This is a genomic window from Flavobacterium sp. SM15, from assembly GCF_022012335.1.
Classification (GTDB): Bacteria; Bacteroidota; Bacteroidia; order Flavobacteriales; family Flavobacteriaceae; genus Flavobacterium.
On record NZ_JAKLTO010000006.1, the window covers coordinates 1 to 115343 of the forward strand.

118 protein-coding genes, 1 tRNA gene and 1 pseudogene (1 of these 120 running past the window's edge) are annotated in these 115343 nt (G+C 35.0%); 57 read left to right on the plus strand and 63 right to left on the minus strand.

The window, feature by feature from the left end; all coding sequences use genetic code 11:
- Positions 1-183 precede the first annotated feature (183 nt).
- The 19 genes from LZZ90_RS10800 to LZZ90_RS10890 form a co-directional block, all read right to left on the minus strand.
- Positions 184-729: a LemA family protein gene (locus tag LZZ90_RS10800; RefSeq protein ID WP_237790713.1), complete on the minus strand. Its 546-nt coding sequence runs from the start codon at positions 727-729 to the stop codon at positions 184-186.
- Between the two features lie 194 nt (positions 730-923).
- Positions 924-1760 (minus strand): DUF4886 domain-containing protein, encoded by an 837-nt coding sequence (locus LZZ90_RS10805; protein ID WP_023575096.1) that lies wholly within the window; start codon positions 1758-1760, stop codon positions 924-926.
- A 204-nt stretch (positions 1761-1964) separates the two neighbouring features.
- Positions 1965-2327: a hypothetical protein gene (locus LZZ90_RS10810; protein WP_237790714.1), complete on the minus strand. Its 363-nt coding sequence runs from the start codon at positions 2325-2327 to the stop codon at positions 1965-1967.
- A gap of 691 nt (positions 2328-3018) precedes the next feature.
- A complete protein-coding gene (locus tag LZZ90_RS10815; protein ID WP_237790715.1) occupies positions 3019-3516 on the minus strand; it encodes a hypothetical protein in 498 nt (165 codons plus the stop codon).
- Positions 3513-3770 carry a hypothetical protein gene (locus tag LZZ90_RS10820; protein ID WP_237790716.1) on the minus strand — a complete coding sequence of 86 codons (258 nt, stop codon included), beginning with the start codon at positions 3768-3770 and terminating at the stop codon, positions 3513-3515. Before LZZ90_RS10820 ends, LZZ90_RS10815 begins: the two co-directional genes overlap by 4 nt.
- An 847-nt stretch (positions 3771-4617) precedes the next feature.
- A complete protein-coding gene (locus LZZ90_RS10825; protein WP_237790717.1) occupies positions 4618-5118 on the minus strand; it encodes a hypothetical protein in 501 nt (166 codons plus the stop codon).
- Positions 5119-5300: 182 nt separating this feature from the next.
- Entirely contained in the window at positions 5301-5507 is a 207-nt protein-coding gene (locus LZZ90_RS10830) for a GDCCVxC domain-containing (seleno)protein (RefSeq protein WP_069796431.1), read from the minus strand.
- Position 5508: 1 nt separating this feature from the next.
- Complete coding sequence (gene merTP / locus LZZ90_RS10835) at positions 5509-6108, minus strand: mercuric transport protein MerTP (protein WP_023580740.1); 600 nt, start codon at positions 6106-6108, stop codon at positions 5509-5511.
- The gene (locus tag LZZ90_RS10840) at positions 6105-6479 is read right to left on the minus strand and encodes a metalloregulator ArsR/SmtB family transcription factor (RefSeq protein WP_035679264.1); all 375 of its coding nucleotides are present in this window, start codon (positions 6477-6479) and stop codon (positions 6105-6107) included. The genes merTP and LZZ90_RS10840 overlap by 4 nt, the downstream gene beginning before the upstream one ends.
- Positions 6480-7259: 780 nt before the next feature.
- The gene (locus tag LZZ90_RS10845; protein ID WP_237790718.1) at positions 7260-7766 is read right to left on the minus strand and encodes a hypothetical protein; all 507 of its coding nucleotides are present in this window, start codon (positions 7764-7766) and stop codon (positions 7260-7262) included.
- Between the two features lie 203 nt (positions 7767-7969).
- Positions 7970-8479, minus strand: a complete 510-nt coding sequence (locus tag LZZ90_RS10850) for a hypothetical protein (RefSeq protein WP_237790719.1) — start codon at positions 8477-8479, stop codon at positions 7970-7972.
- Positions 8480-8681: 202 nt separating this feature from the next.
- A complete protein-coding gene (locus tag LZZ90_RS10855; RefSeq protein WP_237790720.1) occupies positions 8682-9089 on the minus strand; it encodes a hypothetical protein in 408 nt (135 codons plus the stop codon).
- A gap of 194 nt (positions 9090-9283) precedes the next feature.
- Positions 9284-10156: a DUF695 domain-containing protein gene (locus LZZ90_RS10860; RefSeq protein WP_237790721.1), complete on the minus strand. Its 873-nt coding sequence runs from the start codon at positions 10154-10156 to the stop codon at positions 9284-9286.
- 198 nt (positions 10157-10354) lie between these two features.
- The gene (locus tag LZZ90_RS10865; RefSeq protein WP_237790722.1) at positions 10355-10843 is read right to left on the minus strand and encodes a transposase; all 489 of its coding nucleotides are present in this window, start codon (positions 10841-10843) and stop codon (positions 10355-10357) included.
- Between the two features lie 196 nt (positions 10844-11039).
- The gene (locus LZZ90_RS10870) at positions 11040-11852 is read right to left on the minus strand and encodes a hypothetical protein (RefSeq protein WP_237790723.1); all 813 of its coding nucleotides are present in this window, start codon (positions 11850-11852) and stop codon (positions 11040-11042) included.
- Between the two features lie 688 nt (positions 11853-12540).
- Positions 12541-13179 (minus strand): hypothetical protein, encoded by a 639-nt coding sequence (locus LZZ90_RS10875; RefSeq protein ID WP_237790724.1) that lies wholly within the window; start codon positions 13177-13179, stop codon positions 12541-12543.
- A gap of 678 nt (positions 13180-13857) precedes the next feature.
- Positions 13858-14307, minus strand: a complete 450-nt coding sequence (locus LZZ90_RS10880; protein WP_237790725.1) for a hypothetical protein — start codon at positions 14305-14307, stop codon at positions 13858-13860.
- A 111-nt stretch (positions 14308-14418) separates the two neighbouring features.
- The gene (locus LZZ90_RS10885; protein WP_237790726.1) at positions 14419-14577 is read right to left on the minus strand and encodes a hypothetical protein; all 159 of its coding nucleotides are present in this window, start codon (positions 14575-14577) and stop codon (positions 14419-14421) included.
- A gap of 419 nt (positions 14578-14996) precedes the next feature.
- Positions 14997-16067: a tyrosine-type recombinase/integrase gene (locus tag LZZ90_RS10890; RefSeq protein ID WP_237790727.1), complete on the minus strand. Its 1071-nt coding sequence runs from the start codon at positions 16065-16067 to the stop codon at positions 14997-14999.
- Positions 16068-16241: 174 nt separating this feature from the next.
- On the opposite strand from LZZ90_RS10890, the gene nadC reads away from it, so the two are divergent.
- The 4 genes from nadC to priA all read left to right on the plus strand — a co-directional run bounded on the left by nadC (position 16242) and on the right by priA (position 21309).
- Positions 16242-17099 (plus strand): carboxylating nicotinate-nucleotide diphosphorylase, encoded by an 858-nt coding sequence (gene nadC / locus LZZ90_RS10895; protein WP_237790728.1) that lies wholly within the window; start codon positions 16242-16244, stop codon positions 17097-17099.
- A 91-nt stretch (positions 17100-17190) separates the two neighbouring features.
- A complete protein-coding gene (locus LZZ90_RS10900; protein ID WP_237790729.1) occupies positions 17191-18147 on the plus strand; it encodes a YihY/virulence factor BrkB family protein in 957 nt (318 codons plus the stop codon).
- A 54-nt stretch (positions 18148-18201) separates the two neighbouring features.
- Positions 18202-18768 (plus strand): chalcone isomerase family protein, encoded by a 567-nt coding sequence (locus tag LZZ90_RS10905; RefSeq protein ID WP_237790730.1) that lies wholly within the window; start codon positions 18202-18204, stop codon positions 18766-18768.
- A gap of 90 nt (positions 18769-18858) precedes the next feature.
- Positions 18859-21309, plus strand: coding sequence for a primosomal protein N' (gene priA, locus LZZ90_RS10910; protein WP_237790731.1), 2451 nt, complete (start codon positions 18859-18861; stop codon positions 21307-21309).
- Here the strand turns inward: priA and LZZ90_RS10915 are convergent.
- A complete protein-coding gene (locus tag LZZ90_RS10915) occupies positions 21306-22004 on the minus strand; it encodes a LytTR family DNA-binding domain-containing protein (protein WP_237790732.1) in 699 nt (232 codons plus the stop codon). The two genes, priA and LZZ90_RS10915, sit on opposite strands and share 4 nt — an antisense overlap.
- A 170-nt stretch (positions 22005-22174) precedes the next feature.
- On the opposite strand from LZZ90_RS10915, the gene rpsF reads away from it, so the two are divergent.
- The 8 genes from rpsF (at position 22175) to LZZ90_RS10955 (ending at position 28046) form a co-directional block, all read left to right on the plus strand.
- Positions 22175-22516 carry a 30S ribosomal protein S6 gene (rpsF, locus tag LZZ90_RS10920; RefSeq protein WP_237790733.1) on the plus strand — a complete coding sequence of 114 codons (342 nt, stop codon included), beginning with the start codon at positions 22175-22177 and terminating at the stop codon, positions 22514-22516.
- A 5-nt stretch (positions 22517-22521) separates the two neighbouring features.
- Positions 22522-22818, plus strand: a complete 297-nt coding sequence (gene rpsR, locus LZZ90_RS10925) for a 30S ribosomal protein S18 (protein ID WP_237790734.1) — start codon at positions 22522-22524, stop codon at positions 22816-22818.
- A 66-nt stretch (positions 22819-22884) separates the two neighbouring features.
- Positions 22885-23328 carry a 50S ribosomal protein L9 gene (gene rplI, locus LZZ90_RS10930; protein ID WP_237790735.1) on the plus strand — a complete coding sequence of 148 codons (444 nt, stop codon included), beginning with the start codon at positions 22885-22887 and terminating at the stop codon, positions 23326-23328.
- Between the two features lie 94 nt (positions 23329-23422).
- Positions 23423-23896 carry a DUF6495 family protein gene (locus LZZ90_RS10935; protein WP_237790736.1) on the plus strand — a complete coding sequence of 158 codons (474 nt, stop codon included), beginning with the start codon at positions 23423-23425 and terminating at the stop codon, positions 23894-23896.
- Between the two features lie 81 nt (positions 23897-23977).
- On the plus strand, positions 23978-25978 hold the full coding sequence (gene ligA / locus LZZ90_RS10940) for an NAD-dependent DNA ligase LigA (protein ID WP_237790737.1): 2001 nt from the start codon (positions 23978-23980) through the stop codon (positions 25976-25978).
- Positions 25971-26678 (plus strand): hypothetical protein, encoded by a 708-nt coding sequence (locus LZZ90_RS10945; protein WP_237790738.1) that lies wholly within the window; start codon positions 25971-25973, stop codon positions 26676-26678. The genes ligA and LZZ90_RS10945 overlap by 8 nt, the downstream gene beginning before the upstream one ends.
- A complete protein-coding gene (locus tag LZZ90_RS10950) occupies positions 26671-27348 on the plus strand; it encodes a lysoplasmalogenase family protein (protein WP_237790739.1) in 678 nt (225 codons plus the stop codon). The genes LZZ90_RS10945 and LZZ90_RS10950 overlap by 8 nt, the downstream gene beginning before the upstream one ends.
- Positions 27345-28046, plus strand: coding sequence for a hypothetical protein (locus tag LZZ90_RS10955; RefSeq protein ID WP_237790740.1), 702 nt, complete (start codon positions 27345-27347; stop codon positions 28044-28046). The genes LZZ90_RS10950 and LZZ90_RS10955 overlap by 4 nt, the downstream gene beginning before the upstream one ends.
- Here LZZ90_RS10955 and LZZ90_RS10960 read toward each other — a convergent pair.
- The gene (locus LZZ90_RS10960; protein ID WP_237790741.1) at positions 28017-28943 is read right to left on the minus strand and encodes a bifunctional UDP-sugar hydrolase/5'-nucleotidase; all 927 of its coding nucleotides are present in this window, start codon (positions 28941-28943) and stop codon (positions 28017-28019) included. The genes LZZ90_RS10955 and LZZ90_RS10960 overlap by 30 nt on opposite strands.
- A gap of 10 nt (positions 28944-28953) precedes the next feature.
- Positions 28954-29706 (minus strand): 5'-nucleotidase C-terminal domain-containing protein, encoded by a 753-nt coding sequence (locus LZZ90_RS10965; protein ID WP_370640676.1) that lies wholly within the window; start codon positions 29704-29706, stop codon positions 28954-28956.
- 194 nt (positions 29707-29900) lie between these two features.
- On the opposite strand from LZZ90_RS10965, the gene dapA reads away from it, so the two are divergent.
- The 17 genes from dapA to LZZ90_RS11050 all read left to right on the plus strand — a co-directional run bounded on the left by dapA (position 29901) and on the right by LZZ90_RS11050 (position 51106).
- Entirely contained in the window at positions 29901-30782 is an 882-nt protein-coding gene (dapA, locus tag LZZ90_RS10970) for a 4-hydroxy-tetrahydrodipicolinate synthase (RefSeq protein ID WP_237790743.1), read from the plus strand.
- 25 nt (positions 30783-30807) lie between these two features.
- Complete coding sequence (locus tag LZZ90_RS10975) at positions 30808-31320, plus strand: ferritin (protein ID WP_237790744.1); 513 nt, start codon at positions 30808-30810, stop codon at positions 31318-31320.
- A 160-nt stretch (positions 31321-31480) separates the two neighbouring features.
- A complete protein-coding gene (locus LZZ90_RS10980; protein ID WP_237790745.1) occupies positions 31481-32275 on the plus strand; it encodes an outer membrane protein assembly factor BamD in 795 nt (264 codons plus the stop codon).
- An 8-nt stretch (positions 32276-32283) separates the two neighbouring features.
- Entirely contained in the window at positions 32284-32601 is a 318-nt protein-coding gene (locus tag LZZ90_RS10985; RefSeq protein WP_237790746.1) for a DNA-directed RNA polymerase subunit omega, read from the plus strand.
- Positions 32602-32605: 4 nt separating this feature from the next.
- On the plus strand, positions 32606-33844 hold the full coding sequence (gene coaBC / locus LZZ90_RS10990) for a bifunctional phosphopantothenoylcysteine decarboxylase/phosphopantothenate--cysteine ligase CoaBC (RefSeq protein WP_237790747.1): 1239 nt from the start codon (positions 32606-32608) through the stop codon (positions 33842-33844).
- Positions 33837-34721 (plus strand): DUF4835 family protein, encoded by an 885-nt coding sequence (locus tag LZZ90_RS10995; protein ID WP_237790748.1) that lies wholly within the window; start codon positions 33837-33839, stop codon positions 34719-34721. Before coaBC ends, LZZ90_RS10995 begins: the two co-directional genes overlap by 8 nt.
- Before the next feature lie 33 nt (positions 34722-34754).
- On the plus strand, positions 34755-36407 hold the full coding sequence (recN, locus tag LZZ90_RS11000) for a DNA repair protein RecN (protein WP_237790749.1): 1653 nt from the start codon (positions 34755-34757) through the stop codon (positions 36405-36407).
- A gap of 76 nt (positions 36408-36483) precedes the next feature.
- Positions 36484-37674, plus strand: a complete 1191-nt coding sequence (fabV, locus tag LZZ90_RS11005) for an enoyl-ACP reductase FabV (protein WP_237790750.1) — start codon at positions 36484-36486, stop codon at positions 37672-37674.
- A 25-nt stretch (positions 37675-37699) separates the two neighbouring features.
- On the plus strand, positions 37700-38503 hold the full coding sequence (locus tag LZZ90_RS11010; protein ID WP_237790751.1) for an enoyl-ACP reductase: 804 nt from the start codon (positions 37700-37702) through the stop codon (positions 38501-38503).
- A gap of 128 nt (positions 38504-38631) precedes the next feature.
- A complete protein-coding gene (locus LZZ90_RS11015) occupies positions 38632-42417 on the plus strand; it encodes a T9SS type A sorting domain-containing protein (RefSeq protein ID WP_237790752.1) in 3786 nt (1261 codons plus the stop codon).
- 163 nt (positions 42418-42580) lie between these two features.
- A complete protein-coding gene (locus LZZ90_RS11020) occupies positions 42581-45172 on the plus strand; it encodes a T9SS type A sorting domain-containing protein (protein WP_237790753.1) in 2592 nt (863 codons plus the stop codon).
- Positions 45173-45244: 72 nt separating this feature from the next.
- Positions 45245-45427, plus strand: a complete 183-nt coding sequence (locus tag LZZ90_RS11025) for a hypothetical protein (RefSeq protein WP_237790754.1) — start codon at positions 45245-45247, stop codon at positions 45425-45427.
- A gap of 32 nt (positions 45428-45459) precedes the next feature.
- Positions 45460-47055: a T9SS type A sorting domain-containing protein gene (locus LZZ90_RS11030; RefSeq protein ID WP_237790755.1), complete on the plus strand. Its 1596-nt coding sequence runs from the start codon at positions 45460-45462 to the stop codon at positions 47053-47055.
- Between the two features lie 85 nt (positions 47056-47140).
- Positions 47141-48139 carry a glycosyltransferase family 2 protein gene (locus tag LZZ90_RS11035; protein ID WP_237790756.1) on the plus strand — a complete coding sequence of 333 codons (999 nt, stop codon included), beginning with the start codon at positions 47141-47143 and terminating at the stop codon, positions 48137-48139.
- 4 nt (positions 48140-48143) lie between these two features.
- A complete protein-coding gene (gene coaE, locus LZZ90_RS11040; protein ID WP_237790757.1) occupies positions 48144-48728 on the plus strand; it encodes a dephospho-CoA kinase in 585 nt (194 codons plus the stop codon).
- 71 nt (positions 48729-48799) lie between these two features.
- Complete coding sequence (locus LZZ90_RS11045) at positions 48800-50383, plus strand: sensor histidine kinase KdpD (protein ID WP_237790758.1); 1584 nt, start codon at positions 48800-48802, stop codon at positions 50381-50383.
- A 6-nt stretch (positions 50384-50389) separates the two neighbouring features.
- Positions 50390-51106 carry a response regulator transcription factor gene (locus LZZ90_RS11050; RefSeq protein ID WP_237790759.1) on the plus strand — a complete coding sequence of 239 codons (717 nt, stop codon included), beginning with the start codon at positions 50390-50392 and terminating at the stop codon, positions 51104-51106.
- A 51-nt stretch (positions 51107-51157) separates the two neighbouring features.
- Here the strand turns inward: LZZ90_RS11050 and LZZ90_RS11055 are convergent, their stop codons facing one another.
- The 9 genes from LZZ90_RS11055 to LZZ90_RS11095 all read right to left on the minus strand — a co-directional run bounded on the left by LZZ90_RS11055 (position 51158) and on the right by LZZ90_RS11095 (position 59536).
- Positions 51158-51772 carry a porin family protein gene (locus tag LZZ90_RS11055; RefSeq protein WP_237790760.1) on the minus strand — a complete coding sequence of 205 codons (615 nt, stop codon included), beginning with the start codon at positions 51770-51772 and terminating at the stop codon, positions 51158-51160.
- A 1-nt stretch (position 51773) separates the two neighbouring features.
- Positions 51774-52436, minus strand: coding sequence for a DUF4198 domain-containing protein (locus LZZ90_RS11060; protein ID WP_237790761.1), 663 nt, complete (start codon positions 52434-52436; stop codon positions 51774-51776).
- A gap of 67 nt (positions 52437-52503) precedes the next feature.
- Entirely contained in the window at positions 52504-53235 is a 732-nt protein-coding gene (locus LZZ90_RS11065) for an acyl-[acyl-carrier-protein] thioesterase (protein WP_237790762.1), read from the minus strand.
- A gap of 14 nt (positions 53236-53249) precedes the next feature.
- The gene (gene miaA / locus LZZ90_RS11070; protein WP_237790763.1) at positions 53250-54173 is read right to left on the minus strand and encodes a tRNA (adenosine(37)-N6)-dimethylallyltransferase MiaA; all 924 of its coding nucleotides are present in this window, start codon (positions 54171-54173) and stop codon (positions 53250-53252) included.
- 21 nt (positions 54174-54194) lie between these two features.
- Positions 54195-55556 carry an exonuclease domain-containing protein gene (locus LZZ90_RS11075; RefSeq protein WP_237790764.1) on the minus strand — a complete coding sequence of 454 codons (1362 nt, stop codon included), beginning with the start codon at positions 55554-55556 and terminating at the stop codon, positions 54195-54197.
- A gap of 45 nt (positions 55557-55601) precedes the next feature.
- Positions 55602-56261, minus strand: a complete 660-nt coding sequence (locus LZZ90_RS11080) for a YggS family pyridoxal phosphate-dependent enzyme (protein ID WP_237790765.1) — start codon at positions 56259-56261, stop codon at positions 55602-55604.
- A 77-nt stretch (positions 56262-56338) separates the two neighbouring features.
- On the minus strand, positions 56339-57559 hold the full coding sequence (locus LZZ90_RS11085; protein WP_237790766.1) for a DUF1015 domain-containing protein: 1221 nt from the start codon (positions 57557-57559) through the stop codon (positions 56339-56341).
- 73 nt (positions 57560-57632) lie between these two features.
- Positions 57633-58520: a 3-hydroxyacyl-CoA dehydrogenase family protein gene (locus LZZ90_RS11090; protein WP_237790767.1), complete on the minus strand. Its 888-nt coding sequence runs from the start codon at positions 58518-58520 to the stop codon at positions 57633-57635.
- A 32-nt stretch (positions 58521-58552) separates the two neighbouring features.
- Positions 58553-59536 carry a Gfo/Idh/MocA family protein gene (locus tag LZZ90_RS11095; protein WP_237790768.1) on the minus strand — a complete coding sequence of 328 codons (984 nt, stop codon included), beginning with the start codon at positions 59534-59536 and terminating at the stop codon, positions 58553-58555.
- A 286-nt stretch (positions 59537-59822) separates the two neighbouring features.
- Here LZZ90_RS11095 and LZZ90_RS11100 point away from each other — a divergent pair, with 286 nt between their 5' ends.
- The 4 genes from LZZ90_RS11100 to LZZ90_RS11115 all read left to right on the plus strand — a co-directional run bounded on the left by LZZ90_RS11100 (position 59823) and on the right by LZZ90_RS11115 (position 66614).
- Positions 59823-60209: a hypothetical protein gene (locus LZZ90_RS11100; protein ID WP_237790769.1), complete on the plus strand. Its 387-nt coding sequence runs from the start codon at positions 59823-59825 to the stop codon at positions 60207-60209.
- 82 nt (positions 60210-60291) lie between these two features.
- Positions 60292-64635, plus strand: a complete 4344-nt coding sequence (locus LZZ90_RS11105) for a CusA/CzcA family heavy metal efflux RND transporter (RefSeq protein ID WP_237790770.1) — start codon at positions 60292-60294, stop codon at positions 64633-64635.
- A gap of 6 nt (positions 64636-64641) precedes the next feature.
- Positions 64642-65820 (plus strand): efflux RND transporter periplasmic adaptor subunit, encoded by a 1179-nt coding sequence (locus LZZ90_RS11110; RefSeq protein ID WP_237790771.1) that lies wholly within the window; start codon positions 64642-64644, stop codon positions 65818-65820.
- Positions 65821-65972: 152 nt separating this feature from the next.
- Positions 65973-66614, plus strand: a complete 642-nt coding sequence (locus tag LZZ90_RS11115; protein WP_237790772.1) for a protein-L-isoaspartate(D-aspartate) O-methyltransferase — start codon at positions 65973-65975, stop codon at positions 66612-66614.
- Here LZZ90_RS11115 and smpB read toward each other — a convergent pair.
- Genes smpB through LZZ90_RS11130 form a run of 3 tightly spaced genes read right to left on the minus strand, consistent with a single transcriptional unit; the run spans position 66611 to position 68165 of the window.
- On the minus strand, positions 66611-67063 hold the full coding sequence (smpB, locus tag LZZ90_RS11120; protein WP_237790773.1) for an SsrA-binding protein SmpB: 453 nt from the start codon (positions 67061-67063) through the stop codon (positions 66611-66613). The two genes, LZZ90_RS11115 and smpB, sit on opposite strands and share 4 nt — an antisense overlap.
- A 45-nt stretch (positions 67064-67108) precedes the next feature.
- Entirely contained in the window at positions 67109-67597 is a 489-nt protein-coding gene (locus tag LZZ90_RS11125; protein ID WP_237790774.1) for a histidine phosphatase family protein, read from the minus strand.
- Between the two features lie 10 nt (positions 67598-67607).
- Complete coding sequence (locus LZZ90_RS11130; RefSeq protein WP_237790775.1) at positions 67608-68165, minus strand: GNAT family N-acetyltransferase; 558 nt, start codon at positions 68163-68165, stop codon at positions 67608-67610.
- A gap of 150 nt (positions 68166-68315) precedes the next feature.
- Here LZZ90_RS11130 and LZZ90_RS11135 point away from each other — a divergent pair, with 150 nt between their 5' ends.
- Together LZZ90_RS11135 and LZZ90_RS11140 are read left to right on the plus strand one after the other, a co-directional pair.
- Positions 68316-68600 carry a hypothetical protein gene (locus tag LZZ90_RS11135; RefSeq protein ID WP_237790776.1) on the plus strand — a complete coding sequence of 95 codons (285 nt, stop codon included), beginning with the start codon at positions 68316-68318 and terminating at the stop codon, positions 68598-68600.
- A gap of 309 nt (positions 68601-68909) precedes the next feature.
- The gene (locus LZZ90_RS11140) at positions 68910-69440 is read left to right on the plus strand and encodes a hypothetical protein (protein ID WP_237790777.1); all 531 of its coding nucleotides are present in this window, start codon (positions 68910-68912) and stop codon (positions 69438-69440) included.
- A 66-nt stretch (positions 69441-69506) separates the two neighbouring features.
- Here the strand turns inward: LZZ90_RS11140 and LZZ90_RS11145 are convergent, their stop codons facing one another.
- The 4 genes from LZZ90_RS11145 to clpB form a co-directional block, all read right to left on the minus strand.
- Complete coding sequence (locus LZZ90_RS11145; protein ID WP_237790778.1) at positions 69507-70751, minus strand: MFS transporter; 1245 nt, start codon at positions 70749-70751, stop codon at positions 69507-69509.
- A 48-nt stretch (positions 70752-70799) separates the two neighbouring features.
- Complete coding sequence (locus tag LZZ90_RS11150) at positions 70800-71252, minus strand: GNAT family N-acetyltransferase (protein ID WP_237790779.1); 453 nt, start codon at positions 71250-71252, stop codon at positions 70800-70802.
- 96 nt (positions 71253-71348) lie between these two features.
- Complete coding sequence (locus LZZ90_RS11155) at positions 71349-71930, minus strand: ester cyclase (protein WP_237790780.1); 582 nt, start codon at positions 71928-71930, stop codon at positions 71349-71351.
- 290 nt (positions 71931-72220) lie between these two features.
- Entirely contained in the window at positions 72221-74821 is a 2601-nt protein-coding gene (clpB, locus tag LZZ90_RS11160; protein ID WP_237790781.1) for an ATP-dependent chaperone ClpB, read from the minus strand.
- Between the two features lie 154 nt (positions 74822-74975).
- Between clpB and ytxJ the strand changes: the two genes are divergently transcribed.
- The 3 genes from ytxJ to LZZ90_RS11175 are packed head-to-tail and all read left to right on the plus strand — an operon-like array spanning position 74976 to position 76525.
- Positions 74976-75362, plus strand: coding sequence for a bacillithiol system redox-active protein YtxJ (gene ytxJ / locus LZZ90_RS11165; RefSeq protein WP_237790782.1), 387 nt, complete (start codon positions 74976-74978; stop codon positions 75360-75362).
- 1 nt (position 75363) lies between these two features.
- Positions 75364-75900: a Crp/Fnr family transcriptional regulator gene (locus LZZ90_RS11170; RefSeq protein ID WP_237790783.1), complete on the plus strand. Its 537-nt coding sequence runs from the start codon at positions 75364-75366 to the stop codon at positions 75898-75900.
- A 55-nt stretch (positions 75901-75955) separates the two neighbouring features.
- The gene (locus tag LZZ90_RS11175) at positions 75956-76525 is read left to right on the plus strand and encodes a DinB family protein (RefSeq protein ID WP_237790784.1); all 570 of its coding nucleotides are present in this window, start codon (positions 75956-75958) and stop codon (positions 76523-76525) included.
- Between the two features lie 17 nt (positions 76526-76542).
- On the opposite strand, the gene argH is transcribed toward LZZ90_RS11175, so the two are convergent.
- From argH to LZZ90_RS11215, 8 genes and pseudogenes are all read right to left on the minus strand, one after another.
- Positions 76543-77823: an argininosuccinate lyase gene (gene argH / locus LZZ90_RS11180; protein ID WP_237790785.1), complete on the minus strand. Its 1281-nt coding sequence runs from the start codon at positions 77821-77823 to the stop codon at positions 76543-76545.
- An 11-nt stretch (positions 77824-77834) separates the two neighbouring features.
- On the minus strand, positions 77835-78908 hold the full coding sequence (locus LZZ90_RS11185) for a M20 family metallo-hydrolase (protein WP_237790786.1): 1074 nt from the start codon (positions 78906-78908) through the stop codon (positions 77835-77837).
- Positions 78905-79690: an acetylglutamate kinase gene (gene argB, locus LZZ90_RS11190; RefSeq protein WP_237790787.1), complete on the minus strand. Its 786-nt coding sequence runs from the start codon at positions 79688-79690 to the stop codon at positions 78905-78907. The genes LZZ90_RS11185 and argB overlap by 4 nt, the downstream gene beginning before the upstream one ends.
- On the minus strand, positions 79677-80630 hold the full coding sequence (locus tag LZZ90_RS11195) for an N-acetylornithine carbamoyltransferase (RefSeq protein ID WP_237790788.1): 954 nt from the start codon (positions 80628-80630) through the stop codon (positions 79677-79679). The genes argB and LZZ90_RS11195 overlap by 14 nt, the downstream gene beginning before the upstream one ends.
- Before the next feature lie 37 nt (positions 80631-80667).
- Positions 80668-81813, minus strand: coding sequence for an aspartate aminotransferase family protein (locus tag LZZ90_RS11200; RefSeq protein WP_237790789.1), 1146 nt, complete (start codon positions 81811-81813; stop codon positions 80668-80670).
- Positions 81814-81824: 11 nt separating this feature from the next.
- A complete protein-coding gene (gene argC / locus LZZ90_RS11205; protein WP_237790790.1) occupies positions 81825-82802 on the minus strand; it encodes an N-acetyl-gamma-glutamyl-phosphate reductase in 978 nt (325 codons plus the stop codon).
- Positions 82795-83985: an argininosuccinate synthase gene (locus tag LZZ90_RS11210; protein ID WP_237790791.1), complete on the minus strand. Its 1191-nt coding sequence runs from the start codon at positions 83983-83985 to the stop codon at positions 82795-82797. Before LZZ90_RS11210 ends, argC begins: the two co-directional genes overlap by 8 nt.
- A 75-nt stretch (positions 83986-84060) precedes the next feature.
- A pseudogene (locus LZZ90_RS11215) lies at positions 84061-84597 on the minus strand (GNAT family N-acetyltransferase); the annotation flags it as partial.
- A gap of 16 nt (positions 84598-84613) precedes the next feature.
- On the opposite strand from LZZ90_RS11215, the gene LZZ90_RS11220 reads away from it, so the two are divergent.
- The gene (locus tag LZZ90_RS11220; protein ID WP_237790792.1) at positions 84614-84754 is read left to right on the plus strand and encodes a hypothetical protein; all 141 of its coding nucleotides are present in this window, start codon (positions 84614-84616) and stop codon (positions 84752-84754) included.
- A gap of 296 nt (positions 84755-85050) precedes the next feature.
- Here LZZ90_RS11220 and LZZ90_RS11225 read toward each other — a convergent pair whose 3' ends face one another.
- From LZZ90_RS11225 to fahA, 5 genes are all read right to left on the minus strand, one after another.
- On the minus strand, positions 85051-86511 hold the full coding sequence (locus LZZ90_RS11225) for an N-acetylmuramoyl-L-alanine amidase (protein WP_237790793.1): 1461 nt from the start codon (positions 86509-86511) through the stop codon (positions 85051-85053).
- Between the two features lie 3 nt (positions 86512-86514).
- On the minus strand, positions 86515-87366 hold the full coding sequence (locus LZZ90_RS11230) for a hypothetical protein (RefSeq protein WP_237790794.1): 852 nt from the start codon (positions 87364-87366) through the stop codon (positions 86515-86517).
- Positions 87367-87464: 98 nt separating this feature from the next.
- On the minus strand, positions 87465-88649 hold the full coding sequence (locus tag LZZ90_RS11235) for a hypothetical protein (RefSeq protein WP_237790795.1): 1185 nt from the start codon (positions 88647-88649) through the stop codon (positions 87465-87467).
- A gap of 172 nt (positions 88650-88821) precedes the next feature.
- Positions 88822-89478: a porin family protein gene (locus tag LZZ90_RS11240; RefSeq protein ID WP_237790796.1), complete on the minus strand. Its 657-nt coding sequence runs from the start codon at positions 89476-89478 to the stop codon at positions 88822-88824.
- A gap of 11 nt (positions 89479-89489) precedes the next feature.
- Positions 89490-90773, minus strand: coding sequence for a fumarylacetoacetase (gene fahA, locus LZZ90_RS11245; protein ID WP_237790797.1), 1284 nt, complete (start codon positions 90771-90773; stop codon positions 89490-89492).
- A gap of 112 nt (positions 90774-90885) precedes the next feature.
- On the opposite strand from fahA, the gene glyA reads away from it, so the two are divergent.
- Positions 90886-92160 (plus strand): serine hydroxymethyltransferase, encoded by a 1275-nt coding sequence (gene glyA / locus LZZ90_RS11250; protein WP_237790798.1) that lies wholly within the window; start codon positions 90886-90888, stop codon positions 92158-92160.
- A 49-nt stretch (positions 92161-92209) separates the two neighbouring features.
- Here the strand turns inward: glyA and LZZ90_RS11255 are convergent, their stop codons facing one another.
- Positions 92210-92938 (minus strand): sulfite exporter TauE/SafE family protein, encoded by a 729-nt coding sequence (locus tag LZZ90_RS11255; protein ID WP_237790799.1) that lies wholly within the window; start codon positions 92936-92938, stop codon positions 92210-92212.
- A gap of 154 nt (positions 92939-93092) precedes the next feature.
- Between LZZ90_RS11255 and LZZ90_RS11260 the strand changes: the two genes are divergently transcribed.
- The 4 genes from LZZ90_RS11260 to LZZ90_RS11275 all read left to right on the plus strand — a co-directional run bounded on the left by LZZ90_RS11260 (position 93093) and on the right by LZZ90_RS11275 (position 96880).
- Positions 93093-93770 (plus strand): hypothetical protein, encoded by a 678-nt coding sequence (locus tag LZZ90_RS11260; protein ID WP_237790800.1) that lies wholly within the window; start codon positions 93093-93095, stop codon positions 93768-93770.
- An 85-nt stretch (positions 93771-93855) separates the two neighbouring features.
- Positions 93856-94941 (plus strand): efflux RND transporter periplasmic adaptor subunit, encoded by a 1086-nt coding sequence (locus LZZ90_RS11265; RefSeq protein WP_237790801.1) that lies wholly within the window; start codon positions 93856-93858, stop codon positions 94939-94941.
- Positions 94942-94943: 2 nt separating this feature from the next.
- Positions 94944-96200, plus strand: a complete 1257-nt coding sequence (locus LZZ90_RS11270; RefSeq protein ID WP_237790802.1) for an ABC transporter permease — start codon at positions 94944-94946, stop codon at positions 96198-96200.
- Positions 96201-96202: 2 nt separating this feature from the next.
- Complete coding sequence (locus LZZ90_RS11275) at positions 96203-96880, plus strand: ABC transporter ATP-binding protein (protein WP_237790803.1); 678 nt, start codon at positions 96203-96205, stop codon at positions 96878-96880.
- Here LZZ90_RS11275 and LZZ90_RS11280 read toward each other — a convergent pair.
- The 4 genes from LZZ90_RS11280 to LZZ90_RS11295 form a co-directional block, all read right to left on the minus strand.
- Positions 96877-97452 (minus strand): pentapeptide repeat-containing protein, encoded by a 576-nt coding sequence (locus tag LZZ90_RS11280; RefSeq protein WP_237790804.1) that lies wholly within the window; start codon positions 97450-97452, stop codon positions 96877-96879. The genes LZZ90_RS11275 and LZZ90_RS11280 overlap by 4 nt on opposite strands.
- Positions 97453-97479: 27 nt before the next feature.
- The gene (locus LZZ90_RS11285; protein ID WP_237790805.1) at positions 97480-97863 is read right to left on the minus strand and encodes a response regulator; all 384 of its coding nucleotides are present in this window, start codon (positions 97861-97863) and stop codon (positions 97480-97482) included.
- Positions 97835-100066 (minus strand): PAS domain S-box protein, encoded by a 2232-nt coding sequence (locus LZZ90_RS11290; RefSeq protein ID WP_237790806.1) that lies wholly within the window; start codon positions 100064-100066, stop codon positions 97835-97837. The genes LZZ90_RS11285 and LZZ90_RS11290 overlap by 29 nt, the downstream gene beginning before the upstream one ends.
- A 279-nt stretch (positions 100067-100345) precedes the next feature.
- Positions 100346-100419, minus strand: a tRNA-Arg gene (locus tag LZZ90_RS11295).
- 74 nt (positions 100420-100493) lie between these two features.
- Between LZZ90_RS11295 and LZZ90_RS11300 the strand changes: the two genes are divergently transcribed.
- Entirely contained in the window at positions 100494-101006 is a 513-nt protein-coding gene (locus LZZ90_RS11300; protein ID WP_237790807.1) for an adenine phosphoribosyltransferase, read from the plus strand.
- Here the strand turns inward: LZZ90_RS11300 and LZZ90_RS11305 are convergent.
- From LZZ90_RS11305 to LZZ90_RS11320, 4 genes are all read right to left on the minus strand, one after another.
- Positions 101003-101143 (minus strand): SsrA-binding protein, encoded by a 141-nt coding sequence (locus LZZ90_RS11305; protein WP_237790808.1) that lies wholly within the window; start codon positions 101141-101143, stop codon positions 101003-101005. The two genes, LZZ90_RS11300 and LZZ90_RS11305, sit on opposite strands and share 4 nt — an antisense overlap.
- A gap of 126 nt (positions 101144-101269) precedes the next feature.
- Positions 101270-103174 (minus strand): M56 family metallopeptidase, encoded by a 1905-nt coding sequence (locus tag LZZ90_RS11310; RefSeq protein ID WP_237790809.1) that lies wholly within the window; start codon positions 103172-103174, stop codon positions 101270-101272.
- A 5-nt stretch (positions 103175-103179) separates the two neighbouring features.
- A complete protein-coding gene (locus LZZ90_RS11315) occupies positions 103180-103539 on the minus strand; it encodes a BlaI/MecI/CopY family transcriptional regulator (protein ID WP_237790810.1) in 360 nt (119 codons plus the stop codon).
- A gap of 267 nt (positions 103540-103806) precedes the next feature.
- Entirely contained in the window at positions 103807-105021 is a 1215-nt protein-coding gene (locus LZZ90_RS11320; protein WP_237790811.1) for an MFS transporter, read from the minus strand.
- 134 nt (positions 105022-105155) lie between these two features.
- Between LZZ90_RS11320 and LZZ90_RS11325 the strand changes: the two genes are divergently transcribed.
- From LZZ90_RS11325 to LZZ90_RS11335, 3 genes are all read left to right on the plus strand, one after another.
- Positions 105156-105746: a DUF1684 domain-containing protein gene (locus LZZ90_RS11325; RefSeq protein WP_237790812.1), complete on the plus strand. Its 591-nt coding sequence runs from the start codon at positions 105156-105158 to the stop codon at positions 105744-105746.
- 145 nt (positions 105747-105891) lie between these two features.
- Positions 105892-106527, plus strand: a complete 636-nt coding sequence (locus LZZ90_RS11330; protein ID WP_237790813.1) for a TatD family hydrolase — start codon at positions 105892-105894, stop codon at positions 106525-106527.
- 48 nt (positions 106528-106575) lie between these two features.
- Positions 106576-107295, plus strand: a complete 720-nt coding sequence (locus tag LZZ90_RS11335; RefSeq protein WP_237790814.1) for a ThiF family adenylyltransferase — start codon at positions 106576-106578, stop codon at positions 107293-107295.
- Between the two features lie 45 nt (positions 107296-107340).
- Here the strand turns inward: LZZ90_RS11335 and LZZ90_RS11340 are convergent, their stop codons facing one another.
- Complete coding sequence (locus tag LZZ90_RS11340; RefSeq protein WP_237790815.1) at positions 107341-108417, minus strand: GyrI-like domain-containing protein; 1077 nt, start codon at positions 108415-108417, stop codon at positions 107341-107343.
- 307 nt (positions 108418-108724) lie between these two features.
- Between LZZ90_RS11340 and LZZ90_RS11350 the strand changes: the two genes are divergently transcribed.
- Positions 108725-109108 (plus strand): nucleoside triphosphate pyrophosphohydrolase family protein, encoded by a 384-nt coding sequence (locus tag LZZ90_RS11350; protein WP_237790817.1) that lies wholly within the window; start codon positions 108725-108727, stop codon positions 109106-109108.
- Positions 109109-109139: 31 nt separating this feature from the next.
- Here LZZ90_RS11350 and LZZ90_RS11355 read toward each other — a convergent pair whose 3' ends face one another.
- Positions 109140-110207, minus strand: a complete 1068-nt coding sequence (locus LZZ90_RS11355; protein WP_237790818.1) for a branched-chain amino acid aminotransferase — start codon at positions 110205-110207, stop codon at positions 109140-109142.
- Between the two features lie 303 nt (positions 110208-110510).
- Between LZZ90_RS11355 and LZZ90_RS11360 the strand changes: the two genes are divergently transcribed.
- The 5 genes from LZZ90_RS11360 to LZZ90_RS11380 all read left to right on the plus strand — a co-directional run bounded on the left by LZZ90_RS11360 (position 110511) and on the right by LZZ90_RS11380 (position 112894).
- Complete coding sequence (locus LZZ90_RS11360) at positions 110511-111008, plus strand: DUF4920 domain-containing protein (protein ID WP_237790819.1); 498 nt, start codon at positions 110511-110513, stop codon at positions 111006-111008.
- Positions 111008-111451, plus strand: coding sequence for a hypothetical protein (locus tag LZZ90_RS11365; protein WP_237790820.1), 444 nt, complete (start codon positions 111008-111010; stop codon positions 111449-111451). The genes LZZ90_RS11360 and LZZ90_RS11365 overlap by 1 nt, the downstream gene beginning before the upstream one ends.
- 1 nt (position 111452) lies before the next feature.
- Entirely contained in the window at positions 111453-112115 is a 663-nt protein-coding gene (gene mnmD / locus LZZ90_RS11370; protein WP_237790821.1) for a tRNA (5-methylaminomethyl-2-thiouridine)(34)-methyltransferase MnmD, read from the plus strand.
- A gap of 162 nt (positions 112116-112277) precedes the next feature.
- Positions 112278-112475 (plus strand): hypothetical protein, encoded by a 198-nt coding sequence (locus tag LZZ90_RS11375; RefSeq protein WP_237790822.1) that lies wholly within the window; start codon positions 112278-112280, stop codon positions 112473-112475.
- Positions 112476-112693: 218 nt separating this feature from the next.
- Complete coding sequence (locus tag LZZ90_RS11380; protein WP_237790823.1) at positions 112694-112894, plus strand: hypothetical protein; 201 nt, start codon at positions 112694-112696, stop codon at positions 112892-112894.
- A gap of 40 nt (positions 112895-112934) precedes the next feature.
- On the opposite strand, the gene LZZ90_RS11385 is transcribed toward LZZ90_RS11380, so the two are convergent.
- A complete protein-coding gene (locus tag LZZ90_RS11385) occupies positions 112935-113888 on the minus strand; it encodes a LysR substrate-binding domain-containing protein (protein WP_237790824.1) in 954 nt (317 codons plus the stop codon).
- 107 nt (positions 113889-113995) lie between these two features.
- Between LZZ90_RS11385 and LZZ90_RS11390 the strand changes: the two genes are divergently transcribed.
- From LZZ90_RS11390 to LZZ90_RS11400, 3 genes are all read left to right on the plus strand, one after another.
- Positions 113996-114475 carry a Dps family protein gene (locus LZZ90_RS11390; protein WP_237790825.1) on the plus strand — a complete coding sequence of 160 codons (480 nt, stop codon included), beginning with the start codon at positions 113996-113998 and terminating at the stop codon, positions 114473-114475.
- 81 nt (positions 114476-114556) lie between these two features.
- Positions 114557-114841 (plus strand): hypothetical protein, encoded by a 285-nt coding sequence (locus LZZ90_RS11395; protein WP_237790826.1) that lies wholly within the window; start codon positions 114557-114559, stop codon positions 114839-114841.
- Positions 114842-114924: 83 nt separating this feature from the next.
- Positions 114925-115343, plus strand: partial view of a SulP family inorganic anion transporter gene (locus LZZ90_RS11400; protein WP_237790827.1) — the 5' portion only. It continues 1246 nt past the right edge of the window; the window shows 419 of its 1665 coding nt (coding positions 1-419); its start codon is at positions 114925-114927; the stop codon falls past the right edge of the window.

A 115343-nucleotide genomic window follows, 5' to 3' on the forward strand; every position in this document is an offset into this window, starting at 1 on the left:
TCAGTCAAAATGGCGCCTAACGTCCCGCCGGCTTTATGAAGTTGGGGACTTTTGTTACTGATGTTAGCAAATATACCGAAAAGGTTTGAAAGAAATATTGAAAAAAGAAAAAGACTTTTAAAGTCTGACCATTCCATTATCACTCAGCCCCCAATTTCATGAAACCGCTGTTAGCAGTAGTTGTTATTTAGGAAATTCTTCACCATTTTTTATCCAATCATCAACTTTCTTTCTTTTTTCTATTGGGTTTTGATTTTCAATGCCATATTTAATTATATCGAAATAATGAAAGAATTTTGGATATTTTGCTCTTTTTGCAATTATAAAATTTGGGAAAATTCCTCTGTAAGTATTATACTCTCTCACTGAGTGATTGTAATTGCTAATACTTAAATTTAATGCTTCACTAAACTCATTAGAAATTTTTTGAGACATCAAGTTTTCGTTAATTTTATACTCAAAATATTCAAATTCTCTTGAAAATTTTATTTTGTTTGATTTTTGAGAACTTTTAAGAAAATAGAGTAAACTGTCACTTTTAATATTCTTTTCAAATAAACTTTTATTTCGTTGATTTATAATTCCAATATATTTATCCCAGTTATTTTCAACGTTTTTACTTGAACTTTCTAAATGCGAAATAACGCTACTTTTATAAAGGCTGAACCCAATTAGGCAAATTATTATGAATAATAATATTGTTACTAAACAACCTTTTAATATTCTCATACTTTGGAATTGATGTTATTTGAATTACATTTTCGTTTTGGACACAATTACTGCTAACGTCCCGCCGGCTTTAAGAAGTTGGGGATTTTTGCTCCCAAATCATTCCATTTTAGGACTGAAGTCAAATATACAAAAAGCTCGTTCCATTAAACACCCAAACCCCAATTTCTTAAAACCGCTGTTGGCAGTAGTTTTTATTCTGCAATTTTTTTAAGTAATTTAGCTGTTTTAGGTTCAATTTCTCCGTTGTATTTTAAATTAGATACTTTTTTATTAGACAGCATTTGGTAAAAAATACAGGCATTTAAAAAAGCACCATACTTATTCGGATGGCTATCGTCTTCGTAAAGTTCAATTTCAGGATATTTTGTCCGTACTTCATAAAATTTATTTCCGTTATCCGATTTTATGAGGTCATTTTCTTTGGCAACCAAATCATAAGCCTCATTAATTATCTTAACCTCTTGTTCTAAACTTTCAAGAACAGGTGAGCAACATTTGTCCTTTTTTATTGATTTGTCAATTTGACTTGCTGGATAGCAATATTGTTTGGGATATTCGTTTTTTAATGGCCAAGTATTGAAAAGTATAAATCTACAGTTGGGATTAGAAACCAATTTCTTAATATCTGAAATTGCCTTATTCGTTTTTAGTTCACGATTTTCGGTGATTAAAACACTTATAGTTCCAGTTTGTAAAATGACAATATCCCATTGTTTCTCAGCAATCTTGATTTCTGTTTCTGTTTTTTCTCCCTCTTCTTTTTTTCTTGTGCTAATTCCATTTTCTGTTCTTGATGTTATTATGTCAGATAAATGACCAGTTAATGACATTCCAGGAAACGTGCTTTGTTCAATTTTTATATTTGGATCTGTTTCATTAAGCATTTTTTGGACTGTCTGCGGCATATCGTAGAAATATGTCAAGCTATTTCCAATAAATAACACATTTATTTTTTCCGCTGTATCTTTTTGTTGCGAATTACAGCTAATGATTTGTAGTGTTATTAAAATTAGTAGAATGTTTTTCATAAATCACGATTTTTCTCAAATTACTGCCAACGTCCCGCCGGCTTTATGAAGTGGCGGATTTTTTATTACTGTTGCCAACAAATATACCGAAAAGTTGAAAGAAAAAAGTGCAGTTTAATACAGAAAGTGCAAACACTAACCATTCCAAAAAATCACCAAGCCCCGCCATTTCATAAAACCGCTGTTAACTGCCGTTTTTGTTAATTATAAATGAACTAGATTAAAATACAATGTTCTTTTATTCAGATCAATTTTGATTTCTTCAGGTTCAGATTCGTTTGAACGATTTATATAATCAGCACTTTGATCACTTTTTTTCCAATTTGAATTGACTTTAGCCAAAGAATCGGTTTGCTTGATGATATAATTAAAGTTTTCCTTATCAAATTGTAGAACCACATTAATTTCAAAATCTGGACCTCCTAAATCCTTAGTTTCATTTTTTACGATATCATATTTCTCAGGTAGATTTACCCCTGAATTTTTAGAAACTAAATCAATTCTTGCTTTTCCGCAATTTGAAAAAACTAAAAATATTATAGACAAAAAGTAAATTGATTTTCGCATTACTACGTTTTTTTTGGGTAAAATGGCAGTTAACGTCCCGCCGGCTTCATGAAGTTGCGGAATTTTATTACTGTTGCTTACAAATATATTGAAAAGATTAGAAGAGAAACTTATTTCGAAGAAAGAAAACTATTCACTGACCATTACCGATTAAAACTGAACAAAGCAATTTCATGAAACCGCTGTTATATGTTGTTGCGACGACACAAAGTTGCTAACCCAAAGTAGCCACAATTTTTTCACGCAAAGTTTTGCAAAGATTTTCGATTCCAATTTTCCGTAAAGTTTGGTAATTATTTTAGGTTCTGATTGTAAGAATTATTCAAGTTTAGTTTGTAAAATTTCGCAATGTTTTATTTAGTTTTTAGATAAAGAATTTCGACAAAATTTGGAATAACTTTTTAAGATTTTGAATAATAAATTTTAGAAAAGCTAGGAATATTTTTCACACAGAATTGATAATAAAAAAGCGGACGAATCAATTGCAAAATGCTCGCGTATATTGCGCCGGCGCAATAACTTATAACGTCCCGCCGGCTTTATGCTGTGGCGGATTTTTTATTACTGACGTTTACAAATATACCGAAAAGTGGAAAGAAAAAACTTCTTTTTAAAGAAGAAATGCAAGCACTGACCAATCCAAAAAATCCCAAGCCCCGCCATAGCATAAAACCGCTGTTAGCAGAAGTTGTTACTGTAAGATATATAAACTTCTTACATGATTAAAATTTATGGCCTTACAATTTTTACTAATTAAATATCCATAAAGTTCTAAATCTACAGTAATTGCAATAATTCCCCCATTACAAAGGTTTGCAATTGAACTGTCAGATAGCCCAAATTTTAAATATGCATTATTATTAGTAAGCGTTATAGATTTTTCATAAACTTCTGGGATATTTATACAAACATCTTTGAGTAAACTTAATCCAAGTTTTTCTCTATTATAAGTATAAGATTCTAGAAGATTACTTGCCTCAGTAACTACATTTGGGGTTATAAATATTTGACTACCACTTAAAACTTTAATAAGCGCATCATAATCTTCTTCTGTGAAAATCTGAGTTCTTTTAAAAAGTCCTATATGTTTTTTGTCTATACTACCAATTACTAAAAGTAAAAATACATTACAATCTAACGTTATGGGTTTATTTCTAAGTTCTGAAATTAAACGATCAAATTGTTTCATCTCATATCTCTAATCTTCATAGATCTAACTTCTCCTGTTTTTGAGTCTATCTTAAATATTTTGAACTTTCTTGTTCTTGTAGCAAGCCAAATATTATTAGTTTCAGGGACGTCACTGCTTTCATAACTCAAAGTGATATTCCAATAAAGATTATCATCTGTAACTTCGATTTCTTCTAATTGAATTTTATCGGCATCTGGGAAAAAACCTTTTAAGTATTTTGCTGCAGTATCTGCAAGTTCAGTTATAGTCATAATTATTTATTTAGTTAAAATACAAATTTACGTTTCTTTTTTTACAATTTCTGCTAACGTCCCGCCGGCTTCATGAAGTGGCGGAATTTTATTACTGTTGCAGACAAATATACCGAAAAGATTAAAAGAGAAAACTTATTTTGGAGAAAGAAATGCAAACACTTACCATTACCGATTAAAACTGAACTAAGCCATTTCATGAAACCGCTGTTAGCAGCTGCCTTTTATTTCTTTCGTTACTACTTTTACCTTAAACTTTGAAGTTATTTATTTGAGCAAAGAATGTTTTAATTGAGCCCTAGATTTGTTTAATTACGACTTTGATTATTTTCTTTTGACCCTTTTTTTGTTGCTTTAGGTCAAGACTTTGTTGGTTTGAGCCAAAGATTTATTTTGTCGAGCCAAAGCCTTGTTCGGTTGCGCCAACCCTTTGTTCGATTTAGACTGAGTTTTGTTTAGTTACCTTTTTTTAGAATTAGATTTTAGAAATTGCTTTGTATTGAGCTGAATTAGTGTCAAGAATTTTTTAATTGCTTCTTATGTTATGATATTAGTAATTAATAAGTTTAGATTGACAATATTTTTTGCATTACTATGGATGTAGATGCCGTAATAATATGATTAGTAAAGTGCTAAAAAAAGTTACGATTTTTTTTAGTTTCGTTGGCGTAAGGTTGCTGCTAACGTCCCGCCGGCTTTATAAAGTGGCGGACTTTGTTACTGATGTTTACAAATATAACCGAAAAGTTTAAAGAGAAAAAGTAAATAGGAGCAAAGACTTTAAAGCCTGATCGTTCCATTAATCACTGGCTCCGCCATTTTATAAAACCGCTGTTAGCAGCTGTATTTATTCTTCAATTTTTTTTAAGAAGTATTTTTTCTTGTAATACTTTCTTTTATCGGAATATGTTTTCGCTTTTTTAACAAGCTTATTGGTTTGAATATGATATGCTAATAATTTACCTTTTGAAATTTTGTATTTTAAATGATATTCTAATTCATTCTCTTTTTTTAATTCATAAGAATGCGAATTCATAACTTTTTCAAAATCTACAATAGTATCTTTCCCGACAATTTTTATTGCGTCTTCGTCAGTTTCACCTTTTAATTTGTTAAAGCGTAAATAGAGTTTGTTGCTTTTGATTGTATACTTTCCTTCAAGTTCAGTATATTGTAAATCACCTGATTGTTCATAGTGAAATGTATTGTCAGTGTTTAATTTAATTTCTGTTATAAAGAATCCTAATTGCGCAAAGTTTGAACGATATTTTCCAATTACACTTTTGTTTACATTACAAGAAGTGAGTAATGTTAAAAAAAATAAAGATAAAGTAATTCTGATTTTCATTTAGGATTTCGTTTTTCCAATATAGCTGCTAACGGTTTGCGGCTTGGCGAAGGTGGCGATTTAACCACAAATGTTCATACGAAGCACACACTTCAAATTTACGAAAAACTGTCATACGAAGCACTGAACCGCCACTTTTGCCAAACCGCTGTTAGTGGCTGGGCTTCTTTGTTTTCCGTCTGTCAGCAACATTTTTTGTCCTGCTGAATTGGTGGACAAGCAACACTTCCGTAGCTACAATAAACACAGCAGTCGCCTTGTTTTGGTTTTAGAACTTGTTTGCATTTTTCACATTCGTAAAAATATTGGCAAGCGTCTGTCGGCATTGTTTCTTCTTTCTTATGTCCGCAGTTGGGGCAAGTTATTGTTGATTGTAATTTGATTTCCATTTTAATTTTCTTTTTTGTCGGTTACAGAATATCCTGTTGAGTTTATTGCTTTTTCGATTTCAGAAATATTTGTTTTTGAGTTGTCAAATTCTATGATTGCATTTCCATTTTCATATGAAGCGTTTGAACTTATTATTCCTGTCAATTTATTTACTTCGTGATTTACGTGTTCTTCGCAACTCGCACAAGTCATTCCGCTAATCGTAAATTTTACTTTTTGAATATTGGATTTGTCCACTACTTTGATTTGCTTTTCTTTCTTTGGGTAGAAAATGCTTGAATAGTATGGAAAGGCAAGCATAACGATTGCAAATGCTGTTACAATTCCTAAAAACATTTTTGACTGAATGAATTTTGGTTTTTCTTCTGTCTCACAGTTGCAGTCAATTTGCTTTTTAGGTTTCAACTTTTGATACCAAGCAAAACCAAGAACCAAAATTGTCAAACCGATAAAATACGGTCTGAAAGGTTCGAGCCAAGAAAAAGTAGAAGCAAGTCCGCTTGTTCCTGCTACTAAAGCCAAGACTGGAGTAATACAACACAATGAAGCTGCAATTGCTGTTAAAAGTCCTGCTCCGATTAGTTTTTTGTCTGTTTTCATAATGTTTCTAAAATTTTGTTTTCGTCAAGTATTTTAAAAAACGGTTTCAGCATTTTTTCATACTCTTTTGTCAATGAGTAAAAAATGGTTTGTGCTTCTCGTTCGGTTTCAATTAGTTTTCGGTCTTTGAGTTTTCGCAAGTGTTGTGAAATTGCCGAAATTGTCATACCAAGAATGTCGCTCATATCACAAACACAGAGTCGTTTTTCTTCATATAATAGAAAGAGAATTTTCAGTCTTACGTTGTTTCCCGCTAATTCAAGTCCGTTCGATAAATAGTCAAACGAGCCGTTGAGTTCTGAAACTCGGTTTTTACAGCGATTTATTTGTTTAATGTCCGCTTGTTGTCGTATGCAAGAATTGTTGTCCATATTGCAAAGATAGTTAATTTGTTTATTTAAGCAATTACTAAAATACAAAATATCAAAAAGAACCCGATTTGTCTGTCGGGTTGTGTCGTCATAGCCTTGCCACTAACGTCCCGCCGGCTTTATGAAGTGGCGGAATTTTATTACTGTTGCAGACAAATATACCGAAAAGATTAGAAGAAAAAACTTATTTCGAAGAAAGAAAAATATTCACTTACCATTGCCGATTAAAACTAAACTTAGCCATTTCATGAAACCGCTGTTATACGTAGTTGCGACGACACAAAGTTTATAACCCAAAGTAACCACAATTTTTTCACGCAAAGTTTTGCAAAGATTTTCGATTCCAATTTTCCGTAAAGTTTGGCAACCATTTTAGATTTTAATTTGACTTTTATTTGAAGAACTATTTAAGTTTTGTTTGTAAAATTTCGCAAAGATTTATTTAGTTTTTTAGATAAAGAATTTCGACAAAGTTTGGAATAACATTTCAAAGAATTTGAATATTATATTTAGAAAACTTAGGAAAATTTTTCACACAGAATTGATAATAAAAAAGCAGGCAGAGCAATTGCAAAATGTGCGTGTATATTGCGCCGGCGCAATTACGGATAACGTCCCGCCGGCTTTATGAAGTGGCGGAAATTTTGTTACTGATGTTTACAAATATACCGAAAAGGTTTGAAGGAAATATTGAAAAAATAAAAGACTTTTAGTTCCAGCTCGTTCCATTATTAACTGGCGCTAGCCATTTCATAAAACCGCTGTTAGCAGCTGCCAATCTTAGTTTTCTAAATCACCAATTAATTTTAATGAATTAATATAATCGGTATCAAATTCAATAAGTCTAATTTTTTTTGGATTAAATGAAATTTCGTCACTCCATTTTCCCCTTGTATTTAAAAATGTAATTATTAATTCTTCATTATCTATAGTTACAAGTTTTCCAAGATAGCAAGCGCTTTCTCTTTTGGTTGCAACTTGAAAAACACCAAAATTAGTTGTTAGATACTCTAAAATTGTAGATAAATTATCTAATGGTATTTTATGTTCAAAGTTGGATAATAAGCCTTTAAGCCTAATTATTTTTTCAGCAAATTCTTCTCGTTCAGTACGAATAAACGATTTAATATTTTTATTTTTTACAATTGAATAACCATCAATTAAAAAATCACAAGGATTAAGTTTTAATAGAATCCATCTTTCGGAATAATCTATTATAAATCCAGAAATAGTTTCTTTCCGATCTGTAAATTCAATTGTAATTAAATGTCCAATGTTTTCTTTCATTATTGATATTAAGCTTCGTAAATTTGGTTGCTGCTAACGTCCCGCCGGCTTCATGAAGTGGCGGAAATTTTGTTACTGATGTTTGCAAATATATCGAAAAGGTTTGAAGGAAATATTTAAAAAATAGAAAAGACTTTTGATTCCCGCTCGTTCCATTATGAACTTGCCCCGCCATTTCATGAAACCGCTGTTAGCCGTAGCTTTTATTCAGTTCTAATTGCAATTACTAAGTCTTTGAATCCTTTGTCACTTAGTAACCCCCATTTTGTTAGCGCTAGATTTGGAAAAACATTAATTTGACCATCTAGGCTTACATCCACGTAGCCAATTTCATTTTTATTTTTGTCGAAAAAAATAATGATTTTGTCATAGTATGGAGTTCCAATTTCTCCCCAATTAAAACTTGATGAATCATTAATGATTTTTAATATTCTTTCGGTTTCAATTTGATCAAATTTATGAGTTGTGAATGGGAATGAATTATTATGCATTTCTGCGCTTTTTGCTTTACCCAATAAAATTGTTCTTTTTTCTTTCTTGTCAATTTTGACTAAACTATCATAATTGGTTTTATCAGGAGTTACATTTTGAGAATATTTATCTTTTAGACTATTCTCTATTTTTTCTTTGTTTGGAAAAGTAAAAAAAATATAAGCTGACCAAATTATCAATATAGATAAAACAATTAAAAATATTTTGAATACTGTTCTCATAATACTGATTAAGTTCAGTTTGGCAAAGTTACGGCTAACGTCCCGCCGGCTTCATGAAGTTGGGGATTTTTTGTTACTGATGTTTACAAATATACCGAAAAGAATAAAAGAAAGTTTTTAAAAAGCAAAGACTTTTAAAAACCTAACCAATCCATTATTACTCAAGCCCCAATTTCATGAAACCGCTGTTAGCAGAAGTGATTTATCTTTTTTTTCTAATATAATTTACATTTAAAAGTTCTCCACTAAATAGGCTCATGTGGCCTTTTCTTATGCTAAATGTTCCATCTAAGGTCACAAATTCTTTATGGTATATTCTAAAATTATTTAAGTCTGTATTAAGAGAAAGAAAAATACCATTTTTGTAAATGCGATTATCAAAATCGTCTCTAGATAAATAAATTGCAGTTCCTTCAAATTCTACAACCATATAACCACTAATACTTATACGTTTGCCATCATATTTTTCTGGATTTGCTATAAGATTTATAATAGAAATAGTTTCAGATTTTTGACGTGCTACGATTTCCTTTTTAGGAATTGAATCATTTTGAGCCAATAATTTATTAGACAAAAGAATTAGTAAACAAAGGATTAAGTGTCTTTTCATAGTTTAGTTTTGCAACATTTCTGCTAACGTCCCGCCGGCTTCATGAAGTTGCGGAATTTTATTACTGTTGCTTACAAATATATTGAAAAGATTAGAAGAGAAACTTATTTCGAAGAAAGAAAACTATTCACTGACCATTACCGATTAAAACTGAACAAAGCAATTTCATGAAACCGCTGTTAACTGCTGGCTTTTTATTTTTCAATTGATGTTTCCCAACCATCATAATCTCCGTTAAATTGGTTTGCAATTTTCCAAAGATAAATTACATATTCATCTACACTATCTAGATCAACCTTGTTAATCCTTTTAATTTGAAGCGAGTAGGGGAATTCTCCAAATGTTTTGTCAAAACTTTCTTCGACTACATTGAAGTTTTCATTTTTAATTTTGGCTAAAAAGTTTATTCTATCACTTTTAGTTTTAAAATATAACCAATGATTAACTTCCCTCTCTTTAATTAATTTATCTCCACCATTTTCCAATTGGTCAACAACTTTTCTATTTTGTATTTTTTGAAACTGTTCTGGTAATGGATACAAAAAGTCAAAATAATGGCTCCAATTTTCATCAAGTTTGGTTCCTTCTTGAAACTGATAATTTGGAAACTTTTCCATTATTTTAGAAATCGTTTCTTTTAAGTTTTTAGTATTGTCCAAATAAAAATAAAATTCTCTATCTCCATCGGTTGTAACACGACCAGCAAATATTGAATTGTAAATTTTACTAATTTCGTGAACGAGATTATCTTCTATTTCTACAAGTTTGTCAAATTCAGTTTGTGATGATAACCCATCTTCTCTAGGATTATTCATTTTTACAAAGACCCAAACTAGATTTGATTTATTATTAATTGGTGCAATTTTACGCAATCCTAAATCTAAAGATATTGATGCTAATTTATCATTAACATTACTGAAATAGAATTCCCATTCCTCATCGTGTTTAAAATTGTTTTTTGAAGCGCTTTTCTCAGTTTTAGTTTTCCCGAATAATTTGTCAAAAAATCCCATAGATTTAAAAGATATTGTTGCACCCAAAATAAATATTCCAATTAATAATTTCATTCTATTCGCGAGGTTGTAAGCTTGCAGTTAACGTCCCGCCGGCTTTGAGCTGGCGAGGATTTTTGTTACTGATGCTTACAAATATACTGAAAAGGTTGAAAGAAATATTTTAAAAAAAGAAAAGACTTTTAGTTCCAGCTCTTTCCATTAAACACCGAAACCTCGCTTGCTCAAAACCGCTGTTACCTGCTGTTTATTTCAATTAATTTTTATGAAATTTTTCAAAATCCAACCATTATAACTAACAATTGAATTATCTTTTTCACTTGCTGCAATTATTATTGGATAATCGTATTCATGATAAAGTTCGTTTTTTATCTCTAGATTCCAAAGTTCTGAAAATGTTTTTGTCATTATAGGTTCTATATTTTCTTGATGATTTAGAAAACTACCAATATCTTCAAGCATTATAAAGACTTTATTTGTTTTTTTGTCTGAAATAATTGGGATGATGTTAATTTTCTCAAGTTTATTATCAAATTCTACATCACAACTATAAATTTTACCATAAACTAATTCAAAAAAAGGTTGTTTTAGTTTTATAAGTTTTTGATAATGAATATGTCCTTCGCTATCATGTAATGCAGATTCAAAATCATTTTGATTACACCTAGGGCATTTTAATATTTCACCATCAAAATAATATTCTTCAACGTGGCAATTTGGGCAAAGAAATCGATTATTCATTTTTGCGCAGTTTTCATGTTAAATAGCAGGTAACGTCCCGCCGGCTTTATGAAGTTGCGGGATTTTATTACTGTTGCTCACAAATATACCGAAAAGATTAGAAGAGAAAACTTATTTCGAAGAAAGAAAATATTCACTGACCATTGCCGATTAAAACTGAACAAAGCAATTTCATAAAACCGCTGTTAGCAGCAGATTATATTTTTATAATTTCGCAACTGATTCTCTGGAAATCTTCCATTAAAATTCTTTTACTTGGGTTTTCATCATAAATTTCCATTTGTGTATCAGTTTTCATTTCATATAAAAGCATAAAGTTATTGTCAATATCATAAATCATTTTGCCTGTACCATTTCCAGTAGTTTTATTTTTTTCTATTTCTGGATTTGAAGACGTAAAAGAAAAGTTTTGATTAATATTAAAAAAAGCTTTGTTATCGACAATTTTTACTAATGTGAATTCAAATGTGTTCTTTAAATTAAAAGTATATTGATCCGTTATTATTTCTTCTGGCTTTTGTTCAATAAAGGTTTCACCAACTTTTAATTTATGTTCGGAAAAAAGAAGATAACTGATTTGTATTTTAAGATTTTTAAGTAATTCAACTTTAGCTTTATCGTCTAGATTTGCGGCATTAATAGAGAAAAACTTTGGTTGAGATCCTTTTTTTACATCACCATAAATTATAGCACCATCTTTCGGTATTCCTTGACCAGAACCTTCGTATTTTATTGTCAACGAAAAAACACCATTATTTAATTTTCCAGTTTTATGGACAGATTTAATAATTGAATTATTTGATTTTATTTTTGGATTGTCCTTTCCTTCTTTTTTTCGTTTTTCAATATATTCCGGAGGTCCTAAATATGTAGTTGTTTTTTTTGATGATACTTCAGAAGTTTGATTATAAATCAGTTCGGGTTTATATTCTATCTTAAAAGTTAACTCATTTTGAGAATGAGTTTGTAGAGTATAAATTAATATTAATAATAAAATGGATTTTTTCATTTATTCACCGTCTTCTAAATAATTTGCTGCTAACGTCCCGGGGCTTGGCGAAGTTGCGGCTTTAGGGACAATTTGTTGAGCTAAAGATACACATTTTATGAAATAAAAAACGTGAGCTAAAGAATAAACCAGCAATTTTGCCAAACCCTTGTTAGCGGCAGTGCAGATCTTCAATTTGAAAACGAACGTGTAAGCCTAACTAGCCTGCACAAAGAATTTCAGACCTTAAAATTTTCCTTAGAAAATTTAATACACACAATATTTTTAAGGTAAAGTTTTGAAAACTTATAGATTTAGTTTGGAAAAATAAAAGCCGAAATTATCATTAAAAAACCATAACCATAACTTAGAAACGTTATCACATTACTCAAATTATTGATGAAGTTTTAACCGCAAAGTTTTTTAAAATTAGCTATAAAGTTTTGTCGAAAGATTTGCCACAAAGTTTTAAAAAATGTTTACCCAAAGTTTAGTTTTTGAGTCTCTTTCTTCACGCAACGGTCATTGCCGCTAACGTCCCGCCGGCTTCATGAAGTGGCGGAGATTTTGTTACTGATGTTTACAAATATACCGAAAAGGTTTGAAGGAAATAATGAAAAAATGTAAAAGACTTTTGGTTCCAGCTCGTTCCATTATGAACCGGCTCCTGCCATTTCATGAAACCGCTGTTGTGCGATGTTTATGATTATTAATCTAACTTTTCAATTATTCCAGTAACTATTGTTCTATCTAGCAAATTGCTTTTGTAGATGTATTTTTTTGGATTAACTATTTTGATAATTTCCACATTGATTTTTTCACCAATTAAATACTCATATTCTTTTTGGTTTACCTCAAGATATGTTATTGTATATGAATAGGGATTTGTCCATTCTATTTTGTATTTAAAAACTTCATTGCCATTTTGTTCAATTTGATATTCGTTTGTTCGTGTTATTGTTGCATTTGGGAAAATTATGCCTGAATATTTGAATTTGCCACTTTTGAAATTACTGATTAGTTTTATATCATTTTCATTTAATTGACTATTTTGTAATTTGCTATTAACGAAATTGAATGTGAAATCATAACAATTGTTTTTCAAGTTAGTATCTGGATAATATTCAATACTTTTTCTGTATTCAACAACTTGATTTATTATGTCTTGATTTTTATATGTTGTTTTTGAAGGAATGATTGTTACTTTGTCTGTTTTTCCTTCATTATTTACACAAAAATTAACGGTTAAATATTCAATGTTTTCAACATCATCTACATAAAATTCGTTTTGAATTTGTGCATTAAGATTAAATGATAGAAAAAATAAAATGTAAAGTACTGTTTTCATGTAGTTTTGTTTAAATATCGCACAACGTCCCGGGGCTTGGCGAAGTTGCGGCTTTAGGGACAATTTGTTGAGCTAAAGATACACATTTTATGAAATAAAAAACGTGAGCTAAAGAATAAACCAGCAATTTTGCCAAACCCTTGTTAGCGGCAGTGCAGATCTTCAATTTGAAAACGAACGTGTAAGCCTAACTAGCCTGCACAAAGAATTTCAGACCTTAAAATTTTCCTTAGAAAATTTAATACACACAATATTTTTAAGGTAAAGTTTTGAAAACTTATAGATTTAGTTTGGAAAAATAAAAGCCGAAATTATCATTAAAAAACCATAACCATAACTTAGAAACGTTATCACATTACTCAAATTATTGATGAAGTTTTAACCGCAAAGTTTTTTAAAATTAGCTATAAAGTTTTGTCGAAAGATTTGCCACAAAGTTTTAAAAAATGTTTACCCAAAGTTTAGTTTTTGAGTCTCTTTCTTCACGCAACGGTCATTGCCGCTAACGTCCCGCCGGCTTCATGAAGTGGCGGAAATTTTATTACTGATGTTTACAAATATACCGAAAAGGTTTGAAGGAAAAATTGAAAAGTGTAAAAGGCTTTTTGATTCCGGATCATTGCATTATGAACTGGCTTCGCCATTTCATGAAACCGCTGTTAGCAGTTGTTGCTCTTTTTACCCGAAGAATTTAAGTCTATTTGAGAACTCAACAATATATTTCTCGTCTTTTTTGGTTATATACACGTGTTTATATTTTTTTAAGTCACCACTTTGTAAGTTGATTTTAACTTTAGTTTCTTTAAAAAATTCAATTTTTAAATTGTTATTATTATCAAAAATGATAACGCCTGATAATCCAGTTTGTGGAGAATACCATAAATTCTTATTGAATAATATTTTTTCTTTATTGGATACTTTTACAGAATCAATTTCGCTAAATCCTCCGAAAAACAATATACTTTTTTCTTTTTCAGTAGCTTTTGATTGTTTTAAATAGTTCATGCCAGGATTTTTCTCATTATAGATTGGAAACTCTGAGCTATTATCAAATTTGTATTCAACTTGAGAATAGATTTTTAGGCTCAAAAAAAATAATATGTAGAAAAAGGTTTTGATTTTTTGCATGATTATTCGTTATCGTTGAAATGCAATTGCTGCTAACGGGATGGGGCTTGGTGCAGTACCCTTTTTCCCTTACTCTGCTAAAGTACTAATTTTTTCAATTAGTACTGACCACTACAAACGATAAAAAGGGTATTGCACCAAACCCCTGTTAGCCGTAGTTATTGATTTAGTTATTCTCAAAGTTTTTTTCAATAACGGAGTTGGAAGGCCTCCTCCAAAATTGAATTTTACGTAATCTACTTCTTTATGAACATAAATTGAATTGATCATATGTTTGATATGATTAGTTCGATTTAGGCTTCCGCTAATTTTTTGGTTCCAATAATAAATCAATTAAAGATATACTGGATATTTGACTTGTACGATTTTTTTTACTAACTTCGTCAAGTCTTTAACGCAGCCATGCGTTTGGAAAGTAAACTTTCCACCGATGTCAATCGCAAGACTTGCGGATAGCATCTTAATATTTTTCCACAATAAAATTAGGGGATTCATAAACACAAAACTTCGGAGGGCGCACCAATTACGGCTAACTCCTATATATACGCACTCAAATCAAACAATAACAATTTTTTAATCAGCTGATAATCAGTGGTTTTTAAAATATATTTGAAATAAAGAATTGCAATTATAGGTATATGAGTAAATATATATTGAGCTTGGTTTTTTTTCAAAAGTAAGGAATTTAATTATAGATTGTCTAAAGGACTAATGATTTTGCGGACCGATTTGTCTGAAACATGGGTGTAAACAAATGTAGTTTTTATGTCATTATGACCCAGAAGTTCTTGAATGAACCGTATATCAGTTCCATTTTCTAATAAATGAGTTGCAAAACTGTGGCGCAAACTGTGAATCCCAACTTTTTTATTGATTCGGGCTTTCTCAAGAGATTTTTTGAATACCTGTTGTATGCTTCGGCTGCTGTATTGACCTCCAAAAAGACCTTCAAATAAGTATTCTTTTGGTTTATATTCTTTGTAATAGGCTCTAAGTTGTTCCAAAACACTTTCAGGTAAATTTACATAACGGTCTTTTTTTCCTTTTCCACGTTGAATATGAACCCTCATAGATTTACTGTCGATATCGGCTACTTTGAGATTTAAAACCTCACTTAACCTTAATCCCATTCCATAGCAAAGTTTTAGCATGGTGTTGTGTTTTAAATTTTCGGTAACATCCAAAATACGTTTCACTTCATACATATTCAGCGCTTTGGGCAGCCTTATTTGTTTTTTCGGTCTAGGTACTTCAAGGAAAATTTTTGTCTGATGTAAAACTTTTTCGTAGTAAAATTTAATGGCATTTATACGACTGTGAAGGGTATTTTCTTTTAGGCGTAAATCATTTATGCAAAAAAGAAGATAATTGCGTATTTCGTTTTCATCACATTGATTAGCAGGAATTTCTTTTAAGTAATAAAGATACTGGGCAAACTCATTAACATAACAGCGTAAGGTGTTGGTACTGTATCCTTTAAGCTTTAATTGATTGATTAAACGTTGAACTTCATTTTGATTTTCGACAGAAATTCTCGATAATACATTTATACCAACATTGTACTCTTGCGGTAAGTTAAATATTTTTCGGTAATCTTCATTATCAGGAACGTACCAAGCGGAATGTTTTGAATTCCATCGCGAACCCGGAAGTTGCTTTATCTGCAATACATGATCTTTGTTCCATGGGAAATGGATGTAGATGACTTTTAGATTATTAAGGATTCCAAATTTAAATGTAAAAGGCGTTAAATCGTTCATAAAGGCGAATAGTTTAAAACAAAAATAAGGAAAAATACTATAAATTTATAATCTGGCTTTTGTTTTGCGCTTTTTTAGTTAGAAACCTTACTATTTTCAAACAAGCTCAAAACATTACAACTATTGTTTTCTTTTCCGAAATATGTGTTATTTTAGCCATTAAATAGTACGATTATGATTTCAGAGCAACAGTTTCAGGAAGAACTTCAGATTATTATTAAAAATGCCATTCGTGAAGATGTTGGGGATGGCGATCACAGTTCACTGGCGTGTATTCCGGCTTCGGCTACAGGAAAAGCAAAACTTTTGGTTAAAGATGAAGGTACGCTTGCCGGAGTAGAATTTGCACGTATGGTTTTTCAGTACGTAGACCCTAATTTGCAGATGGAAGTATTCATAAACGATGGGGCTTTGGTTAAGTATGGAGATGTTGCTTTTCATGTTTCGGGCAGTTCTCAATCGATTTTAAAAGCCGAACGTTTGGTACTTAATGCCATGCAGCGTATGAGTGCTATTGCTACTAAAACTAAGGTTTTTGTTGAATTACTGGAAGGAACCAAGACCAAAATTCTTGATACCAGAAAGACAACTCCCGGCATTCGTGCGCTTGAAAAATGGGCCGTAAAGATAGCCGGTGGGGAGAATCATCGTTTTGCATTGTATGATATGATTATGCTTAAAGATAATCACAATGATTTTGCCGGAGGAATTTCCAAAGCCATTGAGAAAACGAATCAATATCTTAAAGACCATAACCTAGATTTAAAGATTATTGTGGAAGCAAGAAATTTAGATGAAGTTGCAGAAATTCTCCAGAATGAAGGAGTTTATAGAATTTTATTGGACAATTTCAATTTTGATGATACCCGAAAAGCAGTTGAAATGATTGCCGGGAAGTGCCTTACGGAATCTTCAGGTGGGATAAATGAAAAAACTGTTCGTCATTATGCAGAATGTGGCGTGGATTTTGTATCTTCTGGGGCATTAACCCATTCCATTTACAATATGGATTTGAGTTTGAAGGCGATTTAGGTAAGAAGAGAAAAGGGAAATGGATAGTTTTTGAATACGGAATTAGATTTGCCCTCATCACTTGTAACTTATCCCTAACAATAAAAAAACTATGTCCAAAGAAATAGAAGATCAAATAGAAAAAATCCCTGTACTGAATAAGCTGATGGCTTTTGGGAAAACTGTAAAAGTACCTGGTTTGGAAGGAGTTTCCCTTTATGAAATTATGGAACTTTACGGGATTGGAATTGCTAAAGGGGCTTTTTCCTATAGGGCAGGGGCGATTGCTTTTAGTTTCTTTATGGCGTTGTTTCCTTTTGCGCTGTTTATTCTGAATTTGATTCCGTACATTCCTTTGCAGGGTTTTCAGGAAGATTTCCTTCAGTTTGTTTCCGACAGTGTTCCGCCTAATACTTATGGCGCGGTAGAATCAATCCTGAAAGATATTATGAACAATTCCTATCAAAGTTTGCTTTCGTTCGGTTTTTTATTGTCTATCTTTTTGATGTCTAACGGATTAAATGCTGTTTTGGGTGGTTTTGAATCTTCATATCATGTAACCATTAAGCGAGGTTATTTTAGACAGTATGCTGTGGCCATTGGATTGTCTTTGATTTTTTCATTTTTATTGATTTTAACGATTTCAGCCATAGTTGTTTCTGAGGTTTTTATACAGAAACTTTCTGACACACTGGAACTTAACGATGTTTTGTTAATTGAATGGGCGCGGTATTTGTTCATCTTACTGATGCTTTTTGTCTCTACATCGTTCCTTTTTAAATACGGAACAAGGGAAACCAAACAAATTCCTTTTTTCAATGCCGGAGCCATGTTGACCACGGTTTTGGTTATTGTAACTTCTTATGTATTTGGTATTTATGTTACAAAGTTTGCACGATATAATGAACTTTACGGATCAATTGGTACACTTCTTGTATTAATGTTTTACATCTGGATTAACTGTATGATTTTACTTTTAGGTTTCGAACTTAATGCGATTATCAACAAGCATAAAAGAATGCACGACAAACGAAAAATTGAGGTTTCACACGATCAAAAAGATAAATAATTACGATTTTCGGAAGAAAAAATTTATATATTTAACAAAATAAAAACTACTATTATGAAAAAACAGTTCTTAACATTATTATTTGTAGCATTTGCTGGTTTATTTTCGATGACTGCGCAAACAGAAGTTGGTGGAGTTAAATTGGCTCAGAAAGTAACCCTTGAAGGACAGAATCTGGTACTTAACGGAGCTGGTATCCGTGAAAAAATGTGGATTGATTTATATGTAGGTGCTTTATATTTACCAAAAAAGAGTTCTAATGCGGCGGAAATCATGAGTAGTGGTGATGCAGCTGCAATTAAATTGACCATAATTTCAGGAATGATTACCAGTGAGAAAATGATTCATGCGGTAAACGAAGGTTTTGAAAACTCAACCAGTGGTAATACAGCGCCAATTAAAGCTAAGATCGCTCAGTTCAAATCGTTTTTTAAAGAAGAAATCAAAAAAGGTGATGTTTTTGAAATGGTAAACGTTCCGGGTAAAGGTGTTGTGGTTTCTAAAAACGGAAAAGAAAAAGGTGTTATTGACGGTGCTGATTTCAAAAAAGCATTATTCGGAATTTGGTTGTCTAACAAGCCTGCAGATAAAGGTTTAAAAACAGCTATGTTAGGTAAATAATTTTACAGAAAATAAATTAAATAGAAAGCACTTCCATAGCGAAGTGTTTTTTTGTTTTAGTAGCTTATATTTGTAGTTCAAAATAAATTCATGTTGCATTTTATAGAAGTTGTTTTACCGCTTGCTTTGCCCAAAACCTTTACTTATTTGGTATCGGAGGCGGAATATCACTACGTCCAAAAAGGGATGCGGGTTGCGGTTCCGTTCGGGAAAAACAAAATCTATACAGGGTTGGTTATTGATCTGCATCAAAATGCACCAACACTTTATCAGGCAAAAGAAATTCATCAGATTTTAGATGAAAAGCCTGTTGTTAATGAATTGCAGATTGAGCACTGGAAATGGATTGCATTATATTATATGTGTTCCATAGGCGAGGTTTTCAGAAGTGCTTTGCCTTCGGGATTTTTGTTGGAAAGTGAGACGATTATTTCGGCATCTAAAGAAAATGATATTGATGCGAAGGAATTGTCGGACAGTGAGTTTTTGATTCATCAGGCTTTGCAACAGCAATCCTCCTTGAAAGTTGATGATATAATTTCGATACTAGGAAAGAAAAATGTATTTCCGGTTTTGAATGCGATGTTGGCCAAGAATTTTTTGGTTTTACAGCAAGAGGTTTCGGAAAAATACAAACCGAAATTAACACGTTATATCCGTTTGCAGGAAGAATTTCATAATCAGGCGCAGCTTTCTGAATTGATGGAACTTTTATCCCGTGCACAAAAGCAACGTGAATTGGTATTGCATTATTTTCAGTTGCAGGCAAGGGAAAAAAAGCCGGTTTCGGTTAAGAAGCTTATTGAAAGTTCGGGAAGTACTTCGGCGGTAATAAAATCGCTTATTGATAAAGGAATTTTAGAGGAATATCATTTAGCGGAAGATCGGGTTTCTTTTGAGAAAAATGAGAATTCCGGTTTTGAATTAAGCACTGCGCAACAGCAAGCTTTTGATGAGGTTAAGACTAGTTTTGATTCGTATTCGGTTTCTCTGTTTCACGGCGTTACGGCTTCGGGTAAAACGGAAATCTACATTAAACTTATAGAAGAATACCTTAATAGAGGTAAACAGGTTTTGTATTTGTTGCCTGAAATTGCGCTTACTACCCAATTGGTTACAAGGCTGACGGCTTATTTCGGGAATCAGGTTGCGGTGTTTCATTCAAAATATTCCAACAACGAACGTATTGAGGTCTGGAATCAGGTTTTACAGAATTCTGATAAAGCAAAGATTGTTATTGGAGCGCGTTCGGCTTTATTTCTTCCGTTTTCAAATTTAGGCCTGATTGTTATCGATGAAGAACACGAGCAAACATTTAAACAATTTGATCCGGCGCCACGTTATCATGCAAGGGATGCGGCGATTGTTTTGGCTTCTCAGCATAAAGCAAAAGTTTTGTTGGGTTCGGCCACGCCAAGTTTGGAGACCTACCATAATGTTAATCAAAATAAATACGGTTTAATTGAACTTTTCGAGCGTTACGGGAATGTTGTTTTGCCTGAAATTTATCTGGTGGATTTAAAGGATAAGTACAAGCGAAAAAAGATGACCGGTCATTTTAGCGATGAACTTCTGGAATCTATGACGGAATCGTTATCCAAAGGGGAGCAGGTTATTTTATTTCAGAACCGTCGTGGGTATTCGCCTTTTGTGGAATGTATTACTTGTGGTCATGTGCCGCAATGTCCTAATTGCGATGTGAGTTTGACTTATTATAAATTTAAGAATCAGCTGCGTTGTCATTATTGCGGCTATTCGATTGCAAATCCTACCCATTGTCACGCTTGTCAATCAGTTGATTTATCTACAAAAGGTTTTGGTACGGAACAGATTGAATTGGAGCTCAAATCAATTTTTCCGGAGAAAGTTACTGGTCGAATGGATCAGGACACGACTCGTGGAAAGTATGGATATGAGAAGATAATTGATGCGTTTAAAAATCAGGAAATCGATATTCTTGTGGGAACACAAATGTTGGCCAAAGGACTTCATTTTGATAATGTTACATTAGTCGGTGTAATGAATGCAGACAATATGCTTAACCAACCTGATTTTCGTTCGCATGAAAGGGCTTATCAAATGATGATGCAGGTCGCCGGTAGGGCAGGACGTAGCGAAAAACGTGGTAAAGTGATGATTCAGACTTATAATCCTTATCATAATGTTATTCAGCAAGTGACTAATAATGATTATGTTGGGATGTTTAAGGAGCAGATTTATGACCGCCACAATTTTAAATATCCGCCTTTTTACCGTTTAGTAAAACTTACTTTAAAGCACCGTGATTTCGATAAGCTTAAAGAAGGATCGTTGTGGGTGTATAATGTTTTGGCTGAACAATTGCAAATCCCTGTTTTAGGTCCGGAAGAACCGGCGATTAGTAGAATTCGTAATGAATACATCCGTACGATACTTATTAAAATCCCGAACCAGAACCATTTGGGGAATACAAAAAAAACTATCCAGAGGGTACTGAATAGTTTTGAGGCAGTAGCTCAATACAGAGCTATAAAAGTTACGATAAACGTCGATAATTATTAAGCGCTTTCAATTGCTTTTACCAAGTCTTCTTTTTTGTTTCGGCTTAAAGGTATTTTGTTCGGGCCGATTTCTGCAAACTTGCTGTTGAACTTCTCAATCTTGTCTATATTTACGATGAATGATTTATGTACGCGAATGAATTTCTCTTTCGGTAATTCATTCTCGAACGATTTCATTGTGGATAAAACCAGGTGGTTGTCTTCTTCGGTAATTACTTTTACATAATCGCCGTAAGCTTCAATCCATTTGATTCGGGAAATGTAGATTTTAAGTTTTTTAAGGTTACTCTTGATAAAGATATGTGGGCTTTCTTCTTCACCACCATTTTCTTTGCTGAGCGATATCATACTCATGGCTTTTTTAACGGCCTGATTGAATCGTTCGCGTGTTATGGGTTTGTGAAGGTAATCCGTCGCAGCATAATCAAATGCTTTTACAGCATACTCCGCCTTGGAGGTAATGAAAATTACCTGAGGTTTTACTTTTAAGCCGTCCAAAAGGTCGAAACCATTAATTACGGGCATTTCAATGTCTAAAAAAACCAGATCAACATTTTTATTGGTGATACAGTTTTTGGCTTCCACAGCATTTGAAAATTCGCCTACGAGCTCCAGATTTGGGTTGTCATTTACTAATTTAGTAATGGTCAATCTTTGGATGCTACTATCATCAACTACAATACAATTTATTTTCATAAGCTTTTGGTGAGAGTTAATATCGAAATAAAAATAACTAAATTGTTTTAATATCCAAAAGATTTATGTGAAAATGTTGCATTTCGTCTAAAATATCGAAAATAGTATTGCTCTTTAAAATATAATTTCTATTTTTGCACCCAATTTTATAACAAATAAATATTTTTATTATGAATCATTATGAAACTGTTTTCATCTTGAATCCCGTTTTATCTGAGCAGCAGGTAAAGGAAACAGTAAGCAAATTCGAAGATTTTCTTACTTCTAGAGGAGCAAAGATGGTAGCTAAAGAGGATTGGGGCTTGAAAAAAATGGCTTACGAAATCCAACACAAGAAATCTGGTTTTTACCATTTGTTTCAATTCGAAGCAGCAGGAGATATCCTTATTGCTTTCGAAACTGAGTTCCGTCGTGACGAAAGAGTTATGCGTTTCTTAACTGTAAGTTTAGACAAACACGCGGTAGCTTGGGCTGAGAGAAGAAGAGAAAAATTAAAATCTAAAAAAGCTTAATTATCATGTCAAGCATCGAGCAATCTGCAAAAGGAAAAAAAGACGGAGATATCAGATATCTAACGCCTTTAAACATAGAAACCAACAAAACTAAAAAGTATTGTCGTTTCAAAAAATCAGGTATCAAATATATCGATTATAAAGATGCTGATTTCTTATTGAAATTCGTTAACGAGCAAGGGAAAATTCTTCCTCGTCGTTTAACTGGAACTTCATTGAAATACCAAAGAAAAGTGTCTGTAGCTGTTAAAAGAGCTCGTCACTTAGCTTTAATGCCATACGTGGCCGATTTATTAAAATAATTAAAATTAACAGTTGTTGGTTTCCGGTCAAATGGAACCTAACTTCTAAAATATAAGGACAACAACATGGAACTTATTTTAAAACAAGACGTTCAGAATTTAGGATTTAAAGACGATGTGGTAACTGTAAAACCAGGATACGGTCGTAACTTCTTAATCCCTCAAGGTTTTGCTATTTTAGCAACTCCTTCTGCTAAAAAAGTTTTAGCTGAAAACTTGAAACAAAAAGCACACAAAGAAGCTAAAATCGTTGCTGATGCAAAAGCAATCGGTGAGGCTTTGAAAGCTTTGGATATCAAAATTACAGCTAAAGCAGGTGGTGAGAAATTATTCGGATCAGTTACTAATGCTGACATCGCTGGAATTTTAGAGAAAAACGGTCAGTCTATCGACAAAAAATTCATCACTTCCGGTATCGTTAAGCGTACTGGTAAATATACTGCTTCAGTTCGTTTACACCGTGATGTAATCGTAGAATTGCCATACGAAATTGTTGCTGAACAGGCATAATTTCAAAATAAAATAAATAAAAAGCCTTCTCAATCGGGAAGGCTTTTTTGTATCTTTAAAAAATGAAACAGATTTGGTTTGTTTCTTTTAGACTATGAAATATACACGACTTACAAAAGAACAACTTGAGGAACTTCATCCTGAATTTATAAATTTTCTGGCTTCACAATCTATCGATAAAGACGAGTGGGATGGTATTAAAGCAAATAACCCAGAAGTTGCAGAACAGGAGATCGATGTTTTTTCAGACTTGATTTGGGAAGGTGTTTTAGGGAATGCTAAATTCTTAGAGCATTATTCCAAAAATTATATTTTTCTTTTTCATTGCACTGAAGTTCATATGATGACTATTATCATTCGTTCGTTGGTTTCAGAGGTTGATTTATTGAAAAAAGAAGGACTTCAATGGTTAAGTGATAATCTTTTTACGGATAATGTAGAAGTACAACGCGGACAGAAAGTTTTTGCAGACGATCGTAATCTGGAAATTTTTAATCTGGTTAAGCAAGGTGCCATTTTTACCGATGGAGATTTGTTTCAGCAAATGGAAAACATTTTGGAGAAATAGCCGTATAAAGTTGTTATACCTAATATAAATTGGTTAAATTAGTTGTTAGTAAATTAATTTTTCCAATTTTTCTTTTTTTTTATGGATATTCTTCAGAAGATACAAGCCCTGAGAGACGAACTGAATCAGCATAATTACAATTATTATGTTTTGGACAATCCCACGATTTCCGATTATGAATTTGATATCAAACTCAAAGAACTTCAGCAGCTTGAAGAACAATATCCGCAATACCACGATGAAAATTCTCCCACACATAGAGTAGGTGGTGCAATCACTAAAAACTTTGAAACTGTTCAGCATGAATTTCGTATGTATTCACTGGACAATTCGTATTCCAAAGAAGATTTACTGGACTGGGAAAAACGTGCTCAGAAGATTTTAGGAGATGTTCCTTTGGAATACACCTGCGAATTAAAATACGATGGGGCTTCCATCAGTATTTCGTATGAAAATGGTAAACTGAAAAGAGCGGTTACCCGTGGAGATGGTTTTCAGGGTGACGATGTGACCAATAATATCAAAACAATCAAAGCGGTTCCGATTCAATTAAAAGGAGATTATCCGGAAAAATTTGATATTCGAGGGGAAATCATACTTCCGTTGGCCGGTTTTGAAAAAATGAACCAAGAGCTGATCGAAATAGGAGAAACGCCCTATGCAAACCCTAGAAATACAGCTTCAGGAAGCTTAAAATTACAAGATAGTAGCGAAGTGGCCAAACGTCCTTTGGATTGCTTATTGTACTCGATAATAGGAAATAATTTGCCATTCACTACTCAGTTTGAAGGGTTGGAAAAAGCCAGAGCATGGGGATTTAAAGTTCCGAAGCAATCGCATTTGGCTAAGAATATGGACGAGGTTCTTGATTTTATAAATCATTGGGATAAACATCGTCATGATATGCCTTTTGAAACCGATGGAGTTGTGGTGAAAATCAACAACATACATCAACAGGAAGAATTGGGTTATACTGCAAAATCACCTCGTTGGGCAATCGCTTACAAATTTAAAGCCGAACAAGTTTCTACCCGCCTGAATTCGATTTCTTATCAGGTTGGACGAACCGGCGCGATCACTCCGGTAGCGAATCTAGAACCTGTTCAATTAGCGGGAACCGTTGTTAAACGTGCTTCTTTGCATAATGCCGATCAGATCGAAAAACTAGATATTCGTATAAACGATGAAGTATTTGTGGAAAAAGGAGGGGAAATCATTCCAAAAATTATTGGGGTTGATTTTGATAAACGCCCACAAGATTCTGAAAAAACGGTTTATATTTCGCAATGTCCAGAATGCCAAACCGATTTGGTTAGGAAAGAAGGGGAGGCACAACATTATTGTCCTAATTTTTATGGATGTCCGCCACAGATAATCGGTAAAGTACAACATTACATTACCCGTAAAGCCATGGATATTGAAGGTCTTGGTGGTGAAACGGTAGCCTTACTGTTTAATAACGGATTGGTAAATAATTATGCCGATTTGTATGAACTGAAAAAAGATCAGCTAATTCCTTTGGAGCGTATGGCGGAAAAATCTGCAGAGAATCTTATCAACGGAATTGAAAAATCAAAAGAAATACCATTTGAAAGAGTGTTGTATGCTTTGGGAATTCGTTATGTAGGAGAAACTGTAGCCAAAAAATTAGCCAAACATTATAAATCCATAGATGCTATAGCTAATGCTTCATTAACCGATTTGGTTATTGTCGATGAAATTGGTGAAAAAATAGCTCAAAGTGTGGTTGAATTTTTTGATAATCAGGAAAATAAACTTATTATTGAACGATTAAAAAAATATGGTATTCAACTTGAAATGGCTGTTTCAAACGATACGGTTGTTTCCGATAAGCTTTCAGGTAAAACCTTTGTGGTTTCGGGTGTGTTTTCTAAATTTTCCCGTGATGATTTAAAAAAGGCAATCGAAGATAACGGTGGGAAAGTTGGAAGTTCCATCTCTGCCAAAACGCATTATGTTGTAGCAGGGGACAATATGGGGCCATCGAAACTTGAAAAAGCAAATCAATTGAATATTCCGATAATTAACGAAGATGAATTTTTAACAATGGTCAATGGGTAAAAGTACTCCGGCTTTAATATTGTATTTCGCCTCTTGTCTGGTGTATGTTTTTTCAGTGGCTTTTCACTGGGATGCTGCTATTACTTTATTGGTTAAACCTATAATTACACCGGCAATCTATTTTTACTATTGGCAGGAAAGTAGTGGAAGGGTTGGTTTGCTTCCTTCACTGGTAATCTGGTTCTTTTTTATTGGAGATATGCTCATTCTTGTAGAATTCGAAAATCTTCTGATTCCGTTAATTCTTCTTAATCTGTCGGCCTATTTAATTATCGGTTATTATCTCACAAAAGATATTTTAAGGCTTAAAAATCCTGAAATATCAAGTCATACTATATTGATTATCTGTTTGGTCATCGCATTTCTTTTGAGTTTGCTTTATGCTGCTTTAACCCTTGTTTTTACTTCTTCAGATGCTAATTATGAGTTACTTGCGGTTTATGGAATTATTCTTGTTTTATTGGCTATTGAAACGGTATTGTTTTATATTTTGAAAAACAATCAGGCAGGTTTTTTTCTGGCGATAAGTGTTTTGTGTCTTGTTGTTTGCGATTTGTTTTATGTACTTTATAATTATTACGCCCAATTGGAGGTTTTTATTATTATCAATGTTTTTTGTCAGGCGTTTTCGTTTTATTTTATTGTGAAATACTTTTTATATCGAAACGAATTGTTAAATCTTGAAGAAAAATATGAATAGCAAACCAGCGCTTATAGCTTATTTTACTGCTGCTCTGGTTTTTATGATTGCAGTGGTTCTGGGTAATGATGAATTATTGTTATTGGCAAAACCCGTAATTATACCTTCAATACTTTTTTATTATCTTCTGGAGAAAAAAAGAATTAACTGGTTTTATATGATTATGATGGCTCTTTTTTTTGCTGTAGATATGCTTGCCTTACTAGAAATTCAGAATTTTTTTATCATTGCAGCAGTAATAACACTATGTGGCTATTTACTTTTTTTAAAAGGCCTATTGGATAATCTGTTGCCGCTTCGTTTTAATAAGTTTAATAAATCGAATTTTTTTTCGTTATTAGTTTGTACATTTCTCTTATTGTATTTTTTGGTAATCTCTATGGATTTGCTCATGGAGTCCAAAGAGGATAATCTGTGGATTTTAGTTTTGTACGGGATGGTTTTGGTTTTAATTGGAATAGCCTCAGCATTAAATTACCTTGTTAAGGCTAATCGTTATACTACATTTATGATCATTACAAGTTTGGCGTTTGTAATTTCAGATGTGTTTTTTATACTGAAACGCTTTTTCTTTGAAATAGACCTTTTTAATTATTTCAACAACTTGATACAGGTCCTTTCTTATTATTATTTAACCAAGTACTACCTTCTTAAAAAAGGAAGATTATGAAAATGAAAAAGAAGAAAATTGTTAAAGGAATTGTTGTGTTGTTTTACATGCTAGTTGCTTTAATGGTAATTATCGGTGAATATCAAAAAGACATTACACTGCTTAAATTCACTAAACCATTTTTAATTCCTTTATTGAGTATTTCTTATTTTCTGCGGTCAAAGAAAATTAATTGGAGCTATATAATGGCCTTGGTTTTTATTTGGTTGGCCAATATTTTATTTATTTATCAGACCGAACCTTTTATTTTTAAAGGAGCAGTAAGTTATTTGATTTTTTGGATTATTATCACTTTTATTATTTTAGTCAATACTCGGTTTCCAGATAAATTCTCATTTTTAATAGCGTTAATCCCTTTTTCGTTTATTTATTGTTGTGTACTTCAATTGATTCTTGAGACGGTCAATGAAAGTTTACTGATGTTTTTTCTAAACGGAGTTTTTATGACTTTTTTGGGGGCATATTCTTTAGCAAATTATTTTATCGATTCCAATAAAGCCAATACATGCCTATTGATAAGCATTCTGATGTTTACCTTCATCCAGTTTTTGGTTTCAATCGACCTGTACTATCTTTCAATGAAGCTGTTTCGACCAATTGCAATGTTATTGTTTGCCTTTGCTCATTATTTTTTATTGAAAACGCTTTTGTTTTACGAAGAGAATAAATTAAACAATAATGCTTCTGCCTTGGTTTGATTGCGCTTGTTTTTTGTGATCGAAATAAAAATCGATTCGGCCTAAATTGATTCCATAGCAGCCTACTTGGTTGATTAAAACCTGTTGTCCGTCAAGGTTTGTTTCAATTGAAGGTTTATCAAGGAAAGTGTGGGTATGTCCGCCAATAATTAAATCAATGTTTTTGGTTTTTTTAGCCAGATTCACATCGCAAATCTTTTCCGGTTCGTTTGGGTATTTAAAACCCAAATGTGATAAACAAATTACCAAATCACATTTTTGTTCCTGTTTTAAGATTCGTGCCATATCTGTGGCAATTTCTACAGGGTTGTTGTAAACAGTTTCTTTGTATAGTTTTTTATCTACTAAACCCTGAAGTTCGACGCCAAGTCCGAAAATTCCAATCTTGATTCCGTCTTTATGAAGGATTTTATAAGGCTTAACGATCCCATTCAAAACTGTGTTTTTAAAGTCGTAATTGGCCGATACGAAATCGAATTTTGCATGTGGAAGCTGTGCCAAAAAGCCATCAATTCCGTTGTCGAAATCATGATTTCCCATGGTTGCCAAATCGTACTGTAACATGCTCATCAATTTAAATTCCAATTCACCACCATAATAATTAAAATAAGGGGTTCCTTGAAAAATATCGCCGGCATCGAGCAGTAAAACGTTTTTTTCTTCTTTTCGGATTTTTTCAATAATTGCTGCTCTTCTTGCTACACCGCCCATGTTTGGATTTTTGGGATGATCAGCAGGAAATGGGTCAATATGACTGTGAACGTCGTTGGTATGTAAAATCGTAATTTTTTTTACTTCGTCTTTTTCAGCTTCTGAAAAACTGCTCAAAGACAATCCTCCTAAGCCTAAAAATGCCGAGCTTGCAACTGTATTTTTTAAAAAGTCTCTTCTTTTCATAATTTCAAATTTACTCTAAAACAACTCTTTCTGTGGTAATTACCGGAATTGTGTCTACTTTTTTAAAGTAATCGATCATCAGATTACGCAGTTTGTAATCCATCTCGAAAGATTGTATTCCTTTTTTGAAGAAATCCATTTTATCCCCGCCGTTAGACAAATAGTCGGAAGTGGCTACGTAATAAGTTTTTGTTTCATCCAAAGGCTGACCGTTAACGCTTAACGATTTAATGGTTAGACTGTTCTTGTCAGCAATTATTTTTAAACCGTTTAACGGATGTGGTTTTTTTTCTCTTAAGATATATTCTGCCATTTCCTTTATTTGAGCTCCTTTTAAAGCTACAATTATCAGGCTGTTTTCAAAGGGCATGATTTCAAATGCGGTTCGGGTAGTTACATTACCTTTTGGTAAAATAGCACGGATTCCGCCGTGATTTAGAATACAGATATCAATATTCTTTTTATGTCTTGCCTGAAATACAGGATTTCCCATTTCAACAGTCATATCTGCCATTAAATTACCGATGGTTGTTTGCCATTCTCCCTTACTCTTGTCCAGGGTTTCAGGAGCATAAGCCAGCACATTGTCAAGATCTTTATTGATATGGTTGCGGTAAGGGGTTACAAATTCATCGATGGAATTTACCTGTCCATATTCACTGGTTACGCCAATTTTTTTGCCTTCAATTTTGGAATTGTAATACGGCTTACTTGCACATGAAAGCACTAAAAAAAATCCCAAACCAATAAAAAAATGTATCAAAAAACGGTTATACTTCCTTAACTTTACCATCTTTAACGGAACTTAATTTTCAATAATAATTTAGGTAAAAGTACTATGTTTTTTATAACCGATACGACTTGGGATGATAAAAAAGAGTTAATAAATTATCTTGAACCTGATTTTGGATTAATTTCGTAAAGAATTTCGAACAATTATAACTAAAACATATAAAAATGCAATCATTCATTGGAACCGGAGTTGCGCTGGTAACCCCTTTTAAAAAAGATTTTTCTGTAGATGTTGAAGCTCTTAAAAGAATCGTGAATTATGTAATTGATGGAGGAGTGGAATATTTAGTGGTTTTGGGAACTACTGCCGAATCCGCAACGTTAACTGCAGATGAGAAAGAGTTGGTTATCAATACGATAAAAGAAGCGAACAACGGAAGGCTTCCATTGGTTTTAGGAGTTGGAGGAAACAATACTATGAAAGTGGTTGAAGAGCTGAAAACAAGAGATTTTACCGGTTTTTCGGCAATTTTATCGGTTTCACCCTATTATAACAAACCTACTCAGGAAGGGATTTATCAGCATTTTAAAATGGTTGCAGAAAATGCTCCGATTCCGGTTATCGTTTACAATGTTCCGGGAAGAACTGCAAGTAATATGTTGCCTTCAACGGTTTTAAGATTGGCAAACGATTTTAAAAACATCATCGGAATCAAAGAAGCTGCCGGAGATATTGTTCAGGCAATGAAAATTATTCAGGACAAACCAAAAGATTTCTTAGTTATTTCTGGGGACGATATGATCACACTTCCAATGGTTTTAGCTGGTGGGGCAGGAGTGATCTCTGTGATTGGTGAAGGCTTCCCGAAAGAATTCTCAGAAATGGTGCGTTTAGGTTTGCAGCGTAAAGTAGATGAGGCCTATAAATTGCATTATCTTTTAGCTGACAGTATCGACATGATTTTTGAGCAAGGAAACCCGGGAGGTATCAAAGAAGTGTTCAAATCATTGGGATTGTCTGAAAACACAGTGCGTTTGCCGCTAGTTAACGTTAACGAAGATTTAGCAAATCGACTTGATACTTTTGTAAAGAAAATTGTAAATTAGCATAAACACTTAAACTAATTAGGTTATGTTGTCTAAAACTATTCAAGAAGCAATTAACGGACAGATAAAAGTTGAAGCGGATTCTTCACAAATTTATCTGGCGATGGCTTCCTGGGCTGAAGTTCAGGGGTTTGAAGGTATTTCAGCTTTCATGTATAAACAATCGGATGAAGAGCGTATGCATATGCTTAAATTGGTGAAATATGCCAATCAGCGAGGCGGAGAAGCCAAAATTCCTAATGTGATTGAACCTGTTTTGGATTGTTCTTCGTTTAAGGCGCTTTTTACACAGTTGTATGAACATGAGGTAATGGTTTCGGCCAGCATTAATGAATTGGTTCATATTTCTTTGGGTGAGAAGGATTATGCAACGCATAATTTTTTACAATGGTATGTTTCGGAACAGATTGAAGAAGAAGCAACTGCGAGAACCATTCTGGATAAAATTAACCTGATAGGAGATGATAAAGGAGGTTTGTATTTGTTTGATAACGACATGAAAAATTTCTCCGGAGCTAATAAAAATGAAGTGCAATAAATACTGTTTTTTATAGTTTTTAAAAAGATGTTCTTTAAACTGGGCGTCTTTTTAATTTTCTATGGTAAAAAGATTTTGTAATCTCTAATTAATAATTACTTTTGCAGTTGCTTTTTAAATTAGGTAAACTGACTGTAAAAGCTTTGATAAACCGATAAACATGAGTAAATTTTTATATATTTTTCTTTTTTCAATACTACTTATTTCCTGCAGCCCTTATCAAAAGGCTTTGAAATCTGAGGATTTGTCATTCAAATATGAAGTTGCAACCCAAAAGTATGAAGCTGGAAAATATGAAAAAGCAATTCGTTTGTTTGAACAGTTATCAGGACCAAACCGAGGGAAAGCTAATGCTGAAAAGCTTTTTTATATGTTTGCTCAATCCTATTATAAAACAGAACAGTATTATTTAGCTGCTTATCAATTTGAGTCGTTTGCGGCAACTTATCCAAAGAGTGAAAACAGAGAAGAAACTGCCTATTTGGGAGCAAAATGTTACTCTTTTCTTTCTCCGGTTTATTCGTTAGACCAGGTAGATACGGAAAAAGCGTTGGATAAATTACAAAACTATATCAATACTTACCCGAATTCACCACATCTTGAAGAGGCAAACAAGATTACTAGTGAATTAAAGGATAAACTTGAAAAGAAGGCTTTTGAAATCGCTAAGCAATATAATAGAATTTCAGATTATAAATCTGCAATTAGTGCCTTGGATAACTTTATGATTGATTTCCCGGGAACAAAATATAAAGAAGACGCATTGTTTTATAAATATGATTCTTCATATAAGTTAGCTTTGAACAGTATTCCTTCAAAAGTGGAAGAGCGTTTAAATATTGCAAAATCTTCTTATTCAGTTCTTATGCGTTTCAAAGAAGATACAAAATATAAAAAACAAGCCGATGAAATGTTGGCGCAAATCGATAAAGAATTACAAAAATTTTCTAAATAAAAAGTCTCATGGATTTAAAGAAAACTACTGCTCCAGTAAATACAATTACTTATAATAAAAGTAAGATTGAAGAGCCAACCGGTAATATTTATGAAGCAATTACCATTATGGCAAGAAGAGCGAATCAGATTAATTCTGAAATTAAGAAAGAATTGATCGACAAATTGGACGAGTTTGCTACTTACAATGACAGTTTAGAGGAAATCTTCGAAAACAAAGAACAAATTGAAGTATCTAAATTTTATGAAAAATTACCAAAACCTCACGCTTTAGCGGTGCAGGAATGGTTGGAAGATAAAATTTACTACAGAGATTCAAATAAATAAAACCATGTCTGTTTTAAGCGGTAAAAAAATTATTCTCGGCATCTCCGGAGGAATTGCCGCATACAAAACAGCCACATTGGTTAGACTACTTATAAAGGCAGGCGCTCAGGTTCAAGTAATCATGACACCTGCCTCTAAAGATTTTGTTACTCCTTTAACATTATCCACACTTTCTAAAAATCCGGTGTATTCCTCTTTTTTTAATGAAGAAGATGACCCGAGCCATAAAGGCGAACAGGCGAAGCAGAATGCACAGTGGAACAATCATGTCGATTTTGCGCTTTGGGCAGATTTGATGCTGATTGCTCCGGCGACTGCCAACACACTTTCCAAAATGGTGAATGGCAATTGCGATAATCTTTTGATTGCAACCTATTTGTCTGCAAAGTGCCCTGTTTATTTTGCTCCTGCTATGGATTTGGATATGTACAAGCATCCTTCCACTTTAGCTAGTTTTAGATCATTACGCGATTTTGGGAATATAATTATCCCGGCGGAAAGTGGTGAATTAGCAAGTGGTTTGTCCGGAGAAGGCAGAATGGCAGAACCCGAAAACATTGTTGCATTTCTCGAAAAGGATTTGGAAAGCAAACTTCCTTTAAAAGGAAAGAAAATTTTAGTGACAGCCGGACCTACTTATGAAGCCATTGATCCGGTGCGTTTTATTGGAAATCATTCAACCGGGAAAATGGGTTTTGATATTGCTAAAGCAGCTGCTAATTCTGGAGCTGAAGTAATTTTGGTTTCCGGACCGACTCATTTACAACTCAATAATTCTCTGGTTAGGGTAGAGCGCGTTACTTCTGCTCAGCAAATGTTTGAGGTTTGTCACAACCATTTTAATAATGTAGATGTGACTATTGCCGCTGCAGCCGTTGCTGATTATCGACCTAAAAATGTAGCGGCTCAAAAAATAAAAAAGAACGATGCAGCGTTTACAATAGAACTGGAAAAAACACAAGATATCTTAGCTTCGTTAGGGGCAATTAAGAAGAATCAGTTTCTTATTGGTTTTGCTTTGGAAACTGAAAATGAAATTGAGCATGCAAAGCAGAAAATTCAGAAAAAAAACCTAGATTTGATTGTTTTAAATTCTTTGAACGATCAAGGTGCCGGATTTGGGAAATCAACCAATAAAGTTACCTTCATTGATAAAGATTTTGTAATCGAACCAATGGATTTAAAATCAAAAGAAGACGTCGCTCAGGATATCATTAATAAAATAATAGAACATTATGCGTAATTGGATTTTAGCTGGACTTTTATTGGTTGTCTCATTTGGCTATAGTCAAGAATTGAACTGTACTGTAAAAGTAAATTATGATCAGATTACCAATGCCAATACTCAGATATTCAAAACTTTGGAGCGCTCATTAGGTGAGTTTATGAACAACACTAAATGGACTACCAAAAGTTATGGTCAGAATGAGCGCATTGACTGCAGTATGTTCATTACTATACAGTCTTACGAATCCAACAATTTTAAAGGGACCATTCAGGTGCAGTCTTCAAGACCGGTTTATAATTCTACCTATTCGTCTCCGGTTTTAAATTTTAATGACAAGGAATTTGAATTCCGTTATATTGAATTTGAAAATCTTTTGTTTAACCCGAACAGTTACGATTCAAATCTTGTGGCTGTTGTAGCTTTTTATGCAAACATGATTATTGGGTTAGACGCTGATACGTTTTCAAATCAAGGCGGAACCAAATATCTTGAACAAGCTGCTAATATTGTAAACCTTGCACAATCAAGTGGTATTGCTGGTTGGACTCAAACCGAAAAAAAACAAAATCGCTATTACTTAGTAAACGATTTGCTTTCGAATACTTTTACTCCTTTTCGTGATGCACTTTATGAGTATTCATCGGCTATGGATAAAATGACCGATAATAAAAAAGAAGCCAAAGAAGGTGTTGTAAAGGCGGTTCAGACTGTATCTAAAATTCACAGCACTCGTCCAAATGCGTTTATCACTCGAGTTTTCTTTGATGCTAAAGCGGATGAAATCGTTTCGGTATTCTCTGGAGGACCAAATGTAAATATTGCAGAGCTTTCGGAAACTTTAAACCGAATTTCACCTTTAAATTCTGCTAAGTGGAATAAGATAAAATTCTAAATTTGTGTTTTACCAATTTATCAGGCACAAATTATGCTGACACATCTTTCCATTAAAAATTTTGCACTCATCGAACAGTTGGAGATGAATTTTTCCAACAAGCTTTCCATTATTACCGGAGAAACCGGTGCGGGTAAATCAATTTTATTGGGTGCTTTGGGACTGGTTTTGGGTAAGCGAGCCGATCTTACTTCATTAAAAGATAAGGAACAAAAATGTGTTATCGAAGCGCATTTTAAAATTTCAGATTATCACTTACAGCATTTCTTTTCAGAAAATGACTTGGATTATGAGGATTTGACGATCATCCGCAGGGAAATTTTGCCTTCAGGAAAATCGCGTGCCTTTATTAATGACAGCCCGGTGAATTTGAATGAATTAATAGAATTGGGCGATTTTCTTATCGATATTCATTCCCAGCATCAAACTCAGGAACTTTCCAACGAGGAATACCAAATTCAAATTGTGGATGCCGTTGCCGGAAATCAGGAACTTTTACAAAAATACAATTCAGAACTTTCTAAATATAAAAAGGCTAAATCGGAATTAAAACGACTTACTACCGAAAAAGATTCTTTATCCAAGGAACAGGATTACAATTCTTTTTTACTGGAAGAATTGCTTTCCGCTCAATTAAAAGAAGGCGAGCAGCAAACTTTGGAAGAAATTCAGGAGAAACTAAGCAATGTAGAATTCATCCGTGAAGCATTGGACAAATCTTTGGCAATTTCCAACGAAGAGCAAATCGGAATTATACAAAACTTAAAAGAGGTTAAGACAGCTTTAAGTAAAATTGTAGGGCTTTCTTCAGATTTTCAAGCTTTATCAGAGCGCATTTCATCTGTACTGATCGAGATGGATGATATTGCGTCAGAATTGTACAATCAATCGGAGAAATTGGTAAACGATCCTGAACAATTGGAATTGGTAAACCAGAAATTGCAAACGATATATTCACTTCAGAAAAAGCATCAGGTTGCTTCAGTTGAGGAGCTGTTAATCATTCAGAACGAACTGGACAATAAAGTGGTTCAGGCAGATGATCTGGAAGTCACCATTCAAAAGCTGGAGAAAGAAATTCAGGAAACATCATTAATTCTTGACGCATTAGCTGGCGAAATATCAACTAAGAGAAGTAATGCTTTTTCTGTATTAACTGAAAAAATCACAGATATATTATCACAACTCGGAATGCCAAATGCGCGTTTTCAGTTTGAAATTGCTCAATCTGAAACCTTTTTAGCTACCGGAAAAGATGTAATTCAGTTGTTGTTCTCTGCTAATAAAGGAACGAATTTTGGTTTGCTTAAAAAAGTAGCTTCCGGTGGTGAAATGTCGCGAATCATGTTGGCAGTGAAATCAATACTAGCGAATTATTCGAAGCTTCCCACCATTATTTTTGATGAAATTGATACAGGAGTTTCCGGTGATGTTGCCAATAAAATGGGTGATATTATGAAACAGATGAGCGCTGAAATGCAGGTTTTTGCTATCACACACTTGCCTCAAATTGCTGCGAAAGGGCATCAGCATTATAAAGTTTATAAGTCGATAATAGGGGAGAGTACAGTTTCTCAACTTAAATTGCTCAATGAGCAGGAGCGTATTTCAGAAATTGCGGAAATGCTTTCCGGTAAAGACGTAACCGATTCGGCGCTAATTCATGCCAAAGCGTTGTTGAACTAAAAAAAACCGCCTATATTTGTCAGTATAAAATGAATGTAATGTTCATTTTTTAAATAATACTACTTATCACAACATTATGATTATAGAACCTAGAATGAGAGGATTTATCTGTTTGACGTCCCACCCGAAAGGATGTGAGCAGAGTGTAAAAAATCAAATTGAATATGTAAAATCAAAAGGTACCATTGATGGTGCAAAGAAAGTATTGGTAATTGGAGCGTCTACCGGATTCGGATTGGCTTCAAGAATTACAAGTGCTTTTGGAAGCGGCGCGGCAACTATTGGTGTTTTTTTTGAAAAACCATCGGCGGAAGGTAAAACAGCTTCACCGGGTTGGTACAATTCTGCGGCTTTTGAAGTAGAAGCTCACAAAGCAGGTTTGTATGCCAAAAGCATCAACGGCGACGCTTTCTCAAATGAAGTGAAACAACAAACCATCGATCTTATCAAAGCTGATTTAGGTCAGGTGGATTTGATTATTTATAGTTTAGCATCACCGGTTCGTTTACATCCAACAACAGGAGTTTTACACCGTTCGGTTCTTAAACCTATCGGTGCTCCTTTTACAAATAAAACAGTAGATTTCCACACTGGAAAAGTTTCTGAGATTTCTATCGAGCCATGTAGTGGTGACGATATCGAAAACACGGTAACCGTTATGGGTGGTGAAGATTGGGCTATGTGGATGGATGCTTTGAAAGAGGCCGGTGTTTTAGCTCCGGGTGCTACAACTGTTGCTTATTCTTATATTGGCCCAGCTTTAACAGAGCCGGTTTACAGAAAAGGAACAATTGGTCGAGCTAAAGATCATTTGGAGGCAACCGCTTTCGAAATTTCTGACAAATTAAAAGATATTAACGGAAAAGCGTATGTTTCGGTAAACAAAGCTTTGGTTACTCAGGCGAGTTCAGCTATTCCAGTAATTCCATTATATATTTCTCTTTTGTATAAAACTATGAAGGAAGAAGGTATTCACGAAGGATGTATCGAGCAGATGCAGCGTTTGTTCCAACAGCGTTTGTATAACGGAAGTGAAATTCCTACTGATGATAAAGGAAGAATCCGTATCGATGATTGGGAAATGCGCGATGATATTCAGGCTAAAGTTGACGCTCTATGGGCACAGGCTACCACTGAAAATTTAGCTGAAATTGGTGATTTGGCAGGATATCGTTCTGATTTTTATAACCTTTTCGGATTTGAGTTTGCCGGAGTTGATTATCAGGCCGATACCAACGAAGTGGTTAATGTTCCGAGTATCGCTTAATATTTATCAGGTTTAATTTGTTTCGATGTACAATTTATTAAAAGGAAAAAGAGGAATTATTTTCGGAGCGTTGGATGAAAATTCAATCGCTTGGAAGACCGCTGAAAGAGTGCACGAAGAAGGAGGGGCTTTTGTTCTAACTAATGCACCGGTTGCTATGAGAATGGGAACGATCAGTGAGTTAGCTGAAAAAACCGGTTCACAAATCATCCCTGCTGATGCGACTTCGGTTGAAGATTTGGAAAATCTTGTTGAAAAAGCAATGGAAATCCTTGGCGGGAAAATTGACTTTGTTTTGCATTCTATCGGTATGTCGGTAAATGTTCGTAAAGGGAATCATTATACCAATCAAAATTATGAGTTTACTCAGAAAGGTTGGGATGTTTCTGCTGTTTCATTTCACAAGGTAATGCAAGTTTTGTATAAAAAGGATGCGATGAACCAGTGGGGTAGTATAGTAGCTTTGAGTTATATGGCTGCTCAGCGTGTTTTTCCGGATTATAATGATATGGCAGATAATAAGGCATATCTTGAATCCGTAGCGCGTTCTTTTGGATATTTCTTTGGAAGGGATAAAAAGGTTCGTGTAAATACAATCTCGCAATCTCCTACAGCAACAACAGCGGGGCAGGGAGTTAAAGGTTTTGATGGTTTTATTTCCTTTGCTGATAAGATGTCACCACTAGGCAATGCAACAGCTCTGGATTGTGCAAATTATACAGTTGTAATGTTTTCGGATTTAACCAAAAAAGTTACTTTGCAAAACCTATTGCATGATGGAGGTTTCTCTAATATGGGCGTAAGTGATGCAGTAATGGATTTTTTTTAATAAGAAAAATATTCTTAAATATGTTTTAAAACTCACGTATAACGTGAGTTTTGTGTTTTATAATAAAATTGGTTTTTTGTTAATTAATTATTGTTATTTTTAGCGAATAATTAAAATAAACCTTTTTTATGAAAAAAATTACTTTATTATTCATGCTATTGATTGCAAGCTGGCACATGAGTGCTCAGTCTTTTGTGGTCGGTACGGATAATGGTACTACGACCAGTACTGGGAATGATCCCATTGATGGTTACTACAATGCCTTTAGGTATCAAGTAGTGTATACAGCATCCGAATTAAGCGCAACTATGACGCCTTATGATCAGATTACTGCTTTAGGATTTTCTATTGCAGGAGATTACGGAGGTGGAGATCTTCTTGGTTACACAATTAAGATGGGGCATACAGCTGCTACAAATGCGGCTGCTCACATTTCTTCGCCAACAAGCGTGGTTAAAAACCCATTTAGCTACAATCCTACAGTAACTGCTGCAGGAGCTTTTGACATGATAACTTTTGATACACCCTTTGTATGGAATGGAGTAGATAATGTTGTTATTGAAATTTGTAGTGACGGACCAAATGCTTTTACTTCTCCTTATGGACAAGTTAGGGTTACAACTGGAGTTACAAACGGATCTAGATTTTATAGAGTTGATAGTGCAACTGCTTGTGGTGTAACTACAAACAGTACAAATACTAACCGTCCTGTAATTCAGTTTAACTACACAGATGGAACTCCTCCAACTTGTTTACAGCCAGGTAATTTATCGGTAAATACTGTTACATCATCTGGTGCTAATTTAACTTGGACAGCTACTGGTACAGAAACTTTATGGAATATTCAATGGGGGGCTTCAGGTTTTGCATTAGGTACAGGAACGATTGTAAATGGTGTAACAAATCCTCATTCATTAGGCGGATTAACTCCTAACACATCTTATCAGTTCTATGTACAGGCTGATTGTGGTGGAAATGGAACAAGTTCATGGTCTGGACCTTATTCATTTACAACTCCTTGTGTTGCTTATACTATTCCTTATTTTGAAGGTTTTGAATCGGGATATACACATAATACATTAGTAGCTGGTTGTTTATCTCAAGCTTCGGTTGCTGGAACTGAAAGTTGGATGGCAAACAATACATTTACAGATTATAACAGAACACCTAGAACAGGATCTTGGAATGCTTTCTTAAGATATTCAAACGAAGATTGGTTGTTTATTCCAATTAATTTAACTTCTGGTACAAGTTATACTATTTCTTTTTATGCTCGTCAGGACGGTGCAACAGCTGCAAACTCTAACATTGCAGTTAGTTATGGTACAACAGCAGATGCGGCTGGAATGACTAATGTTATTGTTCCTGCAACTGGTATTATCAATGGAGGTTATCAACAGATTATTGGTAACTTCATTCCATCAGCTTCAGGAATTTATTATGTTGGTATTAAAGGGTACATGAATGGTACACCTTGGTATATTTCCTTAGATGATATTTCTATCGATTTGTCACCTGCATGTGTGGCTCCATTGCTTTCTTCTTTAGGGGTTAACAGTGTTACTTCTTCTGGAGCTAATTTAGTTTGGTCTGCAGGTGCTACTGAAACTCTTTGGAATGTACAATACGGTACAGCTGGTTTCGCTCTTGGAACTGGAACAATGGCTACAGGTGTAACTAGTCCTTATGCAGTTTCATCATTGACAGCAAATACTTCATACGATTTTTACGTACAGTCAGATTGTGGAGGAAGTGGAACAAGTACTTGGACAGGTCCTTATACTTTCACAACTGCATGTTCAAGTGTGACTGACTTCACAGAAAGCTTCGATACGGTTACTGCACCTGCAATGCCTTCTTGTTGGCAAAAAGTTGGAGCAAACGGAACTGTTAATACACAAACAGGTTCTAATAATTCAGCTCCAAACACATTATACGTTTATTCAGGATCTGGTACAAACCAAGCTGTTGTTAGATTACAACCTGTATCTAATTTAGGTGCTGGTACTCACAGATTGAAAATGAAAATGAGAGCTAACTTTACTGCTGGTGGAGTTATCGAAGTAGGTTATTTAACTAACCCAACTAATGCTTCAACCTTTGTTGTATTAGGAACTGCAACTGCTGCATCTTTAACTTATGCACAATATGTTGTTAATCCTGCTGCTGGTGTTTACACAGATCATTTAGCAATTAGACATACAGGGGTTCCTGCAAACAGTGTTCTTATTGACGATGTAGCTTGGGAACCAATTCCATCTGCTCCTCCAGCTTGTGCTTCAAACATTGTTGCTACTCCTGATGCATCATGTGGAAACAGAGCAACTAACATTACTTGGGATGCTACTGCTGAGGCAGACGGTTATAAAATCTCTATGGGTACTACTCCGGGAGCAACAGATATCTTAAACAATGTTGATGTTGCCGGTACTAGCTATTCTTATACAGGAAACACAAATGCTACTTATTATTTTACTGTTAGTCCTTTTAACGGAGCAGGTGTTGCAACTGGTTGTACTGAGCAAACATTTACAACTTCGGCTAATGGATGTTACTGTCCGTCTACTCCAACTAGTAATGATAATTCAGGTATTACAAACGTTCAAATAGGAACTACTGACTTCCCAACAACAGACGTTACTTATTTTGACCACTCGGCTACAACAGTTGATTTAGCTAGAGGTATTAATGCAAATACTCAAATTTCATTTGCTACGGGTTATACTTATGATACTAATATCTGGATTGACTTCAATGACAACTATACATTTGAGGCTAGTGAAATCGTTTACCACGGTGAATCTTTAGCAACAAATCCTACAGTATTGAATGCATCTTATACTATGCCAATAGCTGCTTCTCTAGGTTTACACAAAATGAGAATCGTTGCTACTGATGCTGTACAAAGCCCTGCAAACCCATGTTATTCTGGAACTTACGGTGTAACTCTTGATTTCTCTGTTAACATTGTTGATGGAACTTGTACTCCTATGACTGTTTCAACTTCGGTAATTCCGGATTGTAGTGCTGGTACTTATATGGTTGAAATTAATGTTACAGATTTAGGAACCAGTGTAGATCCATATATTACTGACGGAACTGATGCATGGCCAATTTTTGGAGTTGGTGTGACTCAACTAGGGCCTTGGAACAATGGTTCTCCGGTTAGTTTAACATTGTATCATGGTGATGCTTCATGTAACATGAATTTAGGTACTTTTAATTATACATCTTGTCCTCCTGTAAATGATGATTGTGCTGCAGCTATTGCTTTAACTCCTGGGGCTTCTGTTTCTAGTTATGTTACAGACGGTACGAATTCAGGTGCTACAACATCTAACGAAACTGCTCCAACAACTTGTAACGGTTTCTCAGGAAATGATATATGGTATACAGTTCAAGTTCCAGCTGGTGGTAATATTACTATCGAAACTGGAAATTCTACAACTGGAGCTACCGGTTTAGATACAGTAGTTACTGTTTATGCTGGAGCTTGTGGAAGCTTAACTCAAATTGGTTGTGACGACGATGGTGCAGCGACCGGTTCTTATTCTAAAGTAAGTATTACTGGAAGAACAGCTGGTGAGACTCTTTACATCAGAGTTTATGAATACGGAAATGATAATGCTGGAGGATTCGGTATTTCAGCTTATGATGCTTCGTTAAGTTCACAATCTTTTGATATCGCTTCATTTAAAGCATATCCAAACCCTGTGAAAGACATCTTGAATATTACTTATTCAACTGACATTACTTCTGTTGAAGTTTACAATATGTTAGGTCAAAATGTAATAACTAAATCGGTTAATGCAACTCAAGGGCAAATCGATATGTCAAATTTAACATCTGGTAACTATATATTAAAAGTTACTGCTGATGGTATTACAAAATCTATTAAAGTTGTAAAACAATAATTTTATTTCAAAATTGTTATAAAAAGCGGCCAAAGGCCGCTTTTTTTATTATTATTTTTCAATTTTTACATATTTGTTAACAATTTTAAATTTTAACGATATTTCTTATATATATGTTAAGTGAAAGTGTATTTTTGTAAAAATTTTTTAAAAAATACAACTAATGAAAAGAATTACATTATTTTGTTTTATGTTAGTTTCGTGCTTGTCATTTGGTCAAGTGGTGCTAACACAAAACTTTGATGGGGGTACATCTATGCCTGCAGGATGGACCGAGACTGGGGGTAAAACAATATCTGCCAGTGAATCTTGTGCCGGAAATTCAATTAGAGGAAATCTCTATGGTTTTTCTACTACCGGCACTTTAACTTCTCCAAACCAAGTTGCTGTTTCCAATGCAACAGATATGACAGTTAGTTTTGATTATAAAATTGAAAACTGGAATTCTACTACAGCTACACCGGCAGGTTGGGGAAATATCCAAGTTCAGTATTCTGTTGACAACGGTACTGCTTGGACAACTTTTTTTACTATTGATGATGCAAATCACACAGTAGCAAATACATGTGCTACCAAAACTGCTACTGTTCCTGGAGCCAGTCTTCCAATGAGTTCAGACATTATGCTTAGATTTTTGTTTACTTGGGTAGGTGGAGATTATGATGTTTATATTGATAATTTCTCTGCGGTTCAGGTTTTAAGCAATGTTCCTTCATGTTCGACAAATGCCGTAGCTGCGCCAAATGCTTCATGCGGTAATTATGCAGTACCTTTAACTTGGGATGCTTCTGCTGAAGCAATGGGGTATAAACTAACCATCGGTACAACTCCAGGAGGTACAGAGGTATTAAATAATTCTGATTTAGGAAGTGCTACCTCATACAATTTAACTCTTCCTGCCATTGGAACAATGTACTATTGGAAAGTGGTTCCGTATAACGCAATAGGTGATGCTGTAGGTTGTACAGAGAATACTTTTTCAACGGCTGGTTCAGGTTGTTATTGTACTTCTAATCCAACTAGTAATGATAATTCAGGTATCACAAATGTTCAAATCGGAACTACAGATTTCCCGACAACGGATGTTACTTATTTTGATCACTCGGCTACAACAGTTGATTTAGCAAGAGGTATCAATGCAAATACTCAAATTTCATTTGCTACGGGTTATACTTATGATACCAATATCTGGATTGACTTTAACGACAATTATACATTTGAAGCTAGTGAAATCGTTTACCACGGTGAATCTTTAGCTCCAAACCCTACAGTATTGAACGCTTCTTATACTATGCCAATTGGGGCAGCTCTTGGAATTCACAAAATGAGAATTGTAGCTTCGGATAATGCACAGATTCCTGCTGATCCTTGTTATTCAGATTCTTACGGTGTAACTCTTGATTTTTCTGTGAATATCGTTGAAGCTTCTTGTACTCCATTAGCTGCAACAACTTCTATGGTTGCTGATTGTTTTGGTGATATGTTTTTTGTAGATGTTAACATAACAGATTTAGGTAATGGTGTAGATCCTTATATTTCAGACGGTACAGATGCTTGGCCTATTTTCTCAACTGGTGTAACTCAGGTAGGTCCATGGGCGTTTGGTACTCCGGTAACATTGACATTATATCATGGTGGTGATGCCACTTGTAATGTTTCATTAGGAACATTTAATTATTTAGCTTGCCCACCAGCAAACGATGAGTGTTCTGGAGCAATTGCCTTAACAGTCAATGCAGATTTTTCTTGCGCTACTGTAACAGCAGGTAGTACAACAGCGGCTACTCAATCTTCACAGACAGATGATGTTACTGGAACACCAGAAAGAGATGTATGGTACAGTTTCGTAGCAGCAGCAACAGCTCACAGAATTTCTTTAACAGATGTGACTTCTGTTGTAGGTACATCAGAAGATATGGGAATTGGTCTTTACAACGGAACTGGAGGATGTGCTGCATTAACTTTAGTGGGTAGTAGTGATCCTGAAACTTATGATGTTTCCGGTTTGACAGTTGGAAACACATATTATGTTAGAGTTTACGCATGGGACGGAGGAAATGATCAGATGAGTTTTAATGTTTGTGTTGGAACGCCTCCACCGCCACCGGCAAACGATGTTTGTGCAAATGCTACAGAAATTTCTTCGTTGCCTTACAATAATGCTCAAGATGCAAGTTCAGCAACTAATAATTCAGGCTTTGTTTCTTCTTGTGGAGGGGCAAATGATGGAGTGTGGTATACTTTTACAGTTGATACCCCGGGTGATGTATCAGTTGCATTAACTAATGTTGCGGGTTGGGATCCTAAAGTTGCTGTTTATTCAGGTTCTTGCGGAACATTTACTTGTGTTGATTCAGTTGATGACAGTGGTACAGGAGGTTCTGAAACACTTGACTTAACTGCTTTAGCAGCGGGTCAGTACTGGATTAATATTGGATATTACAGTGGTTCGTTCGATTCTCAGGAAGGACCTTTTACACTTGATGTTACTGGAACTGCTACTTTAGGGGCAGAGTCATTCGATGTAGCTTCTTTTAAAGTGTATCCAAACCCTGTGAAAGACATCTTGAATATTACTTATTCTTCTGATATTACTTCTGTTGAAGTTTACAATATGTTAGGTCAGAATGTAATAACTAAATCAATTAATGCAACTTTAGGTCAAATTGATATGTCGAACTTAACATCTGGTAACTATATTGTAAAAGTTACATCGGATGGTATGACTAAATCTATTAAAGTTGTAAAACAATAATATTTTAAGTAAATTCCTAAAAAAGGAATCACGAAAGTGGTTCCTTTTTTTTATTTTCGCAATAAAAAATTTATGATTAAAGAATACCTACTGTCTGCCGGATTTTTATTTTTTGGTTTTGTTGCTTTTGCTCAGGCTCCAAATCAATTAATGGTTAATATTATCTCTGAAGAGAACTGTTTTCAGGGGACAACTACGCTACTTGCTCAAGCACCAATGTTTATCAAACTAATTCGTATACCGTTAGTTCTATAAGCCCAAATTCTGCATATTCAAATTATCCGCCAATGGCGACAAATTTATATACGGATGATAGTTGGTCAAGCATCTATAAATTAAAACTTACTTCTCCAGAAAATTTTAACTTTTCTTTTTTTGGAAACTCTTTTTCCGAATGTCTTCTTAATTCCAATGGAGTAATTAGTTTTAGTGTAGCACAACAGGTAATTAATGGCGAACAGGTAGGTGTGCCTGGTGGTGTTTATTCGCCAGGTTTAAATTGCGGATGGAGTTTAGCAGCTGGGCAATCAATTCCTTCAATACCAGTTAGTAATAATACTCCACTTTATAAAAATGCAATCCATGGGCCTTTTCAAGATACATTCCCTGACGCATCAAGTAGTGTAAGTATCGCAACAATGGGAACTTATCCTAATAGAGTTTTTGTTTTTAATATGATGAATGTTCCTATGTATAGCTGTACTGCAATAAGACAATCAAGTCAAGTCGTGCTTTATGAAGGTTCAAATATAATCGATGTTTATGTGATTAAACGTGATAATTCTTGTGCTTGGAATAATGGTAGAGCGGTTATTGGTATTCAAAATAATGCAGGAACTTTAGGTTATACTCCAGCCGGAAGAAATACAGGAAGCTGGTCAGTTCCGTCTTCTGCTCCTGAAGCTTGGCGTTTTACTCCAAGTGGTACAACAATAATTCCTACATATGTTTGGAAAAACAATTTAGGAGAGGTTGTTGGTACAGGTCAGACAATTACTGTTCCAACAAATCCTGGTCAAAATTATACTGTAACTGCAACCTACTCAATTAGTGGGACTAACTATGAGGTGACCAAGAGTCAGGACATTGTTTCTCAAACAGAAGTTCAGAATGCCCAAAATGGGAACGATATGCTAACTTGTGCATCTAGTGATCAAACCGCTACCTTTGATTTAACTGCTAATAATCCAGTGATTTTAGGAAATCTGGATGCTTTTCAATATAGTGTAGATTACTATAACTCGGAATCAGATGCAATTTCTGAACAAAATGTTATTGCTACTCCTTCTGCATATACAGTAACTGGTGGACAAACTATTTATGCTAGGGTGCAAGATCAGTTTACACCGAATGGATGTTTTGTTGTAAGAACATTCAATGTTGGAATAAGTGAAACTCCAGCAGCTCCAACCGGTAATGCAAATCAGGATTTTATTGATGGTGATACATTAGCTGATTTAGATGTTAACGGACAGAATATTCAGTGGTATGCTTCACCAACAGGAAATGATCTGTTACCAAACACTACAGCTTTAGTTGATGGAACAACCTATTATGCTTCACAATCTAATTCAGTTGGATGTGAGAGTAGAACACAGCCGGACAGGCTTCCAGTTACAGTGCATATTACTTTAGGAGTAAATGAATTTTCTGCAGCAAGTTTCAAAGTTTTCCCTAATCCGGTAACAAACGTTTTAAATGTTTCGTATTCATCAAAAATTTCATCAGTTGAGATTTATAATATGATTGGACAAAAAATGATAAGTACTTCAATTAATTCAACTCAAGGTCAGGTAAGTACTTCAGGATTGAGTGTAGGAACATATATTGTGAAAATCACTGTAAATGACATGGTAAAATCATTTAAAATAGTAAAGCAATAAAATCTATTGTATCTTTTTGAAAAGCCACCAATTTTGGTGGCTTTTTATTTTTATAGCCTTATCTTTGTTAAAAAGTTTTTTTTACATGTATTTTTCGTTAATAATACCCGTTTACAATAGGCCCGATGAAGTGGAAGAATTGCTTAAGAGTCTTTCACAACAGGATTATCATGAAGATTTTGAAGTTGTTATCATAGAGGACGGATCAACCATTCCTTGTAAAGATGTCGTAAAAGAATACGAAGGGAAATTGTTTATTTCTTATTTCAGTAAACCAAATTCAGGTCCTGGAGATTCCCGTAATTTTGGGATGAAACATGCAATGGGACAGTATTTTATAATTCTGGATTCAGATTGTATTTTACCGGAGTTTTATCTTAAATCCGTACATGAAAATCTACAAAAAAACTATGTGGATTGTTTCGGTGGACCAGACAATGCTTTGGATTCTTTTTCCTCTGTGCAGAAGGCAATCAATTTTACAATGACCTCTTTTTTAACCACAGGAGGAGTTCGTGGCGGTACTGAGAAAATTGGTAAATTCCAACCAAGAAGTTTTAATATGGGCTTGTCTAAAAAAGCTTTTGAAGCTTCAAATGGTTTTGGAAACATTCATCCAGGTGAAGATCCGGATTTATCGATAAGACTTTGGAATTTAGGCTATAAAACCATGCTTTTTAAAGATTCCTACGTGTATCACAAACGCAGAATAGATTTCAGTAAGTTCTATAAACAAGTTAATAAATTTGGCAAAGCAAGACCTATTCTAGATTCATGGTACCCTAAATACAGCAAGCTTACCTTTTGGATGCCTAGTCTTTTTCTTTTAGGTTTTGTAGCAGCGATGGTGTTGTATGCTTTCGGTTTTTCAATTCCTGCAAAAGCATATTTAGCTTATTTTCTAGTTCTTTTTTGGGTCGGATCAATTGAAACGATGAGCCTTCGGATAGGAATTTTAGTTGTCTTTGCAGCAGTTTTTCAGTTTTTTGGTTACGGAATTGGCTTTTTGTCGTCTTTTATAAAAATACGATTGCTAAAACGAAAACCACAAGAGGCATTTCCGGAATTGTTTTTTAAAAATTAAGACGATGACAAAAATAATTGGTTTAACCGGAGGGATTGGCAGTGGAAAATCAACAATTGCTGATTATTTTAGATCTTTGGGAGTGCCAGTTTATATAGCTGATGAACAGGCAAAAAAAATAATGGACGAACCAGAAATTGTTAAAAAGGTTCAATCCATTTTTGATGAAAACGTTATTGAAAATAATTCGTTAAACCGAAAAAAAATTGCAGAGTTGGTTTTTTCAGCTCCTGAAAAATTAAAACAACTTAACAGTATTGTCCATCCGGAAGTAAAAAGACATTTTTTGGATTGGGTTCGTAAGCATAATAAATTTCCATTTGTTATTAAAGAAGCTGCAATTTTATTTGAGAGTGGAAGTTATATAGATTGTGACAGGATTATTTTGGTAACAGCTCCTATTGATGTAAGAATTCAGCGCGTTATTAAACGAGATAATGTAAGTAAAGATCAGGTGATGGAACGCGTTAAAAATCAGTGGGATGAGGATAAAAAAATTGCGTTAAGTGATTTTGTAATTGAGAACATTGATTTGGAAAATGCCAAAGCCAAAGCACAAGAAATTCTTAAAGTGTTGAATAAAATGTAAAAACTGCACCAGATGTTAATCTTTGGTTAATGTTTTTAAGGCTTAAATGTTAAAATGTTAATTTTGATTTGATGAATAAAACACGTTTCCGAATACTTGTTGTTTTAATGAGTTTGTCCTTGCTGGGGATTATATTGGTGCAGTTGTACTGGATCAATACTTCTTACAAGAACAATGAGGAGCAGTTTAAATATCATGTTAAACAGGTTATCGGTAATGTGGCTAACAAGCTTCAACAACAAGAGGCTTTTGAGTTTTACCGAAAATATAATAAACTGAAAGACAGTATTGGGAAGGCGCCCAAACAAAGTGACTTGAAAGAGTATTTCTATGTAGAGCGCGATCCGAGAACAAATGAACAAATCATTTATTCTAATACCATTGTTCTTGAAGATTATAATTTAAACCGTTCGTTCTTTGATAAAAGTTCTGATTCCGTTAAAGTTAAAAATTACGTTTCCAAAAGGAAAACGGAAATCTATAACGGAAGCACGTTTGACAATTCGGGAATTCAGAAGAAAACAACACCAGATGTAACCATTGAAAAATCGGGAACTCTGGACGCTTTAGACAAGGTTCAGTTTGAAACTTATTTTAAGGATATTGTAGCCTTAAAGCCAATTCAGGAGCGAATTTCGGTAGAGCGATTAAAAGCGATGCTGGAAAATGAACTTCGTGAATATGGAGTGAAAACGCCTTTTGAATTTGGGATTTACAGCGATGGTTTGGCAACAAAAGTAAAATCGGAAAATTTCTATTTTGATAAAGAATCAAGCTACGGAATACCGGTTTTCAGAGGAAACGACGAAGAAATTAAATACCAGTTGCTGGTAAGTTTCCCCCAAAAAAGTAAGTTTCTTTTTTCTTCTTTAATGGGAATCACGATGCTCTCACTAATTTTTACTCTTGTAATTATCGTTGCTTATTTCAACGCATTGCATCAGTTAATTAAGCAAAAGCATATCTCTGAGATTAAGACCGATTTCATCAACAACATGACCCATGAGTTCAAAACACCTATTGCTACTATTAATCTGGCTTTAGATGCAATTAAGAACCCTAAGATCATCGAGGATAAAGAGAAAATTCAGCGTTATCTTCAAATGATTCGCGATGAAAACAAACGAATGCATGCGCAGGTTGAAAACGTTTTACGCATTTCCAAACTTGAAAAAAGGGAGTTGGAAATCAGCAAAGAACCAACCAATGTTAACGATATCGTTGAAGATGCCATTGAACACGTAAATCTTATTGTAGAAGACCGTGGAGGAATTATCAAAACGAATTTAGCTGCAAAAAGAACGACTATATTGTTAAACGATGTTCACTTTACCAATGTGGTTGTGAACATTTTAGATAACGCCATTAAGTATTCGCCTGAAGCTCCAATTATTGAAGTTTCAACAGAAAATGTAAAAGACTTTGTACTGATAAAAGTAAAAGATCAGGGAGCAGGGATGAGTAAAGTGGCACAAAAGAGAATTTTTGAGAAATTCTACCGCGAGCATACCGGAGACCTGCACAACGTGAAAGGGCACGGTTTAGGGCTTGCTTATGTAAAAAGAATTGTTGATGACCATAACGGTCAGATATTTGTTGAAAGTGAGAAAGGGAAGGGAAGTACCTTTACAATTAAAATGCCATTAATAAATTAAAAAAATATGGATACAACTAACAAAAAAATCCTATTGGTTGAGGATGATCCTAATTTTGGAGCTGTTTTAAAAGATTATTTAATTATAAATGATTTCGATGTTACTTTAGCTAAAAACGGAATGGAAGGTTTCGAGAAATTCAAAAAAGACAATTTCGATTTGTGTATTTTGGATGTAATGATGCCTTACAAAGACGGTTATACTTTAGCTAGGGAAATCCGTGAAAAAAATAAAGAAGTGCCTATTATCTTCCTTACGGCAAAATCAATGAAAGAAGATGTGCTTAAAGGATACAAAGTAGGAGCAGACGATTATCTGAACAAACCTTTTGATTCGGAAGTATTACTTATGAAGATTAAGGCGATTATCCTTCGTAAAGCTTCTGAAACCAAAACGGACAACACGAAATTTGAGTTTGAGATCGGTAAATTCCACTTGAACTCGAAATTACGTTTTCTAACGTTCCCTGGAGACGAACCAATTAAATTGTCGCCAAAAGAAAACGAATTGCTTAAAATGCTTGCTTTGCACGAAAACGATTTGATGCCACGTGAGTTAGCGTTAACTAAAATTTGGAGAGACGACAACTACTTCACATCAAGAAGTATGGATGTTTACATCGCTAAATTGCGTAAATATTTAAAACAAGACGAAGATGTTGAGATTTTAAATATTCACGGTGAAGGTTTCCGTTTAGTTGTGAAAAATAAAGCGGCGGAATAAAGAATAATAGTTTTAATAATTGATTATACTTGCTAGGAAAGCTCTGAGAAATCAGGGCTTTTTTGGTATTGTAAAAATAATTCCCAAAGAAAATTGTAATTGATTTGACCGTTGAAAAAAGTCTTCAAATTCTTTTGCAGTTTTTACATTATAAGAAGTAAAGTTATAATTGATTCCACTATAAACTGAAAACCGATCTGTAAGTTTGTGAGTAACATTCGCTCCGAGATAGTAACTTGTCCCGTAAAAACTTCCATAACCAGAACCATTTGACCTTTGTTGTATCATAACTTGCCCGATTCCGGTATAAGGCTCTACGGTCCATTCTGAATTAAGGTTTTGTTCGTATTGAATTTTTAAAGCCAGACTATTGTAATTGGTACTATTAAGGTTCCCACCAAGAGCTTTATCGGTAACTTTGTAATTCATGAAATCGTAGGCGATTCCCGCTTTAAAATTATTGAGTTTAAGCATATTATATTGTATTCCAATGCCTGCAAAACTCGGAGAATTTGCTTTTGAAAGGAAATTATCCCCAAAATTATAATGGTAATTTAAGTTGAGGAAAAATTGATGTTTGGTTGTAAAAGCTTTTGTTTTTGTTGGTTCTTCTTGTGCAAATACAATTTGAGTAAGCATCAATGCCAGTAAAAAAAATCTTTTCATATTAGTAATTGATGCTGAATTGTGTTACGTTATTAGATCCGACAATGATACTCTGTTGTAAGGTTTGTGTTTGATTTGTTGTGTAATCATACAGAGCATATTCCGCAATAATAGTTTGATTCTTCATTACTTCTTCAGAATAAAAAGATTCAACGTATGGGTATGGGTCTGTTTGATCTAAGGGATTTACATAAACTTCTGTTCGTGCAAGATTGCCAATGAGTTTGAACTGTTTGATGACTTTGTTGGAATTCACTTGGTTTAATGTTATTTCCAGTTTTGAAATATCCTCTTTCTTAAAGAGTTTTATCGTATTAAGATTGAATTTGAAATCTGTGAAGTTTGTATTTTTAATATTTAGAAAACTTTTATCTTGATAAATTGATGTATCTCTGTTACATATTAATTCGATTTCATAGGCATTGATAGGACGCGGAAAAACCATTTTAAATACACCGTTTTCATCGGTTTCATCGAATGAAATCAAATCATGATCATCATTAGAATAACCACCATAAACAAAAAGTTCCACTTTACTGTTGGATAAAGGTACATTGTCCTGATCAACCAATCTTCCGGTTATTAGAAAACGCTCGTCTCCATCGTATTGTAACCCACAGCCAGTCAAAAGTATGCAGAGGGAAAAGAAAAGTATTTTTTTCAAAATTTATAAATGATGATTTAAGACATCAAATGTAAATTATTATTGTAAAACAAAGATTACAATCTTGTTAAATTTCTAACTGTAGAGCAAAACAGGTTTTAGAATCTTTAGTTACCGAAAAAAACGTTTTGGTCTCATCTGAATGAATTTCAACCGCATCATTCCAATTTAGCTCTCGTAAAAAATTCATTTCCAAGGCTTTGATTTCGTGTTTTAAAACAGATTTTGGAGGTAAAGTGTCTAAACACCATTCCAGATATTTTGTGTTGTTTACATGGTTTACAATGTCTAAATCTGAAAGAACCACTGCTTTATCTGTAAGTTTATTAGTGTCTTGAAGAATATTTATTCTTGAAAAACCTTTTTTTGAGGCGTGATTGTCCGGATATTTTTCAAAATGCTCATGCGGTAAAGCTAAGGGTTCCGATTTACGCAATTGCGTATTGAAAACAGCCCAATAAGTTGTTGCACCAACAATTTTTTCATCATTAAGGTACATTTCGATATTACGGATGGATTTGTTTCCTTCTAAGCTTTCAATCCAAGTTTTCACCACAACTTTATCCTGCCATTTCGGAAGTGAATCAATTTCAATACGAATTCTGCTCAAAACCCATGCTTGATGGTGCTTTTGCATATCATTAAAACTCAGTCCGCCTAAAATCGAATGTTCTGCGGCGGTAAGTTGCAGTAAATTGCACAAATCAACATATTTCAGAAAACCGTTAGGTGCACATTGAGTAAAGTTGATTTCCCATTCGTGTGAATAAATGGAAGTGAAATTTGGTGAAACAGGCATGATTGGAATAGGATTTAAAACTTGATTTTGCTTTCCACAAAGGTAATGATTTCAGAAGCGTTTGTTTGAAAATCAAACCATTTTGCTTCTTCCGATCTTTTAAACCAGGTGATTTGTCGTTTAGCAAAACGTCGGGTGTTTTTCTTGATTTCTTCTATTGCGAATTCTAAAGATGAATTCCCGTCAAAATGATCGAAAAGCTCTCGGTAACCTACTGTTTGTAAAGCATTAAGTTGTTTGTTCGGATAAAGAGTTTCGGCTTCTTCAATCAAACCTTGTTGGATCATTAAATCAACTCTTAAATTGATGCGCTCGTACATTTTTTCTCTTTCAGCTTCTAATCCGATGACAATAGGAGTAAAGTTACGTTGGTTTTTTCGCAGCCCTATAAAGGAAGAATAAGGCTTTCCGGTTCCTAAACAAACTTCCACAAAACGCTTCATACGCTGTGGGTTTTGTAAAGTTTGAGGATTTTCAGAACTAATTTTATTGAAATAATCAGGGTCGAGTTCTTTTAGGGTGTTTTGCAGATAATCAATGCCTAACTCATCAAATTTAGCATTGATTTCCTCCCGAACCGAAGCATCAATATCCGGAAAATCGTCAAATCCTTTTAAAACTGCATCTACATACAAACCAGAACCGCCAACCATTATCTGAACCTTGTTTGTTTTGAAAAGCTCGTCTAATTTGTTAATCGCATCGGTTTCAAAATCACCCACAGAATAATTCTCAAAAACCGAAATGTGCTGAATAAAATGATGCTTGGCTGCTGCTAATTCATCTTTATTTGGAACAGCTGTACCGATTTTCATTTCTTTAAAAAACTGTCGGCTGTCACACGAAAGTATTTCACAACCAAAATGTTGCGCCAATTTAATGCTTAGTGCCGTTTTCCCAATTGCAGTCGGGCCGATAATGGTAATTAAGTAGTTCATTAGTTAACTGCCTTAGAAAAACTAAAATTTAAGGATTTTCTGAACTTTATTTTTTCGAATAAAACTCTGAATGATATTTCGGGAATCACGATTATTCTGCATCGGAATGATAATGTTTTTTAAAATTTCGATGTTGTTAATCTGATAATTCAAATCGTAAAAACAATAGCCTTTGTAAACACCATTTTCCACTAAAACTGCGCTTCGTTCATCAATGCTTCTGCCGCGATCCACTATAACCATATTTTGACTTTGCAACTGATTGTGTTCCAGGAAATATGTAACTCTTTTGTTGTAATCTTCAGGGGTTTCCTTACCAATACAAGCTCCTAAGCATTGTTTCAAATCGTATTGGAAGCATTCTTTTTTAGTGTTGTACAGTCCGTTTACTTTTTGACAAAACTGATGTTCTTCGGTAATTTTATGAAGAATATTTTTCCCTTCCTGAAGTGTGGCAAAAGAAGTGATTTCTTTTTTACGCCCATCGGTTTTATGCAGTTTTAGCGCCAAATAACCATTTTCATCTTTTTCAGCATATAAGGCATAAGGAAAAATGGTTTTACGCTGTGAACGGTTGTAAATCGGTTTATTGATTTTGATTTCTTCGCTTTCTTTTAAAAGTGCAATAAGTTCGCTTCCGGTTTCTTCATGAGTAACGGCAAATACTTCATTTTGAATGTGTTTCGACTTTCTGGAGGTTCCGGTAAAGTGCTGATTCACACGTTTTTTCATGTTTTTGCTTTTCCCAATATAGATAATCGTTCCGTCTTCACGATGGATATAATAAATACCTGTTTTGGAAGGAACACCATCGATCAAATCCATTAATTTTGGTGAGATTCCGGCTTTAATTTCCGTTTTGATGTAACTCTTAACAATAACTTTTTCCAAATCTTTGGATAAGAGTAATTTGAAAAGTTTTACCGTAGCCATTGCATCTCCGGAGGCTCTGTGTCTGTCTGCCATTGGAATTCCCAATTCGCGTACCAGTTTTCCTAAACTATAGGATTTATGTCCAGGTAATAATTTTTTGGAAAGTTCTACAGTACAAAGCGTTGGCTTTTTAAAATCGTAGCCTAAGCGTCTGAATTCGGTTTGAAGAATACGATAATCAAAAGAGGCATTATGTGCTACAACTATACAATCCTGAGTGATTTCAATAATACGTTTGGCAACTTCATAAAACTTTGGAGCCGAACGCAGCATCGCATTATTAATTCCAGTAAGTTTAACCACAAACGGCTGAATTGGAATTTCAGGATTAACCAAACTAATGAACTGATCCACAACCTCGTGGCCATCAAATTTATAGATGGCAATTTCAGTGATTCCTTCTTCATTGTATTGGCCTCCGGTGGTTTCTATGTCGAGAATTGCGTACAAAATCAGTTATGAGTGAAAAGTTATGAATTACAAGTGATTGTTTTACTATCTGCTGCCAAAGATACTACTTCCGATGCGAACCATCGTACTTCCACAGTCGATTGCGAGCTTATAATCTCCCGACATTCCCATGGAAAGGGTTTGCAGTTCGCAATTTTCAGTTTTCAGTATCCTGTATTTGTCGAAAATGGCTTTCAGGTTTTGAAATTCCTTTTTTACTTGTTGCTGATTATCAGTAAATGTAGACATTCCCATCAAACCAACTAATTTTATGTTTTTGAGTTTTTTTAGTTCTTCGGAAGATAAAATTTCGCTCAGTTCTTTTTCGTCCAAACCGAATTTACTTTCTTCTTCGGCGATATAAACCTGAAATAAGCATTCAATTATACGATTATTTTTTACGGCTTGTTTGTTGATTTCCTGTAGTAGTCTTAAACTGTCAACACCATGAATCAAACGCACAAACGGAGCAATGTATTTTACTTTATTGCTTTGTAAATGTCCTATAAAATGCCACTGAACATCGTTAGGTAGTTGTGGTTGTTTATCGACTAATTCCTGAACATAATTTTCACCAAAAATTCGTTGACCTGCGTTGTAGGCTTCCATCAAATCGTTAACGGGTTTGGTTTTGGAAACTGCAACTAATGTAACGTTTTCAGGAAGTGTTGATTTTATATGTTGAAGGTTTTTTGTTATTGACATTTTTTCTGAAGTTTTCAATCGCAGTCACGGTTTTTCAGCCGTAATCTTTGAATCTTTAGTTTTTCTTAATCTTTGAATTATAACTCATACACTACCAAACCACTTCGAAACTTTGGTTCGATGTAAGTACTTTTCGGCGGCATGATCAGATTCTCATCTGCAATGGATTTAATTTCTTCGATATCAATAGGGTAGAGCATAAAACCAACTTCGTATTCTCCATTGTCAACCAATTCTTTTATGGAAGTTATCGATTTTGTTCCCGGAATGTAAGCGATTCGGTCATCAGTTCGTAAATCTTCAATGCCTAAAACCGGTTTTAAAACAGTATCGTATAAAATTTGCGCGTCGAGTTTTGACAATACATTATTGAATTGAAACTTCTCTTCTTTCAAACGCAAAGCATAAAATTCACCATCGAAATACATTCCGAATTCAAACTTGTGCCTCGGTTTCCACAACTCCTGTTTTTTGGTTTTAATGACGAAATTTTCCGCAACTTTTTTAATGAAATCTTCTTTGGAATTTCCGTTCAAATCGCTGATGATTCTATTGTATTCGTAAATTTTTACATTAGAATCCGCAATTAGGAAACTCATGAAATAATTCAGGTTTTCGTTGCCTAAATGTTTGTCTTCTTCATATAATAATTCTGCAGAAGCGGAACGATGGTGTCCGTCGGCAATATATAAATCGCCAATCTGTTCAAATTTTTGTTTCAGCCAATTTATTTCCGAATCACTTTCAATTTTCCAAAGTATGTGTTTTTCTTTGTTGGTTGTAGAAAATTCGTAAACAGGACGGGAGTTTTTTTTGTCTGAAATCCAGTGGGTTAGTTCAGTGTCATCTTTATAAGTAATCAAAACAGGTTCTGTATTAAAACCGGTCTGATGTAAATAATCTTTAAACAATTCAACACGATATTCTAGTGTGTCTTCGTGTTTTTTGATGATGTTATTCTGATAATCCTCAACAGAAGTTCCCGCTAAAATACCAGTAAAAGTGTGGCTTTTCGATTGAATTTCATACAGATAAAAAACGGCTTTTTCTTCCTGAATAAGAATGCCGTCTTTTTTGAAATCTTCATATTTATGCGCAACAGCCTTAAACCGTTTATCAAAACCTATTTTCTGCTGATTTACATACGCCGGATTCAGAATATGTAAAAAAGAAAACGGGTTAAATTCCAGATAGGCAGCAAGTTCTGTCGCTCCGTAATCGTCATAGGAACGCGAAGTTACCAGACTGACTTTATCGGCCGTTGGTCGTACTGCTTTGAATGGAATGATTTGAGCCATTTATTTTGAGGGATAAGTGATTAGAGGCAAGGGATAAGTTAACTTTTGACTTTTCCCTTGTCCCTTTTTACTTTTATACAAATTGTTTCGAAACTTTCTCTGCTTTTTTACTTTCTGAATAATCGTAGAAACCTTCTCCGGATTTCACTCCTAATTTTCCTGCCATTACCATATTTACTAATAAAGGACATGGTGCATATTTAGGATTTTTGAAACCGTCGTACATTACATTTAAGATCGACAAACATACATCAAGACCAATAAAATCAGCTAACTGAAGTGGTCCCATCGGGTGTGCCATTCCCAGTTTCATTACCGTATCAATTTCCTCAACACCAGCAACTCCGTTGTATAAAGTTTCGATTGATTCGTTAATCATCGGCATTAAGATTCTGTTGGCTACGAAACCTGGATAATCGTTTACTTCAGTAGGAGTTTTTCCTAATTTCACCGATAAATCCATGATGAGTTTTGTTACTTCGTCGGAAGTGTTGTATCCACGGATGATTTCCACCAATTTCATAATCGGCACCGGATTCATGAAGTGCATTCCGATAACTCGTTCAGGATGAACAACCTGAGCTGCAATTTGAGTGATTGAAATCGAAGAAGTATTGGTTGCTAAAATTACGTTATGATCGCAAACTTCGCTTAACTGTTTGAAGATGTTCAGTTTAAGAGTTACATTTTCAGTTGCGGCTTCTACTACTAAATCACATCCAACAACTCCGTCTTTAACATCGGTATAAGTAATGATGTTTCCGATGGTTTTGTGTTTGTCTTCTTCGGAAATCGTTCCTTTTGCCACCATACGGTCAAGGTTTGCGGCGATGGTTGCCATTCCTTTTTCCAGTGCTTTTTCTGAAATATCAATCAATTTTACGGTGAAACCTGATTGTGCAAATGTGTGAGCAATTCCGTTGCCCATGGTTCCCGATCCGATTACAGCTATGTTTTTCATTATGAATATTTAAAGATTAAATAATTTAAGATTTAAAGATTATTTTTTTCCATTGAATCAATGATCTGATACGCTACTCGTAAAGCTTCTGTCGCCTGTTCCAAAGTTACTACCGGAGTTGTGTCATTGTTGATGGCATCGGCAAACGATTCCAATTCATCCAAAATGGCATTGTTGGATTCCACATGCGGATTATCGTAATAGATTTGTTTTTTCACGCCTTCCGCATTTTGTAAAATCATATCAAAATCACCCGGAACTTCAGGAGCGTCTTTCATTTTTACCACTTCACAAACTTTGTCCAAATAGTCAACGGAAATGTAAGCGTCTTTTTGGAAGAAACGTGATTTTCTCATGTTCTTCATCGAAATTCGACTTGAAGTAATATTGGCCACACAGCCATTTTCAAATTCGATTCGTGCATTGGAAATATCCGGAGAATCACTGATAACGGCAACACCACTTGCATTTACGCTTTTTACTTTTGAATTGACAACGCTTAAAATCGCATCAATATCGTGAATCATCAAATCCAAAACTACAGGAACATCGGTACCACGAGGGTTGAATTCTGCCAAACGGTGTGTTTCGATGAACATTGGATTTTCGATTTTGTGCTTCACTGCTTTAAAAGCCGGATTAAAACGCTCCACATGACCAACTTGTCCTTTTACGTTGTATTCTTTAGCTAAGGCGATGATTTCTTCAGCCTCTTCAACAGTTGTTGAAATTGGTTTTTCAATGAAAACGTGTTTTCCGGATTTTATGGCAACACGCGCACATTTGTAATGGGAAAGAGTAGGAGTAACAATGTCAACAACATCAACCGCATGGATTAATTTAGCGATGGTGTCGAAGTGTTTGTACCCGAATTCGGCAGCAATTTTTTCGGCATATTCCTGATTTTCATCATAAAAACCTACCAGTTCATATTTTTCAGATTGTTGTAGTAATCGCAAATGTATTTTTCCGAGGTGTCCGGCACCTAAAACGCCTACTTTTAGTGGTTGATTCATATAATTAGGATAAAATACTGATTTTCAAAATATTAATATAAATTATTCGTGCTGTTATATTTGCTATAACCATCAGTGAATTTTATTAGAACGGTTATAAAAGTATTTTCAGCAATTCAAATTTATTCTAAAAAAAGTCCACTGGCAAAAATACATAAATTAATATTTAAAAAGTTATCGGAATTGCTTCTTAAAACCAGTTTTTTGACTTAAAACAGAATATTAAAATTTGCTTAAAAAAATGAATCTTGGTTTACACTTGGAATAATCTTACTAATTTTGAAAAATGAAAAAATCAGTAGCCATAGCTTTACTTTCTTTATACTTGCTGGGAACAACCCAGTTAAGAGAGCTACTGAAGATTCCGGTACTTATAGAGCATTTTACAGAGCACAGGAAACAGAATCCAATCATAAATTTTTGGGATTTTCTTTGTGAGCATTATGCCGATTATAATCACAGTGATAAAGATTACGATCGAGATATGCAGCTTCCGTTCAAAACGTTAACACATAGTGCTTCTGATTTGGCTTTCTTTCCAACAATTGATTTCGAATGCGAATTGCCTGTGAAAAAAATTCCTGCAGATAACAGACAAAACCTTGTTTATGCAGGCTTTATTTATACTTCTACCTATCTTTCGTCCATTTGGCAACCACCAAAATCTTGTTGATTTTATTTGATTTTCAATGAAATAAATGTCTTTGAGATGTTTGTTTCTGTTTTGTTTCAAAAGTTTAAATAAGATTAGCATTATGCTTACTAAAATTATAGAGTTTTCCGTAAGGAATAAACTTATAGTAGGTTTGATGGTTATTGCTCTTATCATTCTGGGCGTATATCAAACCACAAAATTACCAATTGATGCCGTTCCCGATATCACCAACAATCAGGTTCAGGTAATCACAGTTGCGCCTTCTTTTGGGGCCAACGATATTGAACGTCTTGTCACCTTTCCGGTGGAACAGTCTGTAAGCAATATTGCAGGAACCAGCCAAATTCGCAGTTTTTCCCGTTTCGGATTATCATTGGTAACCATTGTTTTTGAAGATGATGTCGATATTTACTGGGCTCGTCAGCAAGTGGCAGAACGATTGCAGCAGGTTCAAAATCAAATTCCAAAAGGGATTGGTGCTCCGGAATTGGGGCCTATTTCCACCGGATTGGGTGAAATTTACCAATATGTTGTAAGACCGGAAAAAGGATACGAAAAACAATTCAGTTTAACGGAGTTACGTACCATTCAAGATTGGATTGTTCGCCGCCAACTGCTTAGTGTTAAAGGCGTTGCCGAAGTAAGTAGTTTCGGAGGAAAATTAAAGCAGTTTGAAATTGCGGTCAATTCCGATAAATTAAGTGCACACGGCATAACAATTAACGATTTGTTTGATGCCTTGGAAGCCAATAATCAAAACACGGGTGGTGCTTATATTGAAAAAGGACCAACGGTTTTATACATTCGAAGTGAAGGGTTAATCGGTAGTATAGAAGATATTAAAAACATTGCGATTGTTTCCAAAGACAGAAATACTCCTTTGTTTATAAGAGATGTAGCCGAAGTACAAACAGGATTTGCGACAAGATACGGAGCTTTAACCTATAATGACGATGGTGAAGTAGCCGGTGCTGTTGTGATGATGTTAAAAGGAGCAAACAGTAATCACGTCATCAAAAATGTAAAAGAACGAATTGTTGAAATCCAGAAAACATTGCCTAAAGGTGTTGTTATTGAACCTTTTTTGGATCGAACTAAAATGGTAAACAATGCCATTGGTACTGTAGAAACCAATTTGTTGGAAGGTGCTTTAATAGTTGTATTGGTTTTGGTATTGTTTCTCGGAAATCTTCGTGCCGGTTTGCTTGTGGCTTCCGTTATTCCGTTGTCGATGTTGTTTGCGATTTGTATGATGAACCTCTTCGGTGTCAGCGGGAATTTAATGAGTTTAGGCGCACTTGATTTCGGTTTAATTATCGATGGTGGGGTTATTATTGTGGAATCGGTCATGCACCATTTATCGCATAATGCGAAATTCAAAAAAATGACCAATCTGTCCAAAAATGAAATGGATAACACGGTTATTGGTTCGGCCAGTACCATGATGAACAGTGCGGTCTTTGGTCAGGTAATTATTCTGATCGTTTATCTTCCTATTTTATCATTACAGGGAATCGAAGGGAAGATGTTCAAACCTATGGCACAAACAGTAGCTTTTGCTTTATTAGGTGCCTTTTTATTGTCGTTAACCTATATTCCGATGATGAGTTCTTTTGTTTTGAGCCGAAAAATCAGTCATGCGCCTAACCTTTCAGACAGAATTATGGCTAAGGTGGAAGCGGCTTTTCAAAAACTACAGGTAAGGATTTTAAAACAACCTAAGTTTGTATTACTGTCGGTTTTAACTCTTTTTGTAGCTGCCATTTTTACGCTTTCACAGATGGGAGGTGAGTTCATTCCGTCGCTGGAAGAAGGAGATTTTGCAGTCGAGACAAGAGTTTTAAGCGGAAGCAATCTGAATACCACTATCGAGAGTTCTCAAAAAGCAGCTCATATCCTGAAAACGCGTTTTCCTGAAGTGGAAAAAGTAGTCACCAAAATCGGAAGCGGGGAAGTGCCAACCGATCCCATGCCGATGGACGCCAGCGACATGATAGTTGTGCTCAAAGACAAAAAAGAATGGACTTCAGCCGAAACTTTTCCGGAGCTTTCTGAAAAAATGAGCAAGGCTTTAGAAGATGTTCCCGGCATTACCGTAGGGTTTCAGTATCCGGTGCAAATGCGTTTCAATGAGCTTATGACCGGAGCCCGTCAGGATGTGGTGGTAAAAGTATTTGGGGAACATCTCGATACGCTTGCAGCCACGGCTTCTAAGATTGGGAAGATTGTGCATACGGTTAAAGGGGCGCAAAATCTTTATGTTGAACCCATTACCGGAATGCCTCAGGTTATAATTCAGTACAACAGACCGATGATTGCACAATACGGTTTGTCCATTGCAGATGTTAATCGTGTGGTAAATACTGCTTTCGCGGGTCAAACAGCCGGATTGGTATATGAAGGGGAAAAACATTTCGATATGGTAGTTCGCCTCAAATCCGATAACCGTAAAAATCTTAATGATATTCAGCAACTTTTGATTCCAACAGCTTCAGGAGAACAAATTCCGTTAGGACAATTGGCCAGTGTGGAAATTAAAGACGGACCAAACCAAATTCAGAGGGAAAATGCCCAAAGAAGGATTATTGTCGGTTTTAATGTAAAAGATCGGGATGTACAAAGTATCGTTCAGGAATTGCAGCAAAAAATTGGGAATCAAATTAAGTTGCCGGTAGGTTATTCCATTACTTATGGTGGTTCTTTTGAAAATCTAAATGAGGCTAAAGACCGTTTGATGATTGCCGTTCCGGTTTCTTTAGTATTAATTTTCATTCTATTGTTTTTTGCTTTTAAATCGATCAAAGACAGTTTATTGATTTATACGGCGATTCCGTTGTCGGCTATCGGTGGGATCTTCTTTTTGGCTTTGCGAGGTATGCCGTTCAGTATTAGTGCCGGCATTGGTTTTATTGCCCTTTTCGGGGTTTCGGTTTTGAACGGAATTGTACTGATTGCCGAATTCAACCGCCTTAAAAAATCCGGCATGACCAACATAACCCGCGTGGTGGTGGACGGTACCCGAAAAAGGCTGCGACCGGTTTTGATGACCGCTTTTGTAGCTTCTTTAGGATTTTTGCCAATGGCTTTAAGCAATGGTGCGGGAGCCGAAGTACAACGACCTTTAGCCACAGTGGTTATTGGCGGCTTACTGGTGGCTACTTTTTTAACGCTTTTCGTGTTACCGCTTTTATTTATTCAATTTGAAAAAGGAATTCCTATGAATAGTTTCAAAAAAAAAATGCCTGTTATTCTTATCCTGATGATCTTAACCGGAACAGTTGCAAATGCTCAAACAAAAATCAGTCTGAATGATGCACTAACGACTGCTTTGGAAAACAACCACAAACTGAAAAGTGAAAAACTGCGTTCGGAATACGCCAAAGCAATGATCAAAACCGCACCCGATTTGCCCCAAGCCAATCTGACTGCAGATTACGGACAGATTAACAGCGTTTACAACGACACAAAATTCGGTATTAGTCAGAGTTTTGCATTGCCAACGCTGTACAGTCGTCAAAAACAACTTAACACTGAAGAATGGAAACAAAGCGTTCTGAGCGTTTCGTTACAGGAATTCGAACTCAAAAAAGCGGTAACACAGGCATTTTATGCTTTACTTTATTTACAGCAAAAAGAGCAACTTTTGAAAAAGGCAGACACGCTTTACAGTAATTTTTATGCAAAATCCGAACTTCGTTTGCGCAAAGGAGAAAGCAATGTATTGGAAAAAGTAACTGCGGAAAATCAGAAAAGCGAAATCATGATTCGCCTGAAACAGCTAGGTCAGGAAATTGCATTGATTTCGCTTCAGTTTCAATTGTTGCTCAATGCCGAAAATCAGTTTCTGCCGGATACTTCTGAACAGATTATGAGGCTTACAGAAACAAAGGATGATCTTTCTCAAAATCCGTATTTACTTCAAATGCAACAGCAAAAAAACATTGCTGAAAAGCAAACCAAGGTAGAACGTGCTAAACTTTTACCGTCATTATTACTGGGGTATAACAATACGAGTTTTAAAGGTGTAGGTCCTGATGGTGTTGATTATACTACCAGTACACGATTCCATTCGGTTCAGGCGGGGATTTCGTTACCTGTTTTTACTTTCGGACAACACGCCCGAGTACAAACCTCTAAAATTGCTGAGAAAATAGCCCAACAGGAAATTCAAACTACTCAGGCAGCCTTGCAAACCGAACGCAGTAAACTTTTGGTATCATATAAAAGCAATCTTGAAATAGTTACGCAATATCAGTCAATCGGATTAAAAAACGCAGATACGATCCTAAAAACGGCGCAGCTTCAATTTGTGAACGGTGAAATCAATTATCTCGATTTTGTAATGCTTGTAAATCAGGCAATAAATGTTCAGAATAATTATGCAGATGCTGTGTGGGCTTTGAACGAAAGTATAGTAAAAATCAATTATCTTAACTTAAATTAAAATCAGATGAATCGTTTCTCTTCTGTTAAAAATAGACCAGCGTTTGTGTACCGATACAGCAGCATTTTCATAATGCTGGGCTTATCGTTCCTTTTTATAAACTGTAAATCCGAACCAAAAACGGAACCGCAATCTCAAGTGAAAGCTGATGAAAATATTGTGGTTTTAACCGATGCACAATTCAAAAATGCAGAATTAACCTTCACCAGGTTATCCGAAAAAAACATGGCTAATGTGTTACAATTAAACGGAAAAATTGATGTTCCGCCACAAAACATGATTTCGGTGAGTGTTCCTTTGGGCGGATATCTTAAAAATACCAAACTCCTTCCGGGCATGCCAATTAGAAAAGGGCAGGTGTTGGCTACGATGGAAAATCCGGAATATGTTCAATTGCAACAGGATTATCTGCAGGCAAAATCAAAGTACAGTTATGCGCTTCTGGATTATAAACGCCAGAAAGATTTAAATCAAAGTCAGGCAGCCAGTGACAAAATTATGCAACAGGCGCAAACCGAGATGACCAATCAGCAAGTGGCGATGAATGCGTTGGGTGAACAGTTAAAACTTATCAACATTAATCCAAATGCGCTCACGGCGGCTAAAATTTCCAAAAGTATTTCGGTTTTAAGCCCAATTAACGGATTTGTGAGTAAAGTGAATGTAAATGTCGGGAAGTATGTTACACCTTCCGATATTTTGTTTGAACTGATTAATCCGTTGGATATTCATCTGAATCTGAAAGTTTATGAAAGTGATGTGAATGCCTTAAAAATCGGACAGCCGCTCATTGCTTACAGTAATGCACAACCGGATAAAAAATACAAGGCAAAAGTAATGCTCATTAATAAAGACATTGCTACTAATGGGGTAACAGAAATTCATTGTTCTTTTTCTGAATATTCGAAAGAATTACTTCCGGGTTTATACATGAATGCTGATATTGAAACCGTAAGTTCTCTTGATAATTCACTACCGGAGCAAAGTATTGTAAATTTTGAAAGCAAAAATTTTGTGTTTATAACAACAGAAAAGCAAACTTACAAATTGCAGGAAGTGATTTTAGGCAAAGAAGAGAACGGTTTTGTCACGATAAAAAACAGTGATGAACTTAAAGGAAAAACTATAGTAAACAAAGGCGCTTATACTTTGTTGATGAAATTAAAAAATACAGAAGAAGAATAAAAAAAGGGTTTGTTTGAATCTGTAAAATTGGCAACATGAAGCAATTAAGAATTCTAAAGCGGAAAAGCTTTCCTTATTAGGTTAAAATTGTCTTTTCCATTTTAGAATGCCGATTTCTTTGCTAATTTTACAGAAACAAATAAGCCGAAAAAGTGAGAGATTTAGCCAAACATCAAGGACTTCGAAATCAATTGGTAAGCCTTTTGGAACGAAAGGGGATTACCGATAAAAACGTATTGGAAGCAATCAGAAAGATTCCGCGCCATCTGTTTTTGAATTCGAGTTTTGAAGATTTTGCCTATCAGGACAAACCTTTCCCGATTGGGGCAGGACAAACTATTTCTCAACCTTACACTGTGGCTTTTCAAACCGAATTACTTCAGGTGAAAAAAGACGACAAGGTATTGGAAATCGGTACAGGATCAGGTTATCAGACCGCAGTTCTGTGTACCATCGGAGCCAAAGTCTATTCCATCGAAAGGCAAAATGAATTGTTCAAATCGACTTCACTTTTATTACCGAAATTGCACATCCGTCCGAAACATTTAGCTTTTGGCGATGGTTATAAAGGATTACCGGCATATGCTCCGTTTGACAGTATTATTGTTACTGCAGGCGCTCCGTTTATTCCGCAACCTTTGATGGCACAGTTAAAAATAGGGGGAAGGTTAGTTATTCCTGTTGGAGAAGATGTTCAGGTGATGACATTACTTATCCGTAAAAACGAAACCCAGTTTGAAAAACACGAATTTGGAGATTTCCGTTTTGTACCTTTATTGGAAGATAAAAATTAATGCGCTTTTTTAATTCGATCTAGATCACGTTTGGTATCGCGGTCTTTTATAGATTCACGCTTGTCGTAGTTTTTCTTACCGCGACAAAGTGCGATGTCTAATTTTGCCAATCCTTTTTCGTTGGTGAAAAGACGTAATGGAATGATAGTTAAACCTTTATTCTGAACACTTTTTAAAAGGCTTTTCAATTCCTTTTTGTTTAATAATAACTTGCGTTCGCTTTTAGCCTTGTGGTTGTAATGCGTTCCGTAAAGGTATTCTTCTATGTGTGAGTTGATTACAAAAAGTTCATTATTGTGAAACTCACAAAAACTTTCCGCAATTCCGGCTTTCCCTAAACGAATTGATTTGATCTCGGTTCCGGTCAACACAATTCCAGCCGTATATTTTTCGAGTATTTCATAATCGAATTTGGCTCTTTTGTTAAGTATGTTGACTGTTTTTTGCATAGGAGCGCAAATGTAAGAACAAATTGAAGAAGGAACAATAGTTGTTTAAGGTAATTTCAATAACTGATGGGTGACTGATGTATTACTTATAGTTACAATGTACAGGTTTCCAAAAGTTGTATCTTCGATATCGGGATAAACTTTTTCACCGATTATTTGATTTACAAGATTTGGAATCGTATTGCTGTGGCCGACCAAAAGTACATTCTTTCCTGAATTTTCTTTTATAAAAGACGCAATATCAATAGTTTTATGATCGTAGATTTTGATGCTGATTTTATTTTTCTCAGCTGTAGGAGTTGCAGTTTCAATGGTTCGTTTATAGTTAGTGCTGTAAATTTCATCAAAACGAATAGCAGAAAATATTTTGCTCCAGTTTTCGGCTCTTTTCAAGCCAACTTCCGATAAATCGGGATTAAGTGAATTATCTACTTTTTCCGCATGACGGATAAAATATAAAGTTGTTGATGTATTTTGAGCAATTCCAAACTGCATAAACAGTGCTGTAATAAGGGTAAGAAAGAATTTCATCATCAAAATTTAATTAACTTTCGTTTGGGTTTAGGAGCGAAAAGACATAGCTGTCCAAAAATTTTCCTTGCCAATAAGTATCTTGTTTAAAATAACCTTCACGAACAAATCCGTTTTTCTCCAGTAATTTCCACGAAGACTCATTCTCAGGAGCGGTAACTGCTTCAATTGAATGGAGTTTGATTTCTTCAAAACCGTAACGGATAATCTCAGTTAAAGCTTCCTGCATGATCCCTTTTCCATGAAATTCAGAAGAAAGAATGTAACCGACTTCGGCTCTATGGTTCTCAGGCTGCATTCTGAAATAACCAATATTTCCGATTAGTTTTTGATCATCTTTAAGGCAAATTGCCCAATTGATGCATTCTCCGCTTTCTAAAAGCCCTTGCATGAATTCGATGTGTTTAATAGCATCGTCTATTGTTTTGGGAAGTTCACGGGGAATATATTTCATGATTTCCGGATTGGAACGAAGCGCAAACATTTCATTAGCGTCATTAGTAACTATTTGACGTAAGGTCAAACGTTGAGTGTTTAATATTGGAAAATTTGTAAAATCAAATACGAGCATACTTTTCAGAATCTTGGTTCGCAATAAAATTACTCTTAAAAAAGAATTTTAAGAAAATTAATGAAAAAAAAATTATTGTATGTTTTGTTAATAAAAATTGTTAAATTTAGAAAACCGAAAATACAGGCTTACTAACTATTATTACTTATTATGGAATTTAATTTTGAAACAATCGACAAAGAAAAAATCAGTGCATTATCGTTTCCCGACGGCGATGTTTTAGATGATGATAAAGACGCCATCAAACAACGCAAAAACGATCTAGACCGTGCACTAACTTTAGGAAATCTGGAACATCTGAAAATTAAAATTTATTTTGAAGATGATACTTCTAAAAAAATGGTCGATACCACCATTTGGGGAGTTACCGAAGAACGAATAATTTTAAAACAAGGAGTTGTAATTCCTATACGAAGAATTTACAAAACTATTTAAGCTATCTCTGGATAGCTTTTTTTATGTGCTTGATTATGAGATTGTTTTTGTAAAATTATAACATATTATACTGATTTTTTTAACAAGTTAACACAAATAAAAAAACTAACTTTACGATAATAAAATCCCATCTACACATATATAAATTCTTATGAGGTAAGACGCACAATGAAGAGAAAGAATTGATTACTAATGCAGGTTTGCTTTTTGAATCAAATAATGTATTTCACGTAACAAAAAGGGGAAGTAACCAAATGCCTTTTGGGTTATACATTGTAAATACTATTTATAAATCAAAAATCGAACATTATGAAATCAATCATCTGTTTATTAATTAGTTTTAGTTTCTCTCTTGTGGGATATTCACAGGAAAAAGGAACGTCGAGTGAGGGTGCCATGGATGCAAAAAAATTACCGGAAATTGTTATTAAAAGAGCCGGTGATGATTTTTCCGTTTATCTTCCGGAATTTGAAAACCAGGATGCAAAAATAAGACAATTGCAAAATGAGTTCATTGCGTATGATTTAGGTAAAGATTATGAAGGATATGAAAACTATTTAGTTACAATGAGAGTAAAAGACGGCTCATTAGTTGCTACTTACAATGAAAAAGGAAAACTTACACGAGTAGTTGAAAAATATGAAAATGTAAAACTTCCAATGAATGTTGTTTACGGAGTGTATAAAAACTATCCTGGCTGGAAAATTGTAAACGATAAGTATTTTTATTCACAAGAGGATGGAGATATTACTCAAAAGCAATACAACTTAAAACTCACCAAAGATAAAGAGACTAAAAAAATAGTGGTAAATTCAAAAGGCGAAATACTTAAAGGCTGATGTCTCCCAAAGAATTAAAGTCGTATCTATAAAAAAGCTATCTTCAAAAAGATAGCTTTTTGCTTGTTATTCTGTGAAGTCGAGATCTTTATTGTGGGTTTCTTCAATGGTAAGCGTTGAGTAAATTCCAAGAGTAAAGGCTACCAATCCAACAATTGCTGCGGCAGTAATGACTCCGTTGTTTACTTTTAAACTGTCAAAAGCTAAAAGCATAACAGGTACCATTCCTCGAACCATGTTTGGAATTGTTGTTGTGGCAGTACTGCGAATGTTTGTTCCGAATTGTTCCGATCCAACGGTAACGAACATTGCCCAATAACCCGTTCCCAATCCTAACCAAGCACAATAAAAATAGTACAGATTCTCCGAAGATTTTCCACTGAAAAGCATCAAAACGATTCCCAACAAAGTAAAAAGCATCATATAAAAAATAGCTTTTTTTCTCGAACGAAGCCAATGAGAAATAAATCCACTTGCAAAATCACCGATGGATATTCCAACATAAGCCCACATAATTGCCTTTCCTGGAACAATGCTTGAAATACCTAAAGCCGGAGCAAACTGATTGGCCATCACGGCTAAAATCCCGATGCAAAACCAGGTTGGCAACCCAATTGCGATGCATTTCATGTATTTGATAAAACGTTCTTTGTTGGTGAAAAATGAAAAGAAGTTGCCTTTTTGAATGGTTTCGGCGTGTTTGATATCATTATAAATTCCTGATTCTACAACGCTTACTCTTAGAAATAAAAGCAGAAGCCCTAAACCACCACCAATAAAATAAGCGATAGTCCAATCACCAGCCAATTCAACGGTTAATTGAGCAACTACTGCGCCTAATAAACCAAATCCTGCAACAATGGATGTTCCGATAGCGCGCAATTGTTTTGGTAAGGATTCCGAAACCAAGGTGATGCCGGCTCCTAATTCTCCGGCTAGGCCAATTCCGGCAATAAAACGTAACACCGCATAAACTGTTGTTTTATCTTCAAAAGGCATTTGAGGCAAAAAGCCGCAGGCAATATTAGCCAGTGAATAAACCAAAATTGAACCGAATAATACCGAAAGTCTTCCTTTTCGGTCTCCTAAAACACCCCAAAGAATCCCGCCCAGTAACAAACCAACCATTTGGAAATTTAAAATCATGGTTCCTGCCGTATCCGCATCGAGCTGTAAATCTTTCAAACTGGGAACACGAACGATTCCAAATAACAATAGATCGTAAATGTCTACGAAATAACCTAAGGCCGCGACAATTACTGGAAAGGAGAAAAGGTGTTTCAGTTTCTCGTTAAGGGTGAATTCTTCCATTTTTGGTTTGTGGTTTGGTGCTCAAAAATAGAAAAAAGATTGATTTTACTAAGAATTTGAAGAATAAACTTCAGAATTGAAAATCTCCATATAGCGTTCAGGTCTTTGGATTTCTTTCCATCCGTATTGTTTATACAATTCATGAGCATCGGCGGTTAGTAATATCCATCTTCTCAGACCTTGTAAATCGGGATGGGACATAATGGTTTTCATCAGCCATTTTGATAATCCTTTGCCACGAAATTCGTTTAAAATATAGACATCGCCCAAATAGCCAATAGTTGAAAAATCGGTTATTACTCTGGCAAAACCAATTTGTATGGAGTTTTGATAAACTCCAAAACAAAGTGAATTTTCTATGGCTTTTTGAACGGTTTCCAAAGGAATGTTTTTCGCCCAATAGGAGTGGTTGCTTAAAAAATCGTGAACTGCAATTGCGTCAATCTTGGTTTTATCGGTACAGATTTCGAAAGTGTCTTTTTTAAAAGATAAGAGTTCCATTCTTTGAATTAAATTTCATCTAAATTATCAATTAAATTAGAATAAATGAAAGCCAATAGAAGCAGCAAATGTACTCCTGTCATTTGCTGCCCTTTTTTATAATCCGATTTGTTTCATAAAAGCCTGATTATCCCAAAACAGATACTCTTCGGTCATTTTTCCATCCGCTCCCCAATGTCCAATGGTAACCATGCTTAGTTTGAATTTTTTTCCGGTTGGGGGAATTGTTTTTTCGCCACCAATCGGCATAGGAGCAGAGAAGGTTCCTTCCATTTCGCCCACTACGCAAGTCCAGTCGCCTCTTCCAAATTTTATGGGATGTGTTTTGATTTTGGTATCGGGAGCGAAAACAAACATGGGTTTCAGTAAGTCGATATGTTGTGGAAACAAATCGGTTGAAATGCTTCCGTCCGGATAAATTATTTTAATGTTATCGGCATGGCTTTCTTTGAAATTGTCCCATTTTTGGTTACTGTAATAATCGAAATCCAGTGAATCAAAGCGCGCCAGGCGCTCGTTTTGTAATTTTTCATCGGCTTTGTATTTATCGAGCTCAGCTTGGAGTTCTTTTACTTTGTTTTCCAAATCATTGTTGTTTGATGCTTTGTTGCAGGAAATAAAACTTCCTGCAATTATAAAGCCTAATAGAAATGTAAAGTTTCTGGCAGTTGTTTTCATATTGTCTTTAATTAATTAGTAATTTTTAGTAAAGTTAAGTTGTTGAAAATCAAGTATTTTTATTTTATATAAAATGTCGACAAAGGAAGGAAAATCACGATAAAAGCAATGATTTTATGTACGACCATTACTATTTAGCCCTGATTGGAGCGTTACCTTGTAAAGCGTAAAGCAGGAATAGGGATTTCAAAAGTTCACGACCCCTTCGCTCAAAAAAAATACCCGACTGATTCGTTTAAAAACCAGTCGGGTATAACCAAAAACCAAATAAAAAAATATGAAAAACTAAATTACTCTTTGTCTGTCTGATTTCGGAAAACCAGTTGTCCGTCGAAACTGTCCAGCAGTATGATGCTCTCAGTTGCTATTTTCCCTGCGAGGATTTCTTTGGAAAGCTGATTCAACACTTCCTTCTGAATTACACGTTTTACCGGTCTTGCCCCGAAAGTCGGATCGTAACCTTTTTCAGATAGGTAGGCGATTGCTTCAGGAGTCGCGTCCATTGAAATGTGTTGCTGTGCTAACATTTTAATCACGCTTTTTAACTGTAAACCAACAATTTCACGGATGTTTTCGCCGGTTAAAGGTGTGAACATCACAATTTCATCGATACGGTTGATAAATTCCGGACGAACGGTTTGTTTCAACAAGCCTAAAACTTCCACTTTTGCCGCTTCCGTTGCCGCTTCGATTCCTCCTTTTAGGTTCTCAAATTTCTCTTGTATGATGTGGCTTCCCATGTTGGAAGTCATGATGATGATCGTGTTTTTGAAATCAGCCAGACGACCTTTGTTGTCGGTTAAACGACCTTCATCTAAAACCTGTAACAGGATGTTGAACGTATCCGGGTGCGCTTTTTCGATTTCATCAAGTAATACTACGGAATACGGTTTTCTTCTCACGGCTTCGGTAAGCTGACCGCCTTCATCGTACCCAACATATCCCGGAGGCGCACCTACTAAACGGCTTACGCTGTGGCGTTCCTGATATTCGCTCATGTCAATTCTCGTCATAGCGTTTTCATCGTCGAATAAGTATTCTGCCAAGGCTTTTGCCAATTCTGTTTTACCGACACCGGTTGTTCCCAAGAAAAGGAAGGAACCAATTGGTTTTTTGGCGTCCTGTAATCCGGCACGACTTCTGCGCACGGCATCACTAATGGCTTGAATGGCTTCTTCCTGACCGACTACTCTGCGGTGTAATTCGTCTTCGAGTTTTAATAACTTTTCACGTTCGCTTTGCAGCATTTTGGTAACGGGAATCCCGGTCCATTTGGCTACTACTTCGGCGATGTCGTCGTGGGTTACTTCTTCCTTGATTAGCGATTTATCGGATTGGTTTTCCTGTAACTGTTTTTGCAAACCGTCCAGTTTTTCCTGAGCTTCCTTGATTTTTCCGTAACGGATTTCGGCTACTTTTCCGTAATCGCCATCGCGTTCGGCACGTTCGGCTTCGGCTTTGAAATCTTCAATTTGCTGTTTCACCGATTGGATGTTATCGACTAAATCTTTTTCCGATTTCCAGCGGGTATATACTTCGTTGCGCTCTTCCTTTAAGTTTGCTAAATCTAAACCAAGGACTTTTAATTTGTTTTCGTCGTTTTCGCGTTTGATGGCTTCAATTTCGATTTCCAACTGCATGATTTTACGATCCAAAACGTCTAATTCTTCCGGTTTGGAATTGATTTCCATGCGCAATTTAGAAGCCGCTTCGTCCATTAAGTCGATGGCTTTGTCCGGCAAGAAACGATTGGTGATGTAACGCTGAGACAATTCCACAGCCGCAATAATCGCATCGTCTTTGATTCGTACTTTGTGATGTGTTTCGTATTTCTCTTTGATACCACGTAAGATGGAAATCGCACTTTCGGTATCCGGTTCGTCTACATTAACTTTCTGGAAACGACGTTCTAAGGCTTTGTCTTTTTCGAAATACTTCTGATATTCGTCTAAAGTGGTTGCGCCAATAGCTCTTAGTTCACCACGAGCTAAGGCGGGTTTTAAGATGTTTGCCGCGTCCATAGCGCCTTCTCCACCACCGGCGCCTACCAAAGTGTGGATTTCGTCAATGAAAAGTACTATGTCACCTTCTGCAGAAGTTACTTCTTTCACTACGGATTTCAAACGCTCTTCGAATTCTCCTTTGTATTTTGCTCCGGCAATCAAGGCTCCCATATCCAAAGAAAAAACTACTTTGTCTTTTAGGTTTTCGGGAACGTCTCCGGCAACGATTCTGTGTGCTAAGCCTTCTGCAATGGCGGTTTTACCTACACCGGGTTCTCCAATAAGCATTGGATTGTTTTTAGTTCTACGCGATAAAATTTGCAACACGCGACGGATTTCTTCATCACGGCCAATCACCGGATCAAGTTTACCGTCATTGGCTAACTGATTTAAGTTCTTTGCGTATTTGTTTAAGGCATTGTAGGTTTCTTCGGCTGATGCGGAAGTTACTCGTTCTCCTTTACGGATTTCGGCGATTGCTGCTTCTAAACCTTTTTCAGTTACACCTTGATCTTTCAAGATTTGGGCAACCTTACTTTTTGATTTGAAAATCGCTAAAATTAAATGTTCGATGGAAACGTATTCGTCGTTCATTTTTTTAGCGATGATATTGGCCTCGTTCAAGGTGGTTCCGGCTTCACGGGAAAGCATTAATTCGCCACCCGATACTTTTGGAAAACTCTGAATGGTGCTGTCTAAAATCTGTTTGAATAGGTTTACGTTTACATTCAGTTTTTTTAAGATGAAAGGCGCCACGTTTTCGTCCACCTCTAAAATTCCTTTAAAGATGTGCTCATTTTCCAACTGTTGTTGGCCGTTGCTTTGTGCAATTTGCTGTGCTTGTTGCAGAGCCTCCTGCGATTTGATTGTTAAGTTATTTAAGTTCATAATGTTAAATGCTGTATGTCAATTGTTGTTTTTGTTTAGCTTTGCAATCAAATAGACAATTTGTGTTCCAATACCAAAAATCAAGACAAAATGACTGGTTTTTGCTTTTTACGGAAGTGTTATCAAGACAAAATGTCTGAAATTAAGACAAAATATGAGCTTTTTTAAAAATCTGTTTGGCGAATCTGAGAATGAAAAACCCGTTTCAAAGATGAATTGGGAACCTTTAACCGAACTTAATCAGTTAGAGGAAATCGTTAAACAATCTATTGAGAAACCGATACTTATCTTTAAGCACAGCACCCGTTGCAGTATCAGTAGAATGGCTTTGAAGCAGTTTGAAAACTCGTTCGAATTTCAGGATAAAATTACGCCATATTTTTTAGATTTGTTAGAATACAGACCAGTTTCCAATGAAATTGCTTCGCTTTTTGAAGTTGTTCATCAGTCGCCACAGTTAATTGTGGTTAAAGGTGGAAAAGCGGTTTATGATGCTTCCCACAGTGATATCGATGCAGAAGATTTGAAAAAATATTTTTAAAATGGCAGTTCAACCTTCAGGAATTTTAGAATTGCTTAAAGAAAACAACTTGTTTGAAAGTGAGTTGGTTCTTACGCGAAATGAATTTCTGAAAGTTGCCGGAACAGTTGATACCAACATTTATTTTATTGCAGAAGGAAGTTTAAGGATTTACATTGTTCAAGAAGAAGAACAGATTATCCGTTTTGGTTATCAAAATGATTTGATAGTTGCTTTAGACTCTTTCTTAACCGAACAACCTTCTGAATTTTACATTCAGGCAATTAAGAAAACCGTCGTTAAAATAATTTCTAAAAAAACATTTTTTGACTTCATCAATAAAGAGAAAAATAATCTTAAATTGTGGAATTCCATCCTTGAAAATTTAGTATTGCAACAAATGGAACGCGAAAAGGATTTGCTTATTTCTTCTGTGAATGAGCGCTATTCAAGGGTTTTGAAGCGCAGCCCGCGTCTTTTTCAGGAAATCCCGCATAAATACATTGCCAATTACCTTCGCATGACTCCGGAGACGTTATCGCGTTTGAAAAAGTCTTGATTTCAATCAATTTTTTGTTGTTTATTAATTCCGAAATTTGCTTAAAATAATAAGCATGAAAACTTTAGATTTGATTTCAGAATTAAGAACAATTACTCTTCAAAATATCGATTTTGCACAAAAACTTCATGATTTACCGGAAGAGGAACTCAATTGGAGAAATGACGCAAAAAGCTGGAGTATTTTGGAATGTTTGGAGCATCTGAACATTTATGGTAGTTTTTATCTTCCGGAAATTGAAAGTACAATTCGAAATAGTGTAAGCTCTTCGGAATCAGAATTTAATCCAGGATTTTTAGGTGATTATTTTGCAAAAAGCATGCAGCCGAAAGCAAAATTGAACAAGATGAAAACCTTCAAGAAAACAGATCCGATCGGAAGCAAACTGAACAGAAATGTAATTGATACTTTTATTGTTCAACAGCATAAATTATTGGAATTACTGGAAGCTTCGGAAAAAGTAGATCTCAACAAACTGAAAACCGGAATCAGTATTTCAAAATGGATTCGCATCAAATTGGGTGATACGTTCCGATTTGTGATTTACCATAACCAACGGCATGTTCTGCAAGCGCAACGTGTTTTGACGGCTCAATTGCAAATAATAGAAAAATCCGAAGCATAAAACCTCGGATTTGTTCTTTAAAAAATAGCTTCCATTTTCCCTTGAATCGCTGAAAGACAAAGGTTGTTGATACTGCCCTGATGGGTGTGATTCGTGTTTTTTGGAACTGTAAACGTTTTATTTTCAATTTGTTCCGCGACCATTTTGTAAGCATCTCTAAACGGAATTCCGCTTGTTACCATTTCATTAATTGTGTCAACAGTAAAAGAATAATTGTATTTTTCATCGTTGAAAATGTTCTCTTTTACTTTGATGTCTTTAATGGCGTAATGCGTCATTTCCAAACACGATTTCAGGTTTTGAATTGCCGGAAACAAACCTTCTTTCAACAATTGAAAATCTCTGTGATAACCGCTTGGTAAGTTGTTGGTTATCAAAGTGAGTTCATAAGGTAAACTCTGAATTTTGTTCGATTTTCCTCTGATCAATTCAAAAATATCCGGATTTTTCTTGTGGGGCATAATGCTTGAGCCTGTTGTTAAATGAGCCGGAAGCGAAATAAAATCGAAATTCTGACTTAAATACAAACAAACATCCATCGCTAATTTAGACAAAGTTCCTGCAACGCTACTCATGGCAAAAGCAATTGTTTTTTCGGATTTCCCTCTGTTCATTTGAGCCGCAACTACATTGTATTTCAAGGTTGAAAAGCCAAGTTTTTCTGTTGTGGATTCTCTGTCGATAGGAAAAGAACTTCCATAACCTGCAGCCGAACCTAAAGGATTTTGATCAATAACCTGTAAGGCTGCATTAAGCATAGAGACATCATCAATTAAACTTTCTGCATAAGCTGAAAACCATAAACCGAAGGATGATGGCATTGCAATTTGTAAATGCGTATAACCGGGCAGTAAAACGTTTTTGTGTTGCTCGGCCAGTTTTAATAGTAAATCAAAAAGCTCTTTGATTAGTTTTTTTATGAGGATGATTTCGTCTTTCAAATACAGATGAATCGCAGTCAAAACCTGATCGTTTCTGGAACGCGCCGTATGGATTTTTTTTCCGGTATCGCCTAATTTTTCAATCAGTAAATATTCGATTTTGGAATGTACGTCTTCAAAATCAGCTTCAATTATAAAATTTTCATTTTCAAGTTTTAGAAGTAGATCATTTAAAGTGTTACACAAATCATTTTTTTCATCGTTTGACAGCAATCCCACTTCCGAAAGCATCGTTGCATGAGCAATCGAAGCTATAATATCGTATCTAGCTAAAACCGTGTCAAGTTCTCTGTCGTTGCCAACGGTGAATTGTTCTATTTTTTTATCGGTGGCGATGCCTTTTTCCCAAAGTTTCATAGTTAATCTTTTTAAGTGTTCAGAAGGAATCCGCTGAGTATTTTGATGTACAATTCGATGCCTTCTTTAATTTCATTGATATAAATAAACTCGTCCGCGGTATGAGAACGTAAAGAATTTCCAGGTCCTAATTTTAAAGACTGACAACTCAAAACCGATTGATCTGAAAGCGTAGGGGAGCCGTAAGTTGTTCTTCCTAAGTTAATTCCGCTTTGTACCAATGGATGATTTTTGTTGATGGAGGAAGAACTTAAATGTAAAGAGCGCGGTTTGATTTCGGCATTGACATTCTCAGTTACAATTTTCAGGATTTCTACATTGGAATAACAATCATTTACGCGGATATCGACAACCAAATGGCATTCCGAAGGAACAACATTGTGTTGCTTTCCGGCATTAATTTGTGTAACGGTCATTTTTACCGGGCCTAATACTTCAGATACTTTTTCAAAAGAATAACTGTTAAACCAATTTAGGATATTAATTGATTTATATATCGGATTATCAGTATTCTGATGTGCAGCATGGCTTGCAGTTCCTTTTACGGTAACATCTAAAACCAATAAGCCTTTTTCGGCTATGGCTAGCTGCATTTCTGTTGGTTCTCCTACTATAGCGCAATCCAGTTCAGGAAGCTGTTTTAAAACACTGTTCAAACCATTTGATCCGCTGCTTTCTTCTTCCGCAGAAGCGACAATCACGATATTATGTGACAATTTTTTTTCAGCATAAAAATGTGTAAAAGTCGCTAAGAGTGAAACCAAACAACCGCCGGCATCATTGCTTCCCAAACCGAATAATTTTCCGTCTTTTTCGAAGGCTTCAAACGGGTTTAGTGTGTAACCTTGATTGGGTTTAACCGTATCATGATGAGAATTGAGCAGCAGTGTTGGTTTATTTTTATCAAAATGAAGATTGTACGCCCAAACGTTATTATTTTCTCTTTTGAAAGGAATTTTGTTTGCTTGAAACCAATTTTTTATCAAGGTAGCAGTTTGTTCTTCCTCACTTGAAAATGAAGGAATTTCAATCAAATTTTTTATAAGATGAATTGCTTCTTCAGTAAGTCTTTCGATGGTTTTCATAGCTTAATTTCCGTGTAAATTGATTTACTTTTAATTTCCGAATGATTTCCAATGATTACTGATTGCACTCTATTTTGAAGCGCTTGAAAACAATTCTCCAGTTTGGGAATCATTCCGGAATGGATTGCACCAACTTTCATTAAGTCTTCATATTTGGAAAAAGTGAGTAGGGGAAGCATTGAATTTTCATCTTCCGGATTGATCAAAACGCCATTTTTTTCAAAACAGTAAAAGAGCTCCACTTCAAAATTTTCAGCTAATCCCGATGCCAATGTACTTGCAATTGTATCAGCATTTGTATTTAATAATTGCCCGTTGTTGTCTTGGGTAATCGCACAAAATACAGGAACAATACCTTGATTTAAAAAGCTCGTAATCAAATCTTTATTTATTGAAATAATATTGCCTACATAACCAAAATCAATTTCGCTGTTTTTGCGTTTTTCAGAAATGATAGACTTGCCATCAGCTCCCGACATTCCAAAAGCGATTGTATCCAAAGCATTTAATTTGCCAACGATTTTCTTGTTGATTAGGCCAGCATAGGTCATTACTGCAACATCCAACATAGCTGCGTCGGTAATTCTTCTGCCATCAACTAATTTTGGCGATAAACCCAGTTTTTCCGCAAATTTGCTGGCTTCTTTTCCACCGCCATGTACTAAAATTTTTGGGCCATCAATCTTCGAAAAGTTATTCAGAACTTCTTCGAAAGATTGAGCGTCGTCAATAACATTTCCACCGATTTTAATTATAGTCAGCTTCGGTTTAATTGTTTTCATTTTCTAAAATTTGAGTTAGAATTGCTTGTGCAGCATAGGTTCTGTTGTTGGCTTGCTGAATCACGATTGACGTTTCACTGTCTAAAACTTCATCACTGACAATCTGGTTTCTTCTCACCGGTAGGCAGTGCATGAATTTAGCGCTATTAGTGAGTTTCATTTTATCAGATGTAATTGTCCATAATGGATCTTGTGAAAGAATCTGTCCGTATTCATTGTAATTGCTCCAGTTTTTGGCATAGATGAAATCAGCATCTTTGAATGCTTCGTCTTGATTATGAACGATTTTGCTTTTACCGATAATTTCAGGATTCAGTTCGTAGCCTTTCGGATGTGTGATAACAAAGTCAACATCGGCCAATTGCATCATTTTGGCAAAGGAATTCGGAACTGCATGCGGTAACGCTTTTGGATGCGGTGCCCAGCTTAAAACCACTTTTGGTTTCTTTTTAGTTTTGAATTCTGAAATTGTCAAAATATCGGCAACAGCCTGAAGTGGATGTTCGGTTGCGCTTTCCAAACTAATCACAGGTACCGAAGCATATTTTTTGAACGAATTGAGAACCTGTTCTTCCTCGTCTTTAGTTTTGTCGGTTAAAGAAGGAAAACTTCTGATGGCAATGATGTCGCAATACTGTGAAATCACTTGAGCGGCTTCTTTAACATGCTCGGCTTTATTTGAGTTCATAATGGCGCCGTCTTCAAATTCAAGGCTCCAGCCGTCATTGTTCAGGTTCATTACAATTGTGTTCATCCCTAAATTGGTAGCAGCTTTTTGCGTGCTCAATCTGGTTCTTAAACTCGGGTTGAAAAACAATAGCCCGATGGTTTTATTTTTCCCCAAAGCTTTATTACCAAAGGGATTCGACTTGATTTGTTTTGCCAAAAGCAAAAGTTCGTCTAAGTTTTCTATATCGTTTACTGAAGTGAAATGTTTCATTTTAGTTATAAATTATAAGTTATGAATTATGAGTTTCTTATCCCTTTACACTTATTGCTTTCAACTGATTTCTTAATCCGTTTGTGAAAAAATCTACATCGTTTTTAGTGATGGATAGCGGTGGAAGAATTCTCAACAAGTTTTTCTGGGAGGCGTTTCCGGTGAAAATGAATTCTTCGTGAATTAGTTTTTTTCGCAGTTCGGCAATTTCAAAATCGAATTCCAAACCGAGCATTAAGCCTTTTCCTTTAATTTTTTTGACTTGCGGAAATTGTTGCATTTGCTCATTAAAGTAAGAGGCTATCTCCGTTACGTTCTCGATCAGTTTTTCGTCTTTCATTGTTTTTAGAACCGAAAGCGCTGCGGCACAAGCCAAGTGATTTCCTCCAAATGTTGTTCCTAAAAGTCCATGTGAAGCTTTGAATTTTGAGCTGATTAAAATTCCACCAATAGGAAAACCGTTGCCCATGCCTTTGGCTACCGAAATAATATCGGGATTGATATTGTGATGCTGATGCGCGAAAAATTTTCCTGATCTTCCATAACCGCTTTGGATTTCGTCCAGAATCAGAACTACATTGTTTTCATTGCAGATTTTCTCTAATTGCTGAAAGAATTCGGTTGTGCCTTCATCCAATCCGCCAACGCCTTGGATTCCTTCGATGATTACGGCGCAAATTTCATTGGAGGAAATCTCTTTTTTTACTGCTTTAATATCATTTAAAGGAAGAAAAACTACTTCGTGATTGTTGTTTAAGGGCGCTACAATTAACGGATTGTCGGTAACGGCTACAGCTGCAGAAGTTCTTCCGTGGAAAGCACCTTTAAAAGCAATGATTTTTGACCTTTTGTTATGGAACGATGCTAGTTTTAATGCGTTTTCATTAGCTTCTGCTCCGGAATTGCATAAAAACAAGCTATAATTAAGATAACCGGAAATAGTTGTTAACTCTTTAGCAAGTTGTTCCTGAACCGGATTCTGAATGGAATTGGAATAGAAGCCGATTTTTTCAACTTGCTCAGTAATTGCAGCAACATAATTCGAATGGGAATGTCCGATGGAAATAACGCCATGACCACCATAAAAATCTAAATATTTCTGATTGTTTTCGTCCCAAACCGTTGCGCCTTTCGCTTTGGTTGGAGTGATATTGTATATAGGATAAACGTTGAATAAACTCATGATTGTAAATTTTAAAAATTGCCTGATTTTAATTGTAAACCGGTTTTTTCATCTAATCCGAATAGTAAATTCATATTCTGAATGGCTTGTCCGGAAGCACCTTTTATAAGGTTATCTATAATTGATGTTATTAGCAGATAATCTCCTTTTTTCTCAAGGCTGATAATACATTTATTGGTTTGAACCACTTGCTTTAGATGAATACTTTCAGTTGTTATTTTAACGAATGATTCATTTTTATAGTAATCTTCAAACTGTTCAATAACCGCTTCCAAAGAAGTCTTGGTTTTCATATAAAGAGTAGCAAAAATTCCTCTTGTAAAATCGCCTCTATTAGGAATGAATAAGACTTCCTGATTAAAACCGTTTTGCTTTTGTTCCAAACTCTGGATAATTTCGCATAAATGTTGATGTTCAAAGGCTTTGTAATGTGACATGTTGTTGTTTCTCCAACTGTGATGTGATGTTTCACTTGGCTGAACTCCTGCGCCGGTGCTTCCCGTTGTGGCGTTTATATGAATACTGTTTTTCAGTAAATCGTTTTCTGCAAGCGGAAGTAAAGCCAACTGAATAACCGTTGCAAAACACCCGGGATTTGCGATAAATTGTGCGTTTTGAATCGCTTGTTTGTTGAGTTCCGGTAAGCCATAAACAAAGTTTGAGCTTTGAAAATCAGCGTCTTTTGTCAACCTAAAATCATTACCCAAATCAATAATCTTTGTGTTTGATGAGAACTGATTTTCGGTTAAAAAAGCTTTCGATTGTCCATGTCCTAAACAAAGAAATGCGAGATCAACATCCGCGTTTATTTTATCAGTAAAAGACAAAGAGGTTTCTCCAAGTAAATCCTGATGAACTGAACAAATCGGTTTTCCAGCATTGGTTGTGCTGTACACAAAATCGATTTTTGCCTGCGGATGATTCTGTAACAACCTCAATAATTCGCCGGCAGTATAACCTGAACCGCCAATAATTCCGATGTTAATCATAACTCAATTCGTTTACTTGTGAATAAATCATTTGTGCGTTGCCTAAAATTTTGATGAATCCTTTGGCATCGTCGGCACTCCATGCGTTGTTCATTTCACCATATTGACCGAATTGCGTGTTCATCAAATCGTTTTCCGATTCAATTCCATCCAGTGAAAAATGATACGGTTTTAGAGTAACTGTTACTTTTCCGTTTACAGTAGTTTGTGTATCAGTTAGAAAGGTTTCGATGTTTCTCATTATCGGATCTAAAAATTGACCTTCGTGAAATAACATTCCATACCAATTTCCTAATTGTTCTTTCCAGTATTGTTGCCATTTGGATAGAACGTGTTTTTCCAAAAGATGATGCGCTTTGATGATAATTAGTGGAGCAGCAGCTTCAAAACCAACTCTTCCTTTGATCCCGATGATGGTATCGCCCACGTGGATATCCCTTCCGATAGCAAAAGCATTGGCAAGATTTTCCAATTTGATAATGTTTTGAGCGGATGTATTCTGTTTTCCGTTTACACTGATTAATTCTCCGTTTTTGAATTCCAGAACAACTTTTTCCGGAGTTTCTTTTTGTAATTGCGATGGATAAGCTTCTTCAGGTAACGGAAGGTGAGAGGTGAGGGTTTCTTTTCCGCCAACACTGGTTCCCCAAATCCCTTTATTGATGGAATACTGCGCTTTTTCCCAAGAATAGTTTACTCCGTTTTGCTGTAAAAAGGCAACTTCTTCTTGTCTGGATAATTTTAAATCTCTGATCGGTGTAATGATTTCAATTTCAGGAGCTATGGTTTTGAAAATCAAATCGAATCTGATTTGGTCGTTCCCAGCACCGGTACTTCCGTGTGCGATGGATTTTGCATCAATGGATTTTGCATATTTAATGACTTCTAACGCCTGAAAAACTCTTTCGGCACTTACAGAAAGCGGATAAGTATTGTTTTTTAAAACGTTTCCGTAAATCAGGTATTTGATGGCTTTCTCGTAATATTTTTCAATAATATCGAGGTTTGTATGTTGAGCGCTTCCCAATTCATACGCTCTTTTTTCAACAGCCGTTAATTCTTCTTCGGAAAAACCGCCTGTATTTACTAAAACTGTATGTACTTCAAATCCTTGTTTGATTAAATATTTAAGGCAGTAAGATGTGTCTAAACCGCCGCTATAGGCTAAAACTATTTTGTTCATTGTATTATTTTTTTGAAAAAGTGATTGTCTGATGCTTTTAAACAGGTGAGTACTTTTAGATTAATGTCTGTTTTATTTTTTTGTTTCGTTTGGATCATAAAGCATTCCGGTACAAAGGCACATTTTATTTTCTTTGCGCTGGAGAATGTCAAAATTTGTACAGGTTTTGCAGCCGGCCCAAAAACTGGGATCATCCGTTAATTCGGAGAAAGGAACTGGTCTGTATCCTAAATCAGAATTGATTTTCATGACTGCTAAACCTGTTGTTATTCCAAAGATTTTTGCCATTGGATATTTCTTTTGTGAGTATTCAAAAACGAAGGTTTTGATTTTTTTTGCCAAACCTAAGTGACGATAATCCGGATGAACAATTAAACCGGAATGAGCCACAAATTTTTCATGCTCCCAACTTTCGATGTAGCAGAAACCCGCAAATTTGTTGCCTTCTAAAGCGATTACCGCTTCTTGTTTGTCTATTTTCTGGCAGATATATTCCGGCGTTCTTTTAGCTATTCCGGTTCCTCTTTGAAGCGCCGAAGATTCAATGGTGTCGCAAATTTGCTGTGCAAAATCGTAGTGCTCTTTTTGAGCTACTGCAATGGTTACATTCATTTTTAAATAATGATTGGTGAAAAGATTAATTCTAAAATTGTATACGGAAAGTCAGGACAATGCGGATTTGTCCCATAAGAGAATAATAGACCTTACGGCCGGATCGTTACAACAACAATCGGTAGTGAGTAAAAAGTATGTAATGTATGGGAACTAAAAAGTTCTTTGATAAATGCGGATGTTTCCAAAACGGAAAAAATATGAAATGAAAAAATTACGTAAAACTCGGGTACTATGATACTGACCGCTCTGACCGTGAAGTAAGGGTCAGGGTTTTCCGTGAAGTAAGGTTACTATGTAACTTTGTTTTTTTCATTGAGGCAAAAGTAGATAAATTGTAAATGCAAAAGCCTAATAAAATGCTAAAACTTGAAATTTATATCAAATTGTAACTTCAAGTTAAATTTTATAAAAAAATCCGAAGCTTATAACTTCGGATTTTTGATGAATGTTTTATTTTTTTACAATTTTTTTGAAGTGTTCTTCATTATCGATTATCATTTTAATCGTGTAAATACCTGTTGAGAATGATGAAATATCGATTTGTTGTTTGAAATTGTTTACTTCCAAATTGTATTTTGAGGCTTTAACAAGTCTTCCATTTGAGTCAAAAATCACAAATTCAAACTGTTTATTTTTAAGATTAGTTGCTTCCAAAACGAAAAAACTATCGGTAGGATTCGGGTAAATTTGAATTTTGGTTTCTTCATCAGGGTTGTTATCAACTAATCTAGCAGCACAATTTATTGCAGTAGCAGACCTTGTCCCATTTGTATTGTTGACCGCCCCCACACTGTTTTTAGCTTTCAAATAATAAGTGTAAGTTGTTCCCGCTGTAATTAGATAAGTATTTAAAAAGGATGTTCCGGTAACATCTGGAGCATAAAGATTTCCGTTACGGTAAATATCATAGCTTGTCGCATTTGCTGACGCTGTCCAGGTTAAGTTAATAGCGCTTGTGGTTCCGCTGCAGGTTGGAGTTGCAGTTAAAGTAAAAGATCCCGGAGCACAAGTTATAGCTGTTGCTGATAAGGTTCCGTTTAAATTATTGGTCGTTCCTGTTGCGTTTTTAGCTTTGATATAGTAAGTATAGTTCGATCCTACTGTAATGTAGGTATTTAAAAACTGTGTTCCGGTAATATCACTGGCGTATAACGAACCATTTCTGTAAATATCATAGTTTGTTGCATTTGCTGATGCTGTCCACGTTAATTTAATCTGACTCGTTGTACCATTGCATTCCGGAGTTGCAGTTAATGTAAATGATCCAGGAAGTGGTGCTGAACACGTCAGATTCAAATCCGATTTTAAAGAATTGAAGTAAGAAAGTGCAAAAGTATCCCGCCAAGTTGAACTCGTCAGTTTAGTGGCATCCGAAGAATCCACAAAACCGATTTCATTCAAACAGCCCGTTGCTGAAGAATATTTTAATACACCAAGATGATAGGCCAGAAAACTGTTGTCTTCCACACATCTGCGATTGTTCCAACTACCATTGCTAACCATATCGTTTTGAATTTTCTGTGCAAAAGCAATATCGGGTGCTGTGTTGGTATCGGTATCAGTGCAATAAAACGTTTCTGTTCCGGTGCCGCCTCCTGCGTTACAATGTACACTTAGAATACGATCGGCATTCCAGTTGTTGGCCATCTGCGCACGTTGAGTAACCGAAATCCAACTGTTTAAATTGGTAGTTCGCGTCATTTGAACCGTCCACGAGGAGCAGGAATTTTGTATCAAAGTTCGGGTTCGTAATCCGACTTCTAATGCGGTTTCTATTTCAGTAGCGGTTCTTCCATCCGGATTATCGCTGGTTGTTGCTCCGTAACCGTGTCCGGGATCGATTACTACAATCTGTCCCTGAATTGTAAGCGTAATGAAAAGAGCAAAAAAGAATGTAAATAACTGTTTCATGGCTTAGAATTTTAGTGTTGAAGTAAAGATTTTGCCTGTTTTCTCATCCGAAAAGAGTAATTTGTTTTCTCCGTAGAAACTTGGAAACATTTCAAATTTGTCTTTGGAATCGGTAAGCTGAATTGTTTTGAAATGCTCAACATCAAACAATAACAATTCGGAATTGCTCAGGGTATGACCGTCTGTACTTTGATCCAGAAAACCAATCAGATATTTGCCATCGGAAGACCACGAATTTGCAAGCCCTGTCCCAATACGTTTTCCGGAATCTTTACCATTTATATCATAAACATAAATATCAGCACCTTTGTGAACTGCTACTTTTTTGCCGTCATTTGATAAAAGTGCGTTGTAGTATTGTCCATCATCATTGGTTACAACCCAGGTTTTGGAAGTCATTAAATCTTTGGCTTCAATTTTTAAAGTAGAAAGGTTGGTATAGACTACAATGTTTTGTTTTGTATTGCCTTTATAAGAAGCAAGTATTTCATTGGTTATTGTTTTTTCAAACACTTTCTTTTTAGTCTTGATATTGTACGATTTTACACTTGCATCCTTGAAGTATTGTGCCTTGCCTTTCTCTTTAAAGTAAAAAATAGAACTGTTTTGATTCCAAGAATAAGCATACCCGCTACCTTCACTGATAGAAATTGTCTCTACTTTTTTTGTTTTCAGGTTTAGTAAATAAACCCCTTTGTAATGTTCTTTGGTTAGCAAAACATTGTTTCCATCCGGAGAAATTAAAGGATTGGTATAAGCGTCTTTTAACGAAATTGGTTTAGGTTCTGATAGTTGCTGTGCTGTCAACTGTAACCCTAATAACAACGTGGCGCCGAGTAATAATTTTGTTCTCATAAAAAATAATTTAAGTTAAGTAATAAAAGTATTACAAAATTATTTCAAAAACAAAAAAAACACCTCGTAAAAGGTGTTTTAGTTTTTATGTATCGAAATTATCTTCTGAACTTATTTCGGGTAATGATATTTTTAAGCTTAGCTTTCAAATCTTCTCCGGTATCGTAAACCATTTGTTCGTTACTTGGGAAGGGAACGGCTCTTCGTTCAAAATAAGGTAGATAATCATTATCACAAGCCAATTTGTTACCGTTGTAATTTGCATAAATGTATTCGAAATTAAACTCACTCGCCAAAGGGAATGTTTCAATCAGCTGATTACTTTTGAAATCGATGTAATCCACTTTAGCAGTTACCTGGCAAGCTTTAAACTGACGGAACTCGTAAATATTGGCGCGAATGGTTTTGAAATTATCCACCATAATCACATTTCCTCTTTCGTCTTTAACCTGATTTCCGTTAGCATCCAGTAAAGGTTTTGTTCCGTCTTTAACTTGTTTTTCTTTAACAAATTCTTTCTCTTTCACTTGTTCCGGAGAAATATTAATCTGACGGAAATTTACGATCATACCGTAATCATAAGTAATTCCTTTTTGACGGTTACTGTGGTAAACGGTCCATTTGTCGTTCAATCCGAATGTGCTGAAATCCAATAAATCGTTTTGTAAACGCTGAGGGATAATCATGTTGGTTTCGTTTTTCGTATACACATTCACGAAATCGGTTCCTTTAAACTGCGCTTCGTCCATTAACTGCTTAACATCTTTATAGCCAGGATTGATATTGTCTAAATAAGCCAAATCATCATAAGCACGACGAATGGTCATTTTATCGCTGGTTTTCAGTAGCAATTTAGAATTGTCATACAAATATTTAGAAAGCGCATTTTTGCTGCTTACGGTTTCCGAAGAATAATCTCCGAAAGGAAATATAGCATCACGTCCTTCTTTTAATAATCTAAGCGGTAATAAAGGGCGGATTTTCTCCTGACGATTGTTTAATTGTAAATAAGTATTATAAATTTTCTCAAGATTTGATGGGTTTGCATCTTTTGCTAGTGCATCAATCGTGCGTAAATCGCGATCTTTTGCTTTTGCAAAGGCTTCTTCAAGCAGATAAACATAATCTTGTTTTCCTTTAGCATTTTTGTTGGTACGCAAACCTTCTACAGCTCTGGCGATAGCGCCGTCGTAGTCACCATCACTAAGCATGGACTGGGTTTGTTTTACACCGCAGGAATAAACGAAAATCAATAATAAAAACAGAGTAGTTATTCTTTTCATATATGATAATTTTAGCAAAAATATAATTTTTCAGGAGCTTTTCCCGCTATCCACTATATCTTTTTGTCTTACAAAAAAGTAATACAAAAAGGATGCCGTTTCTATCGGGGCTAGGGGATTATCTTAAAAAAAGACGAAAAAAAACTCTGAAGTACATTCAGAGTTTTAATCATTATATTTTGAAATTCCATTTAGCAATAAAACTGGCGGTATTCATTCGGGTATCATTTAAGGAATAACTGCTAGCATTGTTAACTTCTGTAAGGCCGAAATCATCACGCAGTTCCAATGAAAGCGAATTTGTTTTGCTAAGTTCAAATTCATATCCAATACCTAAACTAATTCCCATATTGTTTCCTCCGAAGAGTTTATTGAAATCTAAATTATTTTTCGTCCCATCATAATAATTGGTAACATTTAATGGAACACTAATAAAAGGTCCGGCATTAATGAAAGGGCTATACTCTCCATCAAACTTAAATTTAAGAAGTAGTGGAACTGTTAGGTAATCAAACTTTGTAACACTTTTTATATCAGAAGGCCAACTGCTTCCCGTAAATCCCGAAAATACGGGGGCTTCATTAACATAAAAAGACTTTCTTTCGTAATTAAAGTTTGTTATAAAGGAAAAATTATTGCTCAGGCTGATATCGAAACCAACTCCAAGAACATAACCAACTTGTGGATGGCTGTCGTTCGCGTAATAACTTCCCCAAATATTAGTGTAATTTAAACCGGTATTAATTCCAACTTTTACGTTATTCTTTTTTTGGGCTTGTAGAGTAAATGAACTTATAATCAGTAAAATGAAAAAAGATTTTTTAAACATGAAAATTGAAATTATTTTGTTGGTATAGGGGGAAGCAACTTACTGGAAACTTCTCCAAATCCAATTCTAACTTTATCATTAGTACAGTAACCTTTCATAATAACGGTATCTCCATCGTTAATGAATTTACGCTCGGAACCGTCTTTCATCTGGATAGGGTTTTTTCCGCCCCAAGTAAGTTCTAACATCGAACCAAATGAATCTTCAGTAGGACCGGAAATAGTTCCAGACCCCATCATATCACCAGAGTTGATTCTACAACCGTTGATGGTGTGATGTGCCAATTGCTGACTCATGGTCCAGTACATATATTTTAGGTTTGATTTACTAACCAAAGTTTCCTGATTGTTCTCAGGGGTGATATATACTTCTAAATTGATGTCAAAAGCGTGGTCACCGGTTTGTTGTAAATACGGTAGCGGTGTTGGCTCTTGTTTAGGTGATGCACAACGGAAAGGCTCTAAAGCATCCATAGTTACAATCCAAGGAGAAATTGACGAAGCGAAGTTTTTTGCCAAGAAAGGTCCAAGCGGCACATATTCCCATTTCTGGATGTCGCGTGCAGACCAGTCATTTAATAATACCATCCCGAAGATATAATCCTCAGCTTCACCAACGGGGATGTTTTCCCCCATAATGTTAGCATCGGTAGTAATGAAAGCAGTTTCCAATTCGAAATCCACTAATCGTGAAGGACCGAAAACCGGAGCTGTTGCATCAGCCGGCAAGGTTTGTCCCATTGGGCGGTGTACAGGAATTCCCGAAGGAACAATCGTAGAACTTCTTCCGTGGTAACCAACCGGAATGTGCAACCAGTTAGGTAACAAAGCGTTTTCCGGATCACGAAACATTTTACCAACATTAGTAGCGTGCTCTTTACTTGAATAGAAATCAGTATAATCACCAATATGAACCGGCAATTGCATTTCTACATCATCAATATTGAAAACCACTACGTCTCGGTGGGCTTTATTGTCGCGTAATTCGGAATTGTTTGCATCGAAAATATCTGCTAAACGGTTACGTACCAGTCTCCAGGTTTTTTTTCCGTCTCCGATAAAATCATTTAAAGTATCCTGCATGAACATATCGTCGGTTAAATCAATACCTTCGAAATAACCAAGTTGTTGTAAGGCGCCCATATCGATGGCGTAATTACCGATTCTTGTACCGATGGTAACTACGTCTTCTTTAGTGATAAAAACTCCGAAAGGAATATTCTGTATTGGAAAATCACAGTTTTCAGGAACTGACAACCATGAGGATCTATTTGGATCGTTTGCTGTTATAGGCATGATGTTGTGTTTTTTATAAATGTTGAATTTTCAATCATCAAATATACTTTCAATTGGGATTTTACCAAACTCTTTTCGTATTTTTGAGCTCGATTTAACAAATTTATTGAAAATGCAACGCGACGAACAAATTTTCGACTTAATTCTTGAAGAACAAGACAGACAAATCCACGGATTAGAACTTATTGCATCTGAAAACTTTGTAAGCGACCAGGTTATGGAAGCTGCAGGTTCGGTATTAACCAACAAATATGCGGAAGGTTATCCTGGAAAAAGATATTATGGTGGATGTGAAGTAGTAGATGTTATTGAGCAAATTGCCATCGACAGAGCCAAAGAACTTTTTGGAGCTGAATATGTAAACGTACAGCCTCACTCGGGTTCACAAGCAAATACAGCAGTTTTTGCAGCTTGTTTAAAACCGGGAGATAAAATTTTAGGTTTCGATTTATCGCACGGCGGTCACCTAACGCACGGTTCTCCGGTGAACTTTTCCGGGAAATTGTACAATCCGGTATTTTACGGAGTAGAACAGGAGACAGGTCGTTTAAACTACGATAAAATCCAAGAGATTGCTACTAAAGAACAACCAAAATTAATCATTGCGGGAGCTTCAGCTTATTCCCGTGATATGGATTTCAAACGTTTTCGTGAAATCGCGGATTCAGTTGGAGCTATCTTAATGGCGGATATTTCACACCCTGCAGGATTAATTGCAAAAGGCTTGATGAGTGATCCGATTCCTCATTGTCATATTGTAACTACAACTACCCATAAAACGTTACGCGGACCTCGTGGTGGAATGATCATGATGGGGAAAGATTTTGAAAACCCTTGGGGCTTAACCACTCCAAAAGGTGAAATCCGTATGATGTCGCACGTGTTGGATATGTCGGTTTTCCCTGGAAATCAAGGTGGGCCGTTAGAGCATATTATCGCTGCTAAAGCAGTAGCTTTCGGTGAAGCTTTAACTGATGAGTTTTTCAACTATGCAATGCAGGTTCAGAAAAATGCTAAAGCAATGGCGGAAGCTTTTGTAAAAAGAGGTTACAACATTATTTCTGGCGGAACGGATAACCACATGATGTTAATCGATTTAAGAAACAAAGGAATCTCCGGTAAAGAAGCTGAAAACGCATTAGTAAAGGCTGAAATTACAGTTAATAAAAACATGGTTCCTTTTGATGATAAATCACCATTTGTTACTTCTGGTATCCGTGTAGGAACTCCTGCAATCACAACTCGTGGTTTGGTTGAAGCTGATATGGAAACTGTTGTGGATATGATCGACCGCGTAATTATGAACCACACTAACGAAGAAGTGTTAGAACAAGTTGCCGATGAGGTTAACGACATGATGAGTGAAAGAGCGATGTTTGTTTTCTAAACATCATCTAAATCATAAAAAGAAAGTCTCTCAGTTTTGGGGGACTTTTTTATTTGAAAAAATAATTAACGGATTGTATTATTGAGGTAAGCAAAATAACTCCTAAAACAACGTAACGAAAATATTTTTGTGAAGTTTTTTCCAAAATCTTTTTCCCGATCCAGGTTCCTAAAATGCTAATTAGAATTAGCCCGGGAATGTAAATAAGATGCTCTTTAAGAAAGTAGCCGTTGTAGATGTAAATAACCGCGCGACTGGAATCTACCCCTAAATCGATTAAAGCTGAGGTGGCAATAAAAATATCTTTCTGTAAATTGAAAGCGGTTAAAGTTAACCCACGAATGGCGCCACCGGTTCCTATTAAACCGGCAAGGAAACCGGAAAGTGTTCCTCCAATGAAAAGGTTTCGATCATTCTTTTCAAGTGTTTTGTTGATGTTGAAAATCAAATAAACAGATAGAATCAAAAGAACAAAACTCATACCGAGTTCAATTTCTTTCTGTGGAATGTACTTTGTAAGTAAAGCGCCGATGATAACAAAAATGATTGCAGGAATACCAAGTTTAATAAAAATAGATTTATCTACGCCATTACGAAACAGCAAGATTTTGGAAATATTACTGAAAACATGAAAAACAGCAGTAATTCCCAATACGATTTTAAAGTCGAAAAATATAGCTGCCAGAGGAACAAACAGAATGGATGATCCAAAACCACTAACGGTTCCGATAATTTCAGCAATGAGAGCTAGGGCAAAAAACAGGAGCAGTTCTTCCATAAATAGGTTATCACTTTAAACAAATTTAACCTTTTTTAACGCTTTCTGTGAAAATTTTAAGATTGGAATAGTTTTTGATTTACTATTTTTGAAAATATAATTCACAGAACTCCATTAAAATATTGTTTTGTGATGTAATTCAAATACCCAAACTGTGAACTATTTATACGCTTTATTACTTGTATTTACTTTTTCTGTTTCAGCTTTTGCTCAGCCTGATAATGGAAAGAAAACTGTGGTTATCCCGCGTTTAAAAGATCCTGAAATTAAAGCTAATAACATTCCGGCTGTTGCGGCAACTCCGAGATTTAAGCCTATGGAATTCAGTAGTTCGGTTTTGGATAATGATAAGCCGCTCACTTTTCCAAAAGAAGGGAATAAAACGGTTCAAATAGGTGAAGCTCCAATTTCAAAGCCTGAAAAGTTTGCTAATCCTTATGAAATACCTAAAAACGCACTGCCAAAACCTCAAGGGGATGACAATACCAAAGTATTCAGAAGAAACCAATCTTTTGGTGAATTCAAAACCAAAGCCAATAGCATTGTGATTCGTTGCAGGGACCATATGGCGGTTGATGGTGATATTGTGAAGGTGTACATCAATAATATGGTTGTTGCAGCACATGTGGAACTCTTCGAAGATTATAAAGTCATCCAAATAGGTTTAACACCAGGCTTTAATAAGCTAGATTTTGAAGCATTAAACCAAGGAACATCAGGTCCAAACACGGCTTTATTTGTAATTTTTGACGATAAAGGAAATTTGATTACCAGCAATCAATGGGATCTTGCAACAGGTTTTAAAGGTTCTGTGATGATTATTAAAGAATAAGCTTCATAAATCTTCATTATTTCCTTTATTTATGTAGAAAAAATCGTTATTTTTAAAGTGTTTATCGAATTTTCAGATTCTAAAAATGGACATTTTAAAGATAGTTTTTCTCCCCGTTGCATTATTGTTCTTTTCCTGTAAGAATACTTCAGAGGCTTATACTGTATCGTCAAATAGCATTACAGAAAGCGTTTATGCTTCAGGTAGGGTAAAAGCAGAAAATCAGTATGCCGTATATGCAACGGTTTCAGGTGTTTTGTTGAAGAAAAACGCTGAGGTAGGTTCTAATGTAAATATTGGTCAAACCTTATTTGAAATTGAAAACGATAAAGCACAATTAGCCACACAAAATACCGAGCTGGCTTATCAGTTAAGCAAAGAGAACAGCCGTTTTATCCAGGATAAGATTGCAGAGCTTGAAATGGCAGTGCAAACCGCGAAAGACAAGTATTTGTTAGATAAATCGATTTTCGAGCGCAATAAAAACATCAAAGATCAGGGAGGGATTTCAGAAGTGGATTATCAAAGGGTGGAAATGGCTTATCACAGTTCGGAACTGAATTACCAAAGTTCACAAAAACGATTGGCACAATTACGACAACAGCTAAAGAACGAAGAACAGTCTAAAGCGATTAACCTGAAAATTAATCAAAAATCACAGGCAGATTTTTATGTTAAAAGTGCAATTTCAGGGAAACTATTTAACGTATTTGTAGAAAAAGGAGCTTTAGTCAATCCTCAGACACCTTTAGCAATCATCGGGAATGAAAATGATTTCCTCATAGAATTGGAAGTAGATGAAAACGACATGGTTAAAATTATGCCGGGTCAATTGGCCGTGATTACTTTAGACAGCTATAAAAATCAGGTTTTTGAAGCAACAGTTGTGAAAATTTATCCTATTATGGATGAGCGTTCCAGAACTTTTAAAATAGAAGCCCGTTTTATAAATCCTCCAAAAAAAATGTATCCCAATTTAACTACAGAGGCCAATATCATTATTAAAACAAAAAAAAATACGGTTGTAATTCCTAAAGAATATCTTATTGATAAAGAATTTGTGCTTTTGGAGAATGGAGAAAAACATAAAGTAAGAACAGGCTTATCGGATTACAAACAAATAGAAATTATAAACGGTTTGCATTCCGGAGAAAGAATTATAAAACCTTAACCATGAATTTCCGGCTGATCTTAAATATCGCATTGCATTTGCTTCGGGCGCGTTTAAAACAAACCATTGTGGCAGGAGTAGGAGTTACCTTCGGAATTACAATGTTTATTACCCTTGTAAGTTTCATGAACGGTTTAAATGATCTGCTGGATAATCTGATGTTGAACCGCACACCTCATATTCGGTTATATAATGAAATCAAGCCTTCGGAACACCAACCTATTAATCAAAGCAGCAAGTACCATAATTCGGTCAATTTTATCAATTCTATAAAGCCTAAAGATCGTGGCAAGGCGATTTATAACAGTAAGAAAGTGATCAGTGCTCTTAAAAGTGATTCCAGGGTTGTTAATGTAGCTCCAAAAGTGGTAACACCTGTTTTTTTTAATTCCGGGACTATTGAAATTTCAGGTGTTGTTAATGGGATTGATGTGAATGCCGAAGAAGAACTGTTTCGGTTCAGTGATTATATCAAGGAAGGAAAACTAACCGATTTGGAACAGAACAACAGTATTATCATTGGGAATGGAATTGCTCAAAAAATGATGCTTAAAGTAGGAGACATTGTGAAAGTGACTACACCTAAAGGAAGTTTGACATTACTTAAAATCGTTGGGATTTCCCAAATAGGAATTTCTGAAATTGACGATGCAATGACCACCACTTCAATTGTCACAGCTCAAAAGCTCTTAGGAGAACCTACCAATTATATTACTGATATTCAGTTGAAATTGAATGATATAGCGCTGGCTCCTCAACTTGCGAAAGAGTTTGGTTCCGAATTCGAATTGGATGCTGTTGATTATCAAACCGCTAACGCACAATTTGAAACCGGAACCAGAATAAGGAGCATAATTTCCTACGCTGTTGGAGTTGTACTGCTTATTGTTGCAGGATTTGGGATTTACAACATCCTTAATATGATGATATACGAAAAGATGGACAGCATAGCTATTTTAAAAGCTACGGGTTTTTCTGGAAAGGATGTTAAGTGGATTTTCATGACCTTATCAATGATTATCGGAATTGCAGGAGGAACACTAGGGCTGATTTTCGGTTATATCTTTTCAAATATAATTGACATAATTCCATTTCGAACAGCCTCATTGCCAACCATTGAAACCTATCCGGTGAATTATAACCCAATATTTTACATAATCGGGGCTACTTTTGCGGTTTTTACAACTGCTATTGCCGGACTTTTTCCTTCTGTAAAGGCAGCGAAAGTGGATCCTGTAGAAATCATCAGAGGAAAATAGACATGAAAGATACCGTACTCAAAACCCAAGGACTTAACAAATACTTTTATGAGCCTACAAAATTTCAGGTGCTCAAAGATATTAATCTGGAAGTGAGTCATGGAGAATTTATTTCTGTAGTTGGAAAATCGGGTTGTGGAAAATCAACACTTTTGTATTTGCTTTCTACTATGGACACTGATTATGATGGCGAGATTTTTATTCATAACGAATCAGTTACGGGCGCTCCCGATGAAAAACTAGCGCAAATCAGAAATGAAAATATTGGTTTTGTATTTCAGTTTCATTATTTACTCTCAGAATACAATGTACTTCGCAATGTGATGCTTCCCGGTCTAAAACTCAATAAGCTGTCTCAGGCCGAAATTGAACACAATGCCATAGAACATTTAAAAACTCTGGATATGCAGGATCAGGCTTTGAAAATGCCCAATCAGTTAAGTGGCGGGCAAAAGCAACGTGTGGCCATTGCAAGAGCGTTGATTAACAATCCGTTGATCATTATGGGAGATGAGCCAACCGGAAATCTTGATAAACGAAACAGTGATTTGGTTTTTGATATTTTCAAACAACTTGTTCAGCAAAACAATCAAACCTTACTTGTGGTAACTCATGACAATGATTTTGCAAGCCGAACCGAGCGAACAATTATCATGGAAGATGGTCGCATCATTACTTAATCTTTGATTACCAGATTGTATTTTGTCAATAATCCTTTAATTCCCTCAGAAGAAAAAACTGCTTTTTTAAGTTTGGTTTTCTCAGGATCAATCGCAAAATCATAACTGCTGTAAAAATCGGTCTTTTCACAATTTGCATCAGTAAAAACAGCCAATCTTAAATTACAATTATCGAATAGTGCTTCAGATAAATCGGTTTTCATAAAATCGACGCTTACCATGCTGCAGTTGGTAAAACTTATTCTTTTCAGCTTCAAAGCATAAAATTGCGAATAATCCAGCAAACAGTTGTTGAAATAAAATTCATGTAAAATCTGGTCGGTCATGGCAAAATTAACGCCAGTAAAATTACAATCGTTAAAAATAGCGTTGCGTAAACCTACATGACCAATTTGTGCTTCTTTAAAGTTGCAATGGTAAAAGGTACAATCTATAAAAGCAGTGCCTAAAAAATTTGCCTGGGTAAAATCGCAGTTGTTAAAGGTGCAGTTTTCAAATTCCTTAAACTTGATTTCGTACTCTGCAAAAATATTGTTTTTGTATTCTTTATCGAAGATAAAATCTGCATTCATAAGATGAGGTTAGACTGCAAAGATACTTTATTCTTCCAGTGCGATTGCCTTTAATTTATCAAGATTTAGCGGTTTGCTTAAAAAATCTTTTACCGAAGCGTAAGTTCTCGACTTTGCCTTGTCCTGATGAGCAATTGAAGAACTCGCAATATAAATTATGGCATCTTTCTCGAATTTTTTTTCAATTTCAAGCAGTTCATCTAGAAAGTTCCAGCCATCCATTTCCGGCATTTCGATATCCAAAAGAATAACATCGGGCAGATCTCCGGTTTGAGAAAAATAATCCAAAGCTTTATACCCATTTTCAAAGGCTTTAACCTCACTGAAAAGATTTGTTTTTTCAATTAGTTTTCTAGTGACAAGCTGATAGATAGGATCATCGTCAATTATGTAAATCTTTTTTTGGGGCATTATTAAAATAAATTTTGAAGGTAGTGCCTTCGTTTAACTCACTTTCAACTTTAATCTTACCTTTCATGGTGTCAATCTGGTTCTTTGTGATAAAAAGACCAATTCCTCTTGATTCCGGATTGTTGGTAAAGGTTTTGTACATTCCGAAAAGTTTCTTTCCGTTTTTCTTTAAATCAATACCAATACCGTTGTCTTTTATTTCTAAAACCTGATAATCTCCTTCTGGATAAGCACTCAATTCAATAACCGGTTTTCGTTCCGGATGTTTGTACCGAATTGCATTGGATATAAAGTTAAGTAAAATACTTTCTAAATAGGCAGGATTGAAGTTAACATTAACATTATCGCTAATTAAATTTTTAACGGAGGCCTCATTTTTAATGATTTGATTTCTAAGAACTTCAAGTGTTCGGTTGATGAACTTGTTCAAATTCAGGTTTTCGTTAACAGGATCAATATCCGTTTGAATTGAAACAACATCGTTTAAATTGTCCATTGTTTCATTTAACGCTTCCGAAACGGATTTGAGAAGTCCAAGCATTTCATTTTTTTCTTGTTCATCCTCGCTCATTTCAATTAAATTGATAAGCGACTGAATGTTGCTGGTATGAGAACGGAGGTTGTGTGAAACAATATGGGAAAAATTCAGTAGTCGTTTATTTTGTTCGGTTACCAATTTTAAAGAACTGTTCAGATCCATTTCAAATTGTTTTGACTTGGTGATATCAATCAAAATCCCTCGAAATTTTATCGAACCGCTGCTATCTTGATAAACACTTACAATATCCCTTACCCAAACAATATTTCCGTTTTTGGCAATCATGCGGTATTCGCTGTCAAAGGGTTTTTGTTCACGAGCACATTTAGCACTGTAATCAATTACCCATTCTTTGTCATCCGGATGAAGGTGTTTTCTCCAGAAATAGTCATCGGCTATCCATTCTTCAGGGGTGTAACCAAGAATGTCTACCGATTTTCTACTGACGAAGCTAATTCCGGGTTCTATCGAGTTTCCTTCCCATACCACCCCATCAATACTGTCAATAAGGTCTTTGATTTTTTGTTGTGATTCTAAAATAGTTTTTTCCGCTTCTTTTCTTTGAGAAATATCTTCAACGATAGTAATATGATTGTTTGGTTTTTCGTTTTTTTCCCATAACGGAGAAACGGTAATATTGACCCAAATAATTTTTCCATTTCTATGGTAGTATCTTTTTTCCATGGAATATTGTGAGATTTCACCATTTCGCAAACGTTGCATGTTGTCCAAATCGGCTTGCAGGTCTTCTAAATGGGTGATCATCATAAAATCCATTTTTTTAATTTCATCTTGAGTATATCCGATGAGTTCACAAAACTTGTCATTGGCATCGATGAAATTTCCGGTGAGTGAATTTGTGTGGGAAATACCCAGCCCGGCGTGATCGAAAATAGATTTAAACAAAAATTCGCTTCGGGTTAATTTTAAGGTTTGGGTACGAACCAGTTTTTGAAGTTCAGAAGGTTTCTTAAGCAAGGTTGTTACAAATAATCCACAAAACACACTCAGTAAAAAAGCAATAATTACTACAGGAAGAAACTCTAAAATCAGATACGATTTGTTTCTTGGGATAATATAAAGTTCCCAATCGCCTTCAGGAATGTATACTTTTTGGTATTTTTTTTCTGAAAAATCTGATTTGTTGTCCAGGAAAAATTCTTCTTTATTGGAAATCGGGTTTTTTTTAGAAAGTTGAAAGTAATATTTATCGCCTTTAAAAGTAGTAATACCGGTTGATTTGATAAAGGTTTTCAATTTTAGTATAACCGCTGAAAATCCCCAAAACTTTCCTTTTTTAAATATAGGCAATCGTCCTACAACGCCCAAACCACCTTGTTTCAATTCAACAGGACCGGAAAAATAGATAGATTTGGTCGTAATTGCTCTCAAAGCAGCTTTTCGATGCAACGGGCTGTGAAGAATATCGAAATTGGTTGCCGCTTCATTTCCTTTAAACGGATAGGTATATTTGATAATCCCGTTCGGTACGAGTTGTACAGCATCAATATATTTATAATTGTCTACTAAATGTTTGGCAACTTCTTCAAAATTTTTCGGGTTTCCATTATCGTCTATAGACAAAGCCAGAGTAATGGTAGCTGCATAACTGTTTTTGAGCGTTTGTTCAATATTTTGTTTAACAACGTTCAAGATGTTGGACATATCGTTTTGTTCACTTTCCCGGACCGCCTGATAACGAAAATAAATCGATAAATTAAGAATAGATAGAAGAAGGGTAAAAACAAGTAAGCCCGAAGTTTTAGGGCGTAATAAAAACCAACTATTTAAAGCTGTTATTTTCTTTTCAAGACTCACTTAAATTTGCTTTTAGAATATAAATATAGCTAAAAATCAAATATTTATGATTTATTTAGTGGTTTTATTAAAGGGTAGGTTTTGGGGTAACAATAAAAAAGCTCACCAGTAATGATGAGCTTTTTGTGACCTCGACAGGATTCAAACCTGTAACCTTCTGAGCCGTAATCAGATGCGCTATTCAGTTGCGCCACGAGGCCGTTGTTTAATCGGGTGCAAATATAGGAAGAAATGCGTAACTTGCAAATCAAAATCGAATAAAAATTCAAAAAAAATGTCGTTACAATACTATATACGTGATATTCAGGATTTTCCAAAAGAAGGAATTATTTTTAAAGACATAACCCCATTATTAGCCAGTCCGGAAGCTACAAGAGAATGCTTATCGATGTTAATCAGTAGTTTGGGTGAAAAAAAGATTGATAAAGTGATTGGAGTAGAGAGCAGAGGCTTTTTTTTCGCAACACTCTTGGCGCATGAACTCAATGCGGGATTTGTTCCGGTTCGTAAGCCTAAAAAATTACCCTATTCAACAATTTCTGCTTCTTACGCCTTGGAATATGGTACCGATACACTTGAAATTCATACAGACGCAATTAAAAAAGGCGAGAAAGTACTTATTCATGATGATGTCCTTGCAACCGGAGGAACCGCAAAAGCGGTTTGTGAATTAGTGGAAAAGCTGGGAGGGGAAATCGTGCAGTGCAATTTCCTTATGGAGCTTACATTCCTTAATGGAAGAGAAAAGCTCGAAAACAAAGAGATTTTTGCGGCTTTAACCTATTAATCCAAAGCTCTTGTAGTTACATAATAGCGGTAGGCGATAATTGTTTTTTGCCAGTTTTTGGCTTTGGCTAAGTCCAAACGTTGTTTAGTGAAGCTAGGTAAAATAAGTTTGTTTATTTTGGCTAATATTTTGAACATAAACAGTTTGTTTTCTGCAAAGGTATAAAAAAAGACCGTCTTCAGAGAGACGGTCTTTTGATTTTGATTTTCCGCAGCGTTAAACCATTCAGTTTTGCTTTGGGTGATGATTGATGATTTGCTTTATTAAGCTTTTTTGTCTTTTATAGACGACTTAGTCTTTTCTAACTCAATTTTTGCTTTTTGAAGTTCTTCTTTTGCTTTTTGCATTTCTTCTTTTGCTTTCTGCATTTCTTCACGAAATTTTTCCATTTCAGGCTGTACTTCACGTACACGGATTTTTGCTTTTTCTATTTCAGGACGCATTTCTTCCATGCGTTTTCTGGCTTCCTTCACTTGGATTCTGGCTCCATCAATTGCTTCTTTTCGGATTTTTTCAATTTCTTTTCTTGAGATTACCATGTTTCCATCTTCATCTGAAAAAATGAATGCTCTGGATCCTTTTTCTCCTTTTGGTCCTTTTGGTCCTTTGAAATCGAAAGTGAATGCTTTTCCGAATTCTTCAAAATCCATTTTGCCAAGTACATCTTCGGTTACTTTTTCTCCGTTAATCCAAACCTCTTTTTTGTCGCCATTTTGTTTGATGACAATGTTTTTCTTTACCATTCTTGGAGCTTTTGGTGCCCCTGGAGCATCCGGAACACTTGGAACATCCAAACCATCTGGTGCATCTGGTGCGTCTGGAGGCAGGGGAGGATCAATTCCTAACATATCTGCCCAATCAAAATCACCTTCTTCGTCTCCTTCAACAATTACCTGAACATCTTCACCATCATCATTTAAACGTTTGATGGTTTTGATTTTTGCTAAAGCTTCTCTTGGGCCTCTTCCTCTTGGAGCTCCGAAACCAATTGATCCTTTACCGTTTTGATCCGTTTCTTTGAAGAAATGAATGGGCTGGATAGGCTCGTCACTTGCTACCTGAGTAGTTCCTTTTTTGCCGTCTTTGTCTTTGTAGTCTACTTTAATGGCTGTTATTTCCCCATTGCTGTTTCTTTTTACTTTGGAAACTTTAAGTGTTACACCAGCTTCTTTTTTAATGGTTTCAATGTCTTTTTTGATTTCGGCATCCGATGTATTCTTATCGATTACCATTGAAATTACTTTTAGGTTTTCCTGACGGTTTTCAACTCTTGGTAATGATTTTTCCTGAGCTAACACTTTCATTTGAAACTGGAACATGAAGAAAGCCAATAGCGGTAGTACTACAAAATACTTCCAGGAATTCCTTTTGTTTGATTGATTTGCGTTTAACATAACGATTCGTTTTTTGATTAATGATTGATAAAAAGGATTGGTGATTGCAATACATTGCGATTGCATTGTTACTTTTAATAAGGTTTTCTGATAACTTTTAATATCGTCAATATTTTTGGTTGCCTCTGCATCGGCAATGAATTCAAGGTTTTGTGCAATGGCTTTTTTGTAAAGCCAAACAATTGGGTTAAACCAGAACGCAATACAAAATATTTGTGCGATCATCATATCCCAGGAATGTTTTTGAGCGCTGTGTACCAGTTCGTGTTGGAGAATGTTCTCCAATTCGTCTTCTTTTAAAGTTGAAGAATTGTAAACGATGTAATTAAAAAACGAAAAAGGTGATTGAACTTTTTCAGTATCAATTAAATAGAAGTTGCTGCGGCGAATGGCTTTTGGTTTGTCAATCAACTGTTTGATGGCAAAGCAATCAATGAAAAATTTAATCAGAAATATGCTGATTCCAATTCCGTAAATAGCAGCCAAAACCAAAAACCAGTTAATTTCAAAACTTGGTTCTGCAATTGGAGCGATCGGTGCATAATCGGTCGACAAAGAAGCTTCATTATAATTGTAAACAACCGGCTCGGGATCTACCCAAATTACTTTCGTATAGGTAATAAATGGCATAACCATAGAGGTAACCAATCCTGCGAGTAAAAACCAGCGGTTCGAATTGAAAAACGTTTCTTTTCGAAGGAAAATAAGGTAAGCGAGATAGAAAATTCCCATCAGGGCACTTACTTTTAGCAGATAAATCCCAAAAGCTTCCATAGGCTTTATTTTTTCTGTTCAATCATTTCTAAAATTTCACGTAATTCTTTGGCACTGATTTTCTCTTCTTTGGCGAAAAAGGAAACCATGCTTTTATAGGAGTTATTGAAATAATTTTCAATAGCAACATTCATAAATCCTTTGCGGTAATCTTCTTTGGAAACGATAGGGTAGTACTGGTGCGTGTTCCCGAAGGCATTGTGCGCCACGTAACCTTTCTCTTCCAAATTGCGGATTATCGTAGAAAGTGTGTTGTAATGTGGTTGATCTTCAGTGATTTCAGCCAAAACTTCTTTTACGAATGCTTTTTGCAGCTTCCATAAAATGTGCATTACTTCTTCTTCTTTGTTGGTTAACTTTTGCATGATCTGTTCTTTTTATTATTTGGGCGTTACCACAAGGGTCGGGTTATTCGCTGTATCTTTTTCAATTGGTCATTTCGAGAGCCTCAATGTCCAATTAAAAAAGGATGCCGCTGCTACCCCTAACGCGGGCTTTCATTCAAGCACAGAACAAACGTACAACTATATTTTTAGTTATGCAACTATTTTTGTAGTTTAATAACGAAATTTATAGTTTTGTTAACAGATTTGGAAAATGTAAATTTAGGTAAAGTGTTTAAAATTAAAAAGTTAATTGTTTTCCTGCGCTAATAATTTTTGAAGATAAAAACATAAGAGTACAGCAAAAAAACCAAGTGAGCCCATGAAAAACCAGTTAGCCTGATAGCCTTTAATGTCAACAATTTCCAAACCAATGTTTGAACTTAGGATGTGAGCCAAACTATAAGCCATTGTAAAAATAGCCATATATCGGCCTTCATGCCCTTTAGGAGCACGGCTCATTGCAAACGAATTGGAAAAAGGGAAGGCAAACATTTCGCCAAAACTCATAAAAATCATCATAACAACCAGAATTCCCGACCAGAAATTTATAAGCAATAAATACATACTTATAGTCATGGCAATCAGTCCATAGGTTACTATTTTGACTTTGTCAATTTGTTTGCGTTCAACATAACTTACTACGGCCATTTCAGAAAAGAAAATTATCAGTCCGTTAAGCATCAAGAGTAATCCGCTTTGAAACTCTGTCAAATTAAACTGTTCCCTGTGATATAAAGGAAGCGTTGTAAAAAGCTGGAAAAATAAAATTCCGCTCACCATACAAATAAAAAGGAATATCCAGAAAGGGGTATCTTTAAATACAGATTTGTTTTTGTGCAAATCGACCAATTCTTTGTGAACCACTTCTTTTTTTTTCTCTTTTACTAACAGCCAAAACAGACTAATCGCAATAATACAAGTAGCTCCATCCACCCAAAACATTCCTTTATAGCCACCTGTCATAATAATAAGTCCTCCAAGTGCCGGACCGGCTGCAAATCCTAAATTAATAGCCAGTCTTACCAGTGTTAGAGCCCTTGTTCTGTTTTCCGGTTTTGCATAGACACTCAAAGAAACAAACATAGCCGGACGAAACATATCGGCGATAACCATAATGGAGAACATTGCAATACAAAGTCCTGTGAAACTGGTTATGTATTGTAATAGGATGAATGAAATTCCGCTGGTAAACAAACTGAAAATCATAATCCTATAAAAACCTATTTTATCGGATAATTTACCACCAAGCCAGGAACCAATCATTGATCCAACCCCAAAACAAACCAAAACCCATTTCACCTGATCGTAGGAATAATCAAGGTCTTCCTTTAAGTATTTCGAAAGAAAAGGAAGCACCATCGTTCCAGCGCGATTGATAAAGGTGATTATGGTAAGTATCCATATCTCTCTGGAAAAACCCTTGAAATTACTAAGGTATCGGTTAAAGGCGTTTAAAAGCATGGGAAGGGATTATTTAAGTGCAAAGGTACAAACTCCACAGATTTTAAAGTTACAGTTTTGTTCGGCTTCCTGTTAAATTGTTGTGAATTTTTTTACATTAAAAATTAATTACTTTTGCAGTAAAATAGTTTCTGATGAAAAAGGTAATCTTGGCAATTTTATTTCCGGCAATAGCAACTGCTCAATGTACTGAAACAAGTTCAAAAGCATTTCAAAATCAATTAAATAAAGAATATGCCGATGAAAAAGAAAGCCCCTTAAAAAAAGAAGACTTAGCTCATTTTAAAGCATTGGATTTTTTTGAGGTTAACATGAATTATTGTGTAGAAGCACATTTGGTTGAAACTCCAAAAGAAAAGCCTTTTGCGATGAAAACCTCGGGAGCAAGAACCCCGATGTATGTTAAATACGGGGAATTACATTTTACTTTGGATGGAAAAAAGTGCAAACTGAACCTTTACAGAAACATCGAACTTTCTAAAAAAGAGCAATTTAAAAACCATTTGTTTTTACCTTTTACAGATTTGACCAGTGGGGTTGAAAGTTACGGAGGAGGTCGTTACATAGATTTGGAAGCTACCGATAAAGAAACCATGACCATCGATTTTAATCAGGCGTATAATCCGTATTGTGCTTATAATGAAGGGTATTCATGTCCGATTCCTCCAAAAGAGAACGATTTACCGGTTGAAATAAAAGCAGGGGTGAAGAAATTTCATGATTAATTTTTAATATAACCATATAAGCCATATAAGTTTTAAGTAAAGCGAATTATTATTTTTTTGAACATTAATTATGTAAGTTTTAAGATAATGATTAATCATGTTTTATAAACTCTTATATGACTTATATGGTAAATAAATTAGTAAAATGAAGTTTAACATTCATACTCACAAAAGCACTAGTCAAGAAAGCGTTTTGGAAATTGTCAATCAGTATCCGAATGAATTTGATGATTCCGTGACTTATTTTTCTATTGGAATTCATCCGTGGTATATTAATATGGATAAAACGGATGACTATTTGAATATCATCGAGGAGAAATTGCAATATCAAAACTGTCTCGCTTTAGGAGAATGCGGATTGGACAAACGAATCGAAACACCTTTGGAAATTCAGACAGAAATTTTCGAAAAACAATTGCATCTAGCGATAAAATACCAAAAACCTGTAATTTTGCACTGCGTTTCTGCGTATCAGGAAGTAATCGAAATTAAAAAACGATTAAAAATTGAAGTTCCGATGGTAATTCACGGTTTTTCAAAAAATTGGCAAGTGGCCAAATCGCTGCTGGATAATGGGTTTTATTTGTCTTTTGGAAAATATCTGCTCAGAAATCCCGAATTGGCATCAGTATTTGATCAAGTTCCTGAAAATAGGTTCTTTTTAGAAACCGACACGATCGAAGAAAGCATCCAAGATGTTTATATAAAAGCTACATCGATAAAAAATAAAGATGTGGAACAGATTATCGAAGATAATTTTAAGTTAGTTTTTAACCTGTAATGCAGACCGGTTTTTCGACCGGAATCACATTACACAAAATGTTTTAAAATGGCAGAATGGACCGAAAGAGCCGAATTATTATTTAAAAAAGAAGGATTAGAAAAACTGAAAAATTCCAACGTGATGGTTGTGGGAATGGGAGGAGTAGGTTCTTTCGCAGCAGAATTTATTGCACGCGCAGGAGTTGGAAAAATGACTATTGTGGATGGCGACGTGGTGGATATTACCAATATTAATCGTCAGCTTCCGGCTTTACATTCCACAGTTGGAGCGCCGAAAGTAAAAATTGTTGGAGATCGATTGATGGACATCAATCCAGAATTGGAACTTACTCGAATTGAAGAGTTTTTATCTCCGGAAAGAGCTTTCGAATTAGTAACTCCGGAATACGATTATGTATTGGATTGTATCGATAGTATTACCCCAAAATTGAATTTGATTGTCGCTGCCAAACGCAAAAAAGTAAAAATCATCAGCAATATGGGAGCAGGAGGAAAGGTGCTTGCCAGTAAAGTTGTTGTAAAAGATATCAAGAAAACAGATGTTTGTCCTTTGGCTAAAACGATTCGTAAACGCTTGAAAAAAGAAGGAATTACAAGTGGTGTAAAAGCCGTATTCTCTTTAGAAAAACCAGACGAAAGCAGTCTTAAAATGACAGACGGAACAAACTTTAAAAAATCGTTTTTCGGAACCAACAGCTGGATGCCAGCTCTATTCGGATTGCACACAGCAGAAACTGTGGTACGTTATCTTTTAGAAAAAGAATAATTGCTGATAGTTATAAAAAGAAAAGTCCCGATACCGGGACTTTTTTTATTGAATTGTTTTTGTTGAATCGATAACTACTGTTTTAATCTCGATTGGTTTTACTTTTGCGAGAATCGGGATGTATATTTCGGTAACCCATTTAGATGGTCGCGGAGTGTCTTTGGTTCCTAATTTGTATACTTCAATGTATTTTCCAGCCGGATTTTCTTTCCAATGTTTTTTAGCAATTTCAGCATAGGCTTTGTCCCAAGCTTCCTTACTGTGTGAATAATCACCTTTTAAAGTTGTTTTCAAGGCAAGGTATGAATAGAATTTTCCGCCTTCTGTATCGCTGCCTTCCGAAGTAAAAATTTCCTGTTCAATCGGTAAACATATTGAGAAAGAAACATTCCCTTTTGCTTGATCATATTTGTCATAAATCGCAAAAGGTGAGCCTGTTACGGTAATGTTATTCTCTGTAGTGAATTTCGTAAGTTGTCTTAGCATGATTGCCATATTTTTAGACAATTTTGGAATTTCGCAAGTGATTGACTGTTTAATGTAGTTGACACCTGTTTTGGTTACCAATCCGTTAACTTCTACCGAGTAAGTTTTCAATTCTTTTACCAGTAGATTGTCTATGTTTTCCAATCCTTTTTCAAACATTGGAGCCAGCATGTTTTCGGTACCGCCTTTAAAGAAGGAGAAAAATTTCATCATGAAATTCATTTTCCCTTTCATTCTCCAACTTACTTTTGTTCCGTTTGCCACTTTTTGAAAACCCCAGATGATATCATTCGGTTCATTGTCTTCAAAATAGATTTTCTGGAAAAGACTGTCGTTTTCAATTATTTTAACGGTTTTCATTTTCCCGTTTCCGTCTTTTCCTTTCCATGAATAAGCGGCGCCTAAACCTTTGGTTTTTTCGGAATAAGTATATTGAATGGATTTATCTTCTTCAGCCCAAGGTCCCCAATCCTGCCAGTTTTTGTATTCATCTACATAGTTGTATAAAACATTTTGTGGCAAATTGATGACTTTACTTCTTTGTATATCAAATTCACTGGCTTGTGTAGCGATATATACTGAAAGTGCAATCGAAAAAAGGAATATAAGGAGGAATATATATTTTATGATACGCATAATTTTGTGGCCTAATTATGTTGATTTCCCAAATATACTATATTTATTCTTTTAAGAAGGTTTTGATTACGAATAAAATTCCTATAAAAAGTAAAAAGAAAAATAATACCCATAAACTTCCCTTGTAATGTATTTTGTGAAGCGCCAAATCTTTTCTGTAAACGTAAATCATTACACTAACAAAGGCTATTACAAAAAAGAGCGCAAAGTACAACTGTCCTGTTGAAAACATAGTTTGAAAAATTTATACAAAATTAGTTGATAGAATTATCTTTTTGCCTAATTTCCAAAACAAATTTTTAAGATTATGCAGAAACAGATAAACTCAGTACAAGAATTCCACGAAGCTTTTGGTTTAGGAGTGAATTTTTCTCCCAAAGGCGATTTAGGAGAACAGAAAAACATGCTTCGTTTTAACCTGATGAAAGAAGAAAATGAAGAATATCTTGAAGCGGTACAAAACAACGATATTGTTGAAATTGCAGATGCTTTAGGCGATATGCTTTACATATTGTGCGGCACAATTTTAGAGCATGGATTGCAACATAAAATAGAGGAAGTGTTCGATGAAATCCAGCGCAGCAACATGAGTAAGTTAGGCGAAGACGGAAAACCGATTTATCGTGAAGACGGGAAAGTAATGAAAGGGCCTAATTATTTTAAACCAAATTTTGAAGAAATCTTAAGATAAAAAAATCCCGATTTAATCGGGATTTTTTTATTTATACTTTTACGGTCCAACCGAATGTGTCATCGGTTAGTTTGTACTGAATATTTGTGAGCTTTTCTTTGATGTTAGCGGCAAATGTATTCTCTAATATAGGCAATTCATAATAATTATCCTGATAAGAGAATCCAGCAATAGGGTTAACAACTGCTGCAGTTCCTGCACCAAATATTTCTTTTAAAGTACCATTTTTGGCAGCTTCTACAATTTCGGAAACCAAAACCGGACGTACTTCAACATTGATTCCGATGCTTGGAGCTAATTCCACAATACTTTTACGTGTTACTCCATCTAAAATTCTTTCACTGGTTGGCGCAGTGTAAAGTGTATCATTAATACGGAAGAAAACGTTCATTGTTCCGGCTTCTTCTAATTTAGCGTGTGTAGCATCGTCGGTCCAGATAATTTGCTGGAATCCTTTTTCGTTGGCTAATTTGGTCGGATAAAACTGTGCAGAATAATTTCCTGCTGCTTTTGCTGCTCCGATTCCACCGTTAGCGGCACGGCTGTAATGATCTGCGATAACTACTCGTACTTCGCCTGAATAATAGGCTTTAGCAGGAGAAAGAATAACACAAAATCGGTATTGGTTTGAAGGAGAGGCAATTACACCGTGACCGGTAGCAATCATAAAAGGACGGATGTACAAAGTATTTCCTTTTCCTTTTTTTACCCAATCTTTCTCAATTTCAAGTAATTTGTGCAAACCTCCTAAGAAAACTTCTTCAGGAACTTCTGGCATTGCCAAACGAACTGCCGATTTGTTAAAACGGTCAAAATTCTGATCCGGACGGAATAACCACACATCGTCGTTTGCATCTTTGTAGGCTTTCATACCTTCAAAAATTGCCTGACCGTAATGAAATACTCTTGAAGAAGGATCCATGGTGAATGGTTCGTAAGGTTTGATTTCTGGTTGTTCCCAAACCCCGTCGTTGTAGTCACAAACCAGCATGTGGTCTGTAAAAATGTTTCCGAAAGTTAAGTGATCAAAATCAACGGAATTGATCTTACTTTCTTTTACAGTAACAATTTTAATGTTACCCGTTGTTGTTAATTCCATTTAATTAAAATTAATGTGTCGTAACAATAACGTGTTGATTATCAGTTAGTATAAAGCTTTTTCTGCTGATAAATGAACAAGTTGTGTCATTGCAAATCTAGTAAAAAAACGTCCGCATTTTAACACTTAAGAAAAAATAACAGATTTGCTTATGTAAGTACTAATTTGTTCTATAATTCTCAATAAAAGCAGGTTTTTTGTTAGATTATGTTAGGTGTATTAAAAAAAATATAATGTCGATTTTACATTCAGATTAAATTTGTTTCTTTGGAAAATCTATTAAAAATCGAAATACACTAACAAATGAAGAAAATTTTACTATTAGGATTATCAATTGCCTTATTCAGTTGCAACAAAAAGCAGGAAGAAGCTAAAAATGAACCTGTTGCTGCAAAAGTGGATTACGCTGTTTTTGGTGATAGTATTACCGATGCTGAAGCTTTAACCAGTGCCGAAATGATCGCAAAATTCAAAGATTTAAAAGAAGAAGATACTTTAAAAGTGAAATTCAAATCTAAAATCAATGGGGTTTGCCAGAAAAAAGGTTGCTGGATGACTTTGGATTTAGGGGAAGAAAAAGAAGCATTCGTTAAATTTAAAGATTATGCTTTTTTTGTTCCGATGAATGCAACTAACCAGGATGCTGTTGTAAGCGGAAAAGCTTTTGTTAGTGTGGAAACGGTAGACGAGCAGAAACATTATGCAAAAGATGCCGGAAAATCACAAGCGGCAATTGACAGCATCACGCAGCCAAAAGTTACTTATTCTTTTATGGCTGACGGTGTTTTAATCAGTAAATAATGAAAAGGTTAGTTTTAGTTTTTATTGCTTCGTTATTTATTTTTTCTTGTAATAAGAAGGAAGAAGTAAAAATCGAAGAGAAAACAACTGCAAAAAAGGAAAAGCAGTTTGAAATGTATGAGATGTCGGAAATGGCAGCTTTGATGGAACAAATGTATGTAGACAATCAGCGTTTGAAAGAGCGAATCAAAAAAGGCGACACTATTGGTAAGTTTCCTTCACATTTTATGAAAATCCATAGTGCCGTAATGACCGACAAGCAGGAAAACGATGCGTTTTTCAAAGAACAGGCCGCCAATTTTATTAAGGCTCAGGAACTTATCTATAAAGATCCTGCAAATGCCAAAGAACATTATAATAATGGGGTAGATGCCTGCTTGAAATGCCATGAAGTTAAATGCGGCGGGCCAATTCCAAGGATAAAAAAACTTTATATAGAATAAATTGAAACGTAAAATTATACAAACGGCTGACGGTTCTTCGTCTTTATTGGTCGAAGATTGGGGAGAAACCTATCATTCCAAGCACGGAGCCATACAGGAAGCCAAACATGTATTCATACAAAACGGACTGTCACTTTTTAAGGAGCAGTCCGTTGCTGTTTTAGAGATTGGTTTCGGAACTGGTTTAAATGCTTTTATTACTTTTTTAGAAGCTGAAAATATGAAACAATCAATTGATTATGTTGGAGTAGAAGCCTTTCCGGTTAAGGAAGAAGAAGTTGAAAAACTGAATTACGTTTCGCAACTTGAAGCTAATCAGTTCAATAGAGAATTTTTATTGATGCATTCTTGTGAATGGTCAGTAAAAATGGGTGTTTCGGAGTATTTCAGTTTAACAAAAAGACAACAATACTTTAACGAAATAGATGACAAAAATCGATTTGATTTGATTTACTTTGATGCGTTCGGATTTCAGTATCAACCTGAGTTGTGGAGTACTGAGATTTTTAAAATAATGTTCGAAGCATTAAAGGAAAATGGAGTGCTTGTCACCTATGCTTGTCGCGGTCCAATAAAAAAAGCAATGAAAGAAGCAGGGTTTGTAACTGAAAAGCTTAAAGGGCCTCCAGGGAAGCGTGAAATGCTTAGAGCGTTAAAAAAATAGATTGATTCTTCAATTATGTTAAAAATTTGAATTTTATTTTCAATGTTAATAAATAATTAAACAATAATTAAACAATAATTAAACAATAATTAAAAAAATATAAAATTAATTTATAAATTTACTATACGTTCTTATCCCTATTAAACCAAATTTTTGTCAAATATGTCAAGAAACATGTATACTTACACCAAGTCTATTTTAGAACGAGTAAGTTTCGACCCAATATTGTTTTGTAAAGAATTAGAAAAAGCGATTAAGTTGTTGTTACCCTATGAAATTGAACAGCTAACCGAATGGCTTCTAAATTTTACAAAAGAGAAACCAGAATTAAGACAATGTTTAATTTACGTAAATCAATAAAAAAAGGAGCTTAAAAGCTCCTTTTTTTATTGATTATTTTTTAGATATAAATTATAAAAGTGTAAGTTTTTAACGAATATTGTGTAAGATTTGTGTTTTTTGTCGACTTTTTATGTGTTTAAACGATAATTTTTTATTTTTTTTCTTGGTGGTAAAAATGTTTTTACATACTTTTACTTAACGTTCTTACTGAGTAAAACAATAATACAAGATTGATTATGCCGCGAATGATTTATGATTACACAAAATCGGTACTTGAAAGAGTGAGCTTTGATCCTTTGCTTTTTATGAAAGAATTAAGAAAAGCAATTAAGAATTTGTTGCCTTACGAATTAGAGCAGTTAACTAAATGGTTAAGGTATTTTACTTCGGAAAAACCAGAATTGCAACAGTGTTTGATTCTGATTAAAGATAATTAATAACCCTACTAAAACTTAACTAACTAACCCAAAAAGGAGCTTAAAGCTCCTTTTTATTTTTTGGTAATGGGCTTACTATTTGAACATTATGGAAAGCAATTGCTCCTTTTACCACACCGGAAATTGTATTTCTTAAAGCATCGATAATGTGCATTTTTAATTCCTTTTTAGGAAAAATCAAGCTTACTTCTCGTGCGGGTTTTGGTTCTTTAAAATGACGAAGTTTAGTTTTGTCTTTTTCATTCAAATCTAGAGTATGAAGATATGGAAGTAGTGTAAAACCTAATCCTTCATCGGCTAATTTTACTAAAGTTTCAAAACTTCCGCTTTCAATCTGAAAATGATTCACACGTGTTTGATTGGCATTTTTACATAAATTTAAAATACCATCTCTAAAGCAATGCCCGTCTTGTAAAAGCAGAACATTTTCCAAATCAAGATCGTCAACTTCAATTTCTTCTTTGGTGTAATTTTGATGATTCTCAGGGAAATAGCCAACAAAAGGTTCGTAATAAAGTACGACTTCTTTAATGGATTTCTCTTCAAGCGGAGTTGCGGCAATAGCTGCATCAAGCTGTCCGTTATTGAGTCTTCGGATGATTTCTTCCGTGGTTAATTCCTCTATTATTAAATTGATTTTCGGATACTTCTTAACAAAATTGTTCAAAAACATTGGTAGTAACGTTGGCATTACCGTTGGAATGATTCCGATTTTAAATTCTCCTCCAAAATATCCTTTTTGCTGATCGACTATATCTTTGATCCTGTCCGACTCATTTACAATGTTTTTGGCTTGAGAAACAATTTTCTCACCAATTTCAGTTAATTGAATTGGCTTTTTACTTCGATCAAAAATTAGTATATCAAGTTCTTCTTCAAGCTTTTGGATCTGCATGCTTAATGTTGGTTGGGTAACAAAACATTTCTCTGCAGCCAAAGTGAAATTTTTATGTTCGGCAACCGCTAAAACGTAATAAAGCTGTGTAATGGTCATGGTATAGAAAATTTTGATAAAAATATAAAATCTATCAATTCCATTTATAGTTTTCAGGTTAAATATTCGATAATTTTGTAGTAAAGAAATTATAAAAACACAATCATATGAAAAACAATAGTTTAGGATTACCGGTAAAACAAACTCAGGTTTTGGTAGCAGAATTGAATATCTTATTGGCAAATTTTCAGATTTATTATCAAAATTTAAGAGGCCTTCATTGGAATATCAGAGGAAAGCGTTTCTTCGATCTTCATTTAAAATTTGAAGAACTTTACAACGACAGCCAATTAAAAATTGACCTGATTGCTGAGCGCGTTCTTACTTTAGGCGGAACTCCGCTGCATTCTTTTGAAGACTATGTCAAAAACAAAAAAATCAAGGTAGGAAAGAATATTTCCAATGATGAAGAAGCAATTCAGCTCATTATTTCTTCTTTGACTGAATTACTGAAAATTGAACGTGTTATTTTAAAACAATCTGCAGAAATTGACGACGAAGGAACCAATTCCATGATGAGCGATTTTATTAAAGAACAGGAAAAAACAATCTGGATGATGAAAGCCTGGATGGAAGAAGAAATATAACCTAATGTTAAATTTAAGGCAGAAATATTAAAATAATCCTAATATGTTTTCTGCCTTATTTTAATTTTTTACTTTCGCGAAATGAAATTTTTGGTAAACATAGTATTGTTCCTGTTTATTACTTTCCTTGCAACTCCAACTATTGTGAGTTTTATCGAGAGTGATACCGATACATCTATTGTTTACAGTTTTTCTGAAGAGGAAGTTCATAAAGAAATCAAAGAGATTCCTGCAAAATTGGAAAATATACTTCAGGTTCCTACTTTGGTGCTTACTTCAAAAACTTCTGTAATTAACTTTGAAAACCTTCAGAAACACGATAATGTTTTTGAAGAGATTTTTTCACCTCCACCCGAATTGATATAATATAATTTGAAATCATTAATTTGATTATCAGTCAGGTATCTTTTGGTACTTGAAGTATTAATTGTATTATATTTTATCGGGTTATGACAAAAAAAACAAATATTTTTGGCAGCCTAAAATCAGATTTTGCTTCTGGTTTGGTTGTTTTTCTGGTGGCTTTGCCTTTATGTTTAGGTATTGCAATGGCATCAGGTGCGCCCTTATTCTCGGGAATTATTGCAGGGGTTATTGGTGGAATTGTTGTGGGATATTTTAGTAAATCTCATGTAAGTGTTTCAGGGCCGGCTGCCGGTTTAACAGCTATTGTTTTAACGGCTATTACAGATTTTGGAGCATTTAATATTTTCCTAACGGCAGTATTTTTTGCCGGTTTCATTCAATTGGCTTTAGGTTTTCTGAAAGCCGGAAGTATTTCCAATTATTTCCCAACCAATGTTATTGAAGGAATGCTGGCCGGTATCGGTGTAATAATTATTCTTAAACAATTGCCTCATGCTGTTGG

Coding starts and splice junctions, on each gene's coding strand:
- LZZ90_RS10800 (WP_237790713.1), bottom strand. CDS start 729: ATGAGAATATTAAAAGGTTGTTTAGTAACAATATTATTATTCATAATA.
- LZZ90_RS10805 (WP_023575096.1), bottom strand. CDS start 1,760: ATGAAAAACATTCTACTAATTTTAATAACACTACAAATCATTAGCTGT.
- LZZ90_RS10810 (WP_237790714.1), bottom strand. CDS start 2,327: ATGCGAAAATCAATTTACTTTTTGTCTATAATATTTTTAGTTTTTTCA.
- LZZ90_RS10815 (WP_237790715.1), bottom strand. CDS start 3,516: ATGAAACAATTTGATCGTTTAATTTCAGAACTTAGAAATAAACCCATA.
- LZZ90_RS10820 (WP_237790716.1), bottom strand. CDS start 3,770: ATGACTATAACTGAACTTGCAGATACTGCAGCAAAATACTTAAAAGGT.
- LZZ90_RS10825 (WP_237790717.1), bottom strand. CDS start 5,118: ATGAAAATCAGAATTACTTTATCTTTATTTTTTTTAACATTACTCACT.
- LZZ90_RS10830 (WP_069796431.1), bottom strand. CDS start 5,507: ATGGAAATCAAATTACAATCAACAATAACTTGCCCCAACTGCGGACAT.
- merTP (WP_023580740.1), bottom strand. CDS start 6,108: ATGAAAACAGACAAAAAACTAATCGGAGCAGGACTTTTAACAGCAATT.
- LZZ90_RS10840 (WP_035679264.1), bottom strand. CDS start 6,479: ATGGACAACAATTCTTGCATACGACAACAAGCGGACATTAAACAAATA.
- LZZ90_RS10845 (WP_237790718.1), bottom strand. CDS start 7,766: ATGAAAGAAAACATTGGACATTTAATTACAATTGAATTTACAGATCGG.
- LZZ90_RS10850 (WP_237790719.1), bottom strand. CDS start 8,479: ATGAGAACAGTATTCAAAATATTTTTAATTGTTTTATCTATATTGATA.
- LZZ90_RS10855 (WP_237790720.1), bottom strand. CDS start 9,089: ATGAAAAGACACTTAATCCTTTGTTTACTAATTCTTTTGTCTAATAAA.
- LZZ90_RS10860 (WP_237790721.1), bottom strand. CDS start 10,156: ATGAAATTATTAATTGGAATATTTATTTTGGGTGCAACAATATCTTTT.
- LZZ90_RS10865 (WP_237790722.1), bottom strand. CDS start 10,843: ATGAATAATCGATTTCTTTGCCCAAATTGCCACGTTGAAGAATATTAT.
- LZZ90_RS10870 (WP_237790723.1), bottom strand. CDS start 11,852: ATGAAAAAATCCATTTTATTATTAATATTAATTTATACTCTACAAACT.
- LZZ90_RS10875 (WP_237790724.1), bottom strand. CDS start 13,179: ATGAAAACAGTACTTTACATTTTATTTTTTCTATCATTTAATCTTAAT.
- LZZ90_RS10880 (WP_237790725.1), bottom strand. CDS start 14,307: ATGCAAAAAATCAAAACCTTTTTCTACATATTATTTTTTTTGAGCCTA.
- LZZ90_RS10885 (WP_237790726.1), bottom strand. CDS start 14,577: ATGATCAATTCAATTTATGTTCATAAAGAAGTAGATTACGTAAAATTC.
- LZZ90_RS10890 (WP_237790727.1), bottom strand. CDS start 16,067: ATGAACGATTTAACGCCTTTTACATTTAAATTTGGAATCCTTAATAAT.
- nadC (WP_237790728.1), top strand. CDS start 16,242: ATGATTTCAGAGCAACAGTTTCAGGAAGAACTTCAGATTATTATTAAA.
- LZZ90_RS10900 (WP_237790729.1), top strand. CDS start 17,191: ATGTCCAAAGAAATAGAAGATCAAATAGAAAAAATCCCTGTACTGAAT.
- LZZ90_RS10905 (WP_237790730.1), top strand. CDS start 18,202: ATGAAAAAACAGTTCTTAACATTATTATTTGTAGCATTTGCTGGTTTA.
- priA (WP_237790731.1), top strand. CDS start 18,859: ATGTTGCATTTTATAGAAGTTGTTTTACCGCTTGCTTTGCCCAAAACC.
- LZZ90_RS10915 (WP_237790732.1), bottom strand. CDS start 22,004: ATGAAAATAAATTGTATTGTAGTTGATGATAGTAGCATCCAAAGATTG.
- rpsF (WP_237790733.1), top strand. CDS start 22,175: ATGAATCATTATGAAACTGTTTTCATCTTGAATCCCGTTTTATCTGAG.
- rpsR (WP_237790734.1), top strand. CDS start 22,522: ATGTCAAGCATCGAGCAATCTGCAAAAGGAAAAAAAGACGGAGATATC.
- rplI (WP_237790735.1), top strand. CDS start 22,885: ATGGAACTTATTTTAAAACAAGACGTTCAGAATTTAGGATTTAAAGAC.
- LZZ90_RS10935 (WP_237790736.1), top strand. CDS start 23,423: ATGAAATATACACGACTTACAAAAGAACAACTTGAGGAACTTCATCCT.
- ligA (WP_237790737.1), top strand. CDS start 23,978: ATGGATATTCTTCAGAAGATACAAGCCCTGAGAGACGAACTGAATCAG.
- LZZ90_RS10945 (WP_237790738.1), top strand. CDS start 25,971: ATGGGTAAAAGTACTCCGGCTTTAATATTGTATTTCGCCTCTTGTCTG.
- LZZ90_RS10950 (WP_237790739.1), top strand. CDS start 26,671: ATGAATAGCAAACCAGCGCTTATAGCTTATTTTACTGCTGCTCTGGTT.
- LZZ90_RS10955 (WP_237790740.1), top strand. CDS start 27,345: ATGAAAATGAAAAAGAAGAAAATTGTTAAAGGAATTGTTGTGTTGTTT.
- LZZ90_RS10960 (WP_237790741.1), bottom strand. CDS start 28,943: ATGAAAAGAAGAGACTTTTTAAAAAATACAGTTGCAAGCTCGGCATTT.
- dapA (WP_237790743.1), top strand. CDS start 29,901: ATGCAATCATTCATTGGAACCGGAGTTGCGCTGGTAACCCCTTTTAAA.
- LZZ90_RS10975 (WP_237790744.1), top strand. CDS start 30,808: ATGTTGTCTAAAACTATTCAAGAAGCAATTAACGGACAGATAAAAGTT.
- LZZ90_RS10980 (WP_237790745.1), top strand. CDS start 31,481: ATGAGTAAATTTTTATATATTTTTCTTTTTTCAATACTACTTATTTCC.
- LZZ90_RS10985 (WP_237790746.1), top strand. CDS start 32,284: ATGGATTTAAAGAAAACTACTGCTCCAGTAAATACAATTACTTATAAT.
- coaBC (WP_237790747.1), top strand. CDS start 32,606: ATGTCTGTTTTAAGCGGTAAAAAAATTATTCTCGGCATCTCCGGAGGA.
- LZZ90_RS10995 (WP_237790748.1), top strand. CDS start 33,837: ATGCGTAATTGGATTTTAGCTGGACTTTTATTGGTTGTCTCATTTGGC.
- recN (WP_237790749.1), top strand. CDS start 34,755: ATGCTGACACATCTTTCCATTAAAAATTTTGCACTCATCGAACAGTTG.
- fabV (WP_237790750.1), top strand. CDS start 36,484: ATGATTATAGAACCTAGAATGAGAGGATTTATCTGTTTGACGTCCCAC.
- LZZ90_RS11010 (WP_237790751.1), top strand. CDS start 37,700: ATGTACAATTTATTAAAAGGAAAAAGAGGAATTATTTTCGGAGCGTTG.
- LZZ90_RS11015 (WP_237790752.1), top strand. CDS start 38,632: ATGAAAAAAATTACTTTATTATTCATGCTATTGATTGCAAGCTGGCAC.
- LZZ90_RS11020 (WP_237790753.1), top strand. CDS start 42,581: ATGAAAAGAATTACATTATTTTGTTTTATGTTAGTTTCGTGCTTGTCA.
- LZZ90_RS11025 (WP_237790754.1), top strand. CDS start 45,245: ATGATTAAAGAATACCTACTGTCTGCCGGATTTTTATTTTTTGGTTTT.
- LZZ90_RS11030 (WP_237790755.1), top strand. CDS start 45,460: ATGGCGACAAATTTATATACGGATGATAGTTGGTCAAGCATCTATAAA.
- LZZ90_RS11035 (WP_237790756.1), top strand. CDS start 47,141: ATGTATTTTTCGTTAATAATACCCGTTTACAATAGGCCCGATGAAGTG.
- coaE (WP_237790757.1), top strand. CDS start 48,144: ATGACAAAAATAATTGGTTTAACCGGAGGGATTGGCAGTGGAAAATCA.
- LZZ90_RS11045 (WP_237790758.1), top strand. CDS start 48,800: ATGAATAAAACACGTTTCCGAATACTTGTTGTTTTAATGAGTTTGTCC.
- LZZ90_RS11050 (WP_237790759.1), top strand. CDS start 50,390: ATGGATACAACTAACAAAAAAATCCTATTGGTTGAGGATGATCCTAAT.
- LZZ90_RS11055 (WP_237790760.1), bottom strand. CDS start 51,772: ATGAAAAGATTTTTTTTACTGGCATTGATGCTTACTCAAATTGTATTT.
- LZZ90_RS11065 (WP_237790762.1), bottom strand. CDS start 53,235: ATGCCTGTTTCACCAAATTTCACTTCCATTTATTCACACGAATGGGAA.
- miaA (WP_237790763.1), bottom strand. CDS start 54,173: ATGAACTACTTAATTACCATTATCGGCCCGACTGCAATTGGGAAAACG.
- LZZ90_RS11080 (WP_237790765.1), bottom strand. CDS start 56,261: ATGTCAATAACAAAAAACCTTCAACATATAAAATCAACACTTCCTGAA.
- LZZ90_RS11085 (WP_237790766.1), bottom strand. CDS start 57,559: ATGGCTCAAATCATTCCATTCAAAGCAGTACGACCAACGGCCGATAAA.
- LZZ90_RS11090 (WP_237790767.1), bottom strand. CDS start 58,520: ATGAAAAACATAGCTGTAATCGGATCGGGAACCATGGGCAACGGAATT.
- LZZ90_RS11095 (WP_237790768.1), bottom strand. CDS start 59,536: ATGAATCAACCACTAAAAGTAGGCGTTTTAGGTGCCGGACACCTCGGA.
- LZZ90_RS11100 (WP_237790769.1), top strand. CDS start 59,823: ATGAAAAAATCAGTAGCCATAGCTTTACTTTCTTTATACTTGCTGGGA.
- LZZ90_RS11105 (WP_237790770.1), top strand. CDS start 60,292: ATGCTTACTAAAATTATAGAGTTTTCCGTAAGGAATAAACTTATAGTA.
- LZZ90_RS11110 (WP_237790771.1), top strand. CDS start 64,642: ATGAATCGTTTCTCTTCTGTTAAAAATAGACCAGCGTTTGTGTACCGA.
- smpB (WP_237790773.1), bottom strand. CDS start 67,063: ATGCAAAAAACAGTCAACATACTTAACAAAAGAGCCAAATTCGATTAT.
- LZZ90_RS11125 (WP_237790774.1), bottom strand. CDS start 67,597: ATGATGAAATTCTTTCTTACCCTTATTACAGCACTGTTTATGCAGTTT.
- LZZ90_RS11130 (WP_237790775.1), bottom strand. CDS start 68,165: ATGCTCGTATTTGATTTTACAAATTTTCCAATATTAAACACTCAACGT.
- LZZ90_RS11135 (WP_237790776.1), top strand. CDS start 68,316: ATGGAATTTAATTTTGAAACAATCGACAAAGAAAAAATCAGTGCATTA.
- LZZ90_RS11140 (WP_237790777.1), top strand. CDS start 68,910: ATGAAATCAATCATCTGTTTATTAATTAGTTTTAGTTTCTCTCTTGTG.
- LZZ90_RS11145 (WP_237790778.1), bottom strand. CDS start 70,751: ATGGAAGAATTCACCCTTAACGAGAAACTGAAACACCTTTTCTCCTTT.
- LZZ90_RS11150 (WP_237790779.1), bottom strand. CDS start 71,252: ATGGAACTCTTATCTTTTAAAAAAGACACTTTCGAAATCTGTACCGAT.
- LZZ90_RS11155 (WP_237790780.1), bottom strand. CDS start 71,930: ATGAAAACAACTGCCAGAAACTTTACATTTCTATTAGGCTTTATAATT.
- clpB (WP_237790781.1), bottom strand. CDS start 74,821: ATGAACTTAAATAACTTAACAATCAAATCGCAGGAGGCTCTGCAACAA.
- ytxJ (WP_237790782.1), top strand. CDS start 74,976: ATGAGCTTTTTTAAAAATCTGTTTGGCGAATCTGAGAATGAAAAACCC.
- LZZ90_RS11170 (WP_237790783.1), top strand. CDS start 75,364: ATGGCAGTTCAACCTTCAGGAATTTTAGAATTGCTTAAAGAAAACAAC.
- LZZ90_RS11175 (WP_237790784.1), top strand. CDS start 75,956: ATGAAAACTTTAGATTTGATTTCAGAATTAAGAACAATTACTCTTCAA.
- argH (WP_237790785.1), bottom strand. CDS start 77,823: ATGAAACTTTGGGAAAAAGGCATCGCCACCGATAAAAAAATAGAACAA.
- LZZ90_RS11185 (WP_237790786.1), bottom strand. CDS start 78,908: ATGAAAACCATCGAAAGACTTACTGAAGAAGCAATTCATCTTATAAAA.
- argB (WP_237790787.1), bottom strand. CDS start 79,690: ATGAAAACAATTAAACCGAAGCTGACTATAATTAAAATCGGTGGAAAT.
- LZZ90_RS11195 (WP_237790788.1), bottom strand. CDS start 80,630: ATGAAACATTTCACTTCAGTAAACGATATAGAAAACTTAGACGAACTT.
- LZZ90_RS11200 (WP_237790789.1), bottom strand. CDS start 81,813: ATGAGTTTATTCAACGTTTATCCTATATACAATATCACTCCAACCAAA.
- argC (WP_237790790.1), bottom strand. CDS start 82,802: ATGATTAACATCGGAATTATTGGCGGTTCAGGTTATACTGCCGGCGAA.
- LZZ90_RS11210 (WP_237790791.1), bottom strand. CDS start 83,985: ATGAACAAAATAGTTTTAGCCTATAGCGGCGGTTTAGACACATCTTAC.
- LZZ90_RS11225 (WP_237790793.1), bottom strand. CDS start 86,511: ATGAAACAGTTATTTACATTCTTTTTTGCTCTTTTCATTACGCTTACA.
- LZZ90_RS11230 (WP_237790794.1), bottom strand. CDS start 87,366: ATGAGAACAAAATTATTACTCGGCGCCACGTTGTTATTAGGGTTACAG.
- LZZ90_RS11235 (WP_237790795.1), bottom strand. CDS start 88,649: ATGAAAAGAATAACTACTCTGTTTTTATTATTGATTTTCGTTTATTCC.
- LZZ90_RS11240 (WP_237790796.1), bottom strand. CDS start 89,478: ATGTTTAAAAAATCTTTTTTCATTTTACTGATTATAAGTTCATTTACT.
- fahA (WP_237790797.1), bottom strand. CDS start 90,773: ATGCCTATAACAGCAAACGATCCAAATAGATCCTCATGGTTGTCAGTT.
- glyA (WP_237790798.1), top strand. CDS start 90,886: ATGCAACGCGACGAACAAATTTTCGACTTAATTCTTGAAGAACAAGAC.
- LZZ90_RS11255 (WP_237790799.1), bottom strand. CDS start 92,938: ATGGAAGAACTGCTCCTGTTTTTTGCCCTAGCTCTCATTGCTGAAATT.
- LZZ90_RS11265 (WP_237790801.1), top strand. CDS start 93,856: ATGGACATTTTAAAGATAGTTTTTCTCCCCGTTGCATTATTGTTCTTT.
- LZZ90_RS11270 (WP_237790802.1), top strand. CDS start 94,944: ATGAATTTCCGGCTGATCTTAAATATCGCATTGCATTTGCTTCGGGCG.
- LZZ90_RS11275 (WP_237790803.1), top strand. CDS start 96,203: ATGAAAGATACCGTACTCAAAACCCAAGGACTTAACAAATACTTTTAT.
- LZZ90_RS11280 (WP_237790804.1), bottom strand. CDS start 97,452: ATGAATGCAGATTTTATCTTCGATAAAGAATACAAAAACAATATTTTT.
- LZZ90_RS11285 (WP_237790805.1), bottom strand. CDS start 97,863: ATGCCCCAAAAAAAGATTTACATAATTGACGATGATCCTATCTATCAG.
- LZZ90_RS11290 (WP_237790806.1), bottom strand. CDS start 100,066: ATGTCCAACATCTTGAACGTTGTTAAACAAAATATTGAACAAACGCTC.
- LZZ90_RS11300 (WP_237790807.1), top strand. CDS start 100,494: ATGTCGTTACAATACTATATACGTGATATTCAGGATTTTCCAAAAGAA.
- LZZ90_RS11305 (WP_237790808.1), bottom strand. CDS start 101,143: ATGTTCAAAATATTAGCCAAAATAAACAAACTTATTTTACCTAGCTTC.
- LZZ90_RS11310 (WP_237790809.1), bottom strand. CDS start 103,174: ATGGAAGCTTTTGGGATTTATCTGCTAAAAGTAAGTGCCCTGATGGGA.
- LZZ90_RS11315 (WP_237790810.1), bottom strand. CDS start 103,539: ATGCAAAAGTTAACCAACAAAGAAGAAGAAGTAATGCACATTTTATGG.
- LZZ90_RS11320 (WP_237790811.1), bottom strand. CDS start 105,021: ATGCTTTTAAACGCCTTTAACCGATACCTTAGTAATTTCAAGGGTTTT.
- LZZ90_RS11325 (WP_237790812.1), top strand. CDS start 105,156: ATGAAAAAGGTAATCTTGGCAATTTTATTTCCGGCAATAGCAACTGCT.
- LZZ90_RS11330 (WP_237790813.1), top strand. CDS start 105,892: ATGAAGTTTAACATTCATACTCACAAAAGCACTAGTCAAGAAAGCGTT.
- LZZ90_RS11335 (WP_237790814.1), top strand. CDS start 106,576: ATGGCAGAATGGACCGAAAGAGCCGAATTATTATTTAAAAAAGAAGGA.
- LZZ90_RS11340 (WP_237790815.1), bottom strand. CDS start 108,417: ATGCGTATCATAAAATATATATTCCTCCTTATATTCCTTTTTTCGATT.
- LZZ90_RS11350 (WP_237790817.1), top strand. CDS start 108,725: ATGCAGAAACAGATAAACTCAGTACAAGAATTCCACGAAGCTTTTGGT.
- LZZ90_RS11355 (WP_237790818.1), bottom strand. CDS start 110,207: ATGGAATTAACAACAACGGGTAACATTAAAATTGTTACTGTAAAAGAA.
- LZZ90_RS11360 (WP_237790819.1), top strand. CDS start 110,511: ATGAAGAAAATTTTACTATTAGGATTATCAATTGCCTTATTCAGTTGC.
- LZZ90_RS11365 (WP_237790820.1), top strand. CDS start 111,008: ATGAAAAGGTTAGTTTTAGTTTTTATTGCTTCGTTATTTATTTTTTCT.
- LZZ90_RS11375 (WP_237790822.1), top strand. CDS start 112,278: ATGTCAAGAAACATGTATACTTACACCAAGTCTATTTTAGAACGAGTA.
- LZZ90_RS11380 (WP_237790823.1), top strand. CDS start 112,694: ATGCCGCGAATGATTTATGATTACACAAAATCGGTACTTGAAAGAGTG.
- LZZ90_RS11385 (WP_237790824.1), bottom strand. CDS start 113,888: ATGACCATTACACAGCTTTATTACGTTTTAGCGGTTGCCGAACATAAA.
- LZZ90_RS11390 (WP_237790825.1), top strand. CDS start 113,996: ATGAAAAACAATAGTTTAGGATTACCGGTAAAACAAACTCAGGTTTTG.
- LZZ90_RS11395 (WP_237790826.1), top strand. CDS start 114,557: ATGAAATTTTTGGTAAACATAGTATTGTTCCTGTTTATTACTTTCCTT.